Below are 115,343 nucleotides of genomic sequence, written 5' to 3'. Positions count from 1 at the left end.
TGGTTCACGCCGATACTGCCTTGCTCCACAGCCGGGCCAAAGTAGGTTTTAAGAATGTTCAGCTGGTCCAGCAAAATGGCTTTGTCCAAACGCGCATTGGGGCGTTGCGCCACAATCGCATCCACCGCTTCTTGTTCGTGACCGCTGTAAATGTAGTTCCAGGACTTGGCCACCACATTGGAGAAAGTCGCCAGCTCCTGTCCCCGGCTGGCTAGCTTGGCTTCGCTGGTGAACAGGCCAAAGCTGACCATATCCAGGCCGTGCTGGGCGAAAGGAATGGCATTGGAGGCGCGCTGACGCGACACCGAAGCCAGTACAAATGGAATGGTGGAGATCACGGCATCAGCCCGCCCCACCGCATAGGTCGCTGCCTTGCCAGCCGCATCCACACTCAGCAGATCCACATCACTGCGACGCAAGCCGCCCGCCGCCAGAAACGCATCGACAAAAGGCGCTTCCAGAGAACCGGCGGTATAGGCGATCTTGCGTCCCTTCAAACCCTCCGGCCCGCTAATACCCGAATCCTTGGGCACCAACACGCCGATATCGCTGGACGTGGCAAAGGTGGCCAGCCCTTTGACTGGCAAGCCTTTGCTGCGTGCAATCACCATGGAGGCCAGCGCTGCCTGGCCCACATCAAAGCGATCACTGCCACCCACGATCTGCACCGCCGTGACAGAACCGTTGCCATCTTCCAGCCGTACATCCAGGCCAGCCTGCTTGAACCAGCCCTTTTCCACGGCCAGATGAAACGGTGCATGGACGGCCCAAGGGGTCCAGTCCAGCTTTACATTCAAGGGCTCGGCTGCCGCCCCCCAGGTGCTCAACAAGAAGGTGGCCCCGATTGCGAGGCGCACACGTCCCCCCAAAGCTTTACGCTCCGTCATCTCCTTACCCCCGTTTTATTTATCGTCTTGCGTCGTCTATGCGCTTATGAGCGCCGGAAAAGTCCCTTGAAGCGGTCCCACAAAATGCTGAAGAACATCTTGACCGGATTGAACTCGGCCACCACCGGCTCTTCGCCTTCGGCCAGCGGTTTTTCCAGGCGCAGGTTCACGTTCTTGCCGAACTCCGCAATCATGCGGCGCACGAAATCCTGAACCAGCCCGGAGCGCGAAAACTGCGCCAGTGGCCCTTGCAGCGAATACACCAGCTCCACTTCCACGCGGCTGCGCGCTTCGCCATCCGGATTGACCTGAAAGCTGACATCGCCACGGGCACGCGATTGGCTCAAGGAGTCCACGCCCTCACCGCGCAGCACGGCAGCACGGCGTTCGTTATCCTCTTCCAACGTGGCATTACCCTTGAAGGCAGCCGACATGGGGCCAAATTTGATGGCGATCTTGCCCTGTACCGTGGCCCCTTCCTGGGACTCGATAATCGCGCCGGGCAGACAGCCCGCCACTTTGGGCAAATCCTTCATGAAAGCCCAAACCTGATCGGCCGGGAAACGGGCATCGAAACCACCTTGAATGGCCTGACCCTTGCCCTTGTCGGCACTGCCGGACGCGGCAGGTGCAGCAGCGGCCACCGGAGCGGGCGTCTGCACTTCTTCCTGTACCGCTTCAAAAGTCGTAAAGCCGTTCTGGTTCCAGTCTTGCTGCACGTTCTGCACCACGGCAGCGCGCAAGGCTTCTACCTGGGCATCGGGCTGATCGCGCAGGGCTTGCAGCACGGACAGAATGGCGGCTGTAATGCCTTGATAGCCGGTGCAGCGACAAATATTGCCGGACAACTCAATACGCACACGGGCTTCGTCTGCATCGGGCAAACGCAGCACGATGTCGCGGCTGGTCGCCAACATGCCAGGCGTACAGAAGCCGCATTGCAAGGCGTGTTTTTCCGAGAAAGCCGTACGTAGACGGCTCATGATCGGATCGTCGTCGTAGCCTTCTACGGTGGTGACTTCGTGGCCATCACAAGCACCGGCAAAAGTGATGCAGGAGCGCACTGGACGGCCATCCACCAGCACCGTACATGCGCCGCACACACCGTGTTCACAGCTCAGGTTGGTGCCGGTCAAACGGCTTTTCTCGCGGATGAAATCACCCAGATGGGTGCGCGGTTCGGCCTCGTGCTTTTGCTGACGGCCGTTAACTTGAATCGAGATTTCTGCCATGTCTTAACCTTTCACACCCAGCGCTTGCTTCAGGCTGCGCTCTACTACCGTACGGAACAGCACCTGATGAGCTTCATCCCGTTGTGCCAGATACGGCTGCAAGGCCGCTGCAATCGTGTCCCCTTCCAGGACGGCGGCCCCTTGTGCAGCCACGTGCACGGCCAGCTCGGGCAAGGAGCGCGGGGCGCCTTCCATGGCACCAATCACTACGCGCGCCGTGCGGGTGGCCGGGTCGAAATAGCAGGCACAACTGGCATCGGCAAACTCGCCCACTTTGCGGGTAAATTTGTAATAACCCCAACGGGCCGAACCGGACACTTCAGGTACATCCACAGACTCGATGAACTCACCGGCTTCCAGCACCGTGGTGTAGGCAGCCAGCATGAATTCGCTCATGGGAACCGTACGGCTGCCTTGGGTTCCACGCACATTGATGCGTGCGCCCAGGGCGGCACAGGTCAGCACCCAGTCTGCCGCCGGGTCCGCATGGGCCAGGCTGCCACCCAAGGTGCCGCGATTACGCACACCCCGGTAAGCAATGCGGCCTGCCACTTTCTGCATCATGTGGCCGCGCAGCAGTTCGTGAATGCCATCTTCAATCTGGGCGTGAGTCACAGCAGCGCCGATACGCACTTGCCCTTTATTGGCCGTTACCTGTCGCAGCTCGGGCACTGCCGACACATCCAGCACTCGAGCAGGGCGCACCAGACGCAGATTCAACATGGGGCCCAGGGACTGGCTGCCACCCATCAAGCGCACGGCGGAAGGGTCGCTGCCATAAGCGTCCTGGATCTGTTTCAGGCTCTGGGCCTGTTCATACTCAAACTTGGCGGCCTTCATGCCTGAACCTCCGACACGGGCTGTTTATCTTGCTGATTGGCGGGCTGTGCTGCAGCGCGAATGGCGCTTAGCAGTCGATGCGGTGTCACGGGCGTGTGCGAGACCTGTGCTCCCGTAGAGCGCAAGGCATTATTAATGGCGGACATGATGGCGGCAGGAGGGGCAATCGCTCCGCCCTCGCCCATGCCCTTGGCACCAAACTCGGTATTGGGCGATGGGCTTTCCATGTGTTCGATATGAATATTGGGCACCTCGCAGGCACCGGGCATGACGTAGTCTGCCAGGGTCGATGCCAGCGGCTGAGCAAACTCGTCGTAAGGCATTTCTTCGTACAAGGCGGTGCCGATCCCCTGGGCAATCCCGCCTATGGTCTGGCCTTCCACAATCATGGGGTTGATCATGACGCCGCAATCTTCCACCACCACGTACTTGAGCACTTCCACCCCGCCAGTCTTTGGATCAACAGCCACCACCACGGCATTGCTGGCGTAGGTGAAGCTGCCGGTATCGACTTTGGGTTTGTAGCCTACGGATAGCTCCAGACCTTGCGGGTCCACGTCCTCGGGCAAATGCTGCGGATTGATGTACCAGGCATCCGCCACTTGGGCGATGCTGATTTGACGGCCCTCGGCACTGAACATATCGCCTTGATGCTGCATGCTGTCCACATCGGCTTTCAGCATATGCGCGGCAATCTTGCGCACGCGCGGCAGCAGCTCTTTACAGGCCTTCGATACCGCTCCGCCAGACATCACCAGGGAGCGCGAGGCATACGTGCCGGTAGAGAATGGCGTACGGCCCGTATCGCCGTGCACCACTTTGATCTTGGCCACGGGAATACCCAGAATTTCGCTGGCGATCTGGGCAAACGAGGTTTCCATACCCTGGCCGTGCGAGTGCACACCCACACGCACTTCCAGCCCACCGTCCGGGGTCATGCGTACAAAAGCCTGATCAAAACCCGGAATCACCGCAGTGCCCCAACTGGCGAACACGGACGTACCGTGTGCGGACTGCTCGGTATAAGAAGCCACACCCAGACCAATCAGGCGACCATCGGGCTCACCCTTGGCCTGACGAGCCAGCACAGCCTCCACATCCACCGCAGCCAGAGCGCGGCGCAGGCTTTCTGGATAGTTGCCCGAGTCGTAGTGCTTGTTGGCCACGTTGACGTAAGGCATTTGCTCGCCTTGCACCAGGTTCATCAAGCGAATTTCCCAGGAGGGCTTGCCGACCGCCAGGGCGATCTGATCCATCATCTGTTCAATGGCCAGGCAGACACCCGTACGGGCAACGCCGCGGTACGGCATGAAGCCTGGTTTGTTGGTGCTCACACCGCGTGTGCGGCAGCGGTAGCCACGAAAATCGTAAGGACCGGGCAAGTTGCCCAGGGCCTGGCCTACTTCCAAACCCACGGTAAAGGGCCAGACCGAGTAAGCGCCACCATCAATATCAATTTCAGCATCCAGCGCCAGCAGGCGGCCTTCATTGCTGATGTGCGCTTTCAGGCGGTATTGGTGTTCACGGGTATTGGCGCCAGCAATCAAGTGCTCACGGCGGTCTTCCATGAAACGAAAGGGCTTGCGGAAGGTCTTGGCCAACCAGGCCACGCACAGCTCTTCCTGATGCAGCACGCATTTATAACCAAAGGCGCCGCCCACATCGGGGGAAATCACACGAACCTGCGCCTGATCCATACCCAGGAACTGGGCAATGCCAGTGCGGTGCATATGCGGAATCTGACTGCCGCAATACACCACCAGTTGATCGGCCTGGAAATCCCAATAGGCCAGAACGGCCTTGCCTTCCATCGGCAACATGCACTGACGTGACAGGCTGACCGAGTGCTCGATCACGCGATCGGCACGGGCGGCATGCTCTTCAAAGGCCACGTCCGAGCGCAGTGTCACAAACACATTATCCTGCCAGCCTTCATGCAGCAGATCACCCTGCGCGGCCAGCGAGGCCGGCACACTGCCGTAAACCGGCAGTTCGTCGTACAGCGCTTCAATCTCCTCCAGAACGTCCTCGGCCACGGCGCGGCTTTCACCAAAGGCCATGGCAACCGGCTCGCCCACATAACGCACACTGCCCGAGGCCAGCGGCGGCATGCTGGAGGCCTGGTAACTGGGCAAAGTGGAAGCGGCGTAAATATCCAGACAGTCCGGCATATCGGCGCGGGTAATAACCTGCGCACGTGCGCTGTCTTCAATATTGATCTGACGGATTCGGGCATGCGCCATGGGGCTGCGCAGGAAGGCGACTTCCTGCAGCCCTGGCATGGTCATGTTTCCGATGAAGTTGCCCCGGCCATTGAGATGGCGCGCATCCTCCTTGCGAAGAATACGCGCACCCACTCCTTGGCCACCCAGGCTTGACGGGTGACTGTGCTGACTCATTTCACTACCTTAAGAATGTGCTGCTTAACTGCGCTTGCCCAACTCGCTGAAGGTGAAGTTGTCCAGGGCGCTTTCAGCAACCCGGAACCAACTGGCTTCCTGCTCCTGGAAGGCCTTCCAGCTTGGATAAATCTTGGCAAAATCGGCGTTGCTGTCCGACAGTTCCTTCCACAGTTCCTGGGACTTGTCGTAAGCGGCCTTCATGACGTCCTTGGGGAAGTAGCGCAGCTTGGCCCCATCGGCCACCAGCTTGCGCAGAGCGCCGGGGTTCAAGGCATCGTACTTGGCCAGGCTGAGCATGGTCTGCTCATTACAGGCCGTCTCGAATGCAGCCTTGAAGTTGGCGGGCAAGGCTTCCCAGGCATCCTTATTAACCATGGTGGTCAGGGACGCACTGCCCTCGAACCAACCGGGGGAGTAGTAGAAGGGAGCGACTTTGTTCAAGCCCAGCTTTTCGTCGTCGTAAGGGCCAATCCACTCGGCCGCGTCAATCGTGCCCTTTTCCAGCGAGGAGTAAATATCGCTAGGAGGAATCTGCTGGGGCACGGCGCCCAGTTTGGACAGCACCATGCCGCCAATGCCACCGATACGCATCTTCAGGCCTTGCAGACTGTCCAGGTCCTTGATTTCCTTACGGAACCAGCCACCCATTTGCACGCCCACGTTACCGGCCACAAAGTTCACGATGTTGTACTGGCTGTACATTTCGCGCAGCAATTTCAGGCCACCACCAAAGTGCACCCAGGAATTGTGCTGACGGGCGTTCATGCCAAAGGACAAGCCGGTATCAAACGTTACGGCGGTGTTCTTGCCCACAAAAGCGGTACTGAGCACGTGGTTGCATTCGACCGTGCCGTTGCTGATGGCATCCATGTTCTGGGCATAAGGCACCAGCTCGCCACCGGGGAAAGCACGGATTTCGAACTTGCCTTCAGTCAGTTCGCTGACACGTTTGCACAACGCTTCGGCCGAACCATAAATGGTGTCCAGGCTTTTGGGCCAGCCGGTAGACATGCGCCAGCGTACGGTGGGGCTGTTCTGCGCAATTGCAGGGGCGGCTACGGCTGCCAAACCCGCACCCGCAACCGTTGCCGATTTCAGCAGAAAACTACGACGCTCCATCACTCACCTCTTTGTATTTTTTAATGTATTTACACCCCTTGCTCGATAGGGGTCTGGGTAGTTTGCCCGCCAGTCTGGCTTGCAGCCCCGACAGCAACTGCCCGAACCTTGCCAAACCGTCCCCCCCGAGGGGCCAGACGGACGTTCCAAGCAGTGTCAGCACACTATGAAATTGACATTCACCGCTTCGATAATAGTAAGTGTGCTGATTAATTAATTTTTGGTCAAGCAGGGAAACTACTGACGCATGTCCTTGATGAGATAAAGGAAAGCATCATCAATAGCTTAAGCCTCAACTAGCGCAATCCCTTATAAAAACGATATTTGATTTTATAATTTATACAGTATACTGACTAATTGAAAGCACAACCCGGAGACAACTTTGAACTGGATAAAAATTTCCGAAACTGATGCCATCGACAACGAAGAGTCCCTGGCAATCGAGTGGGAAGGCAAGAAACTGGCCCTGCACAAACTGGATGACGAGTTCCACCTGACCGACAACGTCTGTACCCACCAATATGCCCTGCTGTCCGACGGCTATCTGGAAGACGGTTGCGTGGAATGCCCGCTGCATCAGGCCAAGTTCTGTTTGCGCACCGGCAAGGCAATGAACGCCCCTGCCACGGTGGACATCAAGGTCTACCCGCTGCGCATTGAAGGCAACGATATTCTGGCCGACTTCAGTCAGGCCTGAGCTTTTTTCTGCTGACGAGACCTGCAACATCATGGCACACCACACTTCCGTACTGATCATCGGCGCTGGCCAAGCGGCTTCGGTGCTGGCGCGCGAACTGCGCAGCCTGGGCTTTAGCGGCAGCATCACCTTGGTAGGGGATGAAACTCACCTTCCCTACGAGCGTCCGCCCCTGTCCAAAGACGTGCTCAAGTCCAGCGCGACCACTGACAGCGTGTTTTTGCAAAAAGCCGAGTTCTATCAAGAACAGAATATTGAACTCTTGTTGGGCACCAGCGTGCAGTCTCTGGATTGCGCCACGCGTCAGGCCAGCCTGAGCAATGGCCAGACCTGGAGCTTTGACCACGCGGTGCTGGCCACAGGCGGCGCGGCCCGCGAACTGGCGCTGCTGCCCGCCAGCCAGGCCAACGCCCTGTATCTGCGCACGCTGGACGATGCCCTGAGCCTGCAAGCCCGTCTGCATCCCGGTTTGCGCGCCCTGGTGATTGGTGGCGGCTTCATGGGTCTGGAGCTGGCTTCAACTGCCAGTGAAACTGGCGCACAGGTCACTGTCATTGAAGCGAATGAACGTCTGCTGGCTCGCAACGCCCCTGCCCTGCTGTCGCAATGGTTGCTGGAGCGCTTCGAGTCGCAAGGCATCACCGTGCGCTTGGGTCAGGGAGTGCGTCAGGCCCACTTTGCGGCAGAAAACGAGCACCCCGTTCAGCTGGAACTAAATGATGGCCAGATCCTGAATGGCGATCTGGCCATTGTGGCCGCCGGTCTGAGCGCGAACTCCGCCTTGGCGCGGGCCAGTGGTATCGCGGTAGACGATATGACGGCCGGGATTATTGTGGATCGCCAGGGCCGCACCAGTGTGGCGGGCATTTATGCCGCTGGCGATTGCGCCACCCAGATCTGCCCCGATACCGCCGTGCGCACGCGCACCGAATCCTGGCAGAACGCCAACGAGCAAGCCCGTCAGGTGGCCCACGCCATTGCCGGGCAGGATGCTCCTGCTGCACCTGTCAGTTGGTTCTGGACGGATGTGCTCGGTTGCAACATTCAAATGCTGGGCCAAGGCAGCCCGGATCTGAACTATCAGGTACGCGGCGTCATGGACAGCCAGGGCGATGCCATCAGCTTCATGTTGCTGGCATTTGAAGGCCAGCATTTGCGACACGCAATTGGCGTCAATGCCGGCGCTGATCTACGCGCTTTGCGCAGCGTCATGGAACAGAACTTGCCTGTGGACCCGGCCATCGTGCTGGAACCGGCCACCAAGCTGCGCCAGTACGTGAAAGAAGCGGCTCGTACCGCCCAAGTCTAAGAAAGAGAAGCGGCCTGCGCCGCCTCGTCATCACGAATCATTAAAGAGTTATCAGAGGAGAACCCCATGTATCAGACGCAAACGGTGATAGGCCAGACGGTCGGGTCCAAAGACCGCCCTGTCGAGGAATGCACCTGGCCCGAGGACGTGCTCAACACTATTCCGGACTGGGTCTACACCAGCAACGACATTTACAACCGCGAGATGGAACGCATTTTCCATGGTGACACCTGGAACTTTGTGGCCCTGGAGGCGGAAATTCCCGATTCGGGCGACTACAAGCGCTCGTATGTGGGTTCCACACCAGTGGTCGTCGCTCGTGCGGAAGATGGCAGCATCAACGTATTTGAAAACCGCTGTGCACACCGTGGTGCTGAGTTCTGCCGCCACAATCAGGGCAATACCAATGAATTTGTGTGCCCGTATCACCAGTGGTCTTACAGCCTGAAGGGTGATCTGCAAGGGATTCCTTTCAAGCGCGGTGCGAATAAAGAAGGCGGCATGCCGCGCAGCTTCAAGAACTCCGAGCATGGTCTGAAAAAGCTGCATGTGACAACGCACAACGGCGTAATTTTTGCGTCCTACAGCGACAAGGTCGAGCCTATTACGGAATACCTGACGCCTGAAATTCTGAAGGATTTCGAGGCGGTGTTTCCCGGCAAGAAGCTGAAGATTCTGGGTTACTACCGTAACGAGTTGCCTTGCAACTGGAAGATGTACCACGAGAACCTGAAAGATCCTTACCACGCGACCTTGCTGCACTCTTTCCTGGTGGTGTTCGGTCTGCTGGTAGCGGGCAACAAGTCGCAGATGTATGTGGACCCTGTGCATGGTCGTCATGGCTATATGGCTTCGGCCAAGTCCGAGGACAAGTACGCCGAGGTCAGTGAGGACAACAAGAAGGAAATGCGTTCCTTTGTGGACGATATGCGTTTGCGCGATGAGCGTTTCCTGGACTACGTCAAGGAGTTTGATTCGCCGTGGTCGGTGACCATGCAGACGATCTGGCCCAACCTGATTGTTCAGCGCGAGATGAACACCTTGGGTGTGCGTCAGATCGTGCCCAATGGCCCCAACAGTCTGATCATGCAATGGACCATGTTTGGCTATGAGGACGATACCGAGGAGATGACTCGTCACCGTCTGCGTCAGGGCAACCTGATGGGTCCTGCCGGTTTCCTGGGTCTGGAAGACAACGAGGCCATGAAATTTGTGCAGGAAGGGGTACGTCGTTCCAGCAGCGAGGTGAACATCATCAAGCTGGATGAAAGCAAGCTGGGTACGTCCAATACGCTGATCTCGGAAGCGGCTATTCGCTCCATGTACCAGTATTACCGCCAAGTGATGGATCTGTAAGACGAGCTGACTTATGAAAATGGATTTTTCTTTCAAACCCGCCCAGGTTTCGGTTGAGCGTGCTTTGGCCTTGAAGGCGGAAATTGAGCTTTTCAATGCCGAGTACTGTGCCACTTTGGATCGTGGCAATGTTGAGGACTGGCCCATGTTTTTTGTGGAGGACGCGGTTTACCGAGTCACTTCTCGCGAGAACGCGGATCTGAATTTGCCGGTAGGTCTGGTCTATGCCGAAGGGCGCGACATGATGCACGATCGTGCGGTGGCCATTGCCCGCACGCAAATGTATGCCCCGCGCTACATGCTGCATCTGGTCACGGATGTGCGCGTGATCAGCGAGGCTGACAATGGCGACATTGAGGCTGAAGGCAATTTCATGCTGATGCAGACTTTGGTGGAAGGGCCTTCCACGGTGCATCTTGTGGGTAATTATTTCGATACCTTCACGCGTGTGGACGGTCGGTTGATGCTCAAGGAGCGTCAGGTGATTTTTGATACCTCCATCCTGGCGAATGATCTGGTGTTTCCGGTCTAAGTCCGGGGTTTGCTTCTGGTTTTAAAACTGTTTTTTGTGTGCTGTTTCCGAGCCACTTGAGTCAGAAGGTCTTCTGATTCCTTTGAGCACCCTTCTTTGTTGAGGGGTGCTTTTTTTTGCTTATTTATTGGGGCAAAGGTCTGATGCCTGGCGCAACGTCAGAGATATGAGGCTTTAGGGCTGGTAGCGCAGGTTCTGGGGGCCTATCAAGCCTGGAGGGAGTTAAGGTTAATCAGGGGACCGGGGTACAAGAAGTCTCTGTGAAAACGCCATTCAGTCGGCCTGCTGGGGTGTCCGGGCTGAGCACTTGCCGGTGCTGCGCACCGGTGCCCTTGTCAGGAGATAGCTACGGGCGCATCCTGAACTCACCCGGTACTTGGTCCCCCGGACCAAGTACAAGCGTCGGGTTCAAACAGCAGGATGCTTGCACCCCTACGCTATCTCCTGCCCGCGGCAAGTACTCTGATCCGCCCCGACACCCCAGCAGGCCGACTGAACGGCTCACAACGGCTTTTTATCTACCAATCTCTTACGGGCTCTTTGACCAAACAGGGCCTCGTGCCTTGCTCCTCTGCGTTTCCTAAACGCATATCGTTCTGCTCTTCTGCCCCCCTAAACCCCGAGAACATTCAGCCTCAGCCAAAGCCCCTCCTCCCTTCCCTTCCCTTCGGGTGGAGGCGGCGGAGGGGGCAAACGACGAAAACAGTCATCGTCCCCGAGGTAATCATGTCCAGACCAATCCGAACGCTGATCCCAGTCCCACGACGAATCACCCTTCTGCTTTTTGCTGCCGCAGTCAGGGTAATCGTGAGAATGGGCCAGTGCCAATGGCATCACCGCCGTCAAAACGGCGGCCAAACTCATCAGCAAGGCGGATTGTTTAATGGACGTCATAAGAATCGGTACGTGCAGAAAAAAAGAGGGATCAAACGATCACTCCCCCTTATATAGCAAGCTGCGGATGAACATAACATGAACAGCGGCTTCAGTTTAGATTCAGAGCCACCTGTCCATAATGGGCACCAGGCTGACAGGACAAACAAACCTTCCCACCTCAAAAGGAAGCTACCCAGGAATCTGACAGCACCACTTTTTGATTACATGAAGGAGCTATACATGAAACGCACTTCCCTCTTTTCTGCCCTGGTATTGAGCGCAAGTCTGTTGGGTGGCACCGCTGCCATTGCACAGGAAGCCACAAGCGCAGCCCAAACACAGAGCACGCAGAAACAAGCCCGTCAGGCCCGCGACCACAAACCGCTGACCGCTGATCAAGTCACCGATATCGGTCCCGCCTACCAGCGCCTGAAAGATGCCGGCTACACCAAAGTGGGCAGCCTGCATCAGCGAGGCGACAACATCATGGCCATGGTGGTTGATAAGGACGGCAAGGTTGTACGTGTCCGTTCCGAGGGTGCCAATGGCGAGTTTACGGTTGTAGAGCGCAAGAACGACGGTCAGCATCGTCGCGGCCACCGCTCCGGTCACGATCAACAACGTGACAGCGCCACGAAAGAGGCCACCAAGTCCTGATCATCACATCACTTTCCCCTAAGCAGTTGATGTTCGCAAGCAGTAGCAGTGACAACACGCAGTTGTTTTAGCAGTAGAAGTCGGTAGCAGGACGAAAAACGGCGCCCCCCCAGCGCCGTTTTTCTTTTCTACTGATTAGCCCGGATAGGGTCATCCCGCTCAAGGCGTTAGGATGGGAGTCTGTTTCACCTTTGGGAAAAGTGTCTCTCATGCTGTCTGCTGATTCGGTTTACTCACAAAGCTACTCGGAATTTCACTGGTCCATCCCCGAGCACTACAACATCGCTCACGACACCTGCGACAAATGGGCTGACGGGTCCGGGCGTCTGGCCCTGATCCAGCAATTGCCCGATGGTCAGATCAAGCGCTACACCTTCGATCAGCTCAAAGCCTGGTCCGATTCTTTAGCGGCTGCCTGGCAAGCCCAGGGTATTCAGGCAGGCGACCGTATCGCCATCTTTCTGGCTCAAGGACTTGAAACGGCGCTGGCGCATTTGGCGACCTACAAGATTGGCGCCATTGCCATGCCCTTGTTCACCCTGTTTGGCACGGACGCGCTGCGCTACAGGCTGAATGATTCCGGTGCCAGCACCTTGATTACCGATCAACAAGGCCTGGAGACGGTGTTGCCCTTGCGCGAGCACCTGCCACAGCTCAAACATCTTTACCAAAGTGACAGCCAGCAGGATCAGGGCGATGCACTTTCCTTATGGCAAGCCATTGCCGCCCACCCCGAACCGGCACCGCGCACATTGAACACCCGCGCAGACGACCCTGCCGTGCTGATCTATACCTCCGGCACCACAGGTTCGGCCAAAGGTGCTCTACATGCCCACCGCGTGCTGCTGGGGCATCTGCCGGGCGTAGAGATGTCGCACAACTTCCTGCCCACAGGCGAAGGCCTGATGTGGACGCCCGCCGACTGGGCCTGGATTGGCGGCTTGCTGGATGTGCTGCTACCGGCCTGGCATCACGGCATACCCGTGCTGGCCTACCGCTCCCCCAAATTCGATGCCGAGGCTACCTGGAAACTGATGTCCGAGCACGGTGTCACGCATACCTTCCTGCCCCCTACTGCCCTGAAAATGCTGCGTCGCAGCCAATGGTCACGCGAGCAATGGCCTTTGAGGCTGCAATCCATTGCCAGTGGCGGGGAGTCACTAGGCGCACAGCTGCTGGATTGGGCGAAGCAGGAACTGGGCATCACCATCAACGAGTTCTACGGACAAACCGAGTGCAACATGATCGTGTCCTCTTGCTCGGCTTGGTTTCCGGGCCAGGCGGGCAAGATCGGCAAGGCCGTGCCTGGTCACAAGGTCGCGATTGTGGATGATCAGGGGCAAACTCAGAAACCCGGCATCGAAGGCCATATTGCCGTGCAGTCCCCCGATCCGGTTATGTTCCTGGGTTACTGGCAGCGGCCTGAAGCCACTCGCGAGAAATTTGTGGGTGACTGGCTGCTGACTGGCGACAAAGGCATGCAGGACGAGGATGGCTATATCCAGTTCGTAGGCCGCGATGATGATGTCATCACCAGCTCCGGCTACCGCATTGGGCCCGGCCCGATTGAGGATGGCCTGATGGGGCATCCCGCTGTCGCCATGGCGGCAGTGATCGGTGTCCCCGACCCCGAACGCACCGAAGTCGTGAAAGCTTTTGTGGTGCTGAAGGAGGATATCGAACCGTCCCAGGAACTGGTCAAGGAGATTCAGGAGCACATCAAACGCCGGGTGGCTGCACATGAGTACCCACGGCTGATTGAGTTTGTCGATGCCCTGCCCATGACAACCACCGGCAAAGTCATACGTCATGCTTTACGCAAATTGAGCCAGTAAAGGCACTAGCTGCAGGCGGCACCCGCACAACACAAGGCCGTCGCTACTCCCTTTACTGGAGCCAACACTGTATCGCCGCCCCAATGGATAAAAAAACACCCCAATCCTTGGACGTAAATCCAGCGATTGGGGTGTGTGCCACACAGGAACGACTGTCCCGATGTGGGGGTATGGCTTTATTCAAACTCCAGGCAAAGCACTGCAAGGCCGCTCTGCCCGCATCCGTCTGATTAACCGAAACGACCCGTGATGTAGTCTTCGGTTTCCTTGCGAGCGGGCTTCACGAAGATCTGGTCAGTTTCACCAAACTCCATCAACTCGCCCAGATACATATAGGCGGTGTAATCCGAGCAACGTGCCGCTTGCTGCATGTTGTGGGTCACGATCACCACGGTGTAATCCGCTTTCAGTTCAGCAATCAGCTCTTCAATCTTGGCCGTGGAAATCGGGTCCAGTGCCGAGCAAGGCTCGTCCAGCAGCAGAACTTCGGGTTTGATCGCCACACCACGGGCAATACACAGACGCTGTTGCTGACCACCGGACAGGCCGTTACCGCTTTGGTGCAGCTTGTCTTTCACTTCGTTCCACAGCGCGGCTTTGGACAAGGCCCACTCCACGCGCTCGTCCATCTCACCTTTGCTCAGGCGCTCGAACAAACGCACGCCAAAGGCCACGTTGTCATAAATGCTCATGGGGAACGGTGTCGGTTTCTGGAACACCATGCCCACTTTGGCGCGGATCAGGGAAATGTCCTGCTTGGACGTCAGCAGGTTCTCATTGTCCAGCAGGATTTCACCTTCAGCGCGCTGGCCGGGGTACAGCTCGTACATGCGGTTCAGCGTGCGCAGCAAGGTGGATTTACCGCAACCGGATGGTCCGATAAAGGCCGTGACCTTCTTTTCCTTGATAGACATGTTCACATTGCGCAGGGCATGGAATTTGCCATAGAAGAAATTCAGGTTGCGGATTTCAATCTTGGTCGATTCGTCGGAGGTAATAATTTGACTCATAGCGTTGGCCGACTAGGGCGCTCCGTGAAAACGTTATTTTTGGCGGAAAAGGCTGCGAGCCAGGATATTGATACCCAAGACCAGCAAGGTAATCAGCACCGCACCTGCCCAGGCCAGACGGTTCCAGTCCTCAAAGGGGCTGGCAGCATATTGGAAAATCACCACCGGCAAGTTGGCCAGCGGCGCGTTCATGTTCAGGGACATGAACTGGTTGTTCAAGGCGGTGAACAACAAGGGAGCCGTTTCACCCGCAATACGAGCCACAGCCAGCAGAACGCCCGTCACGATACCGGGCAAGGCAGCACGGTAGGAGATGGACATCACAATCTTCCACTTAGGGCAGCCCAGAGCCGCCGCGGCTTCGCGCAGACCGTTGGGAACCAGCATCAACATATTGTCTGTGGAACGTACCACCACGGGGATCACCAAAATAGCCAAAGCCAAGGAACCGGCCCAACCCGAATAGTGACCCACCTGTGCCACATACACGGCATAAATGAACAGACCAATAATGATGGACGGTGCCGACAACAGCACGTCGTTCAAAAAGCGGGTGGCCGGAGCCAGCCAGCCACGCTGACCGTATTCGGCCAGATAGGTGCCGGCCAGAATGCCGATAGGCGTACCGATCAGGGTACCGACGCCAGCCATCATGACACTGCCAACAATGGCGTTCAGCAAACCACCCTCACCACCAGGAGGCGGGGTGCTTTCAAACAGCAGGGACCAGGCCATGGCACTGCTACCCTTTTCAATCAGGGTCCAGATGATCCAGAACAGCCAGAACAGGCCGAAGATCAAGGCAGTAAAAGACACACCCAGCATCAGGCGGTTAAACACCTGCCTGCGTTTGTAAATCGGGTTGCTCAGACTAATTGCGGATTTTTTATCAAACATGGTAGGTGATCCTTAGCGCGACGTGCCTTCGTTCTTGGCCAGACGCAACAAGAGCAACTTGGAGATCGCCAATACAACCGTGGTGATCAGGAACAGGATCAGACCCAGCTCCAGCAAGGCGGATTTCTGCATGCCACCGGCTTCGTTAAACTCGTTGGCCAGTGCAGACGCAATCGAGTTCGAGGGCGAAAACAGCGAGCTTGGCAAGTTAAAGGAGTTACCAATCACAAAGGTGACAGCCATGGTTTCACCCAGCGCACGTCCCAGACCCAACATGATCCCGCCAATCACCCCGTTCTTGGTGAAAGGCAGCACCACACGCCACATCACTTCCCAGGTCGTGCTGCCCAGACCGTATGCGGACTCTTTGAGCATGGGAGGCACCAGCTCGAACACGTCGCGCATCACGGCGGTAATAAAGGGGATCACCATAATGGACAGAATCAGACCGGCGGTGAACACACCAATCCCGAAGGGAGGGCCCGCAAAGATCTGACCCAGCACTGGCACCCCGTCAAAAAAGGAGATCAGGCCAGGCTGTACATAGCGCTGGAACAGGGGCACAAAAACAAACAGGCCCCACATACCGTAAATAATGGAGGGAATCGCAGCCAGCATTTCAATGGCCGTACCCAGAGGGCGACGCAACCAGGCTGGCGAGAGCTCTGTCAGGAACATCGCAATGCCAAACGAGACCGGCACGGCAATACAGAGTGCGATGAAAGAAGTCAGCAAGGTACCGGCAATGGGCACCAATGCACCATATTCGTTATTGACCGGATCCCAGTTATTCGTCCAGAGAAAAGAGAAACCGTATTCGGCAATGGATTCCCGGCTTCCATAGATCAGGGAAATAGAGATGGCAGCCAGCAATATGAACACGAGAAACGCAAACGAGCGTGTCATGTTCTTGAAAATGCCGTCCATAAAGGCGTTCTGATTTGATTTCATGTAGACAGATGAAGGGTCAGGCCGGAATAGGACGAACGCACTGCAACCGATTCACAGATTCTGTAACAGCCAAGGCTGCTCCAGCCCAACAAACCGGATAACGCTACGCGCTGTGCGTTCAAGACAAAACCGTAATTTTTACATAATAAAGACGGCACCACCTAGAGGTGGGCCGTCTCGCAGGATCAATTTACAACTGACCTGTATTTGAACACGAATCTTACTTCCAGACCGCAGCGCCGTCTTTGGACTTGATCTCCGAGGCCCAGGCCGCCTTGATCTGGTCGGTTACGTCCTTAGGCAACGCAACGTAATCCAGCTCTTCAGCAGATTTGGCACCGTTCTCGAAGGCCCAGTTAAAGAAGTTCAGCACTTCTTTACCGTTCTCGGGCTTGTCCTGCACCTTGTGCATCAGGATGAAGGTAGCCGAAGTGATAGGCCAGGACTGTGCGCCAGGCTCTTCGGTCAGAATCACGCCCATGCCAGGCGTACCGGCCCAGTCTGCGTTGGCAGCGGCGGCAGCAAAGCTTTCCTGACCAGGCTGGACGAATTGGCCGTCCTTGTTCTGCAACTGGGTCCAGGACAGTTTATTTTGCTTGGCGTAAGCGTATTCAACGTAGCCGATCGAGTTCTGCAGCTGACGTACGTAAGCAGCCACGCCTTCGTTACCCTTGCCACCTTGACCGGTAGGCCACTTCACAGCCTTGCCTTCACCAACCTGGGACTTCCAGTCTGGGGACACTTTGGACAGGTAGTTGGTCCAACCGAAAGTGGTGCCCGAACCGTCGGAGCGGTGAACCACCACGATGTCCTTGTTAGGCAAGGTCAAATCGGGGTTCAGTTCCTTGATGGCTGCATCGTCCCACTTGGTGATCTTGGCCAGGTAGATATCGCCCAGTACTTTACCGGACAGTTTCAGCTTGCCAGGCTCAATGCCTTCGACGTTGATCACAGGCACCACACCACCGATCACGGCGGGGAACTGCAACAGGTTTTCTTTTTCCAGTGTTTCGACCTTCATTGGGTCGTCCGAAGCACCGAAATCCACGGTCTTGGCAATAATCTGCTGCTGACCACCACCCGAACCAATCGACTGGTAGTTGACGCGGTTATTCGTTTGTTTGGCGTATTCAGCCGCCCATTTGGCATAGATTGGGTAAGGGAACGACGCACCAGCACCGGTTACGTCTGCAGCTGTGGCAGTAGCCGCAAAAGCGCTGAACGCCAGAGCAATACTTACCTTGTTGAATACACGTTTTAACATCGAGAAATCCTCTTGATGATAGTCAGATCACAGGCCCACCCTGTATGTGTCGTCATAGTAAACAGACTATATGACACGTTCATGACAGTCTGTATTTCACACACCGCCCAAGCGCTGCATCATGCTCAGATGCAGATTGAACGGGGCACCGCGACTGCGGATGCGGTTATAAGTGCCATCCGGATTGGCCTTCCAGGACAACTGGTTGTCACGCAAGGCATAGGTGAAGGCTTCGGCAATAACCCGCTTTTTCAGGCTGCGGTCCAGCACTGGCACACCCAGCTCCACGCGGCGGAAGAAGTTGCGGTCCATCCAGTCGGCCGAGGAAATAAAGACCTCTTCCTGACCGCCATTGTAGAAATAGAAAACACGCGAGTGCTCCAGAAAGCGTCCGATGATTGAACGTACCTGGATGTTCTCCGACAAACCCTTGACCCCCGGACGCAAGGCGCAAGCACCACGCACGATCAGGTCTACCCTGACTCCGGCCTGGCTGGCATCATAAAGCGCCTGAATGATCTTGGGCTCCAGCAGCGAGTTCATCTTGGCCATGATGCGGGCTTTCTTGCCTGCCAGGGCGCGCTCGGTTTCCGCCTGGATGCGTTCCATCATGCTGTCATGCAAGGTGAACGGCGACTGCAGCAAGCGCTTCAGGGGCCGCCAAGCACCCAGCCCGGTCAGCATGGAAAACACCTTGTCCATGTCCTCGCAAATTTCCTGATTAGCGGTAATCAGGCCAAAGTCCGTGTACAGGCGAGCAGTGCGCGGGTGATAGTTACCCGTACCCAAATGGCCATAACGCCGGATCGAACCCCCTTCACGACGCAGCACCAGGGCCATCTTGGCGTGGGTCTTGTGCCCCACCACCCCGTAACTGACGTGTGCTCCCACCTCTTCCAGCTTGGCGGCCCAATTGATATTGGTCTGCTCATCAAAACGAGCCATCAGCTCCACCACCACCGTTACCTCTTTGCCAGCACGCGCCGCCGACAGGAGGATATTCATCAACTCCGAATCTTCACCAGTACGGTAAATCGTCTGCTTGATACCGACGACGGCCGGGTCCGCCGCTGCGGCACGCAAGAAGCTCAAGACGGGCTGGAAGGACTGATACGGATGGTGCAGCAGTTGGTCTTTGCGGGAAATCGCCTCAAAAAACTGTGCGGGGGATTCAAATGAAGAATCAAACGGCGCCGGAATAGGCGCACGGTAATCCGGGAACAGAAGATCCGGACGGTCTGGCACATTACACAGCTGCATCAGGCGCGTCAGATTGACCGGGCCGCTGACGCGATAAGTATCTGGCACATCCAGCGAAAACTCGCTTTGCAAAAAGCGCTCCAGGCGCTCGGGCATGGAACGGTCAATTTCCAGACGTACGGCCGCACCAAAGTTACGTTGCGACAGCTCGCCCTGCAAGGCGGCGCGCAAGTTGGTGACTTCTTCCTCGTCCACAAACAGATCGCTGTTACGAGTAACGCGCCACTGATAGCAGCCCTTTACGTCCATGCCGGGAAAAAGCTCGCCCACAAAAACGCTGATCAGGGAAGTCAGCAGCATATAGCCCTGGGGAATGCCGGCGATATCGTCTGGCACACGAATCACACGTGGCAAGGCACGGGGTGCCTGCACAATGGCAATCGTGCCGGTGCGGGCGAAGGCATCTTCACCGCTCAACTCCACAATGTAGTTCAGGCTTTTGTTGTAGACGCGCGGAAAGGGATGCGCCGGGTCCAGACCAATAGGCGTGAGCAAAGGCATAACGTCACGCAAAAAAGTTTGATACGCCCACTCACGCTGAGCAGGTGTCCATAGCGCGGTCAACAGCAAACCTATACCTTCATCCATCAAGGTCGGCAAGACCTCGTCCATCAGCAAGTCGTTTTGTTTCTCGACCAATTGGTGAGCCGCAGCCTGCACCTTGTCAAACGCTTGTTGAGGCAAAAACCCGTCATCCCCCACTTGATGAGGATTTTGCAAGATCTGTTCTTTCAGACTGGAAATACGAATTTCAAAGAATTCATCCAGGTTAGAGCTCACGATACAGATGTAGCGCAAGCGCTCCAGCAAAGGCGTGGTCGAATTTTCGGCCATGGCCAGCACTCGCTCATTGAACTTGAGCAAGGACAACTCACGGTTTAGCAAGGTTGAATCTGGAGAAGGCAGCATGGTGAGGTCGTTAAAAAGCCAAAGAAAATGGGATCGTGAGACTTTTACTACATGAATGTTACAGCTCTATGACCCGTAGCAATTCAAGTCTAAAACAGCTCTGCCTGGCAGGAGCGCAAATATCACATCGCCTTTCCCAAGATGCTTTCGTCTAACTTTTCTTAATTTTCCGGTTTATGTAACAAAACCCATGATTAATGTCCTTATAATCGCACAGTAATCATCCCGAGCGATGCCTCATGGAACAACTTCTTGCCGCTGTGGACCTGGGCTCCAACAGCTTTCGTTTATCCATTGGACGAGTGGTTCAGCACAACGGTCATGCCCAGATCTACACCATTGACCGCCTGAATGAATCCGTCCGACTCGCCGCTGGCATGGGTCCCGACAAATACATCAGTCCCGATGCCATTGAACGCGCCGTAGTCATTCTGAAACGCTTCAACGAACGTCTGGCCGGTTTTCACCCCAATCGCGTTCGCGCTGTGGCCACCAATACCTTCCGGGTGGCACGCAATTTAAGCGAGGTTCTGCCGGCTGCCGAGGCGGCCTTTGGCTTTCCTATCGAGGTCATCTCCGGCCACGAGGAAGCCCGCCTGATTTTCTCGGGGATCAGCAACGAGCTGCCCCCCTCCCCCAATCGCCGTCTGATGATCGACATCGGCGGCGGTTCGACCGAAGTCATTATTGGCAAGGGCCTCAAACCTCTGCTGCTGTCTTCGCTCTACATGGGCTGTGTCAGCTATACCGACAAGTTTTTCTCCGATGGCGTGATCACCGAAGAGCGCATGAGCAATGCGATCCTGACGGCTCGTCGCGAACTGGAAGGAATTACGCGCCAATACCGCAAAACGGGCTGGCAGGAAGCGTATGGCTCCTCCGGAACCGCCAAGGGTCTGATCGCCATCCTGCAAGAGAACGGCATGTCCAAAAAGGGGATCACCCTGGAAGGCATGGAATTGCTGCGCAAACGCCTGGTACACGATGGCAAGGTGGACACACGCAATCTGAGCGGTATCAAGCCTCACCGCGCGCCCGTGCTGGCGGCAGGTCTGGCCATTATGATGGCCGCCTTCCAGGAGCTGAAGATTCGCCAGATGCTGCCTGGTGAAGGCGCACTGCGTGTGGGTGTGCTCTACGACATGCTGGGGCGCGAATCGGAACACGATCAGCGTGACCAGACCGTTCAGCAAATGATGAAGCGCTATCAGGTCGACACACGCCAGGCCCATCGTGTGCACGATGCGGCGATGAAGTTCTTCGCACAACTGAAGCTGCCCGACACCCCTGAAGTGCAGGAACTGCAGCGTCAATTGGGCTGGGCCGCCGATCTTCATGAAGTGGGCCTGAGCATTGCACATGCGGATTACCACAAGCACACGGCCTACGTGCTGGAACATGCCGATATGCCCGGTTTTTCCAACGACGACCAAGCCTTGTTGAGCTTCCTGAGCCTGGGTCACCAGGGCAAGCTGGGCAAACTCAAGCGCTTTGAGTCCAATAACGCCTGGTGGCTGACATTGCTGAGCCTGCGTCTGGCCGTCATGCTGATGCGCCGTCGCGAGGACAGGGAAACCTTGCCGCTGAGCCTGCAAGCGCGTGGCAAAACCGTCATGATTCATCTGGATCACGAATGGATGGCCAGCCATCCCCTGTCCCAGGCCTCCTTGCTGGCTGAAGTACAGGCTTGGCAAAGCGATATCAATGATTTGAGCTTGGAGCTGGTCTGACAAGGCCTGCTGAACGTGTAGCGGCCAGGTGGGCCTGTTGAAAAACACTCCACCCAGCTTACAGCCCCGATAGCCTTGCTGACAGGCCCGTTGATTGGAGTATGGCTGACGCTAGCTGGCCGAGCCGCTCATTGACAGCGCCAAAGCCTGCCAAGCCAAGCCAAGCCAAGCAGATCATCAGAACCTAAAAAACCCCCGAAAGTTGGATGGCAATCCAACTTTCGGGGGTTCTTTTTATTCGCAGGCCCTATTCAGGCCCGACTTGGTCAGGCCTGAGCAATACGCAATCAGACCAGGCCAAAGTGACGTTTATAGCGCTCGTCCATGGCTTCCAGATCCAGCAGGACAGGAAAGTCTGCCGTATTGAAGTCCGGATCCCAGGCAGGCTCACCACAAATCGTGGCACCCAGCTTCAGGTAGCCTTTGATCAGCGGTGGAATGCGCGCTGGCAAATCGCTGTTCAGTCGTTCAACCGGATAGCGATTCAAGGGCTGCACATGCGGAATGTGCTTGTTGTCCTGCATGGACTTTTGGGCCACACGCCAGACTTCGGCGGCGGTGACGCCATCGTCACGCAAACTGACACTGGCACAACCCAGAAGGTAACGGTAACCGCCTACACGCGTCAGGGCAGCAATGCCACCCCACAGCATCATGATGGCCGAGCCATTACGGTAGTCGGGATGGATGCAGGAGCGCCCAACCTCAACCAGGCTGGGGCGCAGCGCATCCAGGGCGCTGATATCGAATTCGGACTCTGAGTAATAGCCGCCCGCTTTATTGGCATTTTCAGGGGTCAGCAAGCGGTAGGTTCCTACAACCCGGTTTTCTTCGGGTTCGGTAACCATGAAATGCTCGCACCAGGGGTCGAAGCGGTCTATATCCAGACCATTGTGCTGGTCTGGAAAGACGGCATTCATTTCCTGGGTGAAAACCTGAAAACGCAAGCGCTGAAGGCATTCAAGCTCAGCCTGGGTACGAGCCAGGCGCAAGGCCAGGCCTCCAACGGTATGACCTGCCCAAGTATTCGCCCAATCCACTTCAGTACGTTCGCGCTCAAGATTTAGCATCGTGATGACTCCAAACACTTTCGTGCATCATGCACAAACAATGTTTCAGGTATTTGATAGCCACATTACTATTTCATTAAATCCACTGCAAGCAAGGTATCGATGCCTGCTTGAGCCAGATCGGCTTGTTCTGCTTCCACCATCAAGCGCAGCTTGGGTTCTGTACCTGATGCACGAATAAGCACTCGCCCACGGTCACCCAACATTTGCTCCACTTCACGGGTTGCCTGTTGCAAACCCGCATGGTTTTTCCAGTCCTGGCCCGCTTGCAATGGCACGTTAACCATAATTTGCGGGTACATCTTCAGGCCTTCCATCAGTTCTGGCAGGCTCTTGCCGCTATGGCACAGGGCGGTCAGCACTTGCAAGGCGGCAATAATACCATCGCCTGTGGTGTGCCAGTCCAGGCACAGCAGGTGACCGGAGCTTTCGCCACCGAACACCCAGCCGTTTTGCTGCATCAATTCCAGCACGTAACGGTCGCCCACTTTGGCGCGGGCAAACTCCACGCCCAATTCCTGCATTTTCTTCTCGAAACCCAGGTTGGTCATCAGCGTGCCGACCACACCTTTTACAGGCTGGGTCTGCAGATGATCAGCAACAATTAGATACAATAGTTCGTCGCCATTGTAAATGCGTCCCTGGGAATCGACCATTTGCAGACGGTCTGCGTCACCATCCAACGCAATCCCCAAATCTGCGCCGTGCTTGCGTACTTCTTCGGCCAGCTTCTCGGGATAAGTCGCGCCCACTTCCTGATTGATGTTGAACCCATCAGGTTGAACACCCACGGCAACCACTTCGGCACCCAATTCGCGGAACACGTGCGGAGCGATGTTGTAAGCCGCGCCATGAGCGGCATCCACAACAATCTTGAGCCCGTTCAGGTTCAAGTCGTTCGGGAAGGCACTCTTGCAAAATTCAATATAACGGCCAGCCGAGTCAGCCAGACGACGGGCGCGGCCCAGGGACTCGGACTTCACCCAGTGCATGGGCTGGTCAATGGCTTGCTCGATTTTCAGCTCGATCTCGTCAGGCAGCTTGGTGCCCTGTGCGGAAAAGAACTTGATACCGTTGTCGTAATACGGGTTGTGCGAGGCAGAGATCACGATACCGGCCGTCAGGCGCAGCGTACGCGTCAAATAGGCCACAGCGGGCGTAGGCACAGGGCCAGCCAGCAATACATCGATCCCGGCGGCCGACAAACCGGCTTCCAGCGCCGATTCCAGCATGTAGCCAGAAATACGGGTGTCCTTGCCAATCACCACGGTGGGGCGGCCTGTACCTTCATACTGGGCAGCCAGAACCTGCCCGGCAGCGTAACCCAGGCGCAAAGCGAACTCCGGGTTAATCGTTGGGCCACCTACTTCACCGCGGACACCATCGGTGCCGAAATACTTACGATCGCTCATTCAGAGACTCCACATTCAACCGCGTTCCACACATCCAGCGCTTCGCGCGTGGCGGCTACATCATGGACACGGACAATTTTTGCGCCCCGTGCCACGCAGGCAAGGGCTGCCGATAGACTGCCAATCAAACGCTCACTGGCGGGTTTCCCCGTGACATGGCCAATCATGGATTTGCGCGACAAGCCGATCAACCAGGGGTAACCAGGCACTGCCGCCTGCTGCAAATCCCGTAGCAACTGATAATTATGTGCCGCTGTTTTACCGAAGCCAAAGCCGGGATCCAGCATGATACGCTCGGATTGAATGCCTGCGCTCACTATGGCGTCACATCGTTGTTGCAAAAAATGACGTACATCAACGACCACATCATCGTAGTGCACCTGCTCTTGCATGGTCCGGGGCTCACCTTGCATGTGCATGATGCACAGCCCGCAATTGGAGTCCTTGACGGCCTCGAGGGCACCGGGCATGCGCAAGGCATAGATGTCATTGATCATGTCTGCACCGGCCGCCAGGCTGGCGCGCATGACCTCAGGCTTGAACGTATCCACCGACAAGGCCACACCGCTGTCGCGCAAGCCCTCGATCAGCGGGATGACACGCTCAAGCTCTTGTTCCAGGGAAACGGGTTCGGCACCGGGACGAGTCGACTCGCCACCAATATCCAGAATGTCTGCGCCTTCGGCGATTAATTGACGGGCGTGGTCCAGCGCCCGAGGCAAATCATTGTGTGCATTGCCGTCATAAAAGGAGTCTGGGGTGACATTCACAATCCCCATAACCAAAGGGCGCTCCAGCCCAAACTGGAAGCGCCCACAAGACCACTCAGGGTAATTCATGAAATAGGCATGGCCTATGTTGTAAGTTAAGCAACCGGCGTTGTCGCCGCGGCACCCTTGTCATCGGCTGGGCGAGGACCAGCGGCTGGTGGCGTGGAGCCATCGGAGGGTGTGTTGTCATTGCTGTTGGGCACGTGTGGCGCCCGTGGTGGCAAACCTTTCATGATGTCGTCGATCTGGTCGGCATCAATGGTTTCCCACTCCAGCAAGGCCTTGGCCATGGCATGCATCTTGTCCATATTGTCTTCGATCAGCTTGCGGGCAACCGCGTACTGTTCGTCGATAATCTTGCGGATTTCGAAGTCCACTTTCTGCATGGTGGCTTCGGACACATGGGTGGTTTTGGTGACGCTGCGACCCAGGAACACTTCGCCTTCGTTCTCGGCGTACACAACAGGCCCCAGAGAGTCTGTCATGCCGTAGCGAGTCACGATGTCACGCGCAATTTGCGTGGCACGTTCAAAGTCGTTCGATGCGCCCGTGGTCATTTGATTCATGAACACTTCTTCAGCGATACGGCCACCGAACAGCACGGCGATCATGTTCAACAGGCGCTCTTTGTCCATGCTGTAGCGATCACCTTCCGGCAATTGCATGGTGACACCCAAAGCACGACCACGAGGAATGATGGTGACTTTGTGAACCGGGTCCGTCTTGGGCAGCATGCAAGCTACCAAAGCGTGACCGGCTTCGTGGTAAGCGGTGTTGCGACGCTCTTCCTCGGGCATGATCATGGTGCGACGTTCTGCACCCATGATGATCTTGTCCTTGGCGCGCTCGAAGTCCTGCATATCCACGGTGCGACCATTACGGCGCGCAGCGAACAAAGCGGCTTCGTTGACCAGGTTGGCCAGATCAGCACCGGAGAAACCGGGAGTACCACGAGCCAGCACCACGGCGTCCACGTTGGGAGCCAAAGGCACTTTGCGCATGTGCACTTTCAGAATCTGCTCACGACCACGGATGTCAGGCAGGCCAACAACCACTTGACGGTCAAAACGACCAGGACGAAGCAAAGCGGGGTCCAGTACGTCAGGACGGTTGGTTGCAGCAATGACCAGTACGCCTTGGCCGGTTTCAAAACCGTCCATCTCGACCAGCAACTGGTTCAGTGTCTGTTCACGTTCGTCGTTACCACCGCCCAGGCCTGCGCCACGCTGGCGGCCCACGGCGTCAATTTCGTCGATAAAGATGATGCAAGGCGATTGCTTCTTGGCGGTCTCGAACATATCGCGAACGCGGGAAGCACCCACACCCACAAACATTTCGACGAAGTCGGAACCGGAAATGCTGAAGAAAGGCACTTTGGCTTCGCCTGCAATGGCACGAGCCAACAGGGTCTTACCTGTACCCGGCGAGCCCACCATCAGGATACCGCGTGGGATGCGGCCACCCAGACGCTGGAAGCGGCTTGGGTCGCGCAGAAAGTCCACCAGTTCCTGTACGTCTTCCTTGGCTTCGTCGCAACCGGCCACGTCCGCAAAGGTAACAGGGTTGGAGTTCTCGTCCAGCAAACGTGCACGGGATTTACCGAAGCTGAATGCCCCGCCCTTGCCGCCACCTTGCATCTGACGCATGAAGAACACCCACACGCCAATCAGGAGCAGCATGGGGAACCAGGAGATGAACAGGCTGGTCAGGAAGGAAGGCTCTTCACGGGCTTTACCCGATACCTGCACACCGGATTTCACCAGTTCAGGCACCATCCACAGGTCACCGGGGGACGTCAGCGAGTAGCTGCGGCCAGAATCCGGCGTGACATGCAGGGTATCGCCCTGAATATCCACCTTGCTGATGCGGCCGGAGCGGGCATCATTCATGAATTGTGTGTAAGTGACGCCATCAGTGGCTGGTGGCCGGCCGTCAAACTGCTTGAAAACAGTAAACAGCACCAGCGCAATAACCATCCAGATCGCGACTTTGGAAAACGAATTGTTCAAAGCCAATCTCCTGCGATTGCGATAACTTGCTCCATATGCTTACACATACCTGAACAAGCGCCATACATAGTTCATTCTACCCGATTCAAAGCCCGGCAAGTCATAAATTACCTGCGCTTCAAGCCACGGGCAACGAGAAAGGTTTCGGAGGATTTATCACGCGAAGCCTTGGGTTTACGCTCGACGACTCTGACAAAATTCTGCTTGAAAGACTCCACGATCTGGGAAAACCCGCTGCCGTGGAAGGCTTTGACGATCAGTACCCCTTCATCGGTCAGATGCTGCAGGGCAAATTCCTGTGCCAGCTCGCATAAATGCTGGATGCGGGCGGAATCGGCCGATGCCACACCAGACAAGTTGGGGGCCATATCCGAAATCACAAGGTCTACCGCCGCACCTTTTAAGGAATCTTGCAATTGCTCCAGTACAGAGTCCTCGCGAAAGTCGCCTTGCATGAACTCTACCCCGGCAATTGGTTCCATTTCCAATATATCCAGTGCGATAATGCGACCATTGAGCACACCGCCAGGGCCGACCATGCGTTCCCGTATCAATTGCGACCAGCTGCCCGGCGTAGACCCCAGGTCGACCACCACCTTGCCCTGAACCTGAATCTTCTCCAGATCCAATATTTCACTGAGCTTGAAGGCCGCACGCGCGCGATACCCTTTTTGTTGCGCCAATTTGACGTAGGGGTCATTTATATGCTGCTGAACCCACTCTTTAGAGAATTTTTTCTTGGCCATTCCCGTACAATCTCTTTATGCCAAAACTCAACCTTACACCTCATGAGCGCAGCGAACTTCGTGCTGCTGCTCACGCTCTGCGCCCAGTTGTCCTGATTGGAGACAATGGCCTGACCGACGCCGTGATCAAAGAAATCACCGTCCACCTGCAGGCTCACCAGCTCATCAAGATCCGTGTGGCCGGTGATGACCGTCAGGCTCGTCTGACCATGTTAGAACAAATCTGCGATGCGCTCGATGCTGCCCCTATTCATCATCTGGGCAAAATCCTGACTATCTACAGACCCAATATCGAACGCCCCCCTGTTTTGGGAGCGCCTGTTGAAAAACCTACCCGTGCGGTGCGCAAGCCTTCGGAGCCTTACACGCCCAAAAAGCTGGCCGCTTCCGGTGTTCAGCGTACGCGCAAGACGGAACGTGCTCGCCGTGCTGAAATGCAAGCTGAACGCAGCAGCACCCAAGCGAAAAAAGCCTCGGCCGCACCACGCAGCGTTCAAAAGTTCTCGGCAGTCAAACCTGCTGCCGCGCCCCGTAGCAATACCAACCGTCCTGGCAGTGCCATGTCCTTGCGGGCAGGCGCTCGTCGCGGACTGGGCGGTTCGGGCAAACGCTAAACTGCCGTAAATTATAAGGCCCCCGCACAATGTGCAGGGGCCTTTCTTTTGCGTGCTCGAATCAACAGCAGGACAAGCCTGCTGTCAGAAGCAAGGTCAAACGTAACTGATCGACAGGATTTCGTATTCACGAATACCGGCGGGCGCCTTGACCTCGACCACATCGCCTTCGCTCTTGCCAATCAGGGCACGAGCCACAGGGCTGGAGATGGAAATCTTGTTGGCACGGATGTCGGCCTCGACGTCACCCACGATCTGGTAAGTCACGGTGTTGCCGGACTCCAGGTCCTCGATTTCAACCGTAGCACCAAACACGATGCGGCCATCCGCCTGCAGCGCGGCCGGTTCGATAATCTGGGCATTGGACAAAGTGCCTTCCAATTCGGCAATCCGACCCTCGATAAAGCCTTGGCGCTCGCGCGCGGCATCATACTCGGCGTTCTCGGACAAATCGCCTTGTGCTCGCGCTTCGGCGATGGCGTTAATTACATCCGGGCGTTCCACCGTCTTGAGGCGGTGTAATTCGACTTGCAAACGTTGTGCGCCCTGCGCAGTCAATGGGATCGCAGACATAGTATTCCTGCTCAACAAGTAAAAGACGCTCCGTAGCAGGAGCGCCTGGAAGATAGGGGGATAACGATGATGGGGCAAACAATCAAACAGGTTGAATCGGCCGACTTGAAAGTCCTGCTGACCCTACAGCGTACATTCAAACACACTGCTCAAGCCAAACCTGCCGGCTGCCCCAATATGGCTTTTCCGACACAGAGAAATTCTGCGGCAGAAAAAAACCCCGCGAAGAACCGGGGTGTGAGATCTATTGTCGGCAAACTGCCTGAAAATAGCAAGCCCCTGAAACCCCTGTGTAAAAAAACAGAAGCTCAAGGGCCACGGGTTTAGAGCAGGCTATTTCAAGACTGGTGACAGGCTGATGGCCAAACTAGTCAGAGCCAGGCCAGTCTTGATCCGCCTTGGGCCGACTACACCATATTCTGGCGACGGCCTCGCAACAAAGCGTGCAGCAAAATAGCACCAAAGGTGGCGCAGCCAATGCCGTCCAGACGAATCACGCCAAACTGCAAGGAGAAGTTACCAGCCCCCAGAATCAGGGTGACGGCTGCCACCAGCAAATTGCGGTTATCGCTGAAATCCACCTGGTTCACCACCCAGATACGGGCGCCGGCAATAGCGATCAAACCAAACACCACGATGGACATGCCACCGAGTACAGGGCCAGGAATGGACTGGATCACGGCACCGAACTTGGGCGAAAAGCCCAGGAAAATCGCGATCACGGCAGCAAAGGCAAACACCAGCGTCGAGTAGATACGGGTAGCGGCCATCACGCCGATATTCTCAGCATAAGTCGTCACACCAGTGCCGCCTACGGAGCCGGACAGCATGGTCGCCACGCCATCACCCACGAAAGCACGACCCAGATAACCGTCCAGATCCTGACCGGTCATGGCGCTAACCGCCTTGATGTGACCCAGGTTCTCGGCCACCAGAATAATGGCCACCGGCACAATCACGGTCATGGCATGAGCCTGGAACACAGGCGCGGCAAAGCTGGGCAGACCCAGCCAGGCGGCTTCAGCAACCGGCGCAAAGTTGATTGGGGTGCCGTAGCCCATCACATTGGTGAAAACCCAGTACAACACGCAAGCCAGAGCCAAACCCACCAGAATCAGCAAACGCTGAGCCACCCCACGGGTATAGACCGCAATACCACCCACGCACAACACGGTCATCAAGGCCATCATGGAATCGAAGGTGCCGCTACCCATCGCGCCCTTGGCCGCAATAGGAGCCAGGTTCAGGCCAATCACCGCCACAATCGAGCCGGTAACAACCGGAGGCATCCAATGGTTGATCAAACGCGCTGCCCCACCCTGGGTACGGGCATTGAACACCCAGACCAGAACACCGATCAGCGTATAGACCAGACCACAGATAATAATGGCCCCCAAGGCCACGCCAATATTGGGATTCGGGCCGCTACCGGCATAGCCGGTAACCGCAATCACACCACCAATAAACGCAAAGCTGGAACCCAGGTAGCTGGGAACCCGGCCACCGACAAACACAAAGAAAATCAGCGTACCAATACCGGACATCAAGATGGCCAGATTGGGATCAAAGCCCATCAACAAGGGGGCCAGAATGGTGGAGCCGAACATGGCCACCACGTGCTGCGCACCCATGGCAATGTTTTGCGGCGTGGCCAGACATTCGTCGGGCTGCACAACCGCACCGGGTTCGCTGCCGGACACTCGGCGCCAACGCGGGAAGTAAGACTGAGACATAAAGGGTTCCAGAAAAGGAATAAAGAAATACAGCGCAATTCGTCAGACGGTCGCGCAGTGCTCCCTGAGGCACTGGCTGATTCGTTGAGGCATGATTTTAAACGTGAAAGACTCAACAAGGCACCTGAAAATAAGGCAGTACGCGGTAAACCCCAACATGGATCCAGCCAATACGGGTTTCAAACTGCCTTTTGGCGTCGATGCTCGCGCTATATGCGGTATATACCCCCTCTATCTGCCTGTGCTTGACTGGCCCATTACAATAGACAATCAGCCTGCCTTTGGCAGTCCGATTCCCTAGCAGAGTGATTACGCCAGCATGAGTACGTCTATTTGTCTGATCCGCCATGGTGAAACCGCCTGGAACGCCGTACGCCGTTTACAGGGCTGGCAGGATATAGAGCTGAACGAGACCGGCCGCGAACAGGCCCGTGCCCTGCAAAGTTACCTGAGCTCCCCGGCGTTTCACATGCCTGTGGATGCCGTCATCAGCAGTGATCTGCAACGCGCCTCGGAAACTGCGGCAATTGCCTGTCAGCATTGGGATATTGAAATCCAGCAAGTCCAGGGACTGCGCGAACGCGGCTTTGGCAAGCTGGAAGGCCAGGCCTGGGATGCGGCAGGCCGCCATGGGCCGGATCAGCCCGACGATACCGTCGATATCGATTACGCCGTAGAGGGCGGCGAATCACTGCGTCAGTTTCAAACACGGGTTCTGAGCTGCTTTGAGGCGCTGGCGCAGGACAATGCGGGCAAAAACCTGCTGGTCTTTGCCCATGGCGGTGTCATTGATATGGTTTGGCGCAAGCTGAACCAGCAGGCGCTGAATGCCAAGCGCACTCACGCAATTCTGAATACCAGCCTGAACTTCTTCAGCATTGATGCGGACTTGAACTGGACCTGTACGCAGTGGGGGCAGTTGCCACATCTGAATACGGCACTGGACGAGCAAGTCTAAGCCATACATAGCCATGATCAGGCAGGTACCCGCAGATCGGATTAGCTGCAGCGTTCGATAAACCAGCCTGAGATTTGTGCGGAGTCCTGTCCGCCTGACTCACCTCATCAGTTCCTGACAGTGTCTCCAGCGCCACGCCCGCAAGCTTTATCCTTACGATAGCGACGGCCCCATACCAGGAAGAGCCACAGGCACTATTGCGGTTGCGGTTGCGGTTGCGGTTGCGGTTGCGGTTGCGGTTGCGGTTGCGGTTGCGGTTGCGGCCATAAGCATAGCCAGCCCCCCCCCTTCAAACCGCGATGAGGCCAACAAGGGCCTCAAAAATCAGCTACAGGGGCAATGATCAGCTTTTTTTGTTCAGTCGTGGCTTGCGCGGCGCCTGACGAGCCAGACGGTCATACAGCCAATTAGGCAAAAGACGCATCAGGCGCGAGACAACTCCCATCTGCCACGGAATGACTCGATAGGACACGCCCTGCTCGATGGTCTTGCGGGCTTTGCGGGCAAAGTCCTCAGCAGGCATCAGAAACGGCATGGAGTAAGGATTCTGTGCCGTCATGGCCGTGCGAATATAACCGGGCGTAATGGTGACAACAGAGACCCCGTACAGCGACAGCTCCAGTCGCAAGCTTTCGCAGTAGGCAATGACAGCCGCCTTGGAGCTGCTATAAGCTCCTGCACCAGGCAGACCACGAATACCCGCCACGCTGGCAATACCCACCAAGGTTCCCTTCCCCGCCGCTTTCATGGTGCCGATAAAAGGCTCGAAGGTCGCCACCATGGCCAGAAGGTTTGTATCCACAATGGCTTTGAAGACGGCAAAATCCTCGGTTTCTTCCGTCAAGGTGCCAGCGCTGATCCCCGCACTGGCAATGACCACATCAATTTTTTGCCCTGTGAACTGCAAAAAGTCCTGGGCCGCTTGATGCAAGGCGTCTCTGTCACGTACATCCGCCACATAGATACGGTGCACACCGGGCAAGCTCTCAGCCAGCGCCTGGAGTTCTTCCTGACGCCGGCCCAGCAAACCCAGGCAAGCACCTTGAGCTGCGTATTCCTGGGCCAGCGCTTTGCCCAGACCGCTGCTGGCACCCGTGATAAAGACGGTTTGCATCTTTGCCTGCTTTTTACAGGAAGATCAGGGCAGCAATGCCCAGCACCAGCAACCACTTGAGGATGTAGTACAGGGTTTCGTTCTTTTTCTTGATCGCCTTGCCGAAACGACGCACTGCGTAAACCGTACCGAAAATACGGTTGATACCACCGGTGCGGTCACCTTCCTGGTTAGGAGCGGCAGCGGCGCGCAGCAAGAAACCACCCACTGCGTGATTGATCGCCTGTGCCCAGCGGTAACGCATGGGGCGCTCTACGTCCGCGAACAAGATAATGCGGTTCTGATCCGTTTTGTTCTCGGCGTAGTGAATAAAGGTTTCATCAAACACCACGGCCTCGCCATCACGCCAGTGGTAGCGCTGGCCGTCCACTTCGATATAACAATCCGGGCTATTAGGCGTCATCAGCCCCATGTGAAAGCGCAGCGAACCCGCATAAGGGTCGCGGTGACGCGGTAAACGGGCACCGGGTGGCAAGGAGGTGAACATGGCCGCCTTGATCGAAGGAATGTCCTTGAGCAGATTGGTCGTCACCGGGCACAGTTCGCGTGCTGACGGATGATCCGCGTCATACCACTTCAGGTAAAAACGCGTCCAGCCGGTTTTGAAGAAGGAGTTGAAACCCGCATCGTTGTACTTGTCCGAGGCCTTGATATGGCCTTCGCCAAATAGCTGCTCGGCCTCGGCACGGATTTCATCGCAATGCTCCAGCAGCTTGTTCAGCTCGGGAAAGTGTTTCAAATCCAGATACGGCTCGTTCGGTACTGCCGAAAAGCCGTACATGAAGACGTTCAGAGGAGCCGTGAAGGTGGAATGATCCAGCAACTGGCGAGAAAACCGGTGCCTGACTCGACCCCTGAAGTGCACAACAATCGTGCACACGATGAACAAGGCAAGAATGAACCATTTCACGACATGATCTCCAAAGAAGAAAACTTCTGCACTGTGCAGGCGATGGCCTGCGTGCTGCCCCAATACGACGGCTTGGTCTTGTCTGATGCAAGAACAAAAAAAGGCGCACCACTAAGGTGCGCCTTTCCAGCCGGGTAAGACTTAGTGTTTCGCGAGCAGAGCGTGCAGCTCTTGAACCGCGTAAACTTTCAAGCCCTCACCTTGGCTCAGATACTGCAAGCCTTGAACCGCCGCCACAGCACCGGCAATGGTGGTGTAGTAGGCCAGGTTGGCAGCCAGCGCATGTGTACGGATTGTACGCGAATCAACGATGGCGTTGCGACGCTCTTCAACCGTATTGATGACCAAGGAAACTTCACCGTTCTTGATCATGTCCACAATGTGCGGACGACCTTCGGTAACCTTGTTCACCACTTGAACAGCCAGACCGGCCTGTTCGATGGCGCTGGCGGTACCGCGGGTAGCCACAACCTTGAAGCCCAGCGAGATCAGGCCACGAGCCACTTCAACGGCTTGTGGTTTGTCCTGAGCACGCACGCTGATGAAGGCCAGGCCGCCCTTGGGCAGGTTCACGCTGGCAGCCATCTGCGACTTCACGAAGGCTTCGGCAAACGAGGTGCCCACGCCCATGACTTCACCGGTGGACTTCATTTCAGGTCCCAGAATGGTATCCACACCAGGGAACTTCACGAAGGGGAACACGGCTTCTTTCACGCTGTAGTAAGACGGCGTGACTTCTTCAGTAATGCCTTGCTCGGACAGAGTCTGACCAGCCATGGCGCGAGCGGCGATCTTGGCCAGCTGCAAACCGGTAGCCTTGGACACGAACGGCACGGTACGCGAAGCACGTGGATTCACTTCCAGCACGTACACATCACCATCCTGAATGGCGAACTGCACGTTCATCAGGCCCTTCACGTTCAAGGCCTTGGCCATGAGTGCGGTCTGGCGCTTGATTTCAGCTACGGTTTCGTCGCTGAGCGAGTAAGGAGGCAAGCTGCAAGCGGAGTCACCGGAGTGAACACCAGCTTGTTCAATGTGTTGCATCACACCGCCCACGAAGACGCGCTCGCCATCGGCCAGGCAGTCCACGTCCACTTCGGTAGCGTTGTTCAGGAAGTGATCCAGCAGCACGGGCGAGTCATTGCTGACCTTGACCGCTTCGCGCATGTAGCGCTCCAGGTCTTGCTGCTCGTGCACAATTTCCATGGCGCGGCCACCCAGCACATAGCTTGGGCGCACCACCAGGGGGTATCCAATTTCAGCAGCCAGAGCAATGGCTTCGCCTTCGGTACGAGCCGTACGGTTTGGCGGCTGACGCAGACCCAACTTGGTCAGCAGCTTCTGGAAGCGCTCACGGTCTTCAGCCACGTCAATGGATTCAGGGCTGGTACCGATGATAGGTACACCGTTGGCTTCCAGAGCACGTGCCAATTTCAGCGGAGTCTGACCACCGTACTGAACGATGGTGCCCACGGGTTTTTCGATGTGAACGATTTCCAGCACGTCTTCCAGAGTCAGAGGCTCGAAGTACAGACGGTCGGAGGTGTCGTAATCGGTAGAAACGGTTTCGGGGTTGCAGTTGACCATGATGGTTTCGTAACCATCTTCACGCAATGCCAGAGCAGCGTGCACGCAGCAGTAGTCAAACTCGATACCCTGACCAATACGGTTAGGACCACCACCCAGAACAATGATCTTCTTCTTGTCCGTAGGATTGGATTCGCACTCTTCCTCGTAGGTCGAGTACATGTAGGCCGTATCGGTGGAGAATTCAGCCGCGCAGGTGTCCACACGCTTGTAGACAGGACGCACGTTCAACTGGTGACGCAGTTTGCGCACTTCCGATTCCACGGTGTCCAGCAGGAAAGCCAGACGGCGGTCGGAGAAACCACGACGCTTCAGACCGAACAAGGTGTCGCGGTCCAGATCGGCCAGCGTCTTTTGCTCCAGAGCCAGTTCAATGTCCACGATCTCTTTGATCTGGGCCAGGAACCAGGGGTCGATCTTGGTCAGGTTGTGAACTTCGTCCAGGGTCAGGCCTTGAGCGAAAGCATCGCCCACGTACCAGATACGCTCTGGGCCGGGTTCGCCCAGTTCGACCTGCAGTTTTTCGCGGTCGGTGGTTTTCTGGTTCAGACCATCCACACCCACTTCCAGGCCACGCAGGGCTTTCTGGAAGGATTCCTGGAAAGTGCGGCCAATAGCCATCACTTCACCTACGGACTTCATCTGGGTGGTCAGGCGCGAATCGGCCTGAGGGAATTTTTCGAAAGCGAAACGTGGCACCTTGGTAACCACGTAGTCGATAGTGGGCTCGAACGAAGCAGGGGTCGCACCGCCGGTGATTTCGTTCAGCAGCTCGTCCAGGGTGTAACCCACGGCCAGACGCGCAGCAATCTTGGCGATAGGGAAACCCGTGGCTTTGGAAGCCAGAGCCGAGGAACGAGACACGCGCGGGTTCATTTCGATAACGATCATGCGGCCGTTATCGGGGTTCACCGCGAACTGAACGTTCGAACCACCGGTATCCACACCGATTTCGCGCAATACGGCGATCGATGCATTACGCATGATCTGGTATTCGCGGTCGGTCAGGGTTTGGGCAGGAGCCACGGTGATGGAGTCACCGGTGTGCACACCCATGGGGTCCAGGTTTTCAATGGAGCACACAATAATGCAGTTGTCGGCGCGGTCACGCACGACTTCCATTTCAAACTCTTTCCAGCCCAGCAGGGATTCTTCAATCAGCAGTTCGTTGGTTGGCGAGGCTTCCAGACCACGACGGCAGATGGTTTCGAATTCTTCAGGGTTGTAGGCAATACCGCCGCCCGTACCGCCCAGCGTGAAGCTGGGGCGAATCACGACGGGGAAACCGGCGGTACCGATTTCTTCAGCGATACGCTTTTGAACCGCCCAGGCTTCGTCCATGCTGTGAGCCACGCCGGACTTGGCGGACTCCAGACCGATGGAGGTCATGGCGTCCTTGAATTTCAGGCGGTCTTCGGCTTTTTCGATAGCAGCGGCGTTGGCACCGATCAGCTCGACACCGAATTTTTCCAGCACGCCATGCTTGGCCAGATCCAGGGCGCAGTTCAGCGCGGTTTGGCCGCCCATGGTGGGCAAGAGCGCATCGGGACGCTCTTTTTCAATGATTTTCTCGACAGCTTGCCAGGTGATGGGCTCGATGTAGGTGACGTCGGCCGTATCCGGGTCCGTCATGATGGTGGCCGGGTTGCTGTTGACCAGCACAGTCCGGTAACCCTCGGCCTTCAGGGCCTTACATGCCTGGGCTCCCGAGTAGTCGAATTCACAAGCCTGACCAATGATGATCGGGCCTGCGCCAATGATAAGAATGCTTTTTAAGTCTGAACGCTTTGGCATAGTGCGATTTATTTATTGGCCTGGTGGGCAGCCATCAGGCTGATGAATTTGTCGAACAGCGAGGCAATATCGCGCGGGCCGGGAGTGGCTTCGGGGTGACCCTGGAAGCAAAACGCGGGGCGATCTGTCAACTCGAAGCCTTGCAGGCTCTGGTCGAACAAAGAAATGTGCGTGACCTTGGCATTGGCTGGCAAGGTTGTGGCATCCACCGCAAAACCGTGATTCTGGCTGGTGATGAACACGCGGCCGCTGGCCAGTTCCTGCACAGGGTGGTTGGCACCGTGGTGGCCATTTTTCATCTTCAAGGTCTGAGCACCTACGGCCAGACCCAGGATCTGATGACCCAGGCAAATACCAAACACAGGCAACTTGCGCTCCAGCAAGCCCTTGCAAGCTTCGATTGCGTAATCGCAAGGCTCCGGATCACCAGGGCCATTGGACAGGAACACGCCATCAGGTTCGTAAGCCAGCACATCGGCCAATGGAGTTTGCGCAGGCACGACGGTGACCTTACAGCCACGGTCCGCCATCAGGCGCAGGATGTTGGCCTTGACGCCAAAGTCGTAAGCCACCACGTGAAAGCGGTCGCCTTCGGGCTTGGAGAAACCTTGGCCCAGTTCCCACGAACCTTCGGTCCAGTTGTAGGACTTGTCGGTGGTAACCACCTTGGCCAGGTCCTGACCTTTCAGGCCAGGGAAAGAGCGGGCCAGTTCCAGTGCACGTTCGGCATCATCACCCACCAGGATGCAGGCACCCATGGAGCCTTTCTCGCGCAAAATGCGAGTCAGCTTGCGGGTGTCGATACCGGAGATGGCCACAACGCCCTGAGCTTTCAGGTAGTCGGGCAAAGACTGGGTGGAGCGGAAGTTGGACAGGCGGGCGGGACAATCGCGAATGACAAGCCCGGCAGCGTGGGCTTTGGTGGATTCGGAGTCCTCTGGATTGACACCGGTATTACCGATGTGCGGATAGGTAAGCGTAACAATTTGACCGCTGTAGCTTGGGTCTGTCAGGATTTCCTGATAGCCCGTCATGGCTGTATTGAAAACGATCTCAGCAACACAGTGCCCCTCGGCACCGATTGATACCCCTTTGAATAGGGTTCCATCCGCCAGGGCTAGGACGGCACTAGTGATAGTGCGGGACTCCTCAGGAAATAAAGACGGCAGCACGTTAAAAACCCCGGATTCTGAAATTAATATTAAACCTTCTAATTATATGCTCAAACGGGGTTTTTCCGGTAGTTTATCGGTAATAACACCGAAACCAGGCACGAAAACCTGGAAAATCGACTACAGTAATTGATTGGTTTGATGGCTTTGCGATGGACTAGTAACAGACATGACTACTCAGCTTGACTCCCTGCGCCAGTGCACAACCGTAGTGGCCGACACAGGCGATTTTGAAGCGATGCGTGCGTATCGCCCTACCGATGCAACAACCAATCCTTCCCTGATCTTGAAGGCTGTCCAGCAGGCGGCCTATCGCCCCTTGCTGGACCGTGTCATCGCCGACCACCCTCACGCCAGCCTGGCAGAAACCAGCGACCTGTTGCTGGTTGCCTTTGGCCAACAAATTCTGGACATTGTTCCCGGCCGCGTCTCCACCGAAGTGGATGCTCGCCTGTCCTTTGATACCCTGGCCAGCGTCGAGCGCGCCCGCCATATCATTCAGCATTACGAAAAGGCCGGTGTGCCGCGCGAACGGGTACTGATCAAGCTGGCCAGCACCTGGGAAGGCATTCAGGCCGCCCGTACGCTGCAAGCCGAAGGCATCAACTGCAACCTGACCCTTTTGTTCTGCCTGCCGCAAGCCATCGCCTGCGCCCAGGCCAAAGTCACCCTGATCTCGCCCTTTGTGGGTCGCATCTACGACTGGTTCAAGAAAACCGCTGGCAAGGACTGGGACGAAAGCGCCAACCAGGGCGAGAACGATCCCGGCGTGCGCTCGGTCCGCAGCATTTACGAATACTACAAAACCTATGACATCCCCACGGAGATCATGGGTGCCAGCTTCCGCAATGTCGGCCAGATCAAGGCGCTGGCCGGTTGCGATCTGCTGACCATCAGCCCGGATCTGCTGGGCCAGCTGGATGCAGCCCAGGGTGAAGTCCCTGCCATGCTGGATGTGGCGCGCGCCAAGGCGGTTGCCCCCGAATGGCGTGCCAGCAATGAAATCACTTTCCGCACGGATTTGAACCAGGACGCGATGGCTACTGAAAAGCTGGCCGAAGGCATCCGTCAGTTCACCGCGGATGGCATCAAGCTGGACTCCTTGATTCAGCAAGCGCGTCAGCAGGCTTGATCACTGGCACAACACTTTAGAAGGCTTTGCATCCTGCAAAGCCCTGAAAGAAGCCCGCTGCTTGATCAACAACTTGAGCAGCAAAAAGACTCAGCCCGGCATTGCGCCGGGCTAATTTGCTTTGAACCTTCAGGCTGCAATCAGATCTTGCTCAGATCAATACGCACCACACTTTCGCGGGCGCTGACCTTATGGTCAGGCGTGAAGGGAGCTTTCACCGTGACATACAGTTGATCGTCCGGCCCCAGCAGCAGACTGTTGGGATGAGCAAGCAAGCTGTATTCCGCCTTTTTCGCATAGCTGCCCGCATCCAGCACAGACACCTTGCCCTGCTGGCGGTGCGACACATACAGCTCGTCACGCTTGGGGTTATAGACAATATCCAGCGCGTCCCCTACGTCCAGTTGCTCCAGCAGCTTGCCTGTGCTGGCATCCAGCACATAAACCGTTTTCTGATGCTGATTTTCCGTGGCGTATAAACGGTTGCGCTTCGGGTCCAGAGCAAAGTTGAGCAAGATCGCCGGCTTGTCCCCGGCAGGTTTCCAGCGCTGTTGGATCTGGTTCTTGTCCGTATCAATCACCAGCACTTCACCGTCGCCATTGCCTGCGTACATACGGCGATGATCCGTGTCCAACAACAAGCCGGTCACCCATTTGCCCGCATTCTCAATGGTGTTGAGCACTTCCATGCTGCTCGTGTCCAGCACCCAGATTACCGCCGGATTGCCTACGCCCCCTACATAAAGACGCTTATGGGCCTCATCCAGCTTCACCGTACGTGGCCCCACCTTGAAACCATCCGTCCCCATATTGCTGAAGGCCGTACGTTTCAAACCGCCCTTTTCGCCCAGCTCCACGCGCGCAACTGCCGGGTTCAGGCTGTTCGTCATGAACAGCACATTCCCCTCGGCATTGCTGCTCAAGCCAAAATTGCTTTCATCGGTGTGAATCACACCCAGCACATCCAGAGTCTGCGGGTCCAGCTTGTAGAGCGCCCCGCCCCGCACACCATCAAGCATTTCTGCCGAGGCTACATACAGGGCCTTTTCAGACGCGCTGTAAGCCATCTGATAAATCCCGTAAGCCAGTTCCTTGCGCAAGGCGCCATCGGCCGTGATCGAGCTGCGCTGCGCCAACTCTGGACTCAAGGGCTGCACAGATGGCTGGGTAGGTTGAGCATACGCGGTCACGCTCAACAGGGCCGCCGACAGAACGGACATCAGAAAACATCGTTTCAACATTTTGTTCTTCCCTTCCAGGTCCAGGTAGGGCCAGGCGGTATCGAATACAGCCGCGAAGCCCTGCCTGACGTTAACAATCAGCGAATCAGAAATTCACGGAGGCCGACAACATGAACGTGCGCCCTGCCCCGTTCGTGGCAAAGTTGCTGGAAGCCAGCCAGTAGCGCTTGTCGGTCAGGTTTTCGATATTGGCGCGAATCACCACATCCTTGCCCGCAATATCGGTGTAGTAGCGCGCACCTACATCAAAGCGGGTCATGGCGGGCAGCTTCAAGGTATTGGTGTTGTTCAGATACTGGGACGAGGTATGAATCACGCGACCATTCAGACTCAGGCCTTGTACCCAAGGCGTATCCCAATCCAGACCCAGGTTATAGGTGCTGGCAGGTACACCCGGTGCCCGGTTGCCTTCATTCACACCGTTCTGGGTTTTGGTGAGCTTGCCTTGGGTAAAGCCAGCACTGGCCATCATGCGCAAACCTGGCATCAATTCACCGTAGGCACTCAGCTCCAAACCACGGTTGCGCTGTTCGCCAAAGTAGCCATACACATTGTTTCCATCCTCTTGCCCTGCAGGTCGGGCAATCTGCCACAGGGAGGCCGAGGTCATGATGCCACCCCAATCCACTTTCACACCCGTCTCATACTGACGGGACTTGAAAGGCTTGAGAATCTCGCCACGATTCGCGTAGGTGTCCCCAACAATCGTGCCGCGCGTCAAACCTTCGGTGAAGTTGGCGAAGACCGAGACATTCTCCATCGGCTTGACCACAATCCCCGCCAAAGGCGAGATGGAGCTGGCCTTGTAATCGGAGGTTTTTACACCTGTAGTCGTATTGAAGCTGGTGACATCCACGGTCTGACGACGCGCCCCCACCGTCAGCAAGACACGGTCATCCGCAAAGGACAAGGTATCTGCCACGGCAAAGCTGAGCAGGCCGGTACTGGACGCTTTTTGTGGCGTCAGCCGCTCTGTTGGACCTGCCGGAATAGGCACAGGATTATAGATATTGGAGTCCGCCACTTCCGTACCAGGGCTGTAGGCATTGCCCAGCTCCTGATCCATATAGCTCACTCCGAAAGCCAGTTTGTGCGCCACGCTGCCCGTGTCGAAATCCACGCTCAAACCCGCATCGCTACTTAGCGTTTTGGAGTAGGAATCATAGAAGGTGGAGATCACGCTGAAATTGCCATCCGCATCCACAGACTGACGTTTATTGGGATTACCCGGCTCTACATTCACCGGGAAAATCTGGCGATTCTTGCCATGGCGATAGCCCACCCCGATGTGCCCGGTTACCGAGTCGCTGAAGTCATATTCCAGACGGGACATGATGGTGTTGTCGCGCTGGGTCAGGCGAGTGCCGGGGTAAAAATTGGTACGGCCATCGGGTGGTGCGGGCAGCTCGGTCAGATCGCTTTGAAAGCCAATTTGCGAACGGATATTTTCCAGCGTGTCTTCCTGGTGGATGACATCCGCAGACCAGCGCAAGCGGCTGCCTCTATAGTCCACCCCCAAGGCGGCCATACCCAGATCCTGCTTGCCATCACGTGACGTGGCTTCTCCACCGCGCTTGACGCCGTTAAAGCGCACGCCCCATTCCTTGTTTTCACCGAAGCGGCGGCCCACATCCAGCTGTGCCGTCACATTTGCCTGGCTGACATAACTGGCCGTCACGCGGGTCAGCGGCTCGTCCTCGGCCCGCTTGGTCACCAGATTGATCGCCCCGCCTATACTCCCTCCGGGTGGGATACCGCGCATCAAGGTGCCGGGCCCTTTCAGGACTTCCACACGCTCCAGAATCTGCACGGGCACACGGCTGGAAGACACCAGGCTATACAAGCCGTTCACGCTGACATCACCACTGCCTACCGCAAAGCCGCGAATCACAAAGTCCTCACCAAAACCGCCGGTAGAAGTCGTCGTCCGTACAGCCGCATCATTCACCACCACATCGGCCAGAGTTCTGGCCTGCTGGTCATAGAGCAATTCGGAGGTGTAGTTGGTGGTGCTAAAGGGGTTGTCCATCACATCCACGGAACCCAGCAAACCCAGGCTACCCCCTGTTGCCACTTGCCCGCCCGCATAGGCAGGCGACAAGTCGCCCAGAATCCCGCCCTTGACGGTAATGGTGGACAGCTCGGCCACCGAGGAGGCCGGGTCCGGCGTCAGGCTGATGGTATTACCCTTGCGCTGGTAAGTGATGCCCGTACCCTCCAGTAGCTGCTGCAAAGCCTGCTCAGGGGAATAGCTGCCCGACAAGGCCGGCGCCTGATGGCCATCCACCAATTCCTGAGAAAAGAAAATCTGGACCGAGGCCTGCTGCCCCAACTGCAACAAGGACTTGCTAAGGGGCTGCACAGGAAGATTGATGGAGGTGGCTTGAGCCTGCGCACGTACGTCCAGCGGCAAGGCGCTGACGGCGCAGGCCAGGCTGATTGCCAGAATCGTCAAGCGTGTATTGATCGCGGGCTTGTTGCGCCACACAGAAAAGGTCGGTGTATTCACAGTCTGACTAGGTCCAAAGAGTAGCAAGGCACGCGCAAGGCGGCCTCAAGGCAAGGTGATGGGCGCTGCCGTCTGCGACATAAAACAGCTCCCCTTACTCTATCGACGAACCAGAATCAAAACACCGGAACAAAAATGAGAATTATTTTTGATAAATAAAAAACAGAGCCTGGATTGCCAGGCAAACTCGGGCTCTATTCGCTGATTCGCAGTTGTCCGCTGGGCAAGGTTTGAATTTTCACCGGCACCAGGTCGGGCAAGGTATGAATCAGGGCCAAAGGCTCATTTACACTGAAAACCCCAGCTACCTTGTAGGAGGCAAAACGGGGTGCATTAAAAACGGCCGCTTGCGGCAAGTAACGATTGATCTGCGCTACCGCCTGCTCCAGCGGCGTATTTTCGAACACAATCATGCCGTTACGCCACGCCAGGCTGGTATCCAGATCCGCCTTTTGTACCTGTCCCAGAGGAGCATCCTCAGCCGTGTGAACGGATTGCCCACGCTCCAGCAAGCGTGTATCCCGGTCCCACCAGGCACCCTGCTGCACCTTGACTGAACCGGACTCCACCGTCACCTGTAATTGCTGCTGCTCATGCAGAACATTGAAGCGCGTACCTGTGACCACCACCCTGCTTTGCCCGGCATGCACCACAAACGGTCGGGACCGATCAGGCTGCACATCAAAGAACACCTCGCCTGCATACAGATCAACGACACGCTCATTCTCGTAAAAACGAATCTGTGCGCGTGTGCCGGTATTGGCCATCAAGGTAGAGCCATCGGGCAGACGCAATTCCTCGTGCAGCCCGCGTGGGGTCGTCAATGTGGTTTGATAGGAAGGTTCAGCATCCAGGCTAGCCCGTATGCCTACGGCTGCAAGTACCCCCGCCGCACACAGTCCTGCCGTCATGCCCCAGGCAAAACGACGGCGTGGCTTGTTGACTGGGGTCGATGGGCGCGAAGCCCGCAAGGCAGCCCGCAGCTCGGACTCGGGAATCTGCAAGGTCGCTTGCCAGATCGCCTCCAGATGGCGGTAACAGCGATCATGCTCCTGATCAGACTGTCGCCATTGCTCGAAGGCACGCCAATCCTCGGGCGAGGCCTCACCCGAGCGCAGATGAGAAAACCAGGCGGCCGCCTGATCCTGCGCGGTCGCTGCGTTCAGGACATCAGGGGGCATACTTCTGTAACCTTGTACTCAAATGACGCAGCGCTTTGTTCATATGCTTTTCCACCATGGCACGGGAGATGCCCAATTCACGGGCAATCTCGGCATGGGAGCTTCCCTCCAGGCGCTGGTAAATATACACCTGCCTGCAAATGTCCGGCAGTTCATCCAGAACCGTTCTTAAATCATCGACCATCTGGCTGGAATAAACCTGGGACTCCGGGCCAACTGCCAGCGGATGCTCGGACTCATGCAGTTCATGCAAAGGCACCATGGGCAGCTTTTCCTCCCGTCTGTGTCGGTCGATCAGACCGTTGGAGGTACTGCGTTGCAGATAGGCGGCCGGATTATCAGCCGAAACCGAGCCGTTTTCCAGTATGCGCAGCACGGCGTCGTGCATGGCATCTTCCACATCGTGATCAACTTGAGATCGACGCCGCCACGCCCCCAGCAGCTCACTGTAGTGAGCAAGCCAGGTTTTACGAAAGGCACGGCGGTCGGACATGAAAGCAAAGAGCCTGCAAGGAAATGAGAAGGCTGATAATAACAACAATTCTCATTTCCAAACAAATGAACGGATCTTGATCAAGGGTTATATATCAGCCTAAATAGGCCTGCTTTCTGCTTTGCGCTGAGTCCTATCCAAAGTGACTCTAAGCAGAAAAACGCCTCAAGCCGTGCATGGCTTCCTCAAGGCACGACGTGCTCCCCACTAGGCTTCAGTTTTTTGAACTTTCAGCGCTCACCAAAATGCCGAGCCACAAAAATGCCGGCACAAAAAAACCGGCCTCTCCAAAAAGAAGCCGGTTTTCGGGGCAAGCCCTGTCAGATCGCTATCTGACCGCAAGCGACATGGATCAGAGCTTTTCTGTACCGCCACCTTGTGGCCGCCAGGCCAACAAGCGGTCTTCAAACACACTGACCAGTCCATCCAGAATCAGCGCAAATACCGTAAGCACCACAATACCGGCAAACACCGTATTCACGTCCAATGTGCCCTCTGCCTGCAGGATCAGATAACCGACCCCACTGGCTGAACCCAGGTATTCACCCACCACAGCACCCACAAAGGCCAGACCGACCGAGGTGTGCAGGCTGGAGAACACCCAGCTGGTTGCCGAAGGGATATAGACGTGGCGCAGCAACTGGCGACGGCTGGCACCCAGCATGCGGGCGTTGTCCAGCAAGGTGGAGCTGACCTCACGTACACCCTGGTACACGTTGAAGAACACGATGAAAAACACCAGTGTCACGGCCAGAGCCACTTTGGACCAGATGCCCAGACCAAACCACATGCCGAAGATAGGCGCCAGAATGACGCGCGGCATGGAGTTGGCTGCCGTCAGGTACGGGTCCAGCAAGGCAGCTGCACGCGGCGACAGGCCCAGCCACAGACCGCAAGCCAGGCCGGCAATCGTACCGATGGCAAAGGCCAGCAAGGTTTCGCTCAAGGTCACACCCAGGTGCAGGTAAATATCACCATTGGTGACGAACCAGGCCCAGATCACCTTGACCACTTCCAGTGGCTGGCCAAAGAAGAAGGCTACTTTGGGGTCCAGCGTAAAAAAGTGCCAGGCAGCCAGAATGACGATGAGCAGCGAAATTTGCCAGCCGCGCAGGGCCAGCTTGGATTGAGTAATAGATTTAGACATATCAGGCACGCTTTTGCTGGGCATAACCCTTCAGAACTTCATCACGCAAGACGGCCCAGATTGCCGCATGCAATTCGACAAAGCGGGGGTCGTTGCGTACTTCGGCCACGTCACGAGGGCGTGGAAGATCGACATGAAATTCGCCGATGGGATGAGTGCCCGGCCCGGCCGACAGAACCACCACCCGATCGCTCATGGCAATGGCTTCGTCCAGGTCGTGCGTGATGAACAGCACGGCTTTACGCTGCGCCATCCAGATCTCCAGCACTTCGTTTTCCATCAATTGGCGGGTCTGAATGTCCAGTGCCGAAAACGGCTCGTCCATCAGAATGATGTCGGGATCACGAATCAGGGTCTGGGCCAGCATGACGCGTTTGCGCATACCGCCAGACATCTGATGCGGATAACGATCCCCAAAGCCACCCAGGCCGACTCGCTTGAGCCATTCCTGGGCACGGGCGCGGGCCTCGTCCTGCGGGACACCAGCAAACTCCAGACCGGCCATCACGTTGGATTCGGCACTGCGCCAGGGCATGAGTGCTTCGCCCTGGAACATGTAGCCAGCGCGCTCGTTCACCCCTTCCAGGGGTTTACCGAACACACGCACTTCGCCCGACGAAGGGCTCAGCAAACCCGCCCCTACGTTCAGGAGCGTGGATTTGCCGCAGCCCGTTGGGCCTACAACCGACACAAACTCGCCTGGAGCAATGTTCAGGCTGGCGTCACGAACCGCTGTGTACGTACCTTTGCCATCGCGGGAGGCAAAAACACAGCTGATGTTATCTAAAGAAAGTGCTGCCTCAGACATTGGGATACTTCTTGTTGGCTTTTTCAGCAAATTCGTTGGTGAAGATCTTGCTGGTATCAATCTTGGATGCGTCCAGATTCGGCACAAAAGCGGCCAGCGCATTCAAGGCGGTAGCGGGGCCATCAGCATCGACCAGACCATCTGGCGAGAGTGCTTCTTTATTGGCGTCCAGACATTGCTTGTACAGCTCTACATCACCCAGCAGGTAGGTGGCAGGCACGGTTTTGGCAATGGTTTCAGCGTCATTGGCCTGAATCCATTTGTCGGCGCGCACGATGGCGTTGGCCAGGGCCTGAGCCGTGTTCGGATTCTTGGTGATAAAGTCTTCAGAAGCGTACAAGCAGGCCGAAGGCATATTGCCGCCAAAAATGGTCTTGGTGTCGGCAACGGTACGGGTGTCAGCAATGACACGTACTTCGTTTTCCTTGAGCAAGGTGCCGATAACCGGGTCCAGGTTAGCCATGGCATCGATCTGACCCGTACGCATGGCAGTAACCGCACCCGCGCCAGCGCCTACGCCGATAAAGGCCACGTCCGAGGGTTTCAGACCGTTCTGTTCCAGATAGAAGTTGACCATCATATTGGTCGAGGAACCCGGTGCGGTCACACCGATTTTCTTGCCCTTCAAATCCGCAGGCGACTTATAGTCAGCCATCGTCTTGTTGGACACGGCCAAAACGATGGCCGGTGCGCGTCCTTGCTGCACAAAGGCACGGTACATCTGGCCTTTGGCCTGCAAGTTGATGGTGTGCTCAAAAGCGCCTGAGACGACATCGGCACTGCCACCGACAACCGCTTGCAGGGCCTTGGAGCCACCGGCAAAGTCGGCCACTTTGACCTTGAGGCCTTCATCATCAAAATAGCCGTTGATCTCGGCAATGGACAAAGGCAGGTAATAGATCAGCGCTTTGCCACCGACGGCAATCGTGATGCTTTTTTTCTCGATTTCCTGTGCACGGGCCAATGTTGGCAGCGACAGTGCCAATCCCGATGCTCCAACCAGCTTGAGTGCATGACGACGAGTCAGTTTCATGGCAATCCCCTTCTTGTTGTTGGTCATTAATTATTTAGGTCTGATACTTATACTAAAAAACAAAGGGGGGTGTCCCCCCCTTGTCCGCCAAGCGGTCAAACCCGTTTACGTGGCGCGACGCTCCATCAAGGCCCAGGCAATGGTGCTGGGGTCTACGTACTCCAGCTCGCTCCCGGCTGGCACACCGCGTGCCAGTCGAGTCACTTTCAAACCTTGGCTAGTGAGCATTTCCGCCAAATGATGGGCGGTGGTTTCGCCCTCTGCGGTGAAATTGGTCGCTAGAATCACTTCCTGCACTTGGCCATCACCGGCTCGCTCTAGCAAGCGGTCAAATTGCAAGGCATCCGGGCCTATGCCTTCCAGCGGCGTCAAACGCCCCATCAGCACATAGTAAAGGCCTCGATAGCCATGCGTAGCCTCGATCATGTTTTGATCGGCAGGCGTCTCCACCACACACAACAACGCCGGATCACGGCGGGGATTGGCACAGGTTTCACAGATAGGTTGAACAGTGAAACCATTGCAGCGCTGACAGTGCTGCAGTGCCGTCGTGGCATGTTCAAGAGCGCGGCTCAATTGGTCGGCGCCTACCAGGTCGTGTTGCAACAAGTGGTAGGCCATGCGGCGAGCGCTACGCTCGCCCACACCGGGTAGCCGACGCAGAGCCTGGATCAGAGCCCGAAGCGGTTCGGGCTCAGCGATCTGCGGTTCGTTCATTAGAACGGGAACTTCATACCGGGTGGCAGTGGCAGGCCAGCGGTAACACCCGCCATTTTTTCCTGCGACGTTGCCTCGGCTTTGCGCTGTGCATCGTTAAAGGCAGCAGCAATCAAATCTTCCAGCATCTCTTTTTCGTCTTCCAGCAGGCTGGGGTCGATAGAGACACGGCGCACATCGTGGCGGCAGTTCATGATGACCTTGACCAGACCACCGCCGGAAACGCCCTCGACCTCGATATCGGCCAAGGCTTCCTGGGCCTTTTTCATGTTTTCCTGCATTTGCTGCGCCTGGCGCATCAAGCCGGCAATCTGACCTTTCATCATGGTTTGGTTTTCCTGATTGATATAAATTGACAAGGGGCCATTCAGGCGGCCCGAACCAAAGGAGTGGCCTTGATCGACCCGGCTTTGACGCTGCCGTCAAAGTCCTGGATCAGGCTCAAGACAAAGGGATCCTGGGCAACCTGCTCTTCGGCCTGCCGCTGGCGCTCGGCCAGCTTGGCCTGCTCCACGGCATGCGCGGTAGCATCGCCCGTATCCCCGTATTCGATCACCAACTGAATGGACTGGGCAAAGTATTCCGACAAAACGGTGCGCAAGCGCGCTTTGCCCTGGCTGCCTTCAGTGGCCTTGATTTTGGCACGCAGATGGATTTCCTGGCCTTTCACGCCCAGCCATTCGCTCTGGCGGGCCAATTCAGCGGCCCAGCCACTTAAGGGCAGGCTGGTTGCCACTTCGGGCCAGGTTTCCGGTTTCATGCCGCCCAGACGGACGGTACGCGGGCTGTCCGAGCCGCTTTGCGGTACAGGCAGGCCCAGTTCAGTATCGGGCATGAAGCGATCAGACAGGGACACAGACGGTACATCGCCGTCTTCTTCGGCACGAGCCGCGTCCATATCCAGAGGTTGGTAATTCTCGAACTCTTCGTCCATGCCCTCGGACAGCCAGGCGGGCTCTTCCGGGCCGTCCTGGGTGGAGACGGCTGGCGGCGCTTCTTCAGCCACGGGTTCTACTCGGGCGGCGGCCTGAGCCTGAGACGACATCAAGGGCTGAGCACTGCTCTTACCCTGGGCTTTGGAGGACTCTGCTACAGGGTCGGCAGAGGAGTCTGCCTGGGCTGCGGAAGTGGACTCTGCGGCTGGCTGGACGGACGGAACGGATGGAGTCGATGCCGCTTGGGCGGCCTCAACAGCGCTGCTGTCAGCAACTGCAGTCGCAGCTTCTTGAGGCTGACTGGTCGCGGAACCGGCGTCAAAGTTTGCATCTGCTGGGGCAGACTCTGAAGAGTCATAGCTGGCCCCTGCACCGGCAGGCTCGGGAGCATCTTCCCAGGCCGGGACAAAATCGTCGTCAGCAGGGATGGATTCTGCGACAGGCGCTGCTTGGGCTGCATGTGCACGGGCAACATCAGCGACCGGGGCGGCTGCAGAGGCAGAAGCCTGTGCCTGCTGAGACGCGGCCTGTGGGTTAACCGCAGGCTGAGTGGTTTGCGCTGCTTGTGCAGTTTGTGCGCTCGGCTCTGTTTGCGCACCCTGCGCAGCTTGCTGTAGAGGCGCGGCAGAGGCGGCGGCATCAACAGAGACAGCGAGGGCTGCCGCAGGAGCGGGAGCAGCCTGAGCCGCACCAGCACCAGCACCAGCACCAGCACCAGCACCAGCAGTATCAGATCCCGAAGGCCCTGCTGGCGGCACATACGCCGAGACAGGCTCGGGCAGCAAAGCCAGCATGCGCAAGCACGCCATCACAAAACCGGCGTACTCATCCGGAGCCAAAGACAGCTCCTGACGGCTATGCACCGCTACCGAATAAAACAACTGCACATGATCGGGCGAGAGCATGGGCGCTAATTGCCGCACTGCCTCAGCCAGAGGATCATCATCAGAAATCGTGCCGGGAATGCGCTGCTCGATGGCGATACGGGACAACAAGGTTGCCAGATCAGCCAGAGCGCCCGAATAAGACAGGCCACGCAAGGCCAGATCATCGGCCACACCCATAATGGCCTGCGCATCATAAGCGACCAGCGCTTGCAGCAATTGCGCCAGGTGGCGTTGATCAATGGTGCCCAGCATGGCTTGTACAGCCTGGGCGCTAAGATCGCCTGCGCTATAGGCAATAGCCTGGTCGCTCAGCGACAAGGCATCCCGCATGGAGCCATCGGCTGCCTGCGCCAGCAAACGCAAGGCGGGCAGCTCGAACTGCATTTCTTCCTGGGTCAGAATGTCTTGCAGGTGACCCACAATCGCGGGCACTGTCATCTGCTTCAAATTGAATTGCAGACAGCGCGACAAGACCGTGACCGGAATCTTTTGCGGATCGGTCGTGGCCAGAATGAATTTGACGTGCGCTGGCGGCTCTTCCAGCGTCTTGAGCATGGCGTTGAAGGCGTGCCCGGTCAGCATGTGAACTTCGTCAATCATGTAGACCTTGTAACGGCCCGAGCTGGGGGCGTAGACCGCCTGCTCCAGCAGCTGGGTCATCTCTTCCACACCTCGGTTGGAGGCAGCGTCCAGCTCTACATAATCAATAAAGCGGCCCGCATCAATCTCGGTACAAGCGCGGCAAACGCCACAGGGCTTGGAAGTGATGCCAGTTTCGCAGTTCAGCGACTTGGCCAGAATACGCGACAAGGTGGTCTTGCCCACGCCGCGTGTGCCCGTAAACAGCCAGGCATGGTGCAGGCGCTGGGTATCCAGGGCGTGCGTCAGAGCGCGCACCACGTGGTCCTGACCAACCAAGGTGTCAAAGGAACGGGGGCGCCACTTGCGGGCCAGTACGAGATAGGTCATGCGAATTCCGGACGGCGTGAACCATCAATACAAATAAGCGAAAGGAAAAGTGTACCGGATTCGGTGCTGAAGGGAAGCAGATAGACCGGGCGCGCATAACCCGATAAGCAAATGAAGTGGCGAGCCTGACTCCGGCACTGATTCTGCACGGCTGTGGCTGCTTCGTTCCCGACCTGACCAGATTCACCGCCGAACCATGCGGAGGGGCCCGCCGACCAATAGTGTAGCATCAATACGGCAGCCAAAGATCGGCTCTCGGGAAATAAAGCGCAGCCTGCGCGGGCCGGCCATCCAGAGCCTGCACCTGCTCACAATACCGCTGCAATTGCGGCGCATAACGCTCCAGCATCCGGGCCTTGAAATCGTCCAGACTTTCATGCTCGGCAGGTCGTCCGGTCTTGTAATCCACCACCAGCCAGTGATCTTCCTGGGAAATGGCCAGGTCAATAATCGACACCCGGCCACTGACGTCCAGCAAGGACCATTCCCGGTAAGCTCGGCTGACGCCCAGCAGCCAGCGGCCCCGTTCCGTCTGTACGGTCGCAGTAATCGCTTCAAACAGGGATTGGGCGGCTTCATCCAGATAGGTCGCTGGCACACCAGCACGCAACAGTTGACGACGCATCACGGCGCGGCCTTGCTGCAAGCGTTCTACCGGCCATTGCTCCAGCCCTTCACGGCCCAGCTTTTCCAGCCAGTCGTGGGCAACCGTACCAATGGCTTTTTCATGAGTCGTGTCCAGAGACCACTGCCAGCTTTGATACTGCGGGCTGTCGGCCTGCAACTGCTCGGGCGGCGCGGCCGGCAAGCTCACCACTCGCTGCAACAATGCCGCGGAACCTTGCCCGGATTCCTCTTGCTGTCCGCCCTGCTCGGCTTGCCAAACAGGAGCCTGTGGCTGCTCCAGGACCGGCCAGACACGGCTCAGCAAGGAGCGGCCATCCGGCTCGCGCAGGCCCTTATCCTGGGTGATACTCAATTCCGCAAACAGATGCAGCTCCTGACGGGCACGCGTCAGGGCCACATATAACAAGCGGTGGCTTTCCTGCTCGGCCCGGATACGCTCCCGCGCCGCCAGAAACTGCGACACCGGATCGCGCTGCTCGCTGCCCTTGTGACTGATCGGCCCCAGAATCAAGCGCTCGGCGCTGTGCTCCAGACGAATCAACGGCTCGGAATCGGCTGCCGATTGCTTGTGCAAGCCAAACAAGATGACGGTTTCGAACTCCAGCCCCTTGGATTTGTGAATCGTCATCACCTCCACGGCCTTGCCCGTACCTTGCGGAGTGGCATACAGCGACTCCACACGGGCCTGCAATTGTTGCTGGTCGGGCGGTCCGTAAGGGCATAACTCCTCCAGCAGACGCAAGACTTGTTCTGCATCCGCCTGATCAGCCAGGCTTGGATAGACTTGCGGCCCGCCCAAGCGCGTCCAGCATTCCTGCACCCAGGCAGCAAACGGCATCAAGCCACTACGATTGCCTTTGTCCAGCAAGATCTGGCAAGCAAAGAGCAGACGAGCACGCTCGTTGGCATCCCAGTCTTCAAAATCCTGATTGTGTGTAAGCTCGGCCAAGGTCTGTGTAGGATACAAGGCGCACAGGCGGTGCAGGCTCTCCAAACGCAGGCCGATCAATGGCGAGCGCAAGACAGACAGCCAAGCCAGTCGATCAGCCGGGTGCGCCAAGGCACGGACCAATTGCACCAGATCAGCCACCACAGGACGCTGTTGCAAGGGTTCCAGTTCTACGGCTCGACACGGTATGCCCTGCTCGCCCAGCTTGCGCACCAGACCATGCAAGTGCGAGCGTGCTCGCACCAGAATCGCCACCGGATGTTCGCTGTCCTGATAACGTTCCAGAGCTTGGGCCGCACACTTAACCGCCTCCTGCACTGCACGCTCTTGAGCCGCTTGTTGCGACGGCACAGCATCCTCTCCCCGTGCCACTCGGAAATGCCAGGACGGGTGAAAGTGCACCGCCCAATCGGGGATATCGGGCTTGAAGGCGGTGGAGTGTTCGTAGGTGACCATGCCCAGATCCGGGTCAGGTCGAGCCGGAAACAATTGCGCCCCCACCTTGTTCACCCATTCCACCAAGCGCGGATGTGAACGGAAGTTATTACTGAGATTCAGTGGTTCCAGCTCTACTTCGCCCAAGCGTCGAGCTTGCCAGACTTGCAGAAACAAACCCACTTCCGCCTTGCGGAAACGGTAAATGGACTGCATGGGGTCACCCACCAAAAACAGGCTGCGCCCGTCGCCCGGCTCCCAACCACTGGTCAGGCGTTCCAGCAACTGCACCTGGGATTGGCTGGTGTCCTGGAACTCGTCTACCAGCAAATGGCGTATGGACCTGTCCATGCGCAAGAGCAGCTCGCCCGGCTCGTCGGCATCACCCAAGGCTTGCAAGGCACGTTGGGCAATTTCGGTGAAATCGACCTCGGCTTTCTCGGCAAAGCGCAGTTTCAATTGCGCCGCAGCCAGCCACAAGACCTGAATCAGATTGGACAGGACTTCTTGCTGTTGGGGGGAGTATTGCTCGGGCAAAAGGCGTGCACTGGCCAGGCGAGCAATCCAGGGCTCTGCACCCAGACAATTGCTCAACCACTCGGTCAGCATTTCTTTTTGTGCCGTTTTAGGGGGAAAGCCATTACGCACCGTCAGGCTTTTGCGCAGATCGCCTTTATCCGTCAGCAACAAGGCTGCCAGACCACGCCAGCGCGGCAAATCGTCCATGACCGGGGCCAGGTTATCGCCTTGCCAATCCGCCAAGGCCAGCACATCGCCGCTTTCCAGATTCGAGGCCGCAAAACAGGCCAGGGGGGCCAAGGTTCGCGCCCAACCGGGTGGCAGTGAATCGCTTAGCTGCTGCAGCTGCTGCTCCACCACCTCATGCAAACTGTCTTGTAAAAAGGCTACATCACCGCCCTGCCCCACCGCTGGCAACCACTGATCACGGCTGGCCAACATACCTGCCAACAGAGCTTGCGCCTGCAGCAGGTTCACATCCATGTGTTCCAGAAAACGCGCCACGCTGGGCACGCTTTCCGCCATCTCCAGCGTGGCCCAAGCCGCCGCTTCGTAATGCTCCTGGGCCTTATCGGTAATGGCCGGAACCCCGCCCAGCCCCGTAATCCAGGGCATGGCGCGTACCAGGTGGGCACACAAGGAGTCGATGGTCCGGATGCTTAAACGGGCCGGGTAAGCCAGCAAATCCCACTGCTGCTCCTGATTGCGCTGCATGGCGGCACGCGCCAGTTCCCAGCTGCGTACCCGGTAGGGCTCGGCAGGCCGTTCCTGATTGGCAGCGGCCAACTTCTCCAGTACACGCGCATGCATTTCAGCCGCAGCTTTACGGGTGAAGGTAATGGCCACTATTTCTTCTGGCCGCTGCACGCGAGCCAGCAAGGCCAGAATCCGATCGGTCAGCAGCTCTGTCTTGCCGGAACCGGCTGGGGCCTGGACCAGAAAGGAGGACTCGGGGTCCAGTGCCCGTGCACGGGCGGGGCTATCGCTAGGGACTGTCACCATTACACCTCTCCTCCATTGTCTTGGAGGTCTTCCTGGAACAAACGTAAAAAGGGCAAAACATCGCAATACAGCAAATCGTTGCGGTTCCAGATCTGGTTGGCGGCCTGCCCTTGCAGGAACTCATCTGCCAAGCCTTCCACCGCCTGTTTCCACTGCGCGATTTGGGCGGTCCACTGCTGGGCGCTCTCCAATTCGGTCAGACCCTCAATATCCATGCCGGGCGCGGCCAAACCGCTTAAACCGACCTGTCGGGCATGCAAGCGTACAAAGGCCAAACCACTGACGGTGCGGCCCTCATCCTGCAAGGCGGCGGCATAAAACGGCAATTGCAGATTCACGGGTCTGGGCCGCAGCCAGTCTTTATCGGGCCGCAGCTCGCCTATGCCGGTTTTGTAGTCCAACAGCAATTGCTCGCCATCAGCCAGATCATCCAAGCGATCCAGACGCAGGTTCAGACGTAACAAGCCTCGATTCCAGCTCAATTCATGCTCCGTCGCCCCCAGAGCAAACGGTGGGCGCTGGGCTTCCTGATGGGCGTACTCGTTCAAGACCGCCAGACCCCGCTCCATTTCCAGGCTGCGCAGCACCGGACCATAATCGGCCAGCTCTTCCTGAGCGGCCTGTTCGATACATGCTTGCACCACACCCAGCAGTGAGCCCTCACCAATCAGCTCATGCAGGCTGTCCTGATCCTTCACACGCAGCCAGAACAATTCGACGGCGCGGTGCAGGAACATCCCACGTGTATTCATATCGCCGACACGGGCGTAATCGGGCAAGGCCTGACCATGCAAACGGAACTTCACGAAAGCCCACAAGGGGTTGCGAGCCTGCGTATCCAGCACGCTGATCCCGCCACGTATGCGCTCTTCCAGCTTCAGACTGGGGCCTTGCTCGTCCAGCAAGGCTTCCTGTGCGACGGCCTGCTCTGCCTGCACCGCCCAAGGCATTTCAAGCACAGGCCAATGAGCAATCAAGGGACTGGGCCTCAGCTCCTGTTCGCCCTGATGCAAAGGCGCACTTAGCAAAACCTGTTTACCACAGCGCAGCAAGGCGCTCAGCATCCAGCGCGCCCACTCCAGCTCCCGCTCCGGCGTACTTCGAGGCGCCGAGACTCGGCGCAGCACCTGGGCAGGAATCAAGGGATTCGGTTTGACGGCGGCAGGCAAAATATCATCGGTCAGGCCCAGCACCCATACGGCATCCCAACGCCCGCCTTCCGCTTCCAGAAAACCCAGCACGTCCAGCCGGGAACGTGGGTCTCGTTGTGGCTGGAACAAATTTTCACGGGCCATGCGGGCCAAAGCGCTTTGTGCCTTCAAGGCACTGATGCGACCCAAGACCGGCGCTTGCTGCGCCAATTGCAGCAGCAAGGCTTCCAAAGCCTCCAGAGTTTGAAACTGGGCACTATCCAGACGGTTAGTGCCAGGAAAGCCCAAAGCCTCCAGGCATTGGCGCATGACCGACGCCCAGGTATCCACTCCTTGAGCGCCTGCCGATACGGACTCGAAGCGTTCCACCGCCTTGCCCCAGGCCAGAGCCAGTTCGGGTGTGTGGAAGCTGAGCATGTCGGCAAATTCTTTACGGCTAACTTGTGTAATGCGGTTGTCGCGCCAGGCCTTGTCAATGCGGGCACGGCCACCTGCTTCAGACTGTTCTGCCTGACACGCTCCCAAACGCAAGGCTTCGCCCAGCATGGCGGGCTCAGCCTGCCCCTTGGTCGCCAAGGTAAACAAGGCCTTCAACCAGGCCATGGCCGCTTCAACCACTGGCCACTCAGCCAAGGATCGGGCTGCCGCCACGTTATAGGGCAAAGCACCTTGATCCGTGTGCATGGCCTGTCGCAAAAGACGATGCACCAGCGGCAATTGCGTTTCCAGCTGCGCGGCCACAATGGCTACTGTGCGATCCGGGTCCTCGTCCAATTGACGACGCGCCCACTGCACCGCCAAGCGCCATTCCGTATCCGCATCCTGCGCCTGCACCCGATACACCTCTGTCGCCGGAGCCTCTTCGTGCTGCAGCTGGAGAATCTCTACCCCCATGTCCTGCAAACCACTCAAGAGGCTTTGCAGACGCGGGGAGTATTCATGAAAACCATGCAGCACCATATGGCGATGACGCATGTGCAAGGCGCCTGCCCGCACCGCTTTGAGCACACGCTCCGCAGCCAGGTTTGCATCATCCAGATCTGCCTGCTCCAGGCTTTGCCGGTAGTGAGAGCGCCATTGCATGAAGCGTTCAAAATCCACGCTGGCCTCGCCGGGTTTCAGCTCGATATTCCACTCATCCAGCAAGGTATCGGCTTCACAGGCCAGGCGCGCTGCCTGACCGACATCCAGAAAATAGCCCTCTTCCTCGCACTGCTCAATACTGTGTTCCCAGCGCTGCAAGGCGGCGAAACGATCCATCTGGTGCGCGGCTGGTTGCCACTGTTCGGAAAAGCAGAGCTGATCACTGGCCTGCGCCAGCCACGCGCCCAAAGGCACAATTTCCGGTACGGCAACTGTCCCGCCAGCACCCGCCAGACGGGCCGACAAATGTCCCAGCAGGCGGCGCGCATAGCGCTTGTTCACGGTCAAGACAACCGTCTCGGCACTATTGAGCTCCTGCAATTGAGCCATGGAAACAGCAGGGGTGTCGTACATAGAAAAAACCAGTTAAGGTTGCAAGAAAACAGAACGGCCAGCAGCGCTGATCCGGCCATTGTACCGGCGCTCTATCCCTAGTTTGTTCCCGCCCTTACACTTATCACCATGTCTAGTTCACACACCCCCAATACCGAATTAACCGGCAGCCTGTCGCTGCGCACTGGCGACCATACCTGGGGTAGCGCCCGCCGTATGGCCTTGCTGGCCGCCATTGCCGAGCAGGGCTCGATCTCTGCCGCTGCCCGTCATATTGGCATCAGCTACAAGGCGGCCTGGGACGCCATCGACATCATGAACAATATGGCGGGCGAACCTCTGGTGCTGCGCAGTACGGGCGGTCATCGTGGTGGCGGTGCCACCCTGACGCCCAAAGCCGTCGAACTGCTGGAGCTGTATCAAACCTACGACCGGCTGCATCAACGCTTCATGAGCCGTATTGGTCGTTTAATGCCTTCCGTGGCGACTCAAATGGAGTTACTCCAAACCATGATCATGCAAACTTCGGCTCGCAACCAACTGCCCGGTATCGTTACCACGATTAAAACGGGAGCCGTCAACGACGAAATTCATGTGGATATTGGCCAGGGCCAAATCGTGGTCGCGTCCATCACACGAGAAAGCACGGAAAACCTGGGCCTGCGTGAGGGGCAGAAAGTTCTGGCCTTTCTGAAAGCGTCCTCGATCATGATTGGCACGGGCGACACCCGTAACTCCCTGTCCGCACGCAATCAACTGCCCGGCACGATTACCGATGTCATTACCGGTGCCGTCAATGCAGAAGTACGTCTGGAACTGCCGCAGGGCCTGACAGTCACCGCCAGCATCACCCTGGACAGCACACAGCGCTTGCACCTGGAAGCAGGCCAATCCGCCTATGCACTGTTCAAGGCATCCAGCGTGATGATCGCTACGCTGTAAGAACTTCCAGATCCGCGCTGGTACAGCATTCGATAATGCGTCCATCGCGAATACGATAGACCTCTTGGGCCAGGGCCCTGGCATCCTCAGGATCGTGCGTGATCAGGATAGTGGGAATATCGATCTGGCTTTGCAACTGAGCCAGTTCAGCCCGCAAACGCGCCCGCAAGTCCTGATCCAGGGCCGCCAAAGGCTCATCCAGCAAAAGCAGCTGAGGTTCAATAGCCAAGGCTCGCGCCAAGGCACAACGCTGCTTTTGCCCGCCAGACAACTGGGCGGGATAGCTGCTTAATACCGACTCCAGCTGAAACGCTTCTACCCAACGCTGGGCAGCCGCAGGCATGTCTCGCACGGAGCGGTTGAACAAGCCCGTGTTCAGACCAAAGCAAATATTCTGTGCTGCGGTCAGATGCGGGAACAGGCCGTAGTCCTGAAACAGGTACGCCACCCGACGCTCGCGTGGTTTCAGGTTGATGCCTTTTTCAGAATCAAAATAGACCTGATTGCCAATTTGAATGCGGCCATGGTCGGGCCGCAACAAGCCCGCCACGCTTTGCACCGTCAAGGACTTGCCCGAACCCGAAGGCCCGTACAGGGCAATATGACGGGCTTCGGTTTGAATCTGAATGTTCAAGTCGAAATGACGGGCCTCGCTGACCACGGTGCGTTGAATCTGTACAGTCAGGCTCATTGCATCCCTCTTTTACGGCGTACGTGACGGGGTGACAAGGCACTGGTACTCCACAGGACCAGCACACAAGTAATCGAAATAATAGCGACCAGCACCAATGCCTGCTGATCCTCCCCTGCCTGGACTGCCTCGTAAATGGCGATGGACATGGTTTGGGTGCGCCCCGGTATGCTGCCCGCGATCATCAACGTAGCGCCGAACTCGCCCAAAGCGCGGGCAAAGGCCAGCAAAACGCCTGCCATGATGCCACGCGCTGCCAAAGGCAGGCTGACACGAAAGAAGATGGCCAGGGGTTTCAGGCCCAGCACGCTGGCCGCATTTTCCAGGCGGGGGTCCACGTCCTCAAAAGCCGCACGCGCTGCCTTCAAAATCATGGGAAAGGCCACGACAGTGGCGGCAATCACCGCCCCCTGCCAGGTAAAGACCAGCTCAATGCCCATGCTGGAGAGCCATTGCCCAAAGGCACTGCGCCGACCCAGCAAGACCAGCAGGTAATAGCCGATGACGGTAGGCGGCAAAACCATGGGCAAGGTCAGGATGGAATCAAGCAGGTCACACCAACGCGACTGCCAGCGTGACAAGGCATAGGCCACCCCTATACCCAGCACACAGGCGAACAAGGTCGCCCAACCGGCGACCTTGAGCGATAAGCACAGGGGAATCCAAAGTGAAGTCATCCGGCTATCAAAATCCTATCAAGGCTTGGCAAAACCGTATTTTGCCAGCACTTGCTGTCCGGATTCAGACATGACGAAATCCTGGAAAGCCTGAGCCTTGTCATTACGGCCTTCGCGCTGCACCAAGGCGATCGGGTAAGTGACAGGTTCCGTGGTCTTGAGCACTTCCAGCACTTCCACCTTGTCTTTCATGATGGCCGCGTCAGTCGCGAACACGAAACCGGCTTCCACTTCACCACGAGCGACATAATCCAGCACCTGGCGCACGTTCTGGCCCAGAATTTCACGCTGTTTCACCGCATCCCACTGACCGGCTTTCTCCAGAGCGGCCTGAGTATAACGTCCCACAGGGACGACAGCCGGATTACCCAAAGCAACGCGTTTGACTTCCGCCTTGCCCAGATCGCCAGCGTTCGTAACCTTGGCAGGGTTGTCGCTAGGCACAATCAGCACAACCTGATTCTGCACAAAATTCTTGCGGGTAGCAGGATCCACAGCCTTGGCCTCTTCTGCCTTGTTCATGGCTTTCTGGTCGGCCGAGGCAAACACATCCACCGGAGCACCATTAACGATCTGCTGCAGCAATACATCCGATGCGGCGAAGCTGGTCAGCACCTTGGTGCCGGGGTGCTCTGCCTCAAACTGGCCTGCCAGTTCCTTGAAAGCATTGGTCAGGCTGGCAGCCGCAGCCACAACCAACTCATCAGCTTGTGCTGTGCCTTGCAGAAACAGGGATATGGCGGCTACCGATACGACGCGTTTGAACATTGTTTTCTCCTCCGGGACGGGTGTAACGAATTAGTATAATCAGGAAATATATATAGGTATATAGCGCAAATCTACCCCTCTACTGAATGAAGCTCATCATCCCGGAGTGATAGCATGAGGGCTTTCCTGCCTCATCCCGGCTCCCAAAAGCACGCCAACAGCCACGCTTTCCGAATTTTTCATACTCATGACGCAAGCCAGTCTGATTTCCGATTTCATCACCATGCTCTGGTTGCAGGACGGCCTGTCTGCCAACACCCAACAAGCGTATCGGCAGGATCTGGAACGCCTGGAGGAATGGGCTCAACAAGAGCGCGAAGGCAAAGCGCTGGAACAGTTGGAAGCCAAGGATTTGCGGGAATGGATGGCCAGCCAGGCAGATCAGAGCAAGGCCAGCACAGCCAATCGCAGGCTGGCCACCTTACGTCGCTTTTACAACTGGACAGTGCAAGAAGGCATGCGGCAGGACGATCCCTGCCTGGAATTGAGCAGCGCCCGACAGGCGCCACGCGTCCCGCACACCTTGTCCGAAGAACAGGTAGAACGCCTGCTGGCTGCCCCGGACATACATAATCCCTTGGGGCTGCGCGATCGCTGCATGCTGGAAACCTTGTATGCCAGCGGTTTGCGCGTCACGGAACTGACTGAACTGCCCTTGCAGAACCTGAGCCTGAGCGATGGCGTGCTGCGCATCGACCAGGGCAAGGGGGGCAAGGACAGGCTGGTGCCTTTGGGACAGGAGGCCCTGCACTGGATCGAACGTTATATGCAGGAGTCCCGCCCTGCCTTGCTGGGCCATCGCCGCAGCGACTTTGTATTTATTACAGGACGCGGCACTTGCATGAGCCGCCAGTCTTTTTGGTTGATCGTCAAGAAATATGCGGTTCAGGCCGGTATTCTGGCCCCCTTGTCCCCGCACGTTTTACGTCATGCTTTCGCGACCCATTTGCTCAATCACGGCGCCGACTTGCGCGTGGTGCAGATGCTATTGGGACACGCCGACATTTCCACGACCCAGATTTATACTCATGTGGCACGTGAGCGCTTGAAAGCCTTGCACGCAGCCCATCATCCACGCGCCTGAGCGCACGACCAAGATATGGCTAAAGAAAAACACGTTAGCGAAACACCGGCCACACAGTGGCTACGTAAAAATGGCATTTCCTTTACCGAGCATAGCTACAACTATGTCGATCATGGCGGAGCCATGGAAGCGGCAGCCCAGCTGGGTCTGGACCTGCACCGGGTGGCCAAGACCCTGATCATGGAAGATGAAAGCGCCAAGCCCCTGATCATCGTGATGCACGGCGACCGTGAGGTCTCCACCAAGAATCTGGCCCGCCAAACCGGCGCGAAAAAGATCGCCCCCTGTAAACCGGATGTGGCTCAACGCCATTCGGGCTATATGGTTGGCGGCACCTCGCCCTTTGCCACCCGCAAGGCCATGCCCGTATGGCTGGAAGAAGAACTGCTGGAGTTTGACACCATTTACATCAATGGTGGCCGACGCGGCTATTTGCTGGGTATCAATCCCCAGGTTCTGATCGACAAACTGGGCGCGCGCCCAGTGCAGGCCGGTCTGGAAAAAGGCTGATCTTACTTAGCGGCAGGTATAAAAAGACGGCGCTGTCAGCCCGTCTTTTTTTATGTCTCGCGCTTGCTTGAACCCTCAAACGCCATAATAAACAGCCTGGTTCTGCTCCCTGCACTTCCTGCCACGCGCAGCCACCACCACCACCACCTCCTCCTCCTCCTCCTCGGGGCCGGGGGCGGGTTGAGATCCTGGCGGACCTGACCTTGCAACTTCTTCAGGTCTGCCAGACTACGCCCTACGGCTTTGGGCTTATTTGTTTTCATCCAACCAGCGCTGTGCGTCCAGGGCGGCCATGCAACCGCTGGCTGCACTGGTAATGGCCTGACGATAGATATTGTCTTGCACATCGCCCGCGGCAAAAACGCCAGGAACGGAAGTCATGGTGGCCATGCCTTTCAGACCGCTGCGAGTCGTGATGTAGCCGTCGTGCATCTCCAGCTTGCCTTCAAAGATCCCGGTGTTGGGCTTGTGGCCGATGGCGATAAAGGCACCAGTCACAGCCAGGTCTTCAGTGGCCTGGGTCTGGTTATTGATGATGCGCACACCTGTCACGCCCGAAGCGTCACCCAGCACTTCTTGCAGTTCGCTGTGCAGTTTCAGCTGGATATTGCCATTCTGGACGCGGTCCATCAGCTTGTCGGTCAGGATGGGTTCGGAACGGAAGGTATCGCGACGGTGAATCAAGGTCACGGTCTTGCAAATATTGGACAGGTACAGGGCTTCTTCCACGGCGGTATTGCCACCACCGACCACGACCACGTCCTGATTCTTGTAGAAGAAACCATCACATGTTGCGCAACCGGACACGCCACGGCCCATGAATTCCTGCTCCGTTGGCAGGCCCAGGTATTGGGCCGAGGCGCCTGTCGCAATAATCAGCGAATCGCAGGTGTAGACTGTGCCACTATCACCATTCAGGGTCAGGGGACGGGTGGACAGATCAACCGAGGACACCATGTCAAAGATTAATTCTGTTTCGAATCGTTCCGCATGAGCCTGGAAACGTGCCATAAGATCAGGTCCCTGGACGCCTTGGGCATCGGCTGGCCAGTTATCTACATCCGTGGTGGTCATCAGTTGGCCACCTTGCTCCATGCCAGTGACCAAGACGGGGTTGAGGTTGGCGCGGGCTGCGTAGATCGCTGCGGTATAGCCGGCCGGGCCTGAGCCCAGAATGAGTACTTTTGCGTGCTTAGTAGTCGACATCACAGAAAATCCGAAAAAGACGATCTCCAATTATAATGAGTCCATGGCAAGAATACCTGCAACATCCCCTCGTTCGTCCCGGTCATCCAAAAATGTGCGTAATGGGCCTTCAGCCCTGCAACAGCGCCTGACAGGACTGCTGCGCGAAGCACGGTGGATTATCTTCGCTGCTCTGGCAGCCTGGCTGGGCCTGGTACTGGCAACCTGGGATCCGGGCGATCCCGGCTGGTCGCATTCCGTGCACTCGGGTCTGACTCAAAACGGCGGGGGCATCTTTGGTGCCCACATCGCCGATTTCCTCCTGTTTCTATTTGGTCTGACGGCCTGGCTTTGGGTGGTGCTGCTGGTGCAGCGCGTGGCCGTGGGCTTTTACCGTCTGACCGCTTTGCTCTTGCCCAGCACTAAAAACGAGGATGTTCTGCCTCGGGTGCGCTGGGAAATTGGCATAGGCTTTTTCTTTTTGTTTCTGGGCAGCATGGGCCTGGAATCGCTGTTTTTTAAAGACCTGGGCCAGCAATGGCAGCTCCCTGCGGGGGCTGGCGGGCAGTTGGGCCAATTATTATCGCAACTATTAGTAACTTCGATAGGCTTTGGTGGAGCCTCTCTGGTGCTGATGGGCCTGCTCGCCGGTGGGGCCAGTTTGTTTTTCGGTTTCTCCTGGCTGACGTTGGCAGAACGTCTGGGCGGCTTCATCGAAGGGGCGATTCGCCGTGTGATGACTTTGTGGTCGGCCCGTCAGGATCGTCGCGTGGGCGAGGTCAAACGTGCCGAGCGTACGGAAAGCGTGGTCGCCAAGCAGGAGCAACTGGTACACGAACAGCCTGTGCGTATCGAACCTGCTTTTGTGGCTGTGCCCAAATCGGAGCGCGTCGAGAAAGAAAAGCAGCAGACCTTGTTCAAGGCGCCTCGTCAGGCTGGCGAAGCGGGCGATTTGCCTCCGCTGTCCCTGCTGGACCCCGCCTCTGACAATGTAGAGACGGTGTCGCCGGAAACCATTGAGTTCACCTCGCGCCTGATTGAAAAGAAATTGTCGGACTTCGGTGTTGCGGTGACGGTAGTGACCGCCCAGGCGGGGCCGGTCATTACGCGCTACGAGATTGAGCCTGCCACGGGCGTGAAGGGTAGCCAGATCGTGAATCTGGCCAAAGACCTGGCCCGCGCCTTGAGTCTGGTCAGCATCCGGGTGGTGGAAACCATTCCCGGAAAAAACCTGATGGGCCTGGAACTGCCCAACCCTCGCCGCCAAATGGTGCGTCTGGAAGAAATCGTTGGCTCGCAAACCTATCACAGCAGCGCTTCCTTGCTGACCATGGCTTTGGGCAAGGATATTGCCGGCAAGCCTGTGGTGGCGGATCTGGCCAAGATGCCTCACTTGCTGGTGGCCGGTACAACCGGCTCCGGTAAGTCCGTGGGGATTAACGCCATGATTCTGTCGCTGCTCTACAAGGCAGACCCGGCAGATGTGCGCCTGATCCTGATCGACCCCAAGATGCTGGAAATGAGTGTCTATGAAGGCATTCCTCATTTGCTGGCGCCGGTGGTCACGGACATGCGCTTGGCGTCCAATGCCTTGAACTGGTGTGTGGCCGAAATGGAAAAACGCTACCGCTTGATGAGCAAGCTGGGCGTGCGCAATCTGGCCGGTTTCAACGCCAAGATACGCGAAGCGCAAAAGCGTGAAGAGCCTATCCCCAATCCTTTCTCCTTGACGCCAGATGCGCCCGAGCCGTTGTCTGTTCTGCCCATGATCGTCGTCATTATTGACGAGCTGGCTGACCTGATGATGGTGCAGGGCAAGAAGATCGAAGAGTTGATTGCCCGTTTGGCTCAGAAAGCTAGAGCAGCTGGTATTCACCTGATTCTGGCTACGCAGCGCCCTAGCGTGGACGTAATTACGGGTCTGATCAAGGCAAACATTCCGACACGTATCGCTTTCCAGGTGTCCTCCAAGATCGACTCGCGCACCATTCTGGATCAGATGGGGGCAGAAACCTTGCTGGGCATGGGCGATATGCTCTATCTGCCTCCCGGTACAGGCTTGCCTAAACGAGTGCACGGCGCTTTTGTCAGCGACGAGGAAGTTCACCGCGTGGTTGAGCACCTGAAAGAACACGGCGAGCCCGATTACATCGAAGGCCTGCTGGAAGGTGCGGTCGAAGGTGAGTCGGGTGACGGCGTCAACCCGGCGACCGGCATGGCAGACGCTGAAGCAGACCCGCTTTACGACCAGGCTGTTCAAGTCATTATCAAGAATCGTCGCGCTTCGATTTCCTCGGTGCAGCGTCATTTGCGTATCGGTTATAACCGGGCAGCCCGACTGCTGGAACAAATGGAGCAGGCCGGTTTGGTATCGGCCATGCAGCCCAACGGTAACCGTGAAATTCTGGTCCCCGCAGGAGGTGCCAAAGATGAAGATTAAGACACTGCTGGCCAGCATGCTGCTGGCCGCTACACCTGCCTTGACCATGGCTGCTTCGGCCAGCGAGCAATTGCGCTCTTTTGTGCAAGATGTGCGCGCTGCAACGGGCGAGTTTTCCCAGCGTACGGTCGATAGCAACGGCCAGTCCAAAGGTGCGCCGCAATCCGGGCAATTCGTGTTTCAGCGTCCCGGTCAGTTCAAATGGCATGTGCAACGCCCTTATGAACAGTTGATCGTGTCTGACGGCAAGCTGCTTTATCAATACGACCCGGATCTGGCCCAGGTCACCGAGCGTGGTGTGGACCAGTCCATCGGCGCTTCGCCTGCTGCGATCTTGTTTGGTACTGGCAATCTGGAAGACTCCTTCCGTCTGGTTGAGCAAGATGCACGGGATGGATTGGAGTGGATCCGAGCCACGCCTTTGCAAAGCGATGCCGGCTTTTCCTACGTAGACATCGGCTTCAAGGATCGTGAGCCACGTCGTCTGGAATTGCAGGACTCGTTCGGGCAAACCACGTATATCGACTTCACCGGCTTGGAACCGAACCCTCGGATTACCTTGGGTACCTTCACGTTCAAGGCTCCTGCCGGAGTGGATGTCGTCTCCATGCCTTGATGCACATTCTGTTTTTGTGCAGCTATCGTCAGGGTCAGTGTTGGCTGGCTTTGACAAAACAAGTTTTCAATACAGACCTGGTCCGCTTGGCCAGGTCTTGCCATTTTAGGAAGGGCGATCGCCATGCGTGATTTGTTCGCTCAGGAACCCGCCGCACCTTTAGCCGAAGCACTGCGCCCCAAAACCCTGGATCAGGTGGTGGGGCAGTCTCATTTGCTGGGCGAGGGCAAGCCACTACGTTTGGCTTTTCAGTCCGGCAAACCACACTCCATGATTTTCTGGGGGCCTCCCGGCGTGGGTAAAACCACGTTGGCACGTTTGACGGCCAGTGCATTCGAATGCGAGTTCATCGCCTTGTCCGCCGTCTTTTCAGGCGTGAAAGATATCCGAGCCGCCATGGAGCAGGCCCAGCAGAATCTGGCCATGGGCAAGCACACCATCCTGTTTGTGGACGAGATACACCGCTTTAACAAGTCTCAGCAAGACGCGCTGCTCCCTTATGCTGAAAGCGGCTTGGTGACCTTTATTGGTGCCACCACGGAAAACCCGTCCTTCGAGGTTAATTCGGCCTTGCTGTCGCGGGCGCAAGTCTATGTGCTCAAGTCCCTGACGGATGATGAACTCAAACTTCTGCTACGCCGTGTACAGGAACAAAATGCCCTGGATGGCCTGGAGTTTGAGGATCAAGCCGTCGACACCTTGATCAGTTATGCCGACGGCGATGCCCGACGCTTTTTGAACCTGCTGGAGCAGACCAATACGGCCGCCAAGACTTCCGGCACCGAGCTGGTCACGACAGACTTCCTGCAAAATGCTCTGACCCTGAACTCCCGGCGTTTTGACAAGGGGGGCGACAACTTCTACGACCAGATTTCTGCTTTGCATAAGTCGGTACGTGGTTCCAACCCGGACGCTGCCTTGTATTGGCTGACCCGGATGCTGGACGGCGGAGCAGATGCCCGTTATTTGTCGCGCCGTATCATACGTATGGCTTGGGAAGATATCGGTCTGGCCGATCCGCGCGCCATGCAAATTGCCAACGATGCTGCCTTGACCTTCGAGCGCCTGGGCAGTCCCGAGGGAGAGCTGGCGCTGGGGCAGGCCGTGATTTATCTGGCGATCGCAGCCAAGAGCAATGCCGGTTATATGGCATACAACCAGGCCCGCGCCTTTGTGAAGCAGGATAAAAGCCGCGAAGTGCCAGTGCATTTGCGCAACGCGCCGACCAAGCTGATGAAAGAGCTGGGCCACGGTCATGCGTATCGCTATGCGCATGACGAGCCTAATGCCTATGCGGCGGGTGAGACCTACTTGCCGGACGGCATTCCCGATCCCCACTGGTATCAGCCTGTGCCTCGTGGTCTGGAAATCAAGATTGCTGAAAAAATGGAGCGCCTGCGTCAGCTGGATGAGCAGGCCGGTAAAAAAGACACCTAAGACAGGACAGGCGTTGCCTGACCTGTCACCCCCGTATTTCCCGATACCTCAGTACTGCTTGCGCTGTGCTGCGCTTGTGGTGGCTTGTGGTTAAAATCACCAGATCAATCGGGATTGAACCATCACCTATATGGCTATTAAATGTTAGATCTGAACCAATTACGCAAAGACTTGGAGCCGCTGGTACAGGGCCTGGCGAAACGTGGCGTGCAATTTGACACCGAGCGTTTCCAGCAGCTGGAAGCCCGCCGCAAAGCGGTACAGGTGGAAACCGAAACCTTGCAGGCCGAGCGCAATGCATTGGCCAAACGCATCGGCCAGCTCAAGTCCAAGGGCGAAGACGCCAGCGAAGCATTGGCTCAATCCCAGCAAATTCCGGTGCGCCTGAAGCAGCTGGAGCAGGACTTGTCCCAAGTGCAGGTCGAGCTGTCCTCCTGGTTCGCCACGATTCCTAACCTGCCGCACGAAAGCGTGCCGGTAGGCGAGTCCGAAGAAGACAACGTCGAAGTACGTCGCTGGATCCCGGGTCCTAAAGATGATCAGGGCAAGCCTGCGCACATCACCTTTGAGCCGCGTGATCACGTGGATCTGGGTGAGCAGTTTGGTCTGGATTTTGAAGCTGCCCGCAAACTGGCAGGCGCTCGCTTCATGGTGTTGCGTGGCCCACTGGCGCGTTTGCACCGTGCTCTGGCTCAGTTCATGCTGGATACCCAGGTGGAAGAGCACGGCTATACCGAGTGCTACACCCCATACATCGTGAACGCGTCCACGCTGTATGGCACCGGCCAATTGCCCAAGTTCAAGGACGATATGTTCTGGGTCACCAAAGGTGGTCAGGACAACGAGCCAGCCGATCCGACCGAATCCAAGCCTGAAGACCTGTACCTGATCTCGACCTCCGAAATCAGCCTGACCGGTACTGTGCGTGACGAGATTCTGGCCGGTGACGATCTGCCTATCCGCCTGACTGCTCACTCGCCTTGTTTCCGTTCGGAAGCCGGTAGCGGTGGCCGAGACACCCGTGGCGTGATCCGTCAGCACCAGTTCGACAAAGTTGAAATGGTGCAGATCGTTCATCCTGAAAAATCCTACGAGGCGCTGGAGTCCATGGTCGGTCATGCCGAGCACGTTCTGCAGGCTCTTGAACTGCCATACCGTGTAGTGCAACTGTGCACTGGCGATATGGGCTTCTCTGCTGCCAAAACCTACGATCTGGAAGTGTGGTTGCCTGCCCAGGACACATTCCGCGAGATCTCCTCGGTGTCGAACTGCGAGGCTTTCCAGGCTCGTCGTCTGCAGGCGCGTTTCCGCGCCGACAGCAAGGCACGTCCGGAGTTTGTGCATACGCTGAACGGCTCTGGCCTGGCCGTAGGCCGCGCCTTGGTGGCTGTGTTGGAAAACCACCAGCAAGAAGATGGCAGCGTGATTGTGCCCAAGGTTCTGCGTCCTTATATGGGCGGACTGGAACGTCTGGTGCCTGCGAAGTAACGCCTCTGCTTGAATAGCAAAAGGGCTGATGACCTTTGTGGTCCTCAGCCCTTTTTCATTCATGGTTCCGTAGTGATGGATTAGTCATCATCCCAGTAGCGCTCCTGCTGTTTGCGCCAGCGCTTGTGAGCGCGTCGCTGCTCCTTGCGCCATTCCTTGTTGGAGCGACCATATTCCACGTAGCCGGGACGATAGACGTAACGTGGCGGGTGGTAAACCACTGGGGGTGGGGCGACATAAACCGGGCGTTCCACAACATGAGCGGGTGGGTAGTAGATCGGCCCGTAACCGATACCCGGAATACCGACATTGATATCGACATTTACACCGCCCGCAGAGGCGGCGCTGGTGCTCAAGGCCATTAAACCGGCTAATAGTAGTTTTTTCATAAGCTGCACCTCTAATGACACTAGCTGCAGCGATTGTTGCCTAAAACCTGTAGTCCAAACGTTAGGTAATCCTGGCAAAGCACTTCCAAACGCAACACGGCTCGTATGCGCTATGCCAGGGGTTTACCTTTCTTAACACATGTTTCTCCTTTTTCGGCAGGAGGGCATGAGTGCATCTAGAAGGTATGGCGTTCAACCTGACGATGGCGGACAGGGCGCCGGTTGTAGTTCGCGTGTAGCTGCCGACCGTGCACAGAATCCAGTTGCTTGTTCAAGTGTGGCGCATGGCGTACGTTGCGCTGCGCAGGCTCTGCACGTGGCTTGGAGTTGACTTCCAGAAACCAGAGACAGAGTGCGGCCCAGAAGAATAACGACAGGATATTGACCAGTCCGCCTCGCAAAGAAGCGTAGCCTGTCGCTTCTGAAGCCTGGATACGCAGTAGATCAGACAGAACCGGGATGGAGCCCAAGGTTTCAACTACCAGGCTGCCTGGTATCCGAAAAGCCCAGCGCAGAGTCTGGAGAACCTCATTCAGGCTGTATATGCCGTCGCCGTTGGCGTCGATAATCCATTGGAAGGTTTGCATGACAATTCCTTTTATCAAGTCCAGCAAGCTGCGCCGGAATTACAAGGACTGCCTTGGAGAGGCAGGGCTGCGATGCATCAATGTGTGTTTCCAATATAGGCCTGCGGCTCAGGGTGAACAAGTGAATTAGGCCAAAACAGAGGGTAAACCCTTGATTGAAAAGAGCTCTTTGGTTTGAGTGGCTGGTCTTATCAGGAAACTCCGCTCTTTGACGCAAGTGCTATGTCTCTTTAGTGCTTGTCAAAGAGTGTTCTTTGATCTATATTTATGGGCTTGCTTGTAACCATATAAGCAATCGCGGACAGGTGGCAGAGTGGTCGAATGTACCTGACTCGAAATCAGGCGTACGTGCAAGCGTACCGTGGGTTCGAATCCCACCCTGTCCGCCACCTGGAATTTTGAAAGCCCTTGATTATTCAAGGGCTTTTTTGTTTTCTGCTGGTTTGATCGTCCTGCTCCCTCAGCATGGTTTATTTGCTGTTTTGTCACATAAGAACGTTAAGGTAAAAGTGTCCGTCGCGGCCGATGTTCGGAAAACTCATCCGCAACATTGTGTATGGCCGACTTTTCCCCGCGCAGGCCGAAGTTCTAGGGGGTAATGCGCTAGTACGTGGTCCGATGGTGTTTGGCCTTGTTTTGCAAGCCTTGATGATTGCGGACAAAACGAGCCCATTGCATTTCCCGGCAGTGCAGGCCGGCGAGTACACTTGGGGTTTCAGTTCTCTGTTGTCCATACTCACGAGGTATCTATGCTGAAAGGTAAAAAAGCGGTCGTAACAGGATCGACCAGTGGTATCGGTCTGGCCATGGCCACCGAGTTGGCGAAAGCCGGTGCAGATGTGGTGATCAATGGTTTTGGTCAGCCTGAAGATATCGAGCGCGAGCGCAGCACGCTGGAGTCCAAGTTTGGTGTCAAAGCCTATTATCTGAATGCTGATTTGAGCGACGCACAGGCCACGCGTGACTTTATTGCCAAGGCGGCAGAGGCCTTGGGCGGTTTGGATATTCTGGTCAATAATGCTGGTATTCAGTACACCGCGCCTATCGAAGAGTTCCCTGTCGACAAATGGAACGCCATCATTGCCTTGAACCTGTCAGCCGTCTTCCACGGCACAGCGGCTGCCTTGCCCATCATGCAAAAGCAGGGTTGGGGGCGCATTATCAATATCGCCTCGGCACATGGTCTGGTGGCATCGGTAAATAAATCGGCTTATGTGGCTGCCAAGCATGGTGTCGTGGGTCTGACCAAAGTGACCGCACTGGAAAATGCTGGCAAGGGTATTACGTGCAACGCAATCTGCCCGGGCTGGGTACGGACTCCCTTGGTGGAAAAGCAGATCGAAGCTATCAGCCAGCAAAAAGGGATTGATATTGAAGCTGCCGCACGCGAGCTGCTGGCTGAGAAACAACCTTCCCTGCAGTTTGTGACTCCTGAACAATTGGGCGGTGCTGCTGTGTTCCTGTCGTCTGCCGCCGCAGACCAAATGACGGGTACGACGCTAAGTCTGGATGGTGGCTGGACGGCTCGCTAATTGCTGTCAAAGCGCGTTTTGTAGATGGCAGATAAAGGGCATGGCCCTTTATCTGTTTGGATAGAAAGGATATAGGCGCATGTTGTTATTGCTCTCGCCAGCGAAAAAGCTGGATTACGATTCCCCTGTACGCACGCAGCTGGAAACCCAGCCTCTGTTTGTGGAGCAGGCGCAAGGCTTGATTGATATTTTGCGCACTCAGTCCGAAGAGGATATTGCCGGCTTGATGAAGCTGAGCGACGACCTGGCGCGCTTGAATGTCCAGCGTTACCAGGAGTGGGAGCCCAAGTTTGACCGCTCCAATGCCCGTCAGGCCATTCTGGCTTTTAATGGTGATGTATATGAGGGCATGGCTGCAACGGATTTGTCGGACAAGGAGCTGAAGTGGGCGCAGGACCACATTGTGATTCTTAGCGGTTTGTACGGTGCTTTGCGTCCTTTGGATTTGATGCGTCCTTACCGTCTGGAAATGGGCACTCGCTTGAAGAATCCCGAAGGTGCCAATTTGTACGCTTACTGGGGCAGCCGGATTGCCAATTATTTGAACGAGCGTCAGGAAGGCGAAGCCAAGCCCGTTGTCTTGAACTTGGCCTCCGAAGAGTATTTCAAGGCGGTCGATCAAAAAGCCTTGCGTGCCCGTGTGGTTCAGTGCGTTTTCCAGGACGAGAAAAACGGTGTCTGGAAGATTATCAGTTTCTACGCCAAGAAAGCCCGTGGTTTGATGGCCCGCTTTGTCATCGACAAGCGTGTGCAAACAGTGGAAGGCTTGAAAGCGTTTGATCGCGAGGGGTATGTATTCCAGCCTGAGCTCTCCAGCGAGGACAAGCTGGTGTTCCGTCGCTCCGAGCAGGATGCCAAGGCTTGATAAGTAGTTAGCGTTGTTGCTTGCGCCGTAAGAACAGCTCTTTAGCTGATCTGCGGTCTTGCAGGTAAAAAAGGAAAGGCAAGGCCATGTATTTGCGCCTTGCCTTTTTATTTTTGGTCCTGCGAACTGAGGAGGGCTTGGCACCCTATGCTCTTGTGCTTTGTGCTTTGAGTTCTTGTTTATTTGGTCCCGACAGCGAGCTCCAAATGTATACGGGACATGGCATGGCCATCAGGCCCCTTGCTGTTTCAGTTCCTGCTTGCGCTCAGGCGGCAGTTGCGGGCCAGCGCTGTATTCCAGGCCTCTCATATCCTGACGTATCAGTTGGGCGGCCTTGACCATTTGACGGATCGGGTAGGCCAGCATGGCCAGCTCACCGTCGGTTTCGATGGAAGCAGGCGGGTCGGCATCCTGGTCGTTAATCAGTGCGCCAATGGCATCCAGGGAGTTCTGGATGCCTGGCGGAATCTGACTCAAATTAGCCAGAAGCGGGGCAGCGGCGCTGATCTGCGAGGCCAGTACGTGGTTCTGAATCAGCAGGTTATTCAGCAGGGATACATTGGCTTGTCGGCTAACTGGTTCATCCATCATGCGATAAAAGGCCGAGGCAAAGTTGCTAAAGGCAATGTGTACGTTCTTGTTTGCCACTTGCCAGGCGGTGTCGGCTTCCATCAAGTCCAGATCCACCTGGTTTTTCTGAGCCTCTGTCATGGTGGGTTCGCCTTCCTGACCGCTTTTAAGGATCTGGTTATGCAGGCGGCTCAAGCGAGCGAATTCCAGCCCTGCACGCCAGAACTCTTTGTTGGCGGCCAAGGCTGCTCGGGCCAGACCTGTCATGGCGCTGGATTCCCAGTTGGGGAGCAAGTAACTGGCGGCCATGGCAATACCGCAACCAATCAGCGTATCCACCAGACGTTCTCCAATAATGAAGGAGCCGCCCGTGGACAGGAATTGGAAGGACAAAATCACAAAGATTGTGTTGAACAGGGCCGATAGCAGGAAGTTCAGCTGAACCAGGCTGTTACCCAGCAGGTAGGCCAGCAACATGGCGATCAGATACAGCTCGCGGTTGTCCGTCAGCTTCAGGAGCAGGAAGGCCGCCCCGCAGCCTAGTACCGTGCCAAAAAGGCGCCAGCCATTACGTTGGCGTGTGATGGCAAAGCCTGGCTTCATAATGACCAGAATCGTCAGGATGATCCAGTAACTGTGTGCTGTCAGGGCGCTGACCAGGCCCAGTTCGCTTTGGAAATGGGCGCTGAGTGCGCCAACTCCCAGGGCCACCATGGACGCAATGCTGACACGTGCCGCATAGCGGAAGTGCGAGGACTTCAGCTTCATATTGCTGCTGAGCATGCCCAAACGCAGTTCTTCACGCGAGAGCATGCGGCTTAGCGATTTATTCAGGTACTGATCGACTGGCAGGTTCTGGCTGGCACGATGCGACAGGCTTGCCATGCTGTCCACAATACGGTTCAGGTTACGCAGTCGGCGCAAGACCTGGACTAGCAGGGCGTAGGTTTCCGGGTCTGTTTGCGACATGCCCTGGCGTTTGTACTTCTCCAGCTCGTATTCCATGGCGCGGATTTCCGCTTTGACGCTGGAGCGACGGGTGGTGCGAGCGCTTCGTGAAACATTCATGGCAATGCGGCCAATATCCAACGAAAGCTTGTGCAAGCCATCACGCGCAAAAACCATGAAATCGCTGTCGGAAAGCTGACGGCGCAGGACGGTGTAGTCGGTATAGGTCGCGACCAGCGAGTCCAGAATGCTGACCATATTCAAGAAGATTGTCAGCAGTGCCTTGCGGTGGTGATCGCCTCGTCCATAACCGCGCGGCAGTTCACGTAGCACCACATCGCGGGCGGCCTGGTGCTTTTCGGTCATATTGGATTGAAGATTGATCAGCCGTCTATAGCAGGCGTCCAGATCCGAGGTGGAGTCATAGAATTGCGAGCGCGCTTCCATGTATTCAGCCGTGGCAAACAGGGCTACCGCCAGTGTCTGGCGCTCTTCCCGATACCAGAACAAGCGTCGGAACAGGGTGCTGAACAAGTAATAGGACAGACCACCGGCAAAGGAATACAGCGTGTGCGCCAATACCTCGTGAGGCTGCATGGGAAAGCGCATCGTCAAGGTCATCAGCAGCAGGGCGGCAAAGCCGATCAGCCCGCCGCGACGACCAAAGACGGAGAACATGCTGTACAGAAAGCACAGAAACGGTACGCACAGGACCAGCAGCAGGGGAGAGCTGGAGGCCAGACCTGTCAGGCCAACGGTGACCGTGCCCAGCGCAATACCGCCCAGCATTTCATTGTTGCGATAGCGGCGTGGGCCGCCGGGTTGGTCAATGATGGCAACGCAGGTGGCACCCATGGACGCAATGACGCCAATGTCATAGTGACCAAAGAAGCGGCCCAAAATAATGACCGGCAACAGCACACCGATGGACTGGCGCAGTCCGCCGAAAAAATAGTGGCTATACAGGAATTGTTTTAATTGTGGGATGGGCGATGCCATAAAATACCCGGACAGCTCGTCATAGGTAGACAGTATATCGTTTTACGTATGCAAGCTTTAAGCCTGTTTTTTTGCACTTTACCAACAATCACAGTTGCTCGCTTTGTGCAGTCAAGGTAAAGTAACCAGGTGTTTTTGCTCCTTATCCGAGCAAATTGTAGCGAGGCACTGTTAACCGGGCCATCCGCCCGGTTTTTTGCGCCTAAAAACTTTGTTGCTGGCCGCGTCACAAGCGTGGGATGCCAGGACTTCCGTTTCAAGCTAACGCATACGTTTTTGTATGCACGCACTGGGTGTCGAAGAGTGCAGGCCGGACGGTAATGTGTCTGGGTGGTGTGGTCCTGTGGGCCATGAAGCGCCAGATCATGTTGCTGACATCGGTTCAAGCTCGGACCGTCGTGGTCAGTCGATATTGCAGAGCAAGACTGAAAGGAAAACTCATGTCTGAATTAAATGGCGCAGATATTGTTGTGCGCACGCTCGCGGACGAAGGCGTGGAACACGTTTTCGGTTATCCGGGTGGTGCCGTTCTCTATATCTACGACGCAATCTTCAAGCAGGACCGCTTCCAGCACATTCTTGTGCGTCATGAACAGGCTGCTGTTCATGCTGCGGATGCCTATTCCCGTTCGTCCCAAAAAGTTGGCGTGGCACTGGTAACCAGTGGCCCGGGCGTCACCAATGCCGTCACCGGTATTGCGACCGCTTACCTGGACTCCATTCCGATGGTCATCATCAGTGGGCAGGTCAGCACCCAGGCAATTGGTGAAGATGCTTTCCAGGAATGTGATGCCATCGGTATCACCCGTCCTTGCGTCAAGCACAACTTCCTGGTGCGCGATGTTCGTGATTTGGCCGATACCATTCGCAAGGCATTTTTTATTGCCACGACAGGCCGTCCTGGTCCTGTGCTGATTGATATCCCTAAAGATATTACGACCGCAACGTGCAAATACACGCCCAAGCGTGGCGAGGTCAAGATGCGTTCCTACGCACCTGTGACCAAAGGCCATCAAGGTCAGATCAAGAAAGCCGTCCAGATTCTCAATAGCGCCGAGCGCCCGCTGATTTATGTTGGTGGTGGTGTGGTGCTGGGTAATGCTGACAGTGAGCTCAATGAGCTGGTCAAGTTAAGCGGTGCTCCTTGCACGACTACCTTGATGGGTCTGGGTGCCTATCCAGGTACGGCGGATCAGTACATCGGCATGCCCGGCATGCACGGTACTTACGAAGCCAATATGACCATGCAGCATTGCGACGTTCTGATCGCAGTGGGTGCACGGTTTGATGATCGAGTGATTGGTAATACCCGCCACTTCGGTCAGAACCCACGCAAGATCATTCATATTGATATTGATCCTTCGGTAATTTCCAAGCGCGTGAAAGTTGATGTGCCTATCGTGGGCTGTGTCAAAGACGTGCTGACCGAGTTCAATGAGCTGTATGCGCAAAGCCGTCAGGAATCGCAGAACCAGCCCTCCCTGAATGATTGGTGGAAACAGATCAATGTCTGGCGTGGCAAGAACTCCTTGGCCTACGCCAAGTCGGACGAGCTGATCAAGCCGCAATACGTGGTGGAATCCCTGTGGGAAGTGACGGGCGGCAACGCTTTCGTGACGTCTGATGTGGGTCAGCACCAGATGTGGGCGGCTCAGTACTACAAATTCAATAAGCCTCGTCGCTGGATCAATTCCGGTGGCCTGGGCACGATGGGCGTGGGCTTGCCTTACGCAATGGGTGTGCAAATGGCCAACCCTGGCCAGGATGTTGCCGTCATCACTGGTGAGGGCTCCATTCAGATGAACATCCAGGAACTGTCTACGTGTAAACAGTACCGCTTGAGCCCCAAGGTTCTTTGCCTGAACAATCGTTATTTGGGCATGGTGCGCCAGTGGCAGCAAATCGACTACGGCTCGCGTTATTCCGAGTCTTACGTGGATGCACTGCCTGACTTTGTCAAACTGGTGGAAAGCTATGGTCACGTGGGTCTGGAGATCGACAAGCCAGCCGATGTGGTCCCCGCTATTCGCGAAGCCTTCACCACGCACAAAGACCGCCTGGTATTTCTGAACTTCATCACGGACCAAACCGAAAACGTGTTCCCGATGGTGAAAGCAGGCCGCGGCCTGACAGAAATGCTCTTGGGCCCGGACGATCTGTAAGGAGAGAATCATGAAACACGTCATTTCTATCCTTCTGGAAAACGAGCCCGGCGCACTGTCCCGTGTGGTCGGCCTGTTTTCGGCCCGTGGCTATAACATCGAGACCTTGACGGTCGCTCCAACCGAGGACGACACCCTGTCTCGCATGACTATCGTTACCCGAGGGGCGGACGACGTCATCGAGCAGATCACCAAGCACTTGAACCGTCTGGTTGACGTGGTCAAGGTGGTGGATCTGTCCGAAGGCCCACACATTGAGCGTGAACTCATGCTGATCAAAGTGCGGGCGGTGGGCAAGGAACGTGAAGAGATGAAGCGCATGGCGGACATTTTCCGTGGTCGCATCATTGATGTTACGGACAAGACATACACCATCGAATTGACCGGTGTTCAAGACAAAATTGCTGCTTTCATCAATGCGCTGGATCGTACGGCCATTCTTGAAACAGTGCGCACCGGGGTCTCTGGTGTCAGCCGTGGCGAACGTGTCTTAAAGCTGTAAGCCAAGGCTTTTTCAGGACATAATTACCGCTTTTATTCAAGGAGCTGCTTTTCAAGGCAGCTCCTTATAAAGGGTAAACACGGCCTGACGCTGTGTAGACCGCGGTGGCCCTGTTCTGAAAGTAATGAGTCAAGGTCCTTTTTGTGCCGCTGCTGCATGAGCGGCCATTCTCGAATTGCTGTTTAAGCGAAATTATTAAATTTGGAGCACCTGAAATGAAAGTTTTCTACGACAAGGATTGTGATCTTTCCCTGATCAAAGGCAAGACCGTTGCCATCATCGGTTACGGCTCGCAAGGCCACGCCCACGCCCTGAACCTGCACGAGTCCGGCGTGAACGTGGTTGTTGGTCTGCGCAAAGGCGGCGCCTCCTGGAGCAAAGCCGAGAACGCTGGCCTGAAAGTTCAGGAAGTGGCTGAAGCCGTCAAGAGCGCTGATGTCGTCATGATCTTGTTGCCTGACGAAAACATTGCTGAGGTTTACCGCAACCAGGTTGCCGAGAACATCAAGCCCGGCGCCGCTCTGGCATTTGCTCACGGCTTTAACGTTCACTACGGCCAAGTTGTGCCACGTGACGATATCGACGTCATCATGATTGCTCCCAAGGCTCCTGGTCACACTGTGCGTGGCACCTACAGCCAAGGCGGCGGCGTTCCTCACCTGATCGCTGTTTACCAGGACAAGACCGGCGCTGCTCGCGACGTAGCTCTGTCTTACGCATCGGCTAACGGCGGTGGCCGTGCCGGTATCATCGAAACCAACTTCCGCGAAGAAACCGAAACCGACTTGTTCGGTGAACAGGCTGTTCTGTGCGGTGGTGCGGTTGAGCTGATCAAGGCTGGTTTCGACACGCTGGTTGAAGCTGGTTACGCTCCTGAAATGGCTTACTTCGAGTGCTTGCACGAACTGAAGCTGATCGTGGACCTGATCTACGAAGGCGGTATCGCCAACATGAACTACTCGATCTCCAACAACGCCGAATACGGCGAATACGAGACCGGTCCGAAGATTGTTACCGACGAAACCCGCAAAGCCATGCGTCAGTGCCTGGAAGACATCCAGACCGGCGTGTACGCCAAGAACTTCATCCTGGAAAACGCCGCCGGCGCTCCTACCCTGATCTCGCGTCGTCGTATCAACGCCGAATCGCAGATCGAGCAAGTGGGTAGCAAGCTGCGCTCCATGATGCCTTGGATCGCCGCTAACAAGCTGGTCGACAAGTCCAAGAACTAAGTTTGATATCGGGGCAACCTCATAAGCTGCCCTGGTCTTGAGCCTGAACCGGCTGACGTCTTGCGGCGTCAGCCGGTTTTTTATTGCTGCAAGAATTTGGCTTTCAGCGCCGCCTCTGCTTGGGCTGAGAAAAGGATGGAAGCGCCTTGTTCTCGCCTTATAGCCGTATTGGTGAGGGCGCGATAAAATGCAGTGCTTGGTTTGACCATCGTGCCCCTGTTGGGGTGGTGCGCAAGCGGGTTCGATAAAATCTACTGTTTATCCATGAACTCCCTGGGCGCAGGCCTCTTGGCCATTTTTGTTCGCTCTGGCTTATATATGCTGGAATTATTTGCACTCTGTAGCCTTGGGGACAATGCTACATTCGAGTGTTCAGTCCTTAGCAACAACTCTTAAAGCATAAATTATGCCCAATTTGCTCAATGATGAAACCCGTCGTCGGCGTAGCATCTATCTTCTGCCCAACGCATTTACGACCGCCAATCTGTTCGCGGGGTTTTATGCTGTTGTGCAGGCCATGAATGGCCGCTTTGAGGCGGCAGCCATCGCCATTTTCCTGGCGCTGGTGTTTGATGGTATGGACGGGCGGGTTGCTCGTTTGACCAATACTCAGTCCGCCTTTGGTGAGCAATACGATTCCATGGCAGACATGATTTCCTTTGGTGCGGCGCCCGCGCTGGTCATGTACGTCTGGGCCATGCAGGGCCTGGGACGCTGGGGCTGGTTGGCTTCCTTTATTTACGTAGCCGGTGGTGCGCTGCGCCTGGCCCGCTTCAATACCAATATTGAAGTGGTCGACAAGCGTTTTTTCCAGGGCTTGCCCAGCCCGGCGGCCGCTGCTCTGGTCGCTGGCTTTGTCTGGCTGGCGGTGGACAACAAGCTGTCCTTGCAAGTGAATGTGATTCCCTGGGTTGCCTTTGGTTTAACCATTTATGCCGGCCTGGCCATGGTCTCCAATGCGCCGTTCTACAGCGGTAAGTCCTTTGCGATCAGCCGTAGCGTGCCATTTTGGGTCATGCTGCTTTTTGTGCTGGTCTTCGTGTTTGTCTCTACGGATCCGCCAGTCTTCCTGTTTGGCCTGTTCTGCCTGTATGGCTTGTCGGGCTGGTTTGTAATGGCCTGGCGCTGGCGTCGAGCCCGTGCTTTGGCACGACTTCGGCGTGGAAACAACTAAAATCCCCGGCTTTGGCAGGCTAGCAGGCCGAAATGCTTAACGCCTTGTCCGGTTTTTCGTTATAATCGTTTGCTTGCACTTGGCCTGATGGGCCCGGTGCACTCAATCTCATTTTCAACACGTTAGGGCACCTCGGTCCTAACGCAAGTCTTAGAGGCTAAATAAAATGGCAGTTGCAGATATCAAAAAAGTCGATATCGTTTCCGAGTTTCAGCGTAAACAAGGCGATACAGGCTCCCCAGAAGTGCAAGTGGCTTTGCTGACCGCTCGCATCAACGAATTGACCGGCCACTTCAAGGCTCACAACAAAGATCACCACTCCCGTCGTGGTCTGTTGCGCATGGTTAGCCGTCGTCGCAAATTGCTGGATTACCTGAAAGGTCGTAATCCAGACGCTTACCGTGCTTTGATCGAAAAACTCGGTCTGCGTAAGTGATACCGGGGCTGGCTCCCCGCTAAACAACCGTGCATTCGGCGAACTGGTTTCGCTGTGTGCACGGTTTTTTTATTGTAAGGATTCTCCTAATGTTCAATAAAGTCACCAAGTCTTTCCAGTACGGCGAACATACCGTCGTTCTGGAAACCGGCGAAATCGCACGTCAGGCGTCAGGTGCCGTGCTGGTTTCGATTGAAGACACTGTTGTGTTGGCCACTGTTGTTGGCAAAAGCGAAGCGAAAGCAGGTCAGGATTTTTTCCCTCTGACCGTTGATTACGTCGAAAAAACCTACTCCGCTGGCAAGATCCCTGGTGGTTTCTTCAAGCGTGAAGGCCGCCAATCCGAGCGCGAGATCCTGATCTCCCGCTTGATCGACCGCCCACTGCGTCCCCTGTTCCCTGAAGGCTTCTACAATGAAGTTCAGGTCATCATTCACACGGTATCGGTCAACCCTGAAATTGATCCTGATATCGCTGCCATGATCGGCGCCTCGGCTGCCCTGGCTATTTCCGGCATTCCTTTCAACGGTCCTGTGGGCGCTGCCCGTGTGGGTTACGTTGATGGTCAGTACGTGCTGAACCCATCCGCTACTCAGCTGAAATCTTCGGCTCTGGATCTGGTTGTGGCTGGTACCGAGCAGGCTGTGCTGATGGTTGAGTCCGAAGCCAAGCAATTGTCCGAAGAAGTCATGCTGGGTGGTGTGGTGTTTGCTCACGAGCAAATGCAAGCAGCCATCAACTGCATTCACGAACTGGTTGAAGAAGCTGGCAAGCCCGAGTGGGATTGGCAGCCTGCTGCTGTTAACGAAAGCCTGTTGGCTGCGGTAACCGCTGCTGCTGAAGAAGGTCTGACACAGGCCTACCAGACTCGCGAAAAACAAGCTCGTACCGAGCAAGTGCGCGCTGTCTACGCTCAGGTTAAAGAAACGGTCAAGGCTCAAGCTGAAGCCGCCGGTCAGGATCAGCCTGATATGGTTGCCGTTGAAAACATGATGTTCGACCTGGAAAGCAAGATCGTGCGTTCGCGCATCTTGAGCGGCGAGTCCCGTATTGATGGTCGCGACACCCGTACCGTTCGTCCTATCAGCATCCGTTTGGGCGTTCTGCCCCGTGCTCACGGTAGCGCCTTGTTCACGCGTGGCGAAACTCAGGCCTTGGTGGTCACCACTCTGGGTACCAAGCAAGACGAGCAGATCATTGATTCGATTATGGGCGAGTACCGCGATCGCTTCATGATGCACTACAACATGCCTCCGTTCGCCACAGGCGAAGCCGGCCGTTTCGGCGCTCCCAAGCGTCGTGAAATCGGTCACGGTCGTCTGGCCAAGCGTGCTTTGACTCCCTTGCTGCCAGCCGCTGAAGACTTCCAGTACTCCATCCGCGTGGTGTCCGAGATCACTGAATCCAACGGTTCCTCCTCCATGGCATCGGTGTGTGGTGGCTCCCTGTCCATGATGGACGCTGGTGTGCCTGTGCAGGATCACGTGGCCGGTGTGGCCATGGGTCTGATCAAGGAAGGCAACAAGTTTGCTGTGCTGACCGACATTCTGGGTGACGAAGATCACCTGGGCGATATGGACTTCAAGGTTGCCGGTACCGAGAAAGGTATCACTGCCTTGCAGATGGATATCAAGATCCAGGGTATCACCAAGGAAATCATGCAGGTTGCATTGGCTCAGGCTCACGAAGGCCGTATGCACATCCTGGGCAAGATGAAAGAATCCATCGACGGTTCCCGTACCGAGATGTCCGAATTCGCGCCTCGCATGCTGACCGTGAAGATCAACCCCGAGAAGATTCGTGACGTGATTGGTAAGGGTGGTGCAACCATCCGCGCCCTGACCGAAGAAACCGGCACACAGATCGATATTTCGGATGATGGCACCATCACGATCGCCAGTGCTGATCTGGACAAGGCCCGCGAAGCCGAGCGTCGTATTAAGGAACTGACCGCTGAAGTGGAAGTGGGTCAGGAATACGAAGGCCCAGTGATGCGTTTGCTGGACTTTGGCGCGATTGTGCAAGTGCTGCCAGGCCGTGACGGCTTGCTGCATATCTCCGAGATTGCCAACTACCGTATCGCCAACATCAATGACGTGCTGAAAGTAGGTCAGGTTGTTAAGGTCAAGGTCATTGAAGCTGACGAGAAAGGTCGTCTGCGTCTGTCGATCAAGGCTATCGGCGGTATCGAAGCTCAAGGCGGCCCAGCTGCTCCTGCTGCTTCCTGATAGCGCTTGCAGTCTGCTTGAAGAAAAACCCGCCGCAAGGCGGGTTTTTTGCGTTTGGCATTGCCCGGGGTTGGGGGGACTGGTTTGAATGCGCCTTGTTTAAACGTTGTGCATTCTGACTAAAGCCTTGGCCTTCCGTGCTTTAGAGGAAATCTGTCACGGGCTCTGGTAGCGCTTGTCTTGGGTTTGCAGAGCTTTATTAAGCGCTGTCTGGATGTCGAAATCATAAAATCCATAAACAGGGAGTGATGCGATGTCATGCTGATCCAAGTTTGAGTTGTCGCTTGGGTGGGTACTGGCCGAGCATGATCAAAAGCTGATGCAGGAGACAGTCAATGATGGGGATAAACAGGCTATTCAGGTGCTTGTGTGCTGTGATGCTAGTTGGGTCTATGGGGAGCGTTGACGCTAATGAAGTCGCTGATACGATCTTTCTGGACGCGAAGATCTATACCGCTAATGCCAATTCACCTGATGCCGAGGCGATGGCCGTGAGCCACGGCCGAATTCTGGCCATAGGCAAGAGCGAACAGATCTTGCACTATCAGGGAGCGAAAACTCGCATGCTAAGCCTTGAGGGTCGACGCGTTATGCCTGGCCTGATTGATGCGCACTCCCACGCTATTTTTGCGGGCCTGGCTGCTTTGGAGCCAAACCTGGAGGATCAAGAGTTCAGCCCGCTTGAGCTCGCTCAGCAATTGCAAGCCTGGCTGGTGGAAAAAGAGTCCGGACCAGATGTGCCTATGGTGGTGTTTGGGGTGAATCCAGCGGTGTGGTCTGCGCCCGAGTCATTGAGCGATTTGCTGGATGCTGGGGCTTGGCAGCACCAGGCTGTGTTGCTGATGGGGGCTGACTATCATACGGCCTGGGCGAATCAGGCAATGCGTGAAAAGGCGGGAATTGACGCTGCTTACGTGCAGTCATTGCCTGCGAAGTCTCAACACACCATAGGTGTGGCTAGTAATGGACAGCCTGATGGGGTGTTGGTGGATGCTGGCCTGGATAAGGTAACGGTGATCTTGCCCAAACCAGCTGAAAAGCAGCTACTGGCAGCTGCAAAAATCGCTGTTGAAACCAATAATCGCTATGGCATTACGGCCTGGATGGACCCGGCGGCCAACGCCGGACCGGGGGAAGCGTTGTTTTCTCGATCTCTTGGCAGTGTTGGAGAGGGCATATTGCCGGCTTACCGGGTTTTATCAGAAGCGGGTTTATTAACTGCTCATGTTGCTGCCTTGCTGGTGGCCAGTCCGGAGAGTGATGCTGCGGATCTGGAGCGGCTTGATGGTGTCCGAAAGCGCTTTGCGCACATCCCTAACCTGAGTTTGCCGGGTATCAAGGTGTTTGCTGATGGGGTGTTGGAGTATCCGGCTCAAAGCGCAGCCTTGCTGGGCCGCTATGAAAACTCAGGCAAGCAGGGCGAGCTGCTGCTGGAGCAGCGCAAAATGACGCAGCTGGTTGATGCTATTGATCTGCGTGGCTGGCTGGTGCATATCCACGCCTTGGGTGACAGAGCAGTGCGTGTATCTTTGGATGCTATTGAGTCGGCGCGCAAAAAGCGTAGCAGTGGTGTACCGCATTCCATTACGCATCTGCAGTTGGTAAGCCCGGCTGATTATCCCCGCTTTAAACAGCTCGATGTGATGGCTGTCATGCAGTTGCACTGGGCCGAGCTTGATAACTATCTGCTTGATCTGGTCAAGCCTTATATTCCTGATTCGGAGTTTCAGGGTCAGTATCCAGCTCGATCGCTGCAGCAGCATGGAGCGGTGATTGTGGGTGCTAGTGATTGGCCTATTTCTACGGCGAATCCGTGGGAAGCCATGCATCATGCAATGACACGCTCTGGGCCGGGTGGCGGTTTGAATGCAGGCGAGCGTATGGATAAAGATAGTATGTTTAGGGCCTATACCATCAACGCGGCCAGGGCTATCCGAATGGAGAGGGAAATTGGCTCTCTGGAGGTGGGTAAGCAGGCAGACTTTATTGTGCTGGATCGCGATGTGCTGGAGGTAGATGTAGAGGCTTTGAAAGACACTCAGGTTCTGGCGACTTACTTTGCCGGTCGGCAGGTCTACGGCGCAGCTCCGTAGAAGGAGCCTGGCAGTGTTTTTCTGATTGACAGGGTTTGAACAGGCAGTGTGTATGCCGTATGCGGCTTATATAGCGGCAGATGGTTACTGCCCCATTCGATGGTTGGTGAAACAAAAAAGCCCACTATGCGTAGTGGGCTTTTTGTCGCCTGGTTTTTGCTGCAAAACCAACGCAGGTTTGGGCAAATTCAAGGCTTATGTATCAGTGCAGACCGCTTCAGGTCTATGGTGCATCCAGCCGGAATCGAACCGGCACGATCAAAGATCGAGGGATTTTAAGTCCCTTGCGTCTACCAATTCCGCCATGGATGCAGCGGGAGATGATGGCGGAAGCGGTGAGATTCGAACTCACGGATGGGTTACCCCATCGCCGGTTTTCAAGACCGGTCCATTCAACCGCTCTGGCACGCTTCCTGTCTGTTGGGCTTTTCTTCCTGACAAGTCACATGCGCAAAAAAGCACGGAGGCCAGGAAAGCCTTAAAGTGTAACGTATAAATTTGCCAGCGTCATTGAAATAATCTGTTTTCATGGCTGGAATAGAGCGTTGATGCCAGTGCCTGTGATAGATTGCAGCAGGTAAGGCGGCTGCTTATGGTTTGTACTTGCAGCCGCGCTGGAAAAATAGTCTAGATATCAGGGAGTAGGTATGCGAGCTGTTGAAATTACCGAGTTTGGAAAGCCGGAAGTGTTGCAAGTGGGCGAGCGCCCCATGCCACAAACAGGTCCGGGTGAAGTGCTGGTCAAGGTGCTGGCGGCGGGCGTGAACCGTCCGGACGTCTTGCAACGAGCAGGCGCTTACCCGCCGCCGGCTGGTGCCTCTGATATTCCCGGCCTGGAACTGGCCGGTGAAATCGTCTCGGGCGATGTGCAGGGCAGTGAGTTCAAGATTGGGGATCAGGTCTGTGCGTTGGTCACTGGTGGTGGCTATGCCGAATATTGTGTGGTGCCAGTACAGCAATGCTTGCCTATTCCTGCGGGTTTCAGCTTGCTGGAGGCGGCGGGGCTGCCAGAAACTTTCTTCACTGTCTGGAGCAATGTGTTCGACCGTGGTCAGTTGAGCAAGGGTGAAACCCTGCTGGTTCATGGCGGTGCCAGTGGAATTGGGACAACAGCTATCCAGTTGGCAGTGGCTCTGGGGCATACGGTATATGCCACGGCAGGCAGTGATGAGCGCGTGGAGGCCATTAATCGCTTGGGCGGGATCGGCATCAACTATAAAACCGAGGTTTACGAAGACGTCATCAAAAGCAAAACAGGCGGCCGTGGCGTTGATGTGATTCTGGATATGGTCTCTGGCGACTACATCAACCGGGATTTGACGTGCCTGGCTGATGACGGTCGTATCGTCATTATTGCTTTGCTGGGTGGGGTGAAGGCCACGATTAATTGTGGGGAGATCCTGCGTCGTCGCCTGACTATCACTGGCTCAACCTTGCGGTCCCGCTCTGTCGAGTTCAAGGCGCAGTTGGCGCAGGCTCTGAAAGAACGTGTCTGGCCTTTGCTGGAGGCAGGGCAGGTGCGTCCCTTGATCCATGCCACTTTCCCCTTGGAAAAGGCGAGCGAAGCGCATGCCATGATGGAGGCGGGTGAGCAGGTGGGCAAGATCATTCTTGTTCCATAAAAGCAGCAAGGGTGGCGCAGCCACCCTTTTTCTTGCTGTTCTGAAACGAATTTTCTGTCAAATATGCGCGAAACGGATTAGCACGCGCTACAATAGCCGGTTAGCTGCGCCTTGATTGTGGGCGTTGGTGTAACTTTTTGACTGGCATCAAGGGAGCAATGAGCGTACATTCTTCGCGTAAACGACTGGTTGCGGGTAATTGGAAATTAAATGGCTCGCTTGATGGCAACAGCCGTCTGCTGCAAGAACTGCTCGTTCAGCCTGGTGCGCAGGCAGATTGTGATGTGCTTGTATGCGTTCCTTATGTGTATTTGCCTCAGGTGGCAGGTATCTTGAAAGATTCGACCATAGCGGTCGGCGCTCAAGATGTCAGTGTCCACGCCAAGGGTGCATACACGGGGGAAATCTCGGCGGCAATGCTGGCTGATATCGGCTGTCGCTGGGTGATTGTCGGGCATTCCGAGCGCCGTCAGTATCACCAGGAAAGTAGCGCTCAGGTTGCCGCCAAAGTTGTTGCGGCACTGGATGCGGGCTTGACGCCTATTGTCTGTATTGGCGAGCAGTTGGCTGATCGTGAGGCGGGGCAGGAAACCTGTGTGGTGCAAGATCAGCTTGAACCCATCAAAGCTCTTGGGGCTGAAGTGGTATCCAAACTGGTCCTGGCGTATGAGCCGGTCTGGGCTATTGGTACGGGCCTGACTGCAACGCCGGAGCAAGCGCAGCAAATGCATCAACAGATTCGTGCCTATATGGAGTCGGATCAGTTGCGTATTTTGTACGGTGGCAGCGTGAAGGCAGATAATGCCGCCGAGCTGTTTGCCATGCCGGATATTGATGGTGCCTTGGTGGGTGGTGCATCTTTGGATGCGCAAGAATTTTTACGTATTGTGGCCGCTTAAAGGGTCTGGAGTCTTTAAATGCAAGATTGGATGTCTTCCGTTCTGATGGCGGTGCAGGTTATCTCCTCGCTGTTGATTATTGGTCTGGTTCTGCTGCAGCAAGGCAAGGGCGCTGATATGGGCTCGGCCTTTGGTGGCGGCTCGGCAGGGAGTGTGTTTGGTGCGGCAGGTGCGGCAAACTTTTTGTCGCGCATGACCAAGTGGGCGGCAATCGTCTTTTTTGTGTCCACCGGTGGTTTGGCTTGGGTTGCTCACCATCCTGCACAGAAAGTGGATGCGGGCGTGATGCAGGGTTACGAATCGTCTGTTCCTGGCGCAGCTCCATCGGGTGCAGCTTCGGTTCCGGCCCCTGACACCTCTGTGCCAGCTGCAGTTCCTTCGGCAACTCCTGAGCAAAGCGCTCCTGCGGTTCCTGCTGCTGAGTAAGTTCGATCTGCTTGGGGATTCAATGCTGCTCTATATATAGAAGACGGTAAGGATCAAAAGCAGGATCGGAAAATACGATATCAAAGCCCGCCTCTAATGGCGGGCTTTGTCTATTTGGCGTTGTTTGTGTGGAATATGCTTGAGTACGTGCTTTTTTAGGTGTTTTGGGCTGTTTTGTACTGACAGCTTTACTTTTGTCATGCTAATATCGCTGTCTTGATTGCTTGCCGACGTGGTGGAATTGGTAGACACGCTATCTTGAGGGGGTAGTGGCGAAAGCTGTACGAGTTCGAGTCTCGTCGTCGGCACCAAACAAAAAAGTTGAAAAGTTCTGCGATTGCGGAGCCTGGAAATAAAACCTGATCCTGGCAAGGGCAGGTTTTTTTTTCGCCAATTTTTGGGTGTTTTGCCTTCTTGTGTAAGTTGCTTGCGTTTGATTTCCGGAACCCGTTCTTGATTGCTAGGAAAGTGATTGAACCGGGTCAGTGCATGCTGAATCCTATGTTGGTGTTAATTCTCATAATGTGAGAATTTATCAGGTGGATTGAGTAGCCAGCTTTGGCTCTCGATAGGCTGGGGTCGGCGATCTTGTCTTTTTCGGTGCCGATTTCATTTTTTGCCTTGTTTGCAGAAAACCAGCATTGGCAACCGATTGCTCGGATCACTTAAAGCAACTTCTTAAGAAGATTCCGGCTTTAGCCTGCTAATTGTCGTGCTTGCTCAATGCGGCATGGAAAGCGGCTTCAAGTGGGTTTTTGTTGTGTATAGCCAACAAGCTGTGCACAAAGATTCACGTTTCCGAAGGGTTTCGTAGTCAAGCGACGGGAATTTTGATGCAATAGCGTTAACTTCCCATCGCGGAGTTAGAAAGAGCAGCAGCACTGTTGTAGTTGGGCTGCTCTGATTTACTCAAATCTACGGAGATTTCTTACATGAAAAAGACTCTGCTCGCTGCTGCTCTGATGGCCGGCTTCGCTGGCGTCGCACACGCAGAAACGTCTGTCACCCTGTACGGTATTCTGGACGGTGGTATCGGTTACCAGAAATTTAAGGGTACCGATTCCTACGCTTCTAACCGTGATGGTCTGGAATCCGTTAGCCAGAAAAAAACCGGCATGATCAATGGCATCCAGTCCGGCAACCGTTGGGGCCTGAAAGGTTCTGAAGATCTGGGTGACGGCCTGCGCGCTGTGTTTGTTCTGGAAAGTGGTTTCGATCTGGGTACCGGTACTCACAAGCAAGGTGACCGTCTGTTCGGCCGTCAGGCCACTTTGGGTCTGGCTGGTGACAGCTGGGGTCAACTGGACTTCGGTCGTCAGACTAACATCGCCTCCAAGTATCTGCCAGGCGTAGCCGATCCATTCGGCGGTGGTTTTGATCAAGCTAACATCGGTGCTGCTTTCACGGCTGCTAACACCGTTCGTTACGACAACATGATCATGTATCAAACCCCTAACTTCTCCGGCTTCCAGTTCGGCGTTGGTTACTCTTTCAACACTGATGGTCCTCAGGAGTACAAGATCACCAACAGCGCAAGCGCTGAGGATGGTCTGGAGCGCAACCAGCGCGGTATCACTACCGGTCTGCGCTACGCTAACGGCCCAATCGGTGTTGCTCTGACATACGATCAGTACAAGACTCGTGAAATCCGCAATCAAATTGGTGATCCTGTGACTGGCGGCGACACTGTCAAGTCCTGGAACATCGGCGGTAGCTACGACTTTGAAGTTGTGAAAGCTCACTTGGCTTTCGGTCAAACTCGTGACGGCCTGTTTGAAGCTCAGTCCTTCAGCGGTGTTGGTATTGACACCAGCAACCTGAAAGGTCTGAAAGTAAATACATACCTGGTTGGTTTGTCTGCTCCTGTTGGCGCTGGCACTCTGATGGGTTCTTGGACTATGGCTGATCCTCGTTCGGCTCCAGAGTCGCTGGATCGCAACACCCCATCGTGGGAAATGAAGAAACAGCACACTTTCAGCCTGGGTTACAGCCACCCACTGAGCAAGCGCACCAACGTGTACGCAATCGGTTCTTACGCCAAGAACGTGCACTTCCTGCCTGATGGCAAGTCGACTTTGGTCGGCGTTGGTCTGCGTCACCAGTTCTAATCGATTTGCGTAGCATGTCTACGCATTGCGATGAGCAAGTCTTCGGACTTGCTTGAGCTGAAGAAGTATAAAAAGCCATCCTTCGGGATGGCTTTTTTATTGCTCGTTGTTTAGGGTGTTCAGGTCGGTCTGTTTGGATTGCGGCTCTTGGGCTGTTTTGGGGCTGTTGCTTCTGGGGTTGTTGGTATGTGCTTGTCCTCGCTCTTGCGGTTCTGTGTGCGGATCTGTTGAATACGCCGTTGCTGTGCTCCTCTGTGCCTGGTGCCCGAATCGCTTGTGTGTTGTGCTTGCCTATCTATTATTCCGACTGCTCGGTCTTGTTTGTCTTGCTTACAAAATAAGCGCGAAAAATCGTTTTCCTGGCTGTTGTGGCTGACATTTTCCTTACAAAAGCGGGTAAGATAATTAATCAGCGCTTGAAATCGCAACCCTTAATAAAGTAAATAATCAATAGTTGAAGGGTTTTTGGTCAGGTAGCTGACAGTTTTTGCGGCATGGGTGCAACACCCGTGCATAGATGTAATGGTTTGGGGTTATCCCCCAAAACTGTGCTCTCAAAATGCTACAATCCAAGAGTTTATTTACTGCGATTGGATGCTTTGCATGAACCTGCAAGAGTACTTTCCCGTTTTGCTATTTATCATCGTCGCCACTGGGATTGGCCTGGCTCTACTTTTAGTCGGTCGAGTGCTCGGTCCAAACCGGCCCGATGCTGAAAAGCTCTCTCCTTACGAATGCGGTTTTGAAGCATTCGGCGATTCGCGCATGAAGGTGGACATTCGTTACTACCTGATCGCGATTCTGTTCATCATGTTCGATCTGGAAATCGCTTTTCTGTTTCCCTGGGCCATGGCCAATGGAACAGTAGGCCTGGTCGGTTTCTGGACCGTTATGGCGTTCCTGGCCGTTTTGACGGTCGGTTTTATCTACGAATGGAAAAAAGGCGCTCTGGACTGGGAGTAAGCCCATCCATAGAGAACCCTGCTAGGGGTTTTCGCGTCTGCTGCTGGGCATAAGGGGCACGAGGATGCGTCTTGATGACAGCGGGTTTGGTCAGCAACAGGATAGGCCGGGGCTTCCCAGGGTCTGATCCGGCAAAAGGCAACTACTATGGCTATCGACGGCATTCTCAAAGAAGGTTTTGTGACGACCAGTGCAGACAAGTTTCTGAACTGGGCAAAAACAGGGTCCATGTGGCCCATGACATTTGGTCTGGCCTGTTGTGCAGTGGAAATGATGCACGCTGGTGCAGCTCGTTATGATCTGGACCAATTCGGCATTATTTTCCGTCCCAGCCCACGTCAATCTGACTTGATGATTGTGGCGGGCACCCTGTGCAACAAGATGGCACCCGCCTTGCGTAAGGTGTACGACCAGATGGCCGAGCCACGCTGGGTCGTCTCCATGGGCTCCTGTGCCAACGGTGGCGGTTACTACCACTACTCCTACTCGGTCGTTCGCGGCTGTGATCGCATCGTGCCGGTAGATGTGTACGTGCCAGGCTGCCCTCCGACTGCTGAGGCTTTGGTCTACGGCTTGCTGCAAATGCAGAACAAGATCCGCTTGACCAATACCATCGCACGCTGAACGGTTAGAACAGGCTAAACAAGACTATGACACGGCTAGAAACTTTAAAAACCAACTTGCTCTCTATCCTTGGCGAGCAGGCTGCGTTGACGCAAGCGCGCAATGAACTCACTTTGGAAGTGCCCGCTGATGCATGGGTCGACACTTGCACATTGCTTCGCGACCACGCTGATCTGCGCTTTGAGACCTGTATCGACTTGTGCGGGATTGATTATTCCGCCTGGAAAGCGCCCACCTATCAGGCTGCATCGGCTCAGTTTCCCCATCGCTTTGCCGTTGTACTGCACCTGATGTCCTTGAAGCACAACTGGCGCCTGCGTGTGCGCTGCTTTGTGCCCAACGACGATTTCCCCGCTTTGCCAACCCTGTTCGAGGTCTGGCCGTCGGTGAACTGGTTCGAGCGCGAGGCGTTTGACCTATACGGCATTATTTTCGAGAACCACCCTGATCTGCGTCGCATCCTGACCGACTATGGTTTCATCGGTCATCCGTTCCGCAAAGACTTCCCCATCTCCGGCTACGTCGAAATGCGCTATGACACCGAGCAGAAGCGGGTCATTTACCAGCCCGTCACCATCGAGCCGCGTGAAATCACGCCACGAGTGGTGCGCGAGGACGATTACGGAATTGGGCGATAAGCATCATGGCAGAAATTCAAAACTACACCCTGAACTTTGGTCCTCAGCACCCAGCCGCACACGGTGTGTTGCGTTTGGTGCTTGAGCTGGACGGCGAAGTCATTCAGCGTGCTGACCCCCATATTGGTCTGTTGCATCGTGCCACCGAAAAGCTGGCTGAGCACCGCACTTTCCTGCAAACCCTGCCATACATGGATCGTCTGGACTATGTGTCCATGATGGTCAACGAGCACGCTTACTGTATGGCCGTGGAGCGTCTGGTCGGTGTTGAGGTGCCGTTGCGTGCTCAATACATCCGCGTCATGTTTGACGAGATTACCCGCATCCTGAACCACCTGATGTCGGTCGGTTCGCATGCGCTGGACGTGGGTGCCATGGCCGTGTTCCTGTACGCCTTCCGTGAACGTGAAGACCTGATGGACTGCTACGAAGCGGTCTCCGGCGCCCGTTTGCACGCGGCCTACTACCGTCCTGGTGGCGTTTACCGCGATCTGCCCGGCACCATGCCTCAGTACAAGGCCAACAAATACCGCTCCGACAAAGAACTGAAAGCCATGAACGAAGCGCGTTCAGGTTCCTTGCTGGACTTCATTGAAGACTTCACCAATCGTTTCCCCGCTTGTGTTGACGAATACGAAACCCTGCTGACCGATAACCGTATCTGGAAGCAGCGTCTGGTGGGCGTGGGCGTGGTTGATCCTGATCGCGCCAAGGCGTTGGGCTTTACCGGCCCCATGCTGCGTGGTTCGGGCGTGGAGTGGGATCTGCGCAAGATGCAGCCCTACGAAGTCTATGATCGCGTCGAATTTGATATTCCTGTGGGTCGCAACGGTGACTCTTACGACCGTTACCTGGTTCGTATCGCAGAAATGCGCGAGAGCAACCGCATCATCCGTCAGTGTGTACAGTGGCTGCGTAACAACCCCGGTCCTGTCATCACGGATAACCACAAAGTGGCGCCGCCATCGCGCGAACGCATGAAAACCGGGATGGAGGACTTGATCCACCATTTCAAACTGTTCTCCGAAGGTATGCACGTGCCTACTGGCGAAGTGTATGCCGGTGTGGAGCATCCCAAGGGCGAGTTTGGCATTTATCTGGTATCTGACGGCGGTAACAAGCCTTACCGCATGAAGATCCGTGCTCCGGGCTTCGTCCACTTGCAGGCCCTCGATGAAATGAGCCGCGGTCACATGATTGCCGACGCGGTCACGATCATCGGCACGCAGGACATTGTGTTTGGCGAGATCGACCGCTAAGGTCGCGCCTGGAAAAACGGAACCGAATTATGTTGCTTTCCGAAAAAGCCTACCAACAGATAGATAAGGAACTGAGCAAGTTCCCGGCAGATCAACGTCGCTCTGCCATCATGGCCTCCCTGGCCATTGCCCAGCAGGAAAAAGGCTGGGTATCGCCAGAAATTATCGAGGATGTGGCCCAATACATTGGCGTGGAGCCTATCGCTGTGCAGGAGGTTGCGACCTTCTACAACATGTTCCACACCAAGCCCGTTGGCCGCGTCACTATTTCCGTTTGCACCAACTTGCCCTGTGCGCTGCGTGATGGCGTCAAGGCTGGCGAGTACCTGAAAGAGAAACTGGGTATCGAATACGGTGAAACCACGGCGGACGGCCAGTTCTCCCTGATCATGGGAGAGTGCATGGGTTCATGTGGTGATTCGCCCGTCATGCTGCTGAACAATCAGCACATGTGCGTGCGTATGGAAGCCGAGCGCATTGATGCCATGCTCGAAGAATTGAAGACACACGGAGAATCGGCATGATTGCACCGGACATTCTGCGCAAGTTCGCACAGGGATTGGAACCTAACCCTGGTGGCGACCTGTCGCGCAGCATGATTTTTCATGATCGTCATATTCAGCCACAGATTCTGGCTGGTTTGAACGGCGATAACTGGGGCCTGGAAGAGTACGTCAAGCGCGGTGGCTATGAAGCTCTGCGTAAAGTACTGACTACCGGCATGAAGCCCGAAGACGTGATTGCTGAAGTCAAGACTTCGGCCTTGCGCGGTCGTGGTGGTGCAGGTTTTCCATCGGGTTTGAAGTGGAGCTTCATGCCCCGCAGCTTGCCCGGTCAAAAGTACCTGGTATGTAACTCCGACGAGGGCGAACCCGGCACTTTCAAAGACCGCGATATCCTGCGTTTCAACCCGCACATCGTGATCGAGGGCATGGCCATTGCAGCCTACGCCATGGGTATTACCGTGGGCTACAACTACATCCACGGTGAAGTGTTCGAAATCTATCAGCGTTTTGAAGAAGCGCTGGAACAGGCCCGTGCGGCAGGCTTTCTGGGTGACAAGATCCTGGGTTCGGATTTCAGCTTCCAGCTGCATGCGTTCCACGGTTACGGTGCCTATATTTGCGGTGAAGAAACTGCGCTGCTGGAGTCCCTGGAAGGCAAGAAGGGCCAGCCTCGCTTCAAACCACCATTCCCGGCCAGTTTTGGTCTGTACGGCAAGCCGACAACCATCAACAACACTGAAACCTTCGCGGCTGTACCCTGGATTTTGCGCAACAGCGGTCAGGAATACCTGGAAGTGGGTATCCCCAATGCGGGCGGTACCAAGATCTTCTCCATTACTGGCGACGTAGAGCGTCCCGGTAACTACGAAGTGCCTCTGGGTACACCGTTTGCCACCTTGCTGGAATTGGCAGGCGGCATGCGCGACGGTCGCAAACTGAAAGCTGTGATCCCTGGTGGTTCCAGCTCGCCCGTTTTGCCCGCCGACATCATCATGGCGACCAACCTGGACTATGACTCCATTGCCAAGGCTGGTTCCATGCTGGGTTCGGGCGCTGTCATCGTGATGGACGAGACTCGTTGCATGGTCAAGTCCCTGCTGCGCCTGTCCTATTTTTACTATCACGAAAGCTGCGGCCAGTGCACGCCGTGCCGGGAAGGCACAGGCTGGTTGTGGCGCATGGTGCATCGTATCGAGAACGGTCAAGGTCGCCCAGAAGATCTGGACATGCTCGATGACATCGCACAGAACATCATGGGTCGCACCATTTGCGCCCTGGGTGATGCTGCTGCCATGCCGGTGCGCAGTTTCGTTAAGCATTTCCGCGACGAGTTCGCACACCACATCGAGCATAAAGGCTGTGTGGTGCCTCAATATTTGTAGGCCAGGACAACGTAATGGTAGAACTCACCATCGATGGCATTAAAGTTGACGCCCCGGAAGGCAGCATGGTCATTCAGGCTGCCCATGACGCCGGGGTCTACGTGCCGCACTTCTGTTATCACAAAAAACTGAGTATTGCCGCCAACTGCCGCATGTGTTTGGTGGACGTGGAAAAAGCGCCCAAGCCTTTGCCTGCTTGCGCCACTCCCGTCACCAACGGCATGGTTGTGCGTACTCGTTCGGAAAAAGCCATTGCCGCTCAAAAAAGCGTCATGGAATTCCTGCTGATCAACCACCCCCTGGATTGCCCCGTGTGCGATCAGGGCGGTGAGTGTCAGCTGCAGGATCTGGCCGTGGGTTACGGTGGCTCCGAGTCGCGCTACAAGGAAGAAAAGCGCGTTGTGGCCGCCAAATCCATGGGCCCACTGATCTCGACCGAAGCCATGCAGCGTTGCATTCATTGCACCCGCTGTGTGCGTACTGGCGAAGAAATCGCCGGCGTTCAAGAGGTTGGTATGCTCAACCGCGGCGAGCACGCTGAAATCACCACCTTTGTGGGTCGCGCAGTCGAGTCTGAATTGTCGGGCAACATGATTGACGTTTGCCCCGTGGGTGCCTTGCTGTCCAAACCCTTCCGCTTCAATGCCCGTACCTGGGAATTGGCCCGTCGTCGCAGCGTTAGCCCGCACGACAGCGTAGGTGCCAACCTGGTGCTGCAAGCCAAGATGGACAAGGTACTGCGTGTTGTTCCTTTCGAGAACGACGAAGTCAACGAGTGCTGGATCAGCGACCGTGACCGTTTCTCCTACGAAGGCCTGTACACCGAAGATCGTCTGACTCGCCCCATGGTGCGCGGTGATGACGGCCAGTGGCGCGAAGCCTCCTGGAACGACGCCATGCAAACCATCGTTGCCGGCATGAACGCCGTGCGCGAGAAGTTTGGTGCAGATCAGCTGGGCTGTATTGGTTCGGCTACCTCCACGACTGAAGAACTGGCTTTGCTGGCTCGTCTGGGTCGTGCTCTGGGTACCGAAAACGTGGACTTCCGTCTGCGTCAGACCGATGCCCGTCTGGATGGTGCTCTGGCCGGTGTGCCTTGGTTGGGTATGCCTCTGACCGCCTTGAACGAGCTCGATCGCGTTCTGGTCGTGGGCTCCTTCCTGCGTAAAGATCACCCCTTGATGGCCCAGCGTCTGCGTCAGGCTGTCAAACGTGGCGCTCAAGTTTCCTTTATTGATTCGGCTGCCGATAATCCATTGTTCAATGCGATTGCTGGCCGCATGACGGTTGCTCCCAGCCAGTTGGCCAACTCTCTGGCTCAAGTGCTGGTTGCCGTTGCCAAAGCCAAAGACAGCGCAGTTCCTGCGGGTCTGGAAGGCGTGCAAGTTTCTGCTGAAGCTCAGCAGATTGCTGACAGCCTGGTTTCCGGCGAACGCGTCGCTATCTTGCTGGGCAATATGGCTGTCAACTCGGATCAGGCTAGCGTAATTGCTGCCAACGCCAATGCGATTGCACAGGCTAGCGGTGCCAAGCTGGGCTTCCTGACTGCCGGTGGTAACACCGTGGGTGGCTACTTGGCTAACGCCGTACCGGGCAAGGGCGGTTTGACTGCCGAGCAAATGCTGGCTCAAACCCTGCGTGCTTACCTGGTTCTGAATGTTGAGCCAGCACTGGACAGCGATCTGGGCGAACGTGCAGTAGAAACACTGAAGTCCGCCACCTTCTCGGTCGCGCTGACTTCCTATCGTTCCGCTGCCGAGCAGTGGGCCGATGTGATGCTGCCCGTGTCTCCTTTCACTGAAACCTCCGGCACCTTCGTGAACGCCGAAGGCCGTGTACAAAGCTTCAAGGGTGCTGCTGCTCCTGTGGGCGATACACGTCCGGCCTGGAAGGTTCTGCGCGTGCTGGGCAATCTGTTCCAGCTGGATGGTTTTGACGATGAAACCTCGGAATCGGTTCGTGACTCTGTCATGGCTGCCGGTGTGGAATCGCGTCTGTCCAACCAGATCAATCTGGCTGCCAGCGTTCTGCCTGCAGCAAGCGGTCTGGAGCGTGTGGCAGATGTGCCTATCTACCGCAGCGATGCGCTGGTACGCCGTTCGGCTCCCTTGCAGGAAACACCCGCTTCGGCAGCCCCTACGGCTCGCATGGCCGCTGCCACGCTGGCCCAACTGGGTCTGGCTGACGGCGATCTGGTAAAGGTTCGTTCTTCGCAAGGCGAAGTCAGCCTGCCAGCTCAGCTGGATGACACCGTGGCATTGAACTCGGTGCGTGTTGCCACCGCTTTTTCTGAAACTGCCGCTTTGGGTAGCGCATTCGGTCAATTGACAGTGGAGCGTGCATAACATGGAATTTCTCTCTGCCATCAATAGCTACGGCACGGACCTGCTGGGTCCGGACGCATGGTATGTGGTGTGGACGCTGCTGAAGGTTGTTGCCATCGCTGTGCCTGTCATTCTGTGTGTTGCCTACCTGACTTACTGGGAACGCAAGATGATCGGCTTCATGCACGTTCGTCTGGGACCAACTCGAGTTGGTTACCGCGGCTTGCTGCAGCCTTTCGCTGACGTATTCAAACTACTCACCAAAGAGCTGATCGTTCCAGCGAAGTCCAACAAGGTCTTGTACCTGTTGGCTCCGGTTGTGACGCTGATGCCTGCTTTGGCCGCCTGGGCTGTGATTCCCTTCAGCCCCGATGTGGTTCTGTCTGACGTTAACGCCGGTCTGCTGTACATTCTGGCGATTACGTCGCTGGGTGTGTACGGTGTGATCGTGGCCGGTTGGGCTTCCAACTCCAAGTACGCCTTGCTGGGTGGTCTGCGTGCAGCCGCTCAGGTGCTGTCCTACGAACTGGCCATCGGTTTCGTGCTGATTACCGTGTTGCTGGTTTCCGGCACGCTGAATCTGTCGGGCATCGTGCTTGGTCAGACTCAGGGTTACTTTGCGGACAAGGGCTTGAACTTCCTGTCCTGGAACTGGCTGCCACTGCTGCCACTGTTTGTGATCTACGTGATTTCCGCCGTTGCTGAAACCAACCGTCACCCGTTTGACGTGGTGGAAGGCGAATCGGAAATTGTGGCCGGTCCCATGGTGGAGTACTCCGGTACTGGTTTCGCTCTGTTCTTCCTGGGCGAATACGCCAACATGATTTTCCTGTCGGCTCTGGCGTCCATCATGTTCTTGGGTGGCTGGACTCCCATTGTCGAGTTCGCTCCATTTACCTGGATTCCGGGGTGGCTGTGGCTGGGTCTGAAGACCTTTGTCGTGGTCTCCATGTTCATCTGGTTCCGTGCAACGTTCCCACGTTACCGCTATGACCAGATCATGCGTTTGGGCTGGAAAGTATTTATCCCGCTGACCGGTGTTTGGCTGGTTATTGTGGCGATCTGGATGCAGACGCCCTGGAACATCTGGCATTAAGGCTAAGGGGCAAGATTATGGAAGCAATCAAAGATTTCTTTGGCAGCCTGATGCTGTCCGAGATGCTCAAAGGCATGCGCCTGACGGGGAAGTATTTCTTCAAGCGCAAGGTAACCCTGCGTTATCCCGTTGAAACCACGCCCGCTTCGCCACGTTTTCGCGGTCTGCACGCTTTGCGTCGCTACGAAAACGGCGAAGAGCGTTGCATCGCGTGCAAACTGTGCGAGGCCGTATGTCCCGCCATGGCCATCTCGATCGAATCGGCAGAGCGCGAGGACGGTACCCGTCGTACTACGCGTTATGACATCGATCTGGCCAAGTGTATTTTCTGTGGTTTCTGTGAAGAAAGCTGCCCGGTCGATTCGATCGTGGAAACGCACATTCACGAGTACCACGGTGAAAAACGCGGCGATTTGTACTACACCAAGGACATGCTGCTGGCTATCGGTGACCGTTACGAAGACGAGATCGCTCGTCGTCGTGCCGCAGATGCACCTTATCGCTAAGGCCGGAGCTCTACACTCATGTTATTTACTACTGTTCTGTTTTATGTGCTGGCGCTGGTGATGGTGGTGGCCGCGTATCGCGTGATCGCTGCCAAGAATCCGGTTACAGCCGTATTGCATTTGATTCTGGTGTTCTTCACGGCCGCCATGATGTGGATCACGATGGGCGCCGAGTTCCTGGGCCTCTTGCTGGTGGTGGTCTATGTGGGCGCCGTGATGGTGATGTTCCTGTTCGTCATCATGATGCTGGACGTTCGTCAGGAATCCGCTGCCAAGAAATTCAAGGCTCACGTGCCTATGGGGCTGTTGATCGGCGCCATCATGGTTCTGGAAATGGGCTTTGTGCTGACCAAACTGTGGTTCACAACGGCACCTGCTGCCGCGGTGGCTGCGGACTACAACAACACCCGTGTTATTGGCGAGTTGATGTACTCCCAGTACGTGCTGGCGGTGTTGCTCGGTGGCATTGTGCTGCTGGTTGGCATGATCTCGGCCATTGCACTGACTCTGCGTAAACGTGAAGGTGTCAAACGCACCGTCTCCAGCGAACAAGTCAAGGTTCGTTCGCAAGACCGTCTGCGCATGGTTTCCATTCCTTCTCAAACCGAAAAGCCGTCGGCGTCCAGTTCGGCTGACGCTGTCGTGCCAGGAGACAAATGATGATGACGCTGACGCTTGCGCACTATTTGGTCCTGGGCGCTGTGCTGTTCACGATCGGCCTGTTCGGCTTTTTCCTGAACCGTCGCAACCTGATTATCTTGCTCATGTCTGTTGAGCTGATTCTTTTGTCGGCCAACATGAACTTTGTGGCCTTCTCCACCTGGATGGGCAACGAGGCAGGTCAGGTGTTTGTCTTTTTCGTCCTGACGGTCGCTGCGGCCGAGGCGGCCATTGGTCTTGCAATTCTGGTTCTGTTGTTCCGTAACCTTAATTCGATCAATGTCCAGGATCTCGACCAGCTCAAGGGTTGATGGGATAGCACACTAATGAACTCCATAAATCTTTACTTAACGATTGCGCTTGCTCCCCTGGTGGGTTCGGCGCTAGCCGGTTTGTTCGGTACCGGCTTTCTGGGTCGATTTATCGGCAAGACAGGCGCTCACCTGATTACGATCGCGGGCGTGCTGATTTCCTTTATCGGCTCGGTCATGGTCATGTTGCAGGTTCTGGAAGGCCAGACCTTCAACGGTCCGGTCTACACCTGGATCACCATTGGCAGCATTCAGTGGGATATCGGCTTTCTGATCGACAAGCTGACTGCCCTGATGATGGTGGTGGTGACGTCCGTGTCGCTGATGGTGCATATCTACACCATTGGCTACATGAAGGATGATCCGGGCTACCAGCGCTTTTTCTCCTACATCTCGCTGTTTACCTTCTCGATGCTGATGCTGGTCATGTCCAACAACATGCTGCAGCTGTTCTTCGGTTGGGAAGCGGTGGGTCTGGTGTCTTACCTGCTGATCGGTTTCTGGTACGAGCGCAAGACTGCCATTTTTGCCAACATGAAGGCCTTCCTGGTCAACCGTGTGGGTGACTTCGGTTTTGCTCTGGGTATTGGCTTGCTCTACGCCTACACCGGCTCCATGAACTACAGCGACGTGTTCGCCAAGGTTCAGGAACTGAGCACCATGACATTCCCCGGTACTGACTGGCAATTGCTGACCGTTGCTGCTCTGGCCCTGTTTGTGGGTGCCATGGGTAAATCGGCTCAGGTTCCTTTGCACAGCTGGCTGCCTGACTCCATGGAAGGTCCTACTCCTATCTCGGCGCTGATTCACGCCGCGACCATGGTGACGGCCGGTATCTTCATGGTGGCTCGTTTCTCGCCTGTGTTTGAACAGTCGACAACCGCGCTGTCCTTCATCATCGTGATCGGTGCAACGGGTGCCTTGTTCCTGGGCTTGCTGGGTATTATCCAGAACGACGTCAAACGCGTTGTGGCTTACTCCACCTTGTCCCAGCTGGGTTACATGACGGTAGCTCTGGGTGCTTCGGCTTACTCGGCTGCTGTGTTCCACCTGATGACACACGCTTTCTTCAAAGCCTTGCTGTTCCTGGGCGCTGGTTCGGTGATTATCGGTATGCACCACGATCAGGACATCCGCAATATGGGTGGTCTGCGCAAGTACATGCCTATTACCTGGCTGACTTTCCTGATCGGTACGCTGGCTCTGGTGGGTACGCCGTTCTTCTCGGGTTTCTACTCGAAAGAGCACATCATCGAAGCCGCAGGCGAAGCCGGTATCTGGGGTTCGACCTACGCTTACTACGCCACACTGATCGGTGTGTTCGTCACCTCGCTGTACTCCTTCCGTCTGTACTTCCTGGTATTCCACGGCAAAGAGCGCTTCCGTGACGTCAAGCACGACGAGTCGCATGGCCACGACGACCATCACGCTCACGGTGGCGATCCTCACGAGTCGCCTTGGGTGGTTACGCTGCCTCTGGTTCTGCTGGCCATTCCGTCGATCTTCGCCGGTATCTGGTTCGTTGATCCATTGCTGTTCGGTGGCTACTTTGAAGGCATTGTGACGGTTCTGCCTGACCATCCTGCAATGGCAACGCTGGCCGAGCACTGGACCGACTGGATGGCTTACGCCGTACACGGTTTTGGCACATTGCCATTCTGGCTGGTTGTGGCTGGTGCTGTGGTGGCCTGGTACATGTACCTGGTTAATCCTGCTTTGCCTGCCGCTATCAAAAAGAACTGCTCTTTTATCTACCGTATCCTGGAGAACAAGTACTACGTTGACTGGTTCAACGAGCAAGTGCTGTCTCGTGGCGTTCGCTGCCTGGGTACGGGCCTCTGGAAAGGTGCTGACCGCGGTCTGATTGACGGCCTGGTGGTCAACGGTAGTGCACGCGTAGTGGGCTGGGTGGCTGCAATCAGCCGTCATATCCAGTCCGGCTATGTCTATCACTACGCCTTTGCCATGATCCTCGGGATCCTGGCGCTCTTATCCTTTTTTGTACTGACGGTTCGGTAAATGGCTAGCGATATGGCGTCTTCTACTCTTCCTTGGTTAACGCTGGCGATTTTCGTACCTATCGTCGCTGGCCTGTTGGTGCTGGCTCTGGGGCGTGATGATCGTCCCACCTTCACCCGCTGGCTGGCTCTGCTGGGTTCGATTGCCGGTCTTGTTGTCACTATTCCTCTGTACACGGGCTTCAATCCCGGTACGGCCGACATGCAGTTTGTCGAGCTGGCCCCCTGGATTGATGCCTTCAAGGTGAATTACCACCTCGGCGTGGACGGTATTTCCATGTGGTTTGTTCTGCTGACCGCTTTCATCACGGTGATCGTGGTGCTGGCGGGCTGGCAGGTGATCAAGAACCGCGTGGCGCAATACATGGGTGCCTTCCTGATCCTGTCGGGTCTGATGGTTGGCGTGTTTGCCGCTCTGGATGGCTTGCTGTTCTACGTGTTCTTTGAAGCCACGCTGATCCCGATGTACTTGATCATCGGTATCTGGGGTGGTCCGAACCGCGTGTATGCATCGGTCAAGTTCTTCTTGTACACCTTGCTCGGCTCGCTGTTGACCCTGATCGCATTCATCTACTTGTGGAATGTGTCCGGCGGTACTTTCGATATCCTGACCTGGCATAAAGTGCCGCTGGATTACACCACTCAGGTGCTGATCTTTGCTGCTCTGTTCATGGCTTTTGCTGTGAAGGTGCCTATGTGGCCTGTCCACACCTGGTTGCCGGATGCCCACGTGGAAGCACCTACTGGTGGTTCCGTGGTGCTGGCTGCCATCATGTTGAAACTGGGTGCTTACGGTTTCCTGCGCTTTTCCCTGCCCATCGCTCCTGATGCTTCGCAAGGTCTGGCCGGAATCATCATTGCCCTGTCTCTGGTCGCGGTGATCTACATTGGTCTGGTCGCCATCGTTCAGGACGATATGAAAAAGCTGGTGGCTTACTCCTCTGTGGCTCACATGGGTTTTGTCACGCTGGGCTTTTTCGTGTTCAACACCACGGGTATGGAAGGCGCGATCATGCAAATGATCTCGCACGGTTTCGTGTCCGGTGCCATGTTCCTGTGTATCGGTGTTCTGTACGACCGTCTGCACAGCCGTCAAATCGCCGATTACGGTGGTGTGGTCAAGGTGATGCCTCGTTTCGTTACCTTCTTTGTGCTGTTCTCGATGGCCAACAGCGGTTTGCCAGGCACCAGCGGCTTTATCGGTGAGTTCACCGTCATCATGGGCGCGGTGGAGTACAACTTCTGGATCGGTCTGTTGACTGCAACAGCGCTGATTACAGGCGCGTCTTACTCGCTGTGGATGCTCAAGCGCGTGGCCTTTGGCCCCGTGGGTAACGACAATGTTGCCGGCATGAGCGACCTGAGTGGCCGTGAGTTCTTCGTTCTTGGCGTAATGGCGATTGCGGTGCTGGGCATGGGTGTGTATCCCAAGCCATTTACCGAGGTCATGCACGTTTCGGTTGAAGCGTTGCTGCAACACGTCTCCATCTCGAAACTGTAGGCCGAATCACTATGGATACTACCTTTAACTTTTCTCTGGCTTTGCCCGAGATCCTGCTCCTGGTTCTGGCTTCGTGTGTGCTGATTTTTGATGCGTTCAGCAAACACAAACAGCGCCACTCGACGTTTGTTCTGAGCCTGTTGACGCTTGCCGTGGTTGCGGCCAGCGTAGCCTGGCAGTGGTCCAAGGGCGTGAGCGGTGTCTCGTTTGGTGGCCTGTTCGTCGCAGACGAGTTGGCGCACTTTCTGAAGCTGCTTTCGTGTGTGGCCGTGGCCGCTACCCTGATCTACGGTCGTGAGTACGCCGAACAGCGCGACATGATGGAACGCGGTGGTGAACTCTACACCCTGACTCTGATGGCTCTGCTGGGCCAGATGATCATGATTTCGGCCAACAGCATGTTGACCGCTTATCTGGGTGTGGAGCTGATGTCCTTTGCGCTGTACGCACTGGTTGCCCTGCGTCGTGAACACCGTCAGTCCATTGAAGCGGCGTTGAAGTACTTCGTTCTGGGTGCGTTGGCATCGGGTATCTTGCTGTACGGTATGTCCATGATTTTTGGCGCTACCGGCCATCTGGAATTCCCACGTATCGCTGAAGTCATCGCTAACGGTCAAGCCGAGCGTCTGGCTCTGGTCTTCGGTGTGGTGTTTGTTGTGGCAGGTCTGGCCTTCAAATTGACGGCTGCTCCTTTCCATATGTGGACACCGGACGTCTATCAAGGCGCTCCTACTACCGTTACCCTGATCATCGGTGCTGCTCCTAAACTGGCTGCTTTTGCCGTAACCATGCGCTTCCTGGTTGAGGCTCTGCACGGTATTGCCGTGGACTGGCAGCCCATGTTGTTGATCATGGCTGTGCTGTCGCTGGCTCTGGGTAACCTGACTGCGATCATGCAAAAGAATCTCAAGCGTATGCTTGCGTATTCGACCATCTCGCACATGGGTTTCATTTTCCTGGGCTTGCTGGCTGGCGTGTTCAATGGCGAGACTCACTCTCAAGCCTACGGTGCTTCGCTGTTCTATGTGGTGATCTACGTTCTGACCACCCTGAGCACTTTCGGTCTGATCCTGATCCTGAGCCGTCGTGGTTTTGAATGCGAAAACATCAGCGACCTGAAAGGCCTGAACCGCCGTAACCCTGGTCTGGCTTTGATCTGGCTGCTGTCCATGTTCTCCCTGGCTGGTATTCCTCCGCTGTCCGGCTTTGCTGCCAAGCTGAGTGTTCTGCAAGCTGTGGTGGGTGCAGGCTATGTCTGGCTGGCTGTGTTTGCCGTGATCATGTCCTTGATTGGTGCTTTCTACTACCTGCGTGTCGTGAAGGTTGTTTACTTCGACGAACCTGAAGGTGAAGAGCATCCTGTGGCAACGGGCTTGCTGACCAAGCTGGTCATGCTGGTAAACGGCGTTCTGATTATCGGCCTGGGCGTGTTGCCTGGTGGCTTGATGGACACCTGCATCCGCGTGATTCAGTCTTCCCTGCAGTTTTAAGTAGGTAGCACTATGGACCAAAGCCTTTCCATCTGGGTCTTGATTGTTCTTTCCGTGATTACGGCTAATCTGCCGTTTCTCGTGGAAAAGCCCTTGCTGGTTTTGCCTTGGTCCATGCCGGGCGAGCGCTCAGGTCTCTCGCCCTGGCTGCAACTGATTGTTGGCCTTGTGTACCTGGCCGTGCTGGCTGCTTTGGGTTTGGGAATCTACACGGTGATTGCCTCCAGCTCCGGCTTGAGCTCCTTGCCAGTCATGTTGGGCAAGTTGTTTTTGGGTCTGGCTTTGGTGGGGGCCATGTTTTACTTCCCGGCCTGGCGCTCTCGCCATCAGAAAGTTTCCAAAGGCTTTTTTTCTCGCCTTCTGGAAGTCTGTGCTTTTTACGGGATTATGGGTGCGTTCGGCTTTGCTTTTGAAGCCAGTATCGGTAACCCGTTCAAGCAAACTTGGGTGTTCTACACCATTACCTTTGCTCTGTTTTTGGTGATGGCGTACCCCGGCTTTGTGTATCGCTATTTGATGCGTCACCCCAAGGGCAAGTTTGAATAGTGCTGAATGCATGAAAAAAACCTCGCAATTTTGCGAGGTTTTTTTTGCCCTGAATGTCTGGGCCATGCCGTCAGCGGCTGGCTTTGACCCATGTGAGGGGCTGCATACCGCGTGTGCAGCCCACAGAATCGATCAAGGTTTGTCCAGTGGGGCATGGGTAGCGCCAGCCACGCCCAGACGCTTGCAGACGCCCTGAGCTTCTTGAGCGAGAACCAGCGTCAGTTGTTCGGCAGGCAGGGCACGACCCAAGGCAGCGCTTTGTCCGCTCCACAGAGAACTGAATTCGGTACGGCCTTGTTTTTCGGCTTCGATACGCAGCGGGCTGAGAGCCGAACCCGCATGGGGAAATACCGGAGCGCTGGCACTTAAAGGACCGATTTCATCCATCAGACGAGTGCGGATACTGCGGGCAGGGCGGCCGGAGAACAGATTGGTCAAGGCTGTGCCGTCCGAGCGACTATTGGACAGGGCTTCGCGATGCAGTGGAGTGATCTTGGATTCAGGGCAGAACAGGTAGGCCGTGCCAATTTGAGCGGCGCTGGCGCCCAAGGCCAGGGCGGCAGCAATACCGCGTCCATCGGCAATACCACCGGCCGCAATCACAGGAATAGTGACGGCATCGGCAATCTGGGGAACCAAAGACATGGTGCCCACTTGTGTATGCACTTTATCGTCCAGGAATATGCCACGGTGGCCACCGGCTTCCAGACCCTGGGCGATGATGATGTCGGCGCCGTGCTCTTGCAGCCAGACCGCCTCAGCTGTCGTGGTAGCGCTGGACATGACCAGGGCACCGGCTTTTTTCACACGCTGGACCAGCTCGGGGGAGGGCAAGCCGAAGTGGAAGCTGACGACTTCGGGTTTCAGGTCTTCGACCAATTCTGCATGCTGACTGGAGAAGGGTGCGCGTGCCGCTTTGGGCAATTCCTGATTGGGGTCCTGGCCGTATTCCTGGTAGTAAGGCATCAGGCGCAGACGCCACTCTTGCAGAGCCTCAGGCTCCAGGCGCAGGTCTTCATGACAAAAGAAGTTCAGATTGATAGGGGCCGATACGGCTTGCCGGAACAAGCCTACTTGTTCCCGAATCTGCTCCGGACTGAGCATGGCGCAGGCCAGAGAGCCCAGGCCCCCAGCACGAGCAACGGCAATAGCCAGTTCGCTGTCTTGGGCGCCGGCCATAGGGGCTTGAACGATGGGGTGTTCGATGTGGAGCAGATCCAGCAAGGTATTGTTGGGCCAGATGTACATGGAGGGCGTCCTCGGTCATTTCGCGATAGCTTTTATCGTAGCAGGATGAGTTCAGGCTGAAAACTGACATTGTCGCCTGTTGGCAGGGCCGTGCCGGGGCTGCAGCAGGCTACAATAATCGTCTTTTGGCACAGTGGCTGTGCTGTATTTTCTTGCTTTGTGGACGATCTGATGTCTCATCTCATTCTTCAAGGGCCGCGCCTGGATAGCGCCATCATCGAAAAAATTGCGGCAGTGGTGCAGGCCGATGGAGTCCAGGAGCTGGGTCCTACCGCCGTGCGCCTGCTGGGTGCAGATGCTACGCAACGCGCTGAGGTGCAGGCCGTGTGCAAGACCGGCGCGATGGATTTTGCTTTTCTGGAGCAGATTGATCGCCTGAAAGAAATGCGTGTGCTGGCAATGGACATGGATTCCACGCTGATCAATATCGAGTGTATTGACGAGATCGCTGATATGGCTGGCCGCAAGGAGCAGGTTGCCACAATTACTGAAGCGGCCATGCGCGGCGAAATCAAGGACTTCACCGAGAGTCTGAATCGCCGTGTCGCATTTCTGGAAGGTGTGCCGGTCAGCGATCTGACTCGCGTCTATGAAGAGCGCTTGCAGCCTAACCTGGGTGCGGATCGTTTGATTGCGACGGCCCATGCCCACGGGGTGAAAACTTTGCTGGTGTCGGGGGGCTTCACCTTCTTCACCGAGCGCATGAAAGACCGTTTCAGTCTGAGCTACGCCCACTCCAATACCTTGGAAGTGGTGGACGGCAAGCTGACCGGTAAAGTGTTGGGCGCAATTGTAGATGGTCAGGCTAAAGCCCGTTTCCTGCAGGAACTGGCGGCTGAGCTGGGTGCAGGTCCAGAGCAGTGTATTGCGATTGGAGATGGGGCCAATGACTTGCCCATGATGTCCAAGGCCAAGTACTCGGTGGCTTATCGTGCCAAACCGGTGGTGCAGGAGCAAGCCAGCTTTGCCTTGAATCACTCTCCGTTGGATGCCGTGTTGAACTGGTTCCGCCTGGACGTTTGATGTTGGCGGATCGTCAGCGTAGTATGGCGAAAAAATGAAGGTGGGCGCCGCAAACTCAAGGCTTACCAAGAGTTGGTCTGTATATAGGCCTTCCAGCTCATCAGCGTAAACGCACAAGGCAGGAGTTTGGCTGTCAAAAATAAAAGAGCGCTGTCCTTGGGCAGTGCTCTTTTTTATATCCTAGCCTTGTTGTTAAGGCTTACTTCTCTTTGCGCAAGCTGTTCAAGACATTACGCACGGCTTGAATACGGTTCTTGATTTCCTCGCCTTTGGTAATTTCAACTTTCAGCTTGTCTGGCCCAGCCAGGCGGACCTGCTTGTTCTTTTGCACCAGTTCAATAATGCTGACCGCGTCCACATTGGGCTTGGAGGAAAACTGAATCGTCGCTTGAGCTTCGCTGGCATCGATTTTCACAATGCCCAGCGGTTCGGCCTTGATGCGCAAGCGATGCACGGCCAGCAGGTTTTCGCCCGCTTCTGGTAGCAGGCCGTAGCGGTCGATCAGCTCCTCATGGATATGGATCAGGTCGTCTTCGGTACGGGCGTGTGACAGGGCTTTGTAGTGTCCCAGACGGGCATTCACATCCGGACAGTAGTTGGCTGGCAGCAGCGCAGAAGTATGCAGATTCACTTCGCACTGCAAGGCAAAGGGCGAGTCCAGATCAGGTTCTTCACCGGCCTTCAGGGCTTTGACGGCGGTGTTGAGCATATCCGCATACATGGAATAGCCCACTTCCTGAATGTCGCCGGATTGGGATTCGCCCAGCACTTCACCGGCACCCCGAATTTCCAGATCGTGCATGGCCAGGAAAAAGCCGGCACCCAGCTCTTCCATGGCCTGAATGGCTTCCAGCCGCTTTTTCGCATTGCTGGTGATGGCATCCTCGCCGGGGGTCAGCAGATAGGCATAAGCCTGGTGGTGGGATCGACCCACTCGTCCGCGCAACTGGTGCAGTTGAGCCAGACCCAGGCGATCCGCACGGTGGATGACGATGGTATTGGCCGTGGGTACATCAATGCCGGTTTCAATAATCGTGGTGCACAGCAGCACGTTGTAGCGTTTCTGGTAGAAGCCCTTCATGACGGCTTCCAGTTCGCGCTCCGGCATTTGGCCGTGAGCCACTGCAATACTGGCTTCTGGCACCAGTTCTTCCAGACGGGCACGGCGGTTGTGAATGGTCTCGACTTCGTTATGCAGGAAGTAGACCTGACCACCGCGTTTCAATTCGCGTAGCAGCGCTTCGCGTATGGTGCTGCCATCTTCACGACGCACGAAGGTCTTGATCGCCAGACGTTTTTGCGGTGCCGTGGCAATGACGGAAAAGTCCCGTATGCCTTCCAGGGACATGCCCAAGGTGCGTGGAATAGGTGTAGCGGTCAGGGTCAGGATATCGACTTCGGCACGCAGCTGTTTCAAGGCCTCTTTCTGGCGCACACCAAAGCGGTGTTCCTCGTCGATGATGACCAGACCCAGTTGTTTGAAACGCACGTCCGAGGACAGGATTTTGTGCGTACCAATCACAATATCTACGCTGCCATCGCGCAGGCCCGCAATTGCGGCCTGCGTTTCCTTGGTCGAACGGAAGCGGGACAGTTCGGCAACACGGATGGGCCAATCGGCAAAACGGTCCGAGAAGGTCTGCGCATGTTGCTCGGCCAGCAGAGTGGTTGGGCACAACAGGGCAACCTGTTTGCCATTGGCCACGGCCAGAAAGGCGGCACGCAGGGCGACTTCGGTTTTACCAAAGCCCACATCCCCGCAGACCAGACGGTCCATAGGCTGGCCGGACGTCATGTCGTTCACGACGGCTTCAATGGCAGCAGCCTGGTCCGGTGTTTCCTCAAAGCCAAACCCTTCGGAGAAGGCTTGATAGTCATTGAGCGGCAGCTTGAACTTGAAGCCTTCACGAGCGGCGCGCTGAGCGTACAGAGCCAGCAATTCCGCAGCGCTGTCACGCGCTTGTTTCGCAGCGCGGCGGCGGGCCTTATCCCATTGGCCGGAGCCGAGCTGGTGTAAAGGTGCATGCTCGGGATCAGCACCGCTGTAACGGGCAATCACGTGCAACTGGGCTACGGGCACATACAAAGTGCTGCCTTTAGCGTATTCCAGGTGCAGGAACTCGACCGGGCCTTCGCCCAGGTCCATTTCTTTCAGGCCGCAGTAGCGACCAATCCCGTGCTCGGCGTGAACCACGGGGTCGCCTTCACGTAGCTCGGACAGGTCCCGCACCATGGCTTCCACATCGCTGCTGCGCTCGTTGCGGCGACGGCTGCTTTGGGTGCGAGTCTGGGTGGGGTAAAGGTCGTTTTCAGTCAGCAGGCTCAGGCTGTCATGCACCAAGGCAAAGCCACGTGACAAAGGCGCGACGACCAGGGCAAAAGCCGCGTCTGACTCCAGGAAATCGGCCAGACTCTGGCAGTCTGTTGCGGGTGACAGATCATGTTCACGCAGCATCTGCAGCAGCGTTTCCCGACGACCTGCCGAATCTGCACACAGCACGGTCCGGTTTTTCGGGTCCAGCACTTCTTGCCGCAGTTGAGACAATGGATCCTTGTCGCGTCGGTTTACCGCGACCACAGGCAAAGGCTCGAAATCGGGATGAGCGATAGGCTGGTTGTCAGCCTGGGCGCTCAGGCTCAGGCGGCTGAAAGGCTTGATGCCATTGAAAAACTGCTCGTCTGACAAAAACAGGCTTTCTGGCGGCAGAATCGGGCGTTCACGGTCGTTCTTCAGGAAGGAAAAACGGCTATGAGTATCGCTCTGGAAGCGGCCAATCGCGTTTTGTGCATCCCCGTGAGTAATGACCAGGCTGCCTTGGGGCACATAGTCCATCAAGGTGGCCGTTTCTTCAAAGAACAGCGGCAAATAGTATTCAATACCGGCAAAGGCAATGCCATTGCCTACATCTTTATAGGGCAGGGCGCGTGAAGGATCGCCTTCAAAGAACTCGCGAAAACGAGCCCGGAATTGTGTGCGCGCCTCTTCATCCATGGGGAATTCACGGCCGGGTAGCAGCTGGATTTCCTTGACCGGATACAGGCTGCGCTGGGTGTCGATATCAAAGCTGCGTATGCTTTCAATTTCGTTGTCGAACAGGTCCAGACGGTAAGGCAGCACTGAACCCATAGGGAACAGGTCAATCAGGCCACCGCGAATGCTGAATTCGCCTGGAGCGCTGACCTGTGTCATATGGGTGTAGTTGGCCAACATCAACTGGGCGCGCAGTTGCGCCTCATCCAGCTCGTCGCCCTGGCGGAATGAGAAGGTGTAGGCGGCCAGAAAGGAGGGCGGTGCCAGACGATACAAGGCGGTGGTGACGGGGACCGTCAGTACATCGACCTCGTGCATGGTCAGGGCATGCAAGGTGCGCAAACGTTCGGAGATCAGATCCTGGTGCGGAGAGAAGCTGTCGTATGGCAGTGTTTCCCAGTCCGGCAGTTGGCGAACGCGCAGGGCGGGGCCAAACAACAGGATTTCCTCGGCCAGCCTTTGGGCCGTCAAGGGATCGGCGCAGAGCACCAGAATAGGCGCTTTATGTTGGCGGGCCAGGTCGGCAATCAGGCAGGCATCACCCGAGCCGGGGGGCATGGGCTGCGAGTAGCGTTGACCGGGGCGTAAGGCAGCCAGCACATCTTGGGTGCTGGGCAGGGACAGGGAGTGCTGTTTTTCGGTTTCCATCAGGATTGTCATTATAAAATCACCCACCTATGAAGACTACCTTGATTGCAATTGTTCCAGCCGCCGGTATTGGCTCGCGCGCCCTGGATTCTGCCACGAAGGCGCAAGGTTTGCCCAAGCAATACCGTTTGCTGGGTGGGCAGCCCATGTTGCGCCGCTCGGTACAGGCTTTGCTGGCTGATGAGCGCATCAGCCAGGTGCGGGTGGCCGTGGCCCCCGGTGATACCTGGGCCGCCGCGGCACTGGAAGGCTTGCCGCGCACGATTTGTCTGCCTTGTGGTGGGGAAACGCGGGCAGAAACAGTGCTCAATACCTTGCAGGGCCTGGATAAGGACGAACAAGCCTGGGCTCTGGTTCACGATGCTGCTCGTCCCGGTTTGCCCAGGAAGGCTTTGGCGGGGCTGATTGATGCCTGCTTGCAGGCGCAACGCGGTGGCTTGCTGGCTTTACCCGTGCCTGATACCGTCAAGCGCGCAACGCCCGCCGAGCCAGCTGCGGTGCAGGAAACAGTGGATAGAGATGGACTGTGGTTAGCGCAGACTCCCCAGCTGTTTCCTGCCCATACTTTGCGTGAGGCTCTGCTAGCGGCTAAAGAACAGGGTTTTGCGGTGACGGATGAGGCCAGCGCCATGGAGTTGGCGGGCAGCCAACCCTTATTGATATTGGGTTCGGCGCGGAATTTTAAAGTCACCTGGCCTGAAGATTTTGAATTGATGGAGAAATGGTTATGAGCATGCCGATTCGCGTAGGACAAGGTTTTGATGTGCATGTGCTGTGCGAAGGCCGACCTTTGATTTTGGGCGGCGTCACTATTCCGCATACGCATGGCCTGATGGGGCATTCGGATGCTGATGCCTTGCTGCATGCGATTACCGATGCGATTCTGGGGGCGGCAGGCCTGGGAGATATTGGTCGTCACTTTCCGGACACGGACCCAAAATACAAGGGGGCCGATAGTCGAGTGCTGCTGCGCCATGCTTATGAGCAGGTACGTGCGGCTGGCTGGTTGGTAGGCAATGTGGATGCCACGATTCATGCGCAAAAACCCAAGATTGCACCACATGCTCCGGCGATGGTGGCCAATATCGAGGCCGATCTGCAATTGGAACCCGGCAGTGTGAACATCAAGGGAAAAACAAACGAGGCGATCGGCTTTGTGGGGCGCCAGGAAGGGATTGCGGTGACCTCAGTTGCCTTGTTGTACCGTGCTTGATTGACTGCGGGGCTGAGTCCGGCCTTGGGCAAGGGCTGTCCCCTGCCCAAGGCTCATGGTACTCAGGAGGCTTTGGTGTCTTTATCGCCCTGGGTTCCAGGCGCATTACGACTGGCGCGGATGCGGGGCAATTGAATGCGCGCGGTCAAGCCCTCGGACGGAGCACTGACCAGCTCGAAGTGGCCGCCAACTTGTCCCAGCAAACGCTCCACAATAGCCAGTCCCAAGCCTGCGCCACTGACGCCTGTGCGTGCAGAGACGCCGCGCGAGAAGGGGCGCAGCAGGCGCTGGATATCGCCTTTTTCAATACCGGCTCCCTGATCCTTGACGGCAATTACCAGAATATTGCCATGCTGATGCGCCGACAGCTCAATGCGTGCCCGATCATCCTCAGGACTGCGTCCATAGCGACGGGCATTTTCGATCAGGTTGGAGACGATACGCTTCAAGTCGTGGGCGCTGATGCGGGCATACAGATTGGGTTCAACGGAGGCTGTCAAAATCCCACCCAGTGATTCGGTATGCGTGCGTTCGCGTTCGTAGACATCATTGAGCACGGCGGAAACATCAATGCCATGTTCAGGAACGGCAGCAGCGGGGCGGGCGTATTCCATCAGTTGACCAATACTGTGGTCAATCTGTGCCAGGTCCTCGTCAATGGCGGCGCGGGTTTCGTCCGATACCTGGCTTAATTCAATTTCCAGACGCATGCGCGCCAGCGGTGTGCGCAAGTCGTGCGAAATGCCGGCCAGCATGATTTCCCTGTCGGCCTCCGTCTGGCGAATGTCGCGCGCCATGCGGTTAAAGGCAATATTCATGTCGCGGATTTCAACCGGACCTTTTTCAGGCAGGGTACTGGGGGTTTCGCCACGGGCCAGTTGCTGAGCCACTTTGGCCAACTGAGCCAAAGGCCGGTTCACAAAACGCACACTGACAGCGGCACCAATCAAGGCCAGCAGCAAGGCGGTAGCGCCCCAGCCCAGCCATTCCACGCCGGCAGTCAGACTTAATTGTTCGCGATCAAAGACCAGCCAATACTGATCTTCATTGATATCAAAGGAAACCCAGATGCCCGGCACGCTGTTGACCGACCACATGATCAAGGTCTGGCTGCCCAGTGCGCCACGCACTTCGGTAGAGACGTGCTGCCAGTAGTTGGAGCGCGGCAGGGGTTCAAGTTCGTCCGTGTTCTCGCGTGGTTGTACGCGCAGACTTTCCTTGGTGGCCAGATCCAGCAACAGGGCAGGGCGTACCGCCGGGGGCGCGTACACCAGGGCCGAGCGGGTGATGCTGACAATGGACGCCACGCGCTGCGCCATTTGGGCTGCGCGTGGGCCTTCTTCCATACTGAAGAATACTTGCAGCCAGGCACCCAGGCTGACGAGCATCAACGCTGCGAGCAATAAAAAAGACCGGCTGAATAAACCCAGCCGGATACTTGAGTTTTTTGTTGCTCGGCGTTGGGCGGCCACGGCGGGCCGCCCTTCTTGCTGACCGGAAGACAAGGTCAGTTACCGCCGTCTGGAACAAAAACGTAGCCCAGACCCCAGACCGTTTGAATGAACACGGGCTTGGAGGCATTGGGTTCGATCAGCTTGCGCAGACGCGAAATCTGCACGTCCAGGCTGCGGTCAAAAGCTTCGTATTCGCGGCCACGCGCCAGTTCCATCAGTTTGTCGCGCGACAAGGGGATCTTGGGATGACGGGCAAACACCTTCAGCACGGAGAACTCGCCCGTTGTGATGGGGACGACTTCGTTGTTGCGTGTCAGTGTTCGTGTGGACAGGTTCAGCACATAGGGGCCAAACTCGATCGATTCATTTTCCTGACTAGGTGCGCCGGGGTGTTCCTCGGTACCACGGCGTCGCAAGATAGCGTTGACACGGGCTAGCAGTTCGCGGGGGTTGAAAGGTTTGATGAGGTAGTCATCGGCACCCATCTCCAGGCCCACGATACGGTCGATTTCTTCGGCCTTGGCTGTGAGCATGATGATGGGAGTGTTGTCGTGTCCGCCGCGCAGCCGACGACAGATGGACAGGCCATCCTCGCCTGGCAGCATCAGATCCAGTACCAGCAGATCGAAATGCTCGCGTTGCCAGAGTTTGGCCATTTCTTTACCGTCTTCGGCGACGAAAACGTTGAACCCTTGTTCAGACAAGTAGCGGCGCAATAAATCGCGCAGCCGGGGATCGTCGTCAACGACAAGGATTTTGCGGGTGAGGGGGGGGGTCGGCGTATTCATAGCGAAAATGTAACAGGCATCAGAAACCGCGTATAGGGGGGTGTAGAAAAATATTACACATTAAG

At 56.2% G+C, this 115,343-nt stretch carries 92 protein-coding genes, 4 tRNA genes and 1 other RNA gene (1 of these 97 running past the window's edge); 50 read left to right on the top strand and 47 right to left on the bottom strand.

The window, feature by feature from the left end:
• The 5 genes in view from D0C27_RS18960 to D0C27_RS18940 are tightly spaced (at most 44 nt apart) and all read right to left on the bottom strand, a layout consistent with a single transcriptional unit that may run on beyond the window.
• A protein-coding gene (locus tag D0C27_RS18960; protein ID WP_137431454.1) for an ABC transporter substrate-binding protein crosses the window boundary here: on the bottom strand, nt 1-887 show its 5' portion. Its footprint begins 133 nt before the window's first position; the window shows 887 of its 1,020 coding nt (coding positions 1-887); its start codon is at nt 885-887; its stop codon lies beyond the left edge, outside the window.
• A 44-nt stretch (nt 888-931) separates the two neighbouring features.
• Complete coding sequence (locus tag D0C27_RS18955) at nt 932-2,119, bottom strand: xanthine dehydrogenase family Fe-S subunit (RefSeq protein WP_083054524.1); 1,188 nt, start codon at nt 2,117-2,119, stop codon at nt 932-934.
• A 3-nt stretch (nt 2,120-2,122) separates the two neighbouring features.
• Nucleotides 2,123-2,959, bottom strand: coding sequence for an FAD binding domain-containing protein (locus tag D0C27_RS18950; RefSeq protein ID WP_137431453.1), 837 nt, complete (start codon nt 2,957-2,959; stop codon nt 2,123-2,125).
• Nucleotides 2,956-5,358: a xanthine dehydrogenase family protein molybdopterin-binding subunit gene (locus D0C27_RS18945; RefSeq protein WP_137431452.1), complete on the bottom strand. Its 2,403-nt coding sequence runs from the start codon at nt 5,356-5,358 to the stop codon at nt 2,956-2,958. The genes D0C27_RS18950 and D0C27_RS18945 overlap by 4 nt, the downstream gene beginning before the upstream one ends.
• A 24-nt stretch (nt 5,359-5,382) precedes the next feature.
• Nucleotides 5,383-6,480 carry a TRAP transporter substrate-binding protein gene (locus tag D0C27_RS18940; RefSeq protein WP_035273653.1) on the bottom strand — a complete coding sequence of 366 codons (1,098 nt, stop codon included), beginning with the start codon at nt 6,478-6,480 and terminating at the stop codon, nt 5,383-5,385.
• Between the two features lie 382 nt (nt 6,481-6,862).
• Here D0C27_RS18940 and D0C27_RS18935 point away from each other — a divergent pair, with 382 nt between their 5' ends.
• The 6 genes from D0C27_RS18935 to D0C27_RS18910 all read left to right on the top strand — a co-directional run bounded on the left by D0C27_RS18935 (nt 6,863) and on the right by D0C27_RS18910 (nt 13,742).
• Nucleotides 6,863-7,177 (top strand): non-heme iron oxygenase ferredoxin subunit, encoded by a 315-nt coding sequence (locus tag D0C27_RS18935; protein WP_009460854.1) that lies wholly within the window; start codon nt 6,863-6,865, stop codon nt 7,175-7,177.
• Between the two features lie 31 nt (nt 7,178-7,208).
• The gene (locus D0C27_RS18930) at nt 7,209-8,486 is read left to right on the top strand and encodes an NAD(P)/FAD-dependent oxidoreductase (protein ID WP_137431451.1); all 1,278 of its coding nucleotides are present in this window, start codon (nt 7,209-7,211) and stop codon (nt 8,484-8,486) included.
• Nucleotides 8,487-8,552: 66 nt separating this feature from the next.
• The gene (locus D0C27_RS18925; RefSeq protein ID WP_009460850.1) at nt 8,553-9,842 is read left to right on the top strand and encodes an aromatic ring-hydroxylating dioxygenase subunit alpha; all 1,290 of its coding nucleotides are present in this window, start codon (nt 8,553-8,555) and stop codon (nt 9,840-9,842) included.
• Nucleotides 9,843-9,855: 13 nt separating this feature from the next.
• Nucleotides 9,856-10,374 carry an aromatic-ring-hydroxylating dioxygenase subunit beta gene (locus D0C27_RS18920; RefSeq protein ID WP_009460849.1) on the top strand — a complete coding sequence of 173 codons (519 nt, stop codon included), beginning with the start codon at nt 9,856-9,858 and terminating at the stop codon, nt 10,372-10,374.
• Nucleotides 10,375-11,490: 1,116 nt separating this feature from the next.
• On the top strand, nt 11,491-11,907 hold the full coding sequence (locus tag D0C27_RS18915) for a hypothetical protein (RefSeq protein ID WP_035270962.1): 417 nt from the start codon (nt 11,491-11,493) through the stop codon (nt 11,905-11,907).
• A 209-nt stretch (nt 11,908-12,116) separates the two neighbouring features.
• Entirely contained in the window at nt 12,117-13,742 is a 1,626-nt protein-coding gene (locus D0C27_RS18910) for an acyl-CoA synthetase (protein WP_137431450.1), read from the top strand.
• Nucleotides 13,743-13,972: 230 nt separating this feature from the next.
• Here D0C27_RS18910 and pstB read toward each other — a convergent pair whose 3' ends face one another.
• The 5 genes from pstB to ppk1 form a co-directional block, all read right to left on the bottom strand.
• Nucleotides 13,973-14,752: a phosphate ABC transporter ATP-binding protein PstB gene (pstB, locus tag D0C27_RS18905; protein WP_009463840.1), complete on the bottom strand. Its 780-nt coding sequence runs from the start codon at nt 14,750-14,752 to the stop codon at nt 13,973-13,975.
• Nucleotides 14,753-14,785: 33 nt separating this feature from the next.
• Nucleotides 14,786-15,649, bottom strand: a complete 864-nt coding sequence (pstA, locus tag D0C27_RS18900) for a phosphate ABC transporter permease PstA (protein ID WP_022983498.1) — start codon at nt 15,647-15,649, stop codon at nt 14,786-14,788.
• A 12-nt stretch (nt 15,650-15,661) separates the two neighbouring features.
• Nucleotides 15,662-16,600, bottom strand: coding sequence for a phosphate ABC transporter permease subunit PstC (gene pstC, locus D0C27_RS18895; protein WP_026485253.1), 939 nt, complete (start codon nt 16,598-16,600; stop codon nt 15,662-15,664).
• A gap of 220 nt (nt 16,601-16,820) precedes the next feature.
• Nucleotides 16,821-17,864, bottom strand: coding sequence for a phosphate ABC transporter substrate-binding protein PstS (gene pstS, locus D0C27_RS18890; RefSeq protein WP_035270965.1), 1,044 nt, complete (start codon nt 17,862-17,864; stop codon nt 16,821-16,823).
• Between the two features lie 96 nt (nt 17,865-17,960).
• A complete protein-coding gene (ppk1, locus tag D0C27_RS18885; protein WP_115634133.1) occupies nt 17,961-20,033 on the bottom strand; it encodes a polyphosphate kinase 1 in 2,073 nt (690 codons plus the stop codon).
• A gap of 239 nt (nt 20,034-20,272) precedes the next feature.
• On the opposite strand from ppk1, the gene D0C27_RS18880 reads away from it, so the two are divergent.
• Nucleotides 20,273-21,763 carry a Ppx/GppA phosphatase family protein gene (locus tag D0C27_RS18880; protein ID WP_026485250.1) on the top strand — a complete coding sequence of 497 codons (1,491 nt, stop codon included), beginning with the start codon at nt 20,273-20,275 and terminating at the stop codon, nt 21,761-21,763.
• Between the two features lie 287 nt (nt 21,764-22,050).
• On the opposite strand, the gene D0C27_RS18875 is transcribed toward D0C27_RS18880, so the two are convergent.
• The 5 genes from D0C27_RS18875 to D0C27_RS18855 form a co-directional block, all read right to left on the bottom strand.
• Nucleotides 22,051-22,833 (bottom strand): GNAT family N-acetyltransferase, encoded by a 783-nt coding sequence (locus D0C27_RS18875; RefSeq protein WP_009463097.1) that lies wholly within the window; start codon nt 22,831-22,833, stop codon nt 22,051-22,053.
• 68 nt (nt 22,834-22,901) lie between these two features.
• Entirely contained in the window at nt 22,902-24,245 is a 1,344-nt protein-coding gene (glmM, locus tag D0C27_RS18870) for a phosphoglucosamine mutase (RefSeq protein WP_009463095.1), read from the bottom strand.
• On the bottom strand, nt 24,242-25,084 hold the full coding sequence (folP, locus tag D0C27_RS18865; RefSeq protein ID WP_060185653.1) for a dihydropteroate synthase: 843 nt from the start codon (nt 25,082-25,084) through the stop codon (nt 24,242-24,244). Before folP ends, glmM begins: the two co-directional genes overlap by 4 nt.
• 26 nt (nt 25,085-25,110) lie before the next feature.
• The gene (gene ftsH, locus D0C27_RS18860) at nt 25,111-27,024 is read right to left on the bottom strand and encodes an ATP-dependent zinc metalloprotease FtsH (protein WP_009463092.1); all 1,914 of its coding nucleotides are present in this window, start codon (nt 27,022-27,024) and stop codon (nt 25,111-25,113) included.
• Nucleotides 27,025-27,131: 107 nt separating this feature from the next.
• A complete protein-coding gene (locus D0C27_RS18855; RefSeq protein ID WP_009463090.1) occupies nt 27,132-27,770 on the bottom strand; it encodes an RlmE family RNA methyltransferase in 639 nt (212 codons plus the stop codon).
• A 17-nt stretch (nt 27,771-27,787) separates the two neighbouring features.
• Between D0C27_RS18855 and D0C27_RS18850 the strand changes: the two genes are divergently transcribed.
• A complete protein-coding gene (locus tag D0C27_RS18850) occupies nt 27,788-28,384 on the top strand; it encodes a YhbY family RNA-binding protein (protein WP_009463087.1) in 597 nt (198 codons plus the stop codon).
• A gap of 96 nt (nt 28,385-28,480) precedes the next feature.
• Here D0C27_RS18850 and greA read toward each other — a convergent pair whose 3' ends face one another.
• Complete coding sequence (gene greA, locus D0C27_RS18845) at nt 28,481-28,957, bottom strand: transcription elongation factor GreA (protein ID WP_022983494.1); 477 nt, start codon at nt 28,955-28,957, stop codon at nt 28,481-28,483.
• 407 nt (nt 28,958-29,364) lie between these two features.
• Nucleotides 29,365-30,690 carry a solute carrier family 23 protein gene (locus D0C27_RS18840; RefSeq protein WP_137431449.1) on the bottom strand — a complete coding sequence of 442 codons (1,326 nt, stop codon included), beginning with the start codon at nt 30,688-30,690 and terminating at the stop codon, nt 29,365-29,367.
• Nucleotides 30,691-31,009: 319 nt separating this feature from the next.
• On the opposite strand from D0C27_RS18840, the gene D0C27_RS18835 reads away from it, so the two are divergent.
• Nucleotides 31,010-31,648, top strand: coding sequence for a histidine phosphatase family protein (locus D0C27_RS18835; RefSeq protein ID WP_137431448.1), 639 nt, complete (start codon nt 31,010-31,012; stop codon nt 31,646-31,648).
• Between the two features lie 343 nt (nt 31,649-31,991).
• Here the strand turns inward: D0C27_RS18835 and D0C27_RS18830 are convergent, their stop codons facing one another.
• The 4 genes from D0C27_RS18830 to carA all read right to left on the bottom strand — a co-directional run bounded on the left by D0C27_RS18830 (nt 31,992) and on the right by carA (nt 38,228).
• Nucleotides 31,992-32,762, bottom strand: a complete 771-nt coding sequence (locus D0C27_RS18830; protein WP_035270976.1) for an SDR family oxidoreductase — start codon at nt 32,760-32,762, stop codon at nt 31,992-31,994.
• Between the two features lie 13 nt (nt 32,763-32,775).
• The gene (lpxO, locus tag D0C27_RS18825) at nt 32,776-33,672 is read right to left on the bottom strand and encodes a lipid A hydroxylase LpxO (RefSeq protein ID WP_026485242.1); all 897 of its coding nucleotides are present in this window, start codon (nt 33,670-33,672) and stop codon (nt 32,776-32,778) included.
• Between the two features lie 141 nt (nt 33,673-33,813).
• Nucleotides 33,814-37,056 carry a carbamoyl-phosphate synthase large subunit gene (carB, locus tag D0C27_RS18820; protein ID WP_035270977.1) on the bottom strand — a complete coding sequence of 1,081 codons (3,243 nt, stop codon included), beginning with the start codon at nt 37,054-37,056 and terminating at the stop codon, nt 33,814-33,816.
• Nucleotides 37,057-37,064: 8 nt separating this feature from the next.
• Nucleotides 37,065-38,228 carry a glutamine-hydrolyzing carbamoyl-phosphate synthase small subunit gene (carA, locus tag D0C27_RS18815; protein ID WP_035270978.1) on the bottom strand — a complete coding sequence of 388 codons (1,164 nt, stop codon included), beginning with the start codon at nt 38,226-38,228 and terminating at the stop codon, nt 37,065-37,067.
• Between the two features lie 169 nt (nt 38,229-38,397).
• On the opposite strand from carA, the gene tal reads away from it, so the two are divergent.
• Nucleotides 38,398-39,360 carry a transaldolase gene (gene tal, locus D0C27_RS18810; protein ID WP_137431447.1) on the top strand — a complete coding sequence of 321 codons (963 nt, stop codon included), beginning with the start codon at nt 38,398-38,400 and terminating at the stop codon, nt 39,358-39,360.
• Nucleotides 39,361-39,500: 140 nt separating this feature from the next.
• Here tal and D0C27_RS18805 read toward each other — a convergent pair whose 3' ends face one another.
• From D0C27_RS18805 to D0C27_RS18745, 13 genes are all read right to left on the bottom strand, one after another.
• Complete coding sequence (locus D0C27_RS18805; RefSeq protein WP_035270979.1) at nt 39,501-40,601, bottom strand: YncE family protein; 1,101 nt, start codon at nt 40,599-40,601, stop codon at nt 39,501-39,503.
• 85 nt (nt 40,602-40,686) lie between these two features.
• Complete coding sequence (locus D0C27_RS18800; protein ID WP_240688278.1) at nt 40,687-43,110, bottom strand: TonB-dependent receptor; 2,424 nt, start codon at nt 43,108-43,110, stop codon at nt 40,687-40,689.
• A gap of 194 nt (nt 43,111-43,304) precedes the next feature.
• Entirely contained in the window at nt 43,305-44,291 is a 987-nt protein-coding gene (locus D0C27_RS18795) for a FecR family protein (protein ID WP_137431446.1), read from the bottom strand.
• Complete coding sequence (locus tag D0C27_RS18790) at nt 44,281-44,784, bottom strand: sigma-70 family RNA polymerase sigma factor (protein ID WP_060185648.1); 504 nt, start codon at nt 44,782-44,784, stop codon at nt 44,281-44,283. The genes D0C27_RS18795 and D0C27_RS18790 overlap by 11 nt, the downstream gene beginning before the upstream one ends.
• A gap of 352 nt (nt 44,785-45,136) precedes the next feature.
• Nucleotides 45,137-45,931 carry an ABC transporter permease gene (locus D0C27_RS18785; RefSeq protein ID WP_009463067.1) on the bottom strand — a complete coding sequence of 265 codons (795 nt, stop codon included), beginning with the start codon at nt 45,929-45,931 and terminating at the stop codon, nt 45,137-45,139.
• Nucleotide 45,932: 1 nt separating this feature from the next.
• Entirely contained in the window at nt 45,933-46,739 is an 807-nt protein-coding gene (locus D0C27_RS18780) for an ABC transporter ATP-binding protein (protein WP_060185647.1), read from the bottom strand.
• The gene (locus D0C27_RS18775; protein ID WP_035271448.1) at nt 46,732-47,772 is read right to left on the bottom strand and encodes an ABC transporter substrate-binding protein; all 1,041 of its coding nucleotides are present in this window, start codon (nt 47,770-47,772) and stop codon (nt 46,732-46,734) included. Before D0C27_RS18775 ends, D0C27_RS18780 begins: the two co-directional genes overlap by 8 nt.
• A gap of 105 nt (nt 47,773-47,877) precedes the next feature.
• Entirely contained in the window at nt 47,878-48,489 is a 612-nt protein-coding gene (recR, locus tag D0C27_RS18770; protein WP_003803396.1) for a recombination mediator RecR, read from the bottom strand.
• Nucleotides 48,489-48,815, bottom strand: a complete 327-nt coding sequence (locus D0C27_RS18765) for a YbaB/EbfC family nucleoid-associated protein (RefSeq protein ID WP_009463063.1) — start codon at nt 48,813-48,815, stop codon at nt 48,489-48,491. Before D0C27_RS18765 ends, recR begins: the two co-directional genes overlap by 1 nt.
• 41 nt (nt 48,816-48,856) lie before the next feature.
• On the bottom strand, nt 48,857-51,280 hold the full coding sequence (gene dnaX / locus D0C27_RS18760) for a DNA polymerase III subunit gamma/tau (protein ID WP_137431445.1): 2,424 nt from the start codon (nt 51,278-51,280) through the stop codon (nt 48,857-48,859).
• Nucleotides 51,281-51,395: 115 nt separating this feature from the next.
• Nucleotides 51,396-51,493: signal recognition particle sRNA small type (ffs, locus tag D0C27_RS18755), an RNA gene on the bottom strand.
• Nucleotides 51,494-51,509: 16 nt separating this feature from the next.
• A complete protein-coding gene (locus tag D0C27_RS18750; RefSeq protein WP_137431444.1) occupies nt 51,510-54,812 on the bottom strand; it encodes a UvrD-helicase domain-containing protein in 3,303 nt (1,100 codons plus the stop codon).
• Nucleotides 54,812-57,460 (bottom strand): hypothetical protein, encoded by a 2,649-nt coding sequence (locus D0C27_RS18745; protein ID WP_137431443.1) that lies wholly within the window; start codon nt 57,458-57,460, stop codon nt 54,812-54,814. Before D0C27_RS18745 ends, D0C27_RS18750 begins: the two co-directional genes overlap by 1 nt.
• Nucleotides 57,461-57,568: 108 nt before the next feature.
• Here D0C27_RS18745 and D0C27_RS18740 point away from each other — a divergent pair, with 108 nt between their 5' ends.
• The gene (locus D0C27_RS18740; RefSeq protein ID WP_137431442.1) at nt 57,569-58,381 is read left to right on the top strand and encodes a TOBE domain-containing protein; all 813 of its coding nucleotides are present in this window, start codon (nt 57,569-57,571) and stop codon (nt 58,379-58,381) included.
• Here the strand turns inward: D0C27_RS18740 and D0C27_RS18735 are convergent.
• The 3 genes from D0C27_RS18735 to modA are packed head-to-tail and all read right to left on the bottom strand — an operon-like array spanning nt 58,371 to nt 60,517.
• The gene (locus tag D0C27_RS18735; protein WP_137431441.1) at nt 58,371-59,072 is read right to left on the bottom strand and encodes a sulfate/molybdate ABC transporter ATP-binding protein; all 702 of its coding nucleotides are present in this window, start codon (nt 59,070-59,072) and stop codon (nt 58,371-58,373) included. The genes D0C27_RS18740 and D0C27_RS18735 overlap by 11 nt on opposite strands.
• On the bottom strand, nt 59,069-59,749 hold the full coding sequence (gene modB, locus D0C27_RS18730; RefSeq protein ID WP_009461324.1) for a molybdate ABC transporter permease subunit: 681 nt from the start codon (nt 59,747-59,749) through the stop codon (nt 59,069-59,071). Before modB ends, D0C27_RS18735 begins: the two co-directional genes overlap by 4 nt.
• Before the next feature lie 18 nt (nt 59,750-59,767).
• Entirely contained in the window at nt 59,768-60,517 is a 750-nt protein-coding gene (modA, locus tag D0C27_RS18725) for a molybdate ABC transporter substrate-binding protein (RefSeq protein WP_137431440.1), read from the bottom strand.
• Nucleotides 60,518-60,704: 187 nt separating this feature from the next.
• Between modA and xerD the strand changes: the two genes are divergently transcribed.
• Both xerD and ybaK read left to right on the top strand, forming a co-directional pair.
• Complete coding sequence (xerD, locus tag D0C27_RS18720; protein WP_137431439.1) at nt 60,705-61,601, top strand: site-specific tyrosine recombinase XerD; 897 nt, start codon at nt 60,705-60,707, stop codon at nt 61,599-61,601.
• A gap of 15 nt (nt 61,602-61,616) precedes the next feature.
• Entirely contained in the window at nt 61,617-62,111 is a 495-nt protein-coding gene (gene ybaK / locus D0C27_RS18715) for a Cys-tRNA(Pro) deacylase (RefSeq protein ID WP_035270993.1), read from the top strand.
• A gap of 249 nt (nt 62,112-62,360) precedes the next feature.
• Here the strand turns inward: ybaK and trxB are convergent, their stop codons facing one another.
• Nucleotides 62,361-63,317: a thioredoxin-disulfide reductase gene (trxB, locus tag D0C27_RS18705; protein WP_009456742.1), complete on the bottom strand. Its 957-nt coding sequence runs from the start codon at nt 63,315-63,317 to the stop codon at nt 62,361-62,363.
• A gap of 43 nt (nt 63,318-63,360) precedes the next feature.
• Between trxB and D0C27_RS18700 the strand changes: the two genes are divergently transcribed.
• The 4 genes from D0C27_RS18700 to serS all read left to right on the top strand — a co-directional run bounded on the left by D0C27_RS18700 (nt 63,361) and on the right by serS (nt 69,277).
• Nucleotides 63,361-65,736 (top strand): DNA translocase FtsK, encoded by a 2,376-nt coding sequence (locus D0C27_RS18700; RefSeq protein ID WP_137431437.1) that lies wholly within the window; start codon nt 63,361-63,363, stop codon nt 65,734-65,736.
• Nucleotides 65,726-66,352: an outer membrane lipoprotein chaperone LolA gene (gene lolA / locus D0C27_RS18695; RefSeq protein ID WP_137431436.1), complete on the top strand. Its 627-nt coding sequence runs from the start codon at nt 65,726-65,728 to the stop codon at nt 66,350-66,352. Before D0C27_RS18700 ends, lolA begins: the two co-directional genes overlap by 11 nt.
• A gap of 123 nt (nt 66,353-66,475) precedes the next feature.
• The gene (locus D0C27_RS18690; RefSeq protein WP_137431435.1) at nt 66,476-67,789 is read left to right on the top strand and encodes a replication-associated recombination protein A; all 1,314 of its coding nucleotides are present in this window, start codon (nt 66,476-66,478) and stop codon (nt 67,787-67,789) included.
• A 141-nt stretch (nt 67,790-67,930) separates the two neighbouring features.
• Nucleotides 67,931-69,277: a serine--tRNA ligase gene (gene serS, locus D0C27_RS18685; protein WP_137431434.1), complete on the top strand. Its 1,347-nt coding sequence runs from the start codon at nt 67,931-67,933 to the stop codon at nt 69,275-69,277.
• 80 nt (nt 69,278-69,357) lie between these two features.
• Here serS and D0C27_RS18680 read toward each other — a convergent pair whose 3' ends face one another.
• Entirely contained in the window at nt 69,358-69,666 is a 309-nt protein-coding gene (locus tag D0C27_RS18680) for a hypothetical protein (RefSeq protein WP_026483206.1), read from the bottom strand.
• Nucleotides 69,667-69,842: 176 nt separating this feature from the next.
• Nucleotides 69,843-70,253 carry a hypothetical protein gene (locus tag D0C27_RS18675; RefSeq protein ID WP_026483205.1) on the bottom strand — a complete coding sequence of 137 codons (411 nt, stop codon included), beginning with the start codon at nt 70,251-70,253 and terminating at the stop codon, nt 69,843-69,845.
• A 299-nt stretch (nt 70,254-70,552) separates the two neighbouring features.
• On the opposite strand from D0C27_RS18675, the gene D0C27_RS18670 reads away from it, so the two are divergent.
• The 3 genes from D0C27_RS18670 (at nt 70,553) to yaaA (ending at nt 72,650) form a co-directional block, all read left to right on the top strand.
• Nucleotides 70,553-70,642: transfer RNA gene (locus D0C27_RS18670), tRNA-Ser, on the top strand.
• Nucleotides 70,643-71,002: 360 nt separating this feature from the next.
• The gene (locus D0C27_RS18665; protein ID WP_060186460.1) at nt 71,003-71,785 is read left to right on the top strand and encodes a 3-hydroxybutyrate dehydrogenase; all 783 of its coding nucleotides are present in this window, start codon (nt 71,003-71,005) and stop codon (nt 71,783-71,785) included.
• A gap of 79 nt (nt 71,786-71,864) precedes the next feature.
• Nucleotides 71,865-72,650, top strand: coding sequence for a peroxide stress protein YaaA (yaaA, locus tag D0C27_RS18660; protein WP_009456706.1), 786 nt, complete (start codon nt 71,865-71,867; stop codon nt 72,648-72,650).
• A gap of 231 nt (nt 72,651-72,881) precedes the next feature.
• On the opposite strand, the gene D0C27_RS18655 is transcribed toward yaaA, so the two are convergent.
• A complete protein-coding gene (locus D0C27_RS18655) occupies nt 72,882-75,167 on the bottom strand; it encodes an FUSC family protein (protein ID WP_115633931.1) in 2,286 nt (761 codons plus the stop codon).
• A gap of 440 nt (nt 75,168-75,607) precedes the next feature.
• Between D0C27_RS18655 and ilvB the strand changes: the two genes are divergently transcribed.
• The 7 genes from ilvB (at nt 75,608) to D0C27_RS18620 (ending at nt 84,994) form a co-directional block, all read left to right on the top strand.
• Nucleotides 75,608-77,329: a biosynthetic-type acetolactate synthase large subunit gene (ilvB, locus tag D0C27_RS18650; protein WP_035272452.1), complete on the top strand. Its 1,722-nt coding sequence runs from the start codon at nt 75,608-75,610 to the stop codon at nt 77,327-77,329.
• Nucleotides 77,330-77,339: 10 nt separating this feature from the next.
• Nucleotides 77,340-77,831 (top strand): acetolactate synthase small subunit, encoded by a 492-nt coding sequence (gene ilvN, locus D0C27_RS18645; protein WP_003801075.1) that lies wholly within the window; start codon nt 77,340-77,342, stop codon nt 77,829-77,831.
• Nucleotides 77,832-78,046: 215 nt separating this feature from the next.
• Nucleotides 78,047-79,063, top strand: coding sequence for a ketol-acid reductoisomerase (gene ilvC / locus D0C27_RS18640; protein WP_009456705.1), 1,017 nt, complete (start codon nt 78,047-78,049; stop codon nt 79,061-79,063).
• A gap of 406 nt (nt 79,064-79,469) precedes the next feature.
• A complete protein-coding gene (gene pssA / locus D0C27_RS18635) occupies nt 79,470-80,237 on the top strand; it encodes a CDP-diacylglycerol--serine O-phosphatidyltransferase (RefSeq protein WP_035272453.1) in 768 nt (255 codons plus the stop codon).
• A gap of 166 nt (nt 80,238-80,403) precedes the next feature.
• Nucleotides 80,404-80,673 carry a 30S ribosomal protein S15 gene (gene rpsO, locus D0C27_RS18630; RefSeq protein WP_003801068.1) on the top strand — a complete coding sequence of 90 codons (270 nt, stop codon included), beginning with the start codon at nt 80,404-80,406 and terminating at the stop codon, nt 80,671-80,673.
• An 89-nt stretch (nt 80,674-80,762) separates the two neighbouring features.
• The gene (gene pnp / locus D0C27_RS18625) at nt 80,763-82,901 is read left to right on the top strand and encodes a polyribonucleotide nucleotidyltransferase (protein WP_035272454.1); all 2,139 of its coding nucleotides are present in this window, start codon (nt 80,763-80,765) and stop codon (nt 82,899-82,901) included.
• A 392-nt stretch (nt 82,902-83,293) separates the two neighbouring features.
• Nucleotides 83,294-84,994, top strand: a complete 1,701-nt coding sequence (locus D0C27_RS18620) for an amidohydrolase (protein ID WP_205717081.1) — start codon at nt 83,294-83,296, stop codon at nt 84,992-84,994.
• A 226-nt stretch (nt 84,995-85,220) separates the two neighbouring features.
• Here the strand turns inward: D0C27_RS18620 and D0C27_RS18615 are convergent.
• Both D0C27_RS18615 and D0C27_RS18610 read right to left on the bottom strand, forming a co-directional pair.
• A tRNA-Leu gene (locus D0C27_RS18615) sits at nt 85,221-85,306 on the bottom strand.
• Between the two features lie 12 nt (nt 85,307-85,318).
• Nucleotides 85,319-85,408: transfer RNA gene (locus tag D0C27_RS18610), tRNA-Ser, on the bottom strand.
• Nucleotides 85,409-85,641: 233 nt separating this feature from the next.
• Here D0C27_RS18610 and D0C27_RS18605 point away from each other — a divergent pair.
• From D0C27_RS18605 to D0C27_RS18510, 20 genes are all read left to right on the top strand, one after another.
• Nucleotides 85,642-86,616 (top strand): NAD(P)H-quinone oxidoreductase, encoded by a 975-nt coding sequence (locus tag D0C27_RS18605; RefSeq protein ID WP_035272457.1) that lies wholly within the window; start codon nt 85,642-85,644, stop codon nt 86,614-86,616.
• A 158-nt stretch (nt 86,617-86,774) separates the two neighbouring features.
• A complete protein-coding gene (gene tpiA / locus D0C27_RS18600) occupies nt 86,775-87,515 on the top strand; it encodes a triose-phosphate isomerase (protein WP_060186464.1) in 741 nt (246 codons plus the stop codon).
• An 18-nt stretch (nt 87,516-87,533) separates the two neighbouring features.
• Nucleotides 87,534-87,941 carry a preprotein translocase subunit SecG gene (gene secG, locus D0C27_RS18595; protein WP_137431433.1) on the top strand — a complete coding sequence of 136 codons (408 nt, stop codon included), beginning with the start codon at nt 87,534-87,536 and terminating at the stop codon, nt 87,939-87,941.
• A 226-nt stretch (nt 87,942-88,167) separates the two neighbouring features.
• Nucleotides 88,168-88,252, top strand: a tRNA-Leu gene (locus D0C27_RS18590).
• Nucleotides 88,253-88,873: 621 nt separating this feature from the next.
• Nucleotides 88,874-90,049: a porin gene (locus D0C27_RS18585; RefSeq protein ID WP_137431432.1), complete on the top strand. Its 1,176-nt coding sequence runs from the start codon at nt 88,874-88,876 to the stop codon at nt 90,047-90,049.
• Nucleotides 90,050-90,652: 603 nt separating this feature from the next.
• Nucleotides 90,653-91,012, top strand: a complete 360-nt coding sequence (locus D0C27_RS18580; RefSeq protein WP_003801061.1) for an NADH-quinone oxidoreductase subunit A — start codon at nt 90,653-90,655, stop codon at nt 91,010-91,012.
• A gap of 147 nt (nt 91,013-91,159) precedes the next feature.
• The gene (locus tag D0C27_RS18575) at nt 91,160-91,636 is read left to right on the top strand and encodes a NuoB/complex I 20 kDa subunit family protein (RefSeq protein WP_003801059.1); all 477 of its coding nucleotides are present in this window, start codon (nt 91,160-91,162) and stop codon (nt 91,634-91,636) included.
• Nucleotides 91,637-91,662: 26 nt separating this feature from the next.
• Nucleotides 91,663-92,274, top strand: a complete 612-nt coding sequence (locus tag D0C27_RS18570) for an NADH-quinone oxidoreductase subunit C (protein WP_009456690.1) — start codon at nt 91,663-91,665, stop codon at nt 92,272-92,274.
• Between the two features lie 5 nt (nt 92,275-92,279).
• Nucleotides 92,280-93,533 (top strand): NADH-quinone oxidoreductase subunit D, encoded by a 1,254-nt coding sequence (locus D0C27_RS18565; RefSeq protein WP_003801056.1) that lies wholly within the window; start codon nt 92,280-92,282, stop codon nt 93,531-93,533.
• A gap of 29 nt (nt 93,534-93,562) precedes the next feature.
• Complete coding sequence (nuoE, locus tag D0C27_RS18560) at nt 93,563-94,057, top strand: NADH-quinone oxidoreductase subunit NuoE (RefSeq protein WP_026483139.1); 495 nt, start codon at nt 93,563-93,565, stop codon at nt 94,055-94,057.
• Nucleotides 94,054-95,421 carry an NADH-quinone oxidoreductase subunit NuoF gene (gene nuoF, locus D0C27_RS18555; protein ID WP_009456684.1) on the top strand — a complete coding sequence of 456 codons (1,368 nt, stop codon included), beginning with the start codon at nt 94,054-94,056 and terminating at the stop codon, nt 95,419-95,421. The genes nuoE and nuoF overlap by 4 nt, the downstream gene beginning before the upstream one ends.
• Before the next feature lie 14 nt (nt 95,422-95,435).
• Entirely contained in the window at nt 95,436-97,766 is a 2,331-nt protein-coding gene (nuoG, locus tag D0C27_RS18550; RefSeq protein WP_035272463.1) for an NADH-quinone oxidoreductase subunit NuoG, read from the top strand.
• Nucleotide 97,767: 1 nt separating this feature from the next.
• Nucleotides 97,768-98,841: an NADH-quinone oxidoreductase subunit NuoH gene (gene nuoH / locus D0C27_RS18545; RefSeq protein ID WP_045930249.1), complete on the top strand. Its 1,074-nt coding sequence runs from the start codon at nt 97,768-97,770 to the stop codon at nt 98,839-98,841.
• Nucleotides 98,842-98,858: 17 nt separating this feature from the next.
• Nucleotides 98,859-99,347 carry an NADH-quinone oxidoreductase subunit NuoI gene (gene nuoI, locus D0C27_RS18540; protein WP_003801051.1) on the top strand — a complete coding sequence of 163 codons (489 nt, stop codon included), beginning with the start codon at nt 98,859-98,861 and terminating at the stop codon, nt 99,345-99,347.
• An 18-nt stretch (nt 99,348-99,365) separates the two neighbouring features.
• Complete coding sequence (locus D0C27_RS18535; protein ID WP_009456678.1) at nt 99,366-100,007, top strand: NADH-quinone oxidoreductase subunit J; 642 nt, start codon at nt 99,366-99,368, stop codon at nt 100,005-100,007.
• Between the two features lie 2 nt (nt 100,008-100,009).
• Nucleotides 100,010-100,318, top strand: coding sequence for an NADH-quinone oxidoreductase subunit NuoK (nuoK, locus tag D0C27_RS18530; RefSeq protein ID WP_026483136.1), 309 nt, complete (start codon nt 100,010-100,012; stop codon nt 100,316-100,318).
• Nucleotides 100,319-100,333: 15 nt separating this feature from the next.
• Nucleotides 100,334-102,337, top strand: a complete 2,004-nt coding sequence (gene nuoL, locus D0C27_RS18525; RefSeq protein WP_060186471.1) for an NADH-quinone oxidoreductase subunit L — start codon at nt 100,334-100,336, stop codon at nt 102,335-102,337.
• 12 nt (nt 102,338-102,349) lie between these two features.
• Nucleotides 102,350-103,837: an NADH-quinone oxidoreductase subunit M gene (locus D0C27_RS18520; RefSeq protein ID WP_026483134.1), complete on the top strand. Its 1,488-nt coding sequence runs from the start codon at nt 102,350-102,352 to the stop codon at nt 103,835-103,837.
• 11 nt (nt 103,838-103,848) lie between these two features.
• Nucleotides 103,849-105,327, top strand: coding sequence for an NADH-quinone oxidoreductase subunit NuoN (nuoN, locus tag D0C27_RS18515; protein ID WP_083053262.1), 1,479 nt, complete (start codon nt 103,849-103,851; stop codon nt 105,325-105,327).
• Between the two features lie 12 nt (nt 105,328-105,339).
• A complete protein-coding gene (locus tag D0C27_RS18510) occupies nt 105,340-105,873 on the top strand; it encodes a DUF2818 family protein (RefSeq protein WP_009456672.1) in 534 nt (177 codons plus the stop codon).
• 132 nt (nt 105,874-106,005) lie between these two features.
• Here the strand turns inward: D0C27_RS18510 and D0C27_RS18505 are convergent, their stop codons facing one another.
• On the bottom strand, nt 106,006-107,121 hold the full coding sequence (locus D0C27_RS18505; RefSeq protein WP_137431430.1) for an NAD(P)H-dependent flavin oxidoreductase: 1,116 nt from the start codon (nt 107,119-107,121) through the stop codon (nt 106,006-106,008).
• Between the two features lie 171 nt (nt 107,122-107,292).
• Between D0C27_RS18505 and serB the strand changes: the two genes are divergently transcribed.
• Nucleotides 107,293-108,144: a phosphoserine phosphatase SerB gene (gene serB / locus D0C27_RS18500; protein ID WP_137431429.1), complete on the top strand. Its 852-nt coding sequence runs from the start codon at nt 107,293-107,295 to the stop codon at nt 108,142-108,144.
• Nucleotides 108,145-108,343: 199 nt separating this feature from the next.
• Here serB and mfd read toward each other — a convergent pair whose 3' ends face one another.
• Nucleotides 108,344-111,835, bottom strand: a complete 3,492-nt coding sequence (gene mfd, locus D0C27_RS18495; protein WP_170978598.1) for a transcription-repair coupling factor — start codon at nt 111,833-111,835, stop codon at nt 108,344-108,346.
• 17 nt (nt 111,836-111,852) lie between these two features.
• Here mfd and ispD point away from each other — a divergent pair, with 17 nt between their 5' ends.
• On the top strand, nt 111,853-112,554 hold the full coding sequence (ispD, locus tag D0C27_RS18490) for a 2-C-methyl-D-erythritol 4-phosphate cytidylyltransferase (protein WP_115633923.1): 702 nt from the start codon (nt 111,853-111,855) through the stop codon (nt 112,552-112,554).
• Nucleotides 112,551-113,036, top strand: a complete 486-nt coding sequence (ispF, locus tag D0C27_RS18485; protein ID WP_021446886.1) for a 2-C-methyl-D-erythritol 2,4-cyclodiphosphate synthase — start codon at nt 112,551-112,553, stop codon at nt 113,034-113,036. The genes ispD and ispF overlap by 4 nt, the downstream gene beginning before the upstream one ends.
• A 62-nt stretch (nt 113,037-113,098) precedes the next feature.
• Here ispF and D0C27_RS18480 read toward each other — a convergent pair whose 3' ends face one another.
• Together D0C27_RS18480 and ompR are read right to left on the bottom strand one after the other, a co-directional pair.
• Nucleotides 113,099-114,424, bottom strand: coding sequence for a sensor histidine kinase (locus D0C27_RS18480; protein WP_088450541.1), 1,326 nt, complete (start codon nt 114,422-114,424; stop codon nt 113,099-113,101).
• 119 nt (nt 114,425-114,543) lie between these two features.
• Complete coding sequence (gene ompR, locus D0C27_RS18475) at nt 114,544-115,278, bottom strand: osmolarity response regulator transcription factor OmpR (RefSeq protein ID WP_003801024.1); 735 nt, start codon at nt 115,276-115,278, stop codon at nt 114,544-114,546.
• Between the last annotated feature and the right edge of the window lie 65 nt (nt 115,279-115,343).

Source organism: Alcaligenes faecalis, from assembly GCF_005311025.1.
Classification (GTDB): Bacteria; Pseudomonadota; Gammaproteobacteria; order Burkholderiales; family Burkholderiaceae_B; genus Alcaligenes; species Alcaligenes phenolicus.
This window is presented reverse-complemented; position numbering and strand designations above follow the sequence as displayed.

Coding starts and splice junctions, on each gene's coding strand:
- D0C27_RS18955 (WP_083054524.1), bottom strand. CDS start 2,119: ATGGCAGAAATCTCGATTCAAGTTAACGGCCGTCAGCAAAAGCACGAG.
- D0C27_RS18950 (WP_137431453.1), bottom strand. CDS start 2,959: ATGAAGGCCGCCAAGTTTGAGTATGAACAGGCCCAGAGCCTGAAACAG.
- D0C27_RS18945 (WP_137431452.1), bottom strand. CDS start 5,358: ATGAGTCAGCACAGTCACCCGTCAAGCCTGGGTGGCCAAGGAGTGGGT.
- D0C27_RS18940 (WP_035273653.1), bottom strand. CDS start 6,480: ATGGAGCGTCGTAGTTTTCTGCTGAAATCGGCAACGGTTGCGGGTGCG.
- D0C27_RS18930 (WP_137431451.1), top strand. CDS start 7,209: ATGGCACACCACACTTCCGTACTGATCATCGGCGCTGGCCAAGCGGCT.
- D0C27_RS18925 (WP_009460850.1), top strand. CDS start 8,553: ATGTATCAGACGCAAACGGTGATAGGCCAGACGGTCGGGTCCAAAGAC.
- D0C27_RS18920 (WP_009460849.1), top strand. CDS start 9,856: ATGAAAATGGATTTTTCTTTCAAACCCGCCCAGGTTTCGGTTGAGCGT.
- D0C27_RS18915 (WP_035270962.1), top strand. CDS start 11,491: ATGAAACGCACTTCCCTCTTTTCTGCCCTGGTATTGAGCGCAAGTCTG.
- D0C27_RS18910 (WP_137431450.1), top strand. CDS start 12,117: ATGCTGTCTGCTGATTCGGTTTACTCACAAAGCTACTCGGAATTTCAC.
- pstB (WP_009463840.1), bottom strand. CDS start 14,752: ATGAGTCAAATTATTACCTCCGACGAATCGACCAAGATTGAAATCCGC.
- pstA (WP_022983498.1), bottom strand. CDS start 15,649: ATGTTTGATAAAAAATCCGCAATTAGTCTGAGCAACCCGATTTACAAA.
- pstC (WP_026485253.1), bottom strand. CDS start 16,600: ATGAAATCAAATCAGAACGCCTTTATGGACGGCATTTTCAAGAACATG.
- pstS (WP_035270965.1), bottom strand. CDS start 17,864: ATGTTAAAACGTGTATTCAACAAGGTAAGTATTGCTCTGGCGTTCAGC.
- ppk1 (WP_115634133.1), bottom strand. CDS start 20,033: ATGCTGCCTTCTCCAGATTCAACCTTGCTAAACCGTGAGTTGTCCTTG.
- D0C27_RS18880 (WP_026485250.1), top strand. CDS start 20,273: ATGGAACAACTTCTTGCCGCTGTGGACCTGGGCTCCAACAGCTTTCGT.
- D0C27_RS18875 (WP_009463097.1), bottom strand. CDS start 22,833: ATGCTAAATCTTGAGCGCGAACGTACTGAAGTGGATTGGGCGAATACT.
- glmM (WP_009463095.1), bottom strand. CDS start 24,245: ATGAGCGATCGTAAGTATTTCGGCACCGATGGTGTCCGCGGTGAAGTA.
- folP (WP_060185653.1), bottom strand. CDS start 25,084: ATGAATTACCCTGAGTGGTCTTGTGGGCGCTTCCAGTTTGGGCTGGAG.
- D0C27_RS18855 (WP_009463090.1), bottom strand. CDS start 27,770: ATGGCCAAGAAAAAATTCTCTAAAGAGTGGGTTCAGCAGCATATAAAT.
- D0C27_RS18850 (WP_009463087.1), top strand. CDS start 27,788: ATGCCAAAACTCAACCTTACACCTCATGAGCGCAGCGAACTTCGTGCT.
- greA (WP_022983494.1), bottom strand. CDS start 28,957: ATGTCTGCGATCCCATTGACTGCGCAGGGCGCACAACGTTTGCAAGTC.
- D0C27_RS18840 (WP_137431449.1), bottom strand. CDS start 30,690: ATGTCTCAGTCTTACTTCCCGCGTTGGCGCCGAGTGTCCGGCAGCGAA.
- D0C27_RS18835 (WP_137431448.1), top strand. CDS start 31,010: ATGAGTACGTCTATTTGTCTGATCCGCCATGGTGAAACCGCCTGGAAC.
- D0C27_RS18830 (WP_035270976.1), bottom strand. CDS start 32,762: ATGCAAACCGTCTTTATCACGGGTGCCAGCAGCGGTCTGGGCAAAGCG.
- carB (WP_035270977.1), bottom strand. CDS start 37,056: ATGCCAAAGCGTTCAGACTTAAAAAGCATTCTTATCATTGGCGCAGGC.
- tal (WP_137431447.1), top strand. CDS start 38,398: ATGACTACTCAGCTTGACTCCCTGCGCCAGTGCACAACCGTAGTGGCC.
- D0C27_RS18805 (WP_035270979.1), bottom strand. CDS start 40,601: ATGTTGAAACGATGTTTTCTGATGTCCGTTCTGTCGGCGGCCCTGTTG.
- D0C27_RS18795 (WP_137431446.1), bottom strand. CDS start 44,291: ATGCCCCCTGATGTCCTGAACGCAGCGACCGCGCAGGATCAGGCGGCC.
- D0C27_RS18790 (WP_060185648.1), bottom strand. CDS start 44,784: ATGTCCGACCGCCGTGCCTTTCGTAAAACCTGGCTTGCTCACTACAGT.
- D0C27_RS18785 (WP_009463067.1), bottom strand. CDS start 45,931: ATGTCTAAATCTATTACTCAATCCAAGCTGGCCCTGCGCGGCTGGCAA.
- D0C27_RS18780 (WP_060185647.1), bottom strand. CDS start 46,739: ATGTCTGAGGCAGCACTTTCTTTAGATAACATCAGCTGTGTTTTTGCC.
- D0C27_RS18775 (WP_035271448.1), bottom strand. CDS start 47,772: ATGAAACTGACTCGTCGTCATGCACTCAAGCTGGTTGGAGCATCGGGA.
- recR (WP_003803396.1), bottom strand. CDS start 48,489: ATGAACGAACCGCAGATCGCTGAGCCCGAACCGCTTCGGGCTCTGATC.
- D0C27_RS18765 (WP_009463063.1), bottom strand. CDS start 48,815: ATGATGAAAGGTCAGATTGCCGGCTTGATGCGCCAGGCGCAGCAAATG.
- dnaX (WP_137431445.1), bottom strand. CDS start 51,280: ATGACCTATCTCGTACTGGCCCGCAAGTGGCGCCCCCGTTCCTTTGAC.
- D0C27_RS18750 (WP_137431444.1), bottom strand. CDS start 54,812: ATGGTGACAGTCCCTAGCGATAGCCCCGCCCGTGCACGGGCACTGGAC.
- D0C27_RS18745 (WP_137431443.1), bottom strand. CDS start 57,460: ATGTACGACACCCCTGCTGTTTCCATGGCTCAATTGCAGGAGCTCAAT.
- D0C27_RS18740 (WP_137431442.1), top strand. CDS start 57,569: ATGTCTAGTTCACACACCCCCAATACCGAATTAACCGGCAGCCTGTCG.
- D0C27_RS18735 (WP_137431441.1), bottom strand. CDS start 59,072: ATGAGCCTGACTGTACAGATTCAACGCACCGTGGTCAGCGAGGCCCGT.
- modB (WP_009461324.1), bottom strand. CDS start 59,749: ATGACTTCACTTTGGATTCCCCTGTGCTTATCGCTCAAGGTCGCCGGT.
- modA (WP_137431440.1), bottom strand. CDS start 60,517: ATGTTCAAACGCGTCGTATCGGTAGCCGCCATATCCCTGTTTCTGCAA.
- xerD (WP_137431439.1), top strand. CDS start 60,705: ATGACGCAAGCCAGTCTGATTTCCGATTTCATCACCATGCTCTGGTTG.
- ybaK (WP_035270993.1), top strand. CDS start 61,617: ATGGCTAAAGAAAAACACGTTAGCGAAACACCGGCCACACAGTGGCTA.
- trxB (WP_009456742.1), bottom strand. CDS start 63,317: ATGTCGACTACTAAGCACGCAAAAGTACTCATTCTGGGCTCAGGCCCG.
- D0C27_RS18700 (WP_137431437.1), top strand. CDS start 63,361: ATGGCAAGAATACCTGCAACATCCCCTCGTTCGTCCCGGTCATCCAAA.
- lolA (WP_137431436.1), top strand. CDS start 65,726: ATGAAGATTAAGACACTGCTGGCCAGCATGCTGCTGGCCGCTACACCT.
- D0C27_RS18690 (WP_137431435.1), top strand. CDS start 66,476: ATGCGTGATTTGTTCGCTCAGGAACCCGCCGCACCTTTAGCCGAAGCA.
- serS (WP_137431434.1), top strand. CDS start 67,931: ATGTTAGATCTGAACCAATTACGCAAAGACTTGGAGCCGCTGGTACAG.
- D0C27_RS18680 (WP_026483206.1), bottom strand. CDS start 69,666: ATGAAAAAACTACTATTAGCCGGTTTAATGGCCTTGAGCACCAGCGCC.
- D0C27_RS18675 (WP_026483205.1), bottom strand. CDS start 70,253: ATGCAAACCTTCCAATGGATTATCGACGCCAACGGCGACGGCATATAC.
- D0C27_RS18665 (WP_060186460.1), top strand. CDS start 71,003: ATGCTGAAAGGTAAAAAAGCGGTCGTAACAGGATCGACCAGTGGTATC.
- yaaA (WP_009456706.1), top strand. CDS start 71,865: ATGTTGTTATTGCTCTCGCCAGCGAAAAAGCTGGATTACGATTCCCCT.
- D0C27_RS18655 (WP_115633931.1), bottom strand. CDS start 75,167: ATGGCATCGCCCATCCCACAATTAAAACAATTCCTGTATAGCCACTAT.
- ilvB (WP_035272452.1), top strand. CDS start 75,608: ATGTCTGAATTAAATGGCGCAGATATTGTTGTGCGCACGCTCGCGGAC.
- ilvN (WP_003801075.1), top strand. CDS start 77,340: ATGAAACACGTCATTTCTATCCTTCTGGAAAACGAGCCCGGCGCACTG.
- ilvC (WP_009456705.1), top strand. CDS start 78,047: ATGAAAGTTTTCTACGACAAGGATTGTGATCTTTCCCTGATCAAAGGC.
- pssA (WP_035272453.1), top strand. CDS start 79,470: ATGCCCAATTTGCTCAATGATGAAACCCGTCGTCGGCGTAGCATCTAT.
- rpsO (WP_003801068.1), top strand. CDS start 80,404: ATGGCAGTTGCAGATATCAAAAAAGTCGATATCGTTTCCGAGTTTCAG.
- pnp (WP_035272454.1), top strand. CDS start 80,763: ATGTTCAATAAAGTCACCAAGTCTTTCCAGTACGGCGAACATACCGTC.
- D0C27_RS18620 (WP_205717081.1), top strand. CDS start 83,294: ATGGGGAGCGTTGACGCTAATGAAGTCGCTGATACGATCTTTCTGGAC.
- D0C27_RS18605 (WP_035272457.1), top strand. CDS start 85,642: ATGCGAGCTGTTGAAATTACCGAGTTTGGAAAGCCGGAAGTGTTGCAA.
- tpiA (WP_060186464.1), top strand. CDS start 86,775: ATGAGCGTACATTCTTCGCGTAAACGACTGGTTGCGGGTAATTGGAAA.
- secG (WP_137431433.1), top strand. CDS start 87,534: ATGCAAGATTGGATGTCTTCCGTTCTGATGGCGGTGCAGGTTATCTCC.
- D0C27_RS18585 (WP_137431432.1), top strand. CDS start 88,874: ATGAAAAAGACTCTGCTCGCTGCTGCTCTGATGGCCGGCTTCGCTGGC.
- D0C27_RS18580 (WP_003801061.1), top strand. CDS start 90,653: ATGAACCTGCAAGAGTACTTTCCCGTTTTGCTATTTATCATCGTCGCC.
- D0C27_RS18575 (WP_003801059.1), top strand. CDS start 91,160: ATGGCTATCGACGGCATTCTCAAAGAAGGTTTTGTGACGACCAGTGCA.
- D0C27_RS18570 (WP_009456690.1), top strand. CDS start 91,663: ATGACACGGCTAGAAACTTTAAAAACCAACTTGCTCTCTATCCTTGGC.
- D0C27_RS18565 (WP_003801056.1), top strand. CDS start 92,280: ATGGCAGAAATTCAAAACTACACCCTGAACTTTGGTCCTCAGCACCCA.
- nuoE (WP_026483139.1), top strand. CDS start 93,563: ATGTTGCTTTCCGAAAAAGCCTACCAACAGATAGATAAGGAACTGAGC.
- nuoF (WP_009456684.1), top strand. CDS start 94,054: ATGATTGCACCGGACATTCTGCGCAAGTTCGCACAGGGATTGGAACCT.
- nuoG (WP_035272463.1), top strand. CDS start 95,436: ATGGTAGAACTCACCATCGATGGCATTAAAGTTGACGCCCCGGAAGGC.
- nuoH (WP_045930249.1), top strand. CDS start 97,768: ATGGAATTTCTCTCTGCCATCAATAGCTACGGCACGGACCTGCTGGGT.
- nuoI (WP_003801051.1), top strand. CDS start 98,859: ATGGAAGCAATCAAAGATTTCTTTGGCAGCCTGATGCTGTCCGAGATG.
- D0C27_RS18535 (WP_009456678.1), top strand. CDS start 99,366: ATGTTATTTACTACTGTTCTGTTTTATGTGCTGGCGCTGGTGATGGTG.
- nuoK (WP_026483136.1), top strand. CDS start 100,010: ATGACGCTGACGCTTGCGCACTATTTGGTCCTGGGCGCTGTGCTGTTC.
- nuoL (WP_060186471.1), top strand. CDS start 100,334: ATGAACTCCATAAATCTTTACTTAACGATTGCGCTTGCTCCCCTGGTG.
- D0C27_RS18520 (WP_026483134.1), top strand. CDS start 102,350: ATGGCGTCTTCTACTCTTCCTTGGTTAACGCTGGCGATTTTCGTACCT.
- nuoN (WP_083053262.1), top strand. CDS start 103,849: ATGGATACTACCTTTAACTTTTCTCTGGCTTTGCCCGAGATCCTGCTC.
- D0C27_RS18510 (WP_009456672.1), top strand. CDS start 105,340: ATGGACCAAAGCCTTTCCATCTGGGTCTTGATTGTTCTTTCCGTGATT.
- D0C27_RS18505 (WP_137431430.1), bottom strand. CDS start 107,121: ATGTACATCTGGCCCAACAATACCTTGCTGGATCTGCTCCACATCGAA.
- serB (WP_137431429.1), top strand. CDS start 107,293: ATGTCTCATCTCATTCTTCAAGGGCCGCGCCTGGATAGCGCCATCATC.
- mfd (WP_170978598.1), bottom strand. CDS start 111,835: ATGACAATCCTGATGGAAACCGAAAAACAGCACTCCCTGTCCCTGCCC.
- ispD (WP_115633923.1), top strand. CDS start 111,853: ATGAAGACTACCTTGATTGCAATTGTTCCAGCCGCCGGTATTGGCTCG.
- ispF (WP_021446886.1), top strand. CDS start 112,551: ATGAGCATGCCGATTCGCGTAGGACAAGGTTTTGATGTGCATGTGCTG.
- D0C27_RS18480 (WP_088450541.1), bottom strand. CDS start 114,424: ATGCTCGTCAGCCTGGGTGCCTGGCTGCAAGTATTCTTCAGTATGGAA.
- ompR (WP_003801024.1), bottom strand. CDS start 115,278: ATGAATACGCCGACCCCCCCCCTCACCCGCAAAATCCTTGTCGTTGAC.